This is a genomic window from Streptosporangium sp. NPDC006930 (genome assembly GCF_040635605.1).
Lineage (GTDB): Bacteria > Actinomycetota > Actinomycetes > Streptosporangiales > Streptosporangiaceae > Streptosporangium.
The window spans coordinates 57672-173014 of record NZ_JBEYID010000014.1 but is presented as its reverse complement, the minus strand read 5'-3'; the positions used below and the strand labels follow the sequence as shown (position 1 = coordinate 173014).

102 protein-coding genes (1 of these 102 only partly in view) are annotated in these 115343 nt (G+C 70.8%); 32 read left to right on the top strand and 70 right to left on the bottom strand.

The features are described 5' to 3' along the window. Positions 1 to 339, top strand: partial view of a hypothetical protein gene (locus tag ABZ664_RS24465; RefSeq protein WP_362514245.1) — the 3' end only. It extends 636 nt beyond the left edge of the window; 339 of the gene's 975 nt are visible here — the last part of the coding sequence; its start codon lies beyond the left edge, outside the window; its stop codon occupies positions 337 to 339. A 144-nt stretch (positions 340 to 483) separates the two neighbouring features. On the opposite strand, the gene fabI is transcribed toward ABZ664_RS24465, so the two are convergent. Both fabI and ABZ664_RS24455 read right to left on the bottom strand, forming a co-directional pair. Then, complete coding sequence (fabI, locus tag ABZ664_RS24460) at positions 484 to 1248, bottom strand: enoyl-ACP reductase FabI (RefSeq protein WP_362514242.1); 765 nt, start codon at positions 1246 to 1248, stop codon at positions 484 to 486. Between the two features lies 1 nt (position 1249). Further along, positions 1250 to 1954 (bottom strand): beta-ketoacyl-ACP reductase, encoded by a 705-nt coding sequence (locus ABZ664_RS24455; RefSeq protein WP_362514239.1) that lies wholly within the window; start codon positions 1952 to 1954, stop codon positions 1250 to 1252. A 76-nt stretch (positions 1955 to 2030) separates the two neighbouring features. Between ABZ664_RS24455 and ABZ664_RS24450 the strand changes: the two genes are divergently transcribed. Both ABZ664_RS24450 and ABZ664_RS24445 read left to right on the top strand, forming a co-directional pair. Beyond that, positions 2031 to 3530, top strand: a complete 1500-nt coding sequence (locus tag ABZ664_RS24450) for a TldD/PmbA family protein (protein ID WP_362514236.1) — start codon at positions 2031 to 2033, stop codon at positions 3528 to 3530. A gap of 59 nt (positions 3531 to 3589) precedes the next feature. Continuing rightward, positions 3590 to 4966 carry a metallopeptidase TldD-related protein gene (locus ABZ664_RS24445; RefSeq protein WP_362514233.1) on the top strand — a complete coding sequence of 459 codons (1377 nt, stop codon included), beginning with the start codon at positions 3590 to 3592 and terminating at the stop codon, positions 4964 to 4966. 34 nt (positions 4967 to 5000) lie between these two features. On the opposite strand, the gene ABZ664_RS24440 is transcribed toward ABZ664_RS24445, so the two are convergent. Together ABZ664_RS24440 and ABZ664_RS24435 are read right to left on the bottom strand one after the other, a co-directional pair. Continuing rightward, on the bottom strand, positions 5001 to 6101 hold the full coding sequence (locus tag ABZ664_RS24440; RefSeq protein ID WP_362514230.1) for a linear amide C-N hydrolase: 1101 nt from the start codon (positions 6099 to 6101) through the stop codon (positions 5001 to 5003). Between the two features lie 38 nt (positions 6102 to 6139). Continuing rightward, entirely contained in the window at positions 6140 to 6352 is a 213-nt protein-coding gene (locus ABZ664_RS24435) for a dodecin (protein ID WP_362514225.1), read from the bottom strand. A 75-nt stretch (positions 6353 to 6427) separates the two neighbouring features. On the opposite strand from ABZ664_RS24435, the gene ABZ664_RS24430 reads away from it, so the two are divergent. Further along, on the top strand, positions 6428 to 6739 hold the full coding sequence (locus ABZ664_RS24430; RefSeq protein ID WP_362514220.1) for a DUF3099 domain-containing protein: 312 nt from the start codon (positions 6428 to 6430) through the stop codon (positions 6737 to 6739). 195 nt (positions 6740 to 6934) lie between these two features. Here the strand turns inward: ABZ664_RS24430 and ABZ664_RS24425 are convergent, their stop codons facing one another. Genes ABZ664_RS24425 through moaA form a run of 3 tightly spaced genes read right to left on the bottom strand, consistent with a single transcriptional unit; the run spans position 6935 to position 8862 of the window. After that, positions 6935 to 7183, bottom strand: a complete 249-nt coding sequence (locus tag ABZ664_RS24425; protein WP_362514389.1) for a DUF6457 domain-containing protein — start codon at positions 7181 to 7183, stop codon at positions 6935 to 6937. Positions 7184 to 7188: 5 nt separating this feature from the next. Beyond that, positions 7189 to 7842, bottom strand: coding sequence for a molybdenum cofactor guanylyltransferase (locus ABZ664_RS24420; protein ID WP_362514218.1), 654 nt, complete (start codon positions 7840 to 7842; stop codon positions 7189 to 7191). Positions 7843 to 7872: 30 nt separating this feature from the next. Then, entirely contained in the window at positions 7873 to 8862 is a 990-nt protein-coding gene (moaA, locus tag ABZ664_RS24415; RefSeq protein WP_362514215.1) for a GTP 3',8-cyclase MoaA, read from the bottom strand. 214 nt (positions 8863 to 9076) lie between these two features. Between moaA and ABZ664_RS24410 the strand changes: the two genes are divergently transcribed. Then, positions 9077 to 10231 (top strand): RtcB family protein, encoded by a 1155-nt coding sequence (locus tag ABZ664_RS24410; protein ID WP_362514212.1) that lies wholly within the window; start codon positions 9077 to 9079, stop codon positions 10229 to 10231. Positions 10232 to 10353: 122 nt separating this feature from the next. Here ABZ664_RS24410 and ABZ664_RS24405 read toward each other — a convergent pair whose 3' ends face one another. The 18 genes from ABZ664_RS24405 to ABZ664_RS24320 all read right to left on the bottom strand — a co-directional run bounded on the left by ABZ664_RS24405 (position 10354) and on the right by ABZ664_RS24320 (position 29719). Continuing rightward, on the bottom strand, positions 10354 to 11652 hold the full coding sequence (locus ABZ664_RS24405) for a glycosyltransferase family 4 protein (protein ID WP_362514209.1): 1299 nt from the start codon (positions 11650 to 11652) through the stop codon (positions 10354 to 10356). After that, positions 11649 to 12956 carry an oligosaccharide flippase family protein gene (locus tag ABZ664_RS24400; protein ID WP_362514206.1) on the bottom strand — a complete coding sequence of 436 codons (1308 nt, stop codon included), beginning with the start codon at positions 12954 to 12956 and terminating at the stop codon, positions 11649 to 11651. Before ABZ664_RS24400 ends, ABZ664_RS24405 begins: the two co-directional genes overlap by 4 nt. Beyond that, positions 12953 to 14218 carry a glycosyltransferase family 4 protein gene (locus tag ABZ664_RS24395; RefSeq protein ID WP_362514202.1) on the bottom strand — a complete coding sequence of 422 codons (1266 nt, stop codon included), beginning with the start codon at positions 14216 to 14218 and terminating at the stop codon, positions 12953 to 12955. Before ABZ664_RS24395 ends, ABZ664_RS24400 begins: the two co-directional genes overlap by 4 nt. After that, positions 14206 to 14979 carry an NTP transferase domain-containing protein gene (locus tag ABZ664_RS24390; RefSeq protein ID WP_362514199.1) on the bottom strand — a complete coding sequence of 258 codons (774 nt, stop codon included), beginning with the start codon at positions 14977 to 14979 and terminating at the stop codon, positions 14206 to 14208. The genes ABZ664_RS24395 and ABZ664_RS24390 overlap by 13 nt, the downstream gene beginning before the upstream one ends. Positions 14980 to 14981: 2 nt before the next feature. Then, on the bottom strand, positions 14982 to 15641 hold the full coding sequence (locus ABZ664_RS24385; RefSeq protein ID WP_362514196.1) for an HAD family phosphatase: 660 nt from the start codon (positions 15639 to 15641) through the stop codon (positions 14982 to 14984). Beyond that, positions 15638 to 16918: a 2-phospho-L-lactate transferase CofD family protein gene (locus tag ABZ664_RS24380; protein ID WP_362514193.1), complete on the bottom strand. Its 1281-nt coding sequence runs from the start codon at positions 16916 to 16918 to the stop codon at positions 15638 to 15640. The genes ABZ664_RS24385 and ABZ664_RS24380 overlap by 4 nt, the downstream gene beginning before the upstream one ends. Continuing rightward, a complete protein-coding gene (locus tag ABZ664_RS24375) occupies positions 16915 to 17727 on the bottom strand; it encodes a glycosyltransferase family 2 protein (RefSeq protein WP_362514190.1) in 813 nt (270 codons plus the stop codon). The genes ABZ664_RS24380 and ABZ664_RS24375 overlap by 4 nt, the downstream gene beginning before the upstream one ends. Before the next feature lie 69 nt (positions 17728 to 17796). Further along, complete coding sequence (locus tag ABZ664_RS24370) at positions 17797 to 18540, bottom strand: hypothetical protein (RefSeq protein WP_362514187.1); 744 nt, start codon at positions 18538 to 18540, stop codon at positions 17797 to 17799. Between the two features lie 446 nt (positions 18541 to 18986). Then, positions 18987 to 19331, bottom strand: a complete 345-nt coding sequence (locus ABZ664_RS24365; RefSeq protein ID WP_362514184.1) for a hypothetical protein — start codon at positions 19329 to 19331, stop codon at positions 18987 to 18989. Positions 19332 to 19516: 185 nt separating this feature from the next. After that, positions 19517 to 20257, bottom strand: coding sequence for an aspartate/glutamate racemase family protein (locus ABZ664_RS24360; RefSeq protein WP_362514181.1), 741 nt, complete (start codon positions 20255 to 20257; stop codon positions 19517 to 19519). Positions 20258 to 20396: 139 nt separating this feature from the next. Then, positions 20397 to 21716, bottom strand: a complete 1320-nt coding sequence (locus tag ABZ664_RS24355; protein ID WP_362514178.1) for an FAD-dependent oxidoreductase — start codon at positions 21714 to 21716, stop codon at positions 20397 to 20399. An 84-nt stretch (positions 21717 to 21800) separates the two neighbouring features. Then, positions 21801 to 22676: a family 3 encapsulin nanocompartment shell protein gene (locus ABZ664_RS24350; RefSeq protein WP_362514175.1), complete on the bottom strand. Its 876-nt coding sequence runs from the start codon at positions 22674 to 22676 to the stop codon at positions 21801 to 21803. Positions 22677 to 22754: 78 nt separating this feature from the next. Further along, positions 22755 to 23606, bottom strand: a complete 852-nt coding sequence (locus ABZ664_RS24345) for a methyltransferase domain-containing protein (protein ID WP_362514172.1) — start codon at positions 23604 to 23606, stop codon at positions 22755 to 22757. A gap of 102 nt (positions 23607 to 23708) precedes the next feature. Further along, entirely contained in the window at positions 23709 to 24536 is an 828-nt protein-coding gene (locus tag ABZ664_RS24340; RefSeq protein ID WP_362514169.1) for an SDR family oxidoreductase, read from the bottom strand. 97 nt (positions 24537 to 24633) lie between these two features. Beyond that, positions 24634 to 25653, bottom strand: a complete 1020-nt coding sequence (locus ABZ664_RS24335; RefSeq protein ID WP_362514166.1) for a sulfotransferase — start codon at positions 25651 to 25653, stop codon at positions 24634 to 24636. Further along, positions 25650 to 26843, bottom strand: a complete 1194-nt coding sequence (locus ABZ664_RS24330) for an MFS transporter (protein WP_362514163.1) — start codon at positions 26841 to 26843, stop codon at positions 25650 to 25652. Before ABZ664_RS24330 ends, ABZ664_RS24335 begins: the two co-directional genes overlap by 4 nt. A 2-nt stretch (positions 26844 to 26845) precedes the next feature. Further along, positions 26846 to 28273, bottom strand: coding sequence for an aminotransferase class I/II-fold pyridoxal phosphate-dependent enzyme (locus ABZ664_RS24325; protein ID WP_362514160.1), 1428 nt, complete (start codon positions 28271 to 28273; stop codon positions 26846 to 26848). A gap of 876 nt (positions 28274 to 29149) precedes the next feature. Further along, on the bottom strand, positions 29150 to 29719 hold the full coding sequence (locus ABZ664_RS24320; RefSeq protein ID WP_362514157.1) for a PadR family transcriptional regulator: 570 nt from the start codon (positions 29717 to 29719) through the stop codon (positions 29150 to 29152). A gap of 53 nt (positions 29720 to 29772) precedes the next feature. On the opposite strand from ABZ664_RS24320, the gene ABZ664_RS24315 reads away from it, so the two are divergent. Beyond that, complete coding sequence (locus tag ABZ664_RS24315) at positions 29773 to 30963, top strand: FAD-dependent monooxygenase (protein ID WP_362514154.1); 1191 nt, start codon at positions 29773 to 29775, stop codon at positions 30961 to 30963. Positions 30964 to 31066: 103 nt separating this feature from the next. Here ABZ664_RS24315 and ABZ664_RS24310 read toward each other — a convergent pair whose 3' ends face one another. After that, positions 31067 to 31936, bottom strand: a complete 870-nt coding sequence (locus ABZ664_RS24310) for a UbiA family prenyltransferase (RefSeq protein ID WP_362514150.1) — start codon at positions 31934 to 31936, stop codon at positions 31067 to 31069. 158 nt (positions 31937 to 32094) lie between these two features. Here ABZ664_RS24310 and ABZ664_RS24305 point away from each other — a divergent pair, with 158 nt between their 5' ends. From ABZ664_RS24305 to ABZ664_RS24295, 3 genes are read left to right on the top strand one after another with little or no spacing between them, the layout of a single operon-like run. Further along, positions 32095 to 33396 carry a 3-oxoacyl-[acyl-carrier-protein] synthase III C-terminal domain-containing protein gene (locus tag ABZ664_RS24305; protein ID WP_362514147.1) on the top strand — a complete coding sequence of 434 codons (1302 nt, stop codon included), beginning with the start codon at positions 32095 to 32097 and terminating at the stop codon, positions 33394 to 33396. 7 nt (positions 33397 to 33403) lie between these two features. Next, on the top strand, positions 33404 to 34063 hold the full coding sequence (locus ABZ664_RS24300; RefSeq protein ID WP_362514144.1) for an isoprenylcysteine carboxylmethyltransferase family protein: 660 nt from the start codon (positions 33404 to 33406) through the stop codon (positions 34061 to 34063). Then, the gene (locus ABZ664_RS24295) at positions 34060 to 35073 is read left to right on the top strand and encodes an NAD(P)/FAD-dependent oxidoreductase (protein ID WP_362514141.1); all 1014 of its coding nucleotides are present in this window, start codon (positions 34060 to 34062) and stop codon (positions 35071 to 35073) included. The genes ABZ664_RS24300 and ABZ664_RS24295 overlap by 4 nt, the downstream gene beginning before the upstream one ends. A gap of 33 nt (positions 35074 to 35106) precedes the next feature. Here ABZ664_RS24295 and ABZ664_RS24290 read toward each other — a convergent pair whose 3' ends face one another. Next, complete coding sequence (locus ABZ664_RS24290; protein WP_362514138.1) at positions 35107 to 35964, bottom strand: hypothetical protein; 858 nt, start codon at positions 35962 to 35964, stop codon at positions 35107 to 35109. A gap of 172 nt (positions 35965 to 36136) precedes the next feature. Then, on the bottom strand, positions 36137 to 37972 hold the full coding sequence (locus ABZ664_RS24285) for an AMP-dependent synthetase/ligase (RefSeq protein ID WP_362514135.1): 1836 nt from the start codon (positions 37970 to 37972) through the stop codon (positions 36137 to 36139). A 180-nt stretch (positions 37973 to 38152) separates the two neighbouring features. On the opposite strand from ABZ664_RS24285, the gene ABZ664_RS24280 reads away from it, so the two are divergent. After that, entirely contained in the window at positions 38153 to 39652 is a 1500-nt protein-coding gene (locus ABZ664_RS24280; RefSeq protein WP_362514130.1) for a peptide MFS transporter, read from the top strand. A gap of 61 nt (positions 39653 to 39713) precedes the next feature. Then, complete coding sequence (locus ABZ664_RS24275; RefSeq protein WP_362514384.1) at positions 39714 to 40319, top strand: trimeric intracellular cation channel family protein; 606 nt, start codon at positions 39714 to 39716, stop codon at positions 40317 to 40319. Between the two features lie 73 nt (positions 40320 to 40392). On the opposite strand, the gene ABZ664_RS24270 is transcribed toward ABZ664_RS24275, so the two are convergent. Further along, entirely contained in the window at positions 40393 to 41829 is a 1437-nt protein-coding gene (locus ABZ664_RS24270; RefSeq protein WP_362514127.1) for a PLP-dependent aminotransferase family protein, read from the bottom strand. Positions 41830 to 41904: 75 nt separating this feature from the next. Between ABZ664_RS24270 and ABZ664_RS24265 the strand changes: the two genes are divergently transcribed. From ABZ664_RS24265 to ABZ664_RS24245, 5 genes are all read left to right on the top strand, one after another. Then, positions 41905 to 42549 (top strand): hypothetical protein, encoded by a 645-nt coding sequence (locus ABZ664_RS24265; RefSeq protein ID WP_362514379.1) that lies wholly within the window; start codon positions 41905 to 41907, stop codon positions 42547 to 42549. Between the two features lie 9 nt (positions 42550 to 42558). Then, positions 42559 to 44319, top strand: coding sequence for a glycoside hydrolase family 15 protein (locus ABZ664_RS24260; RefSeq protein ID WP_362514124.1), 1761 nt, complete (start codon positions 42559 to 42561; stop codon positions 44317 to 44319). 170 nt (positions 44320 to 44489) lie between these two features. Next, the gene (locus ABZ664_RS24255; RefSeq protein WP_362514121.1) at positions 44490 to 44744 is read left to right on the top strand and encodes a hypothetical protein; all 255 of its coding nucleotides are present in this window, start codon (positions 44490 to 44492) and stop codon (positions 44742 to 44744) included. Positions 44745 to 44925: 181 nt separating this feature from the next. Next, a complete protein-coding gene (locus ABZ664_RS24250; RefSeq protein ID WP_362514118.1) occupies positions 44926 to 46812 on the top strand; it encodes a dynamin family protein in 1887 nt (628 codons plus the stop codon). Between the two features lie 58 nt (positions 46813 to 46870). Continuing rightward, the gene (locus tag ABZ664_RS24245) at positions 46871 to 48796 is read left to right on the top strand and encodes a dynamin family protein (RefSeq protein WP_362514116.1); all 1926 of its coding nucleotides are present in this window, start codon (positions 46871 to 46873) and stop codon (positions 48794 to 48796) included. Positions 48797 to 48910: 114 nt separating this feature from the next. Here the strand turns inward: ABZ664_RS24245 and ABZ664_RS24240 are convergent, their stop codons facing one another. From ABZ664_RS24240 to ABZ664_RS24230, 3 genes are all read right to left on the bottom strand, one after another. Continuing rightward, positions 48911 to 51565 carry an Hsp70 family protein gene (locus tag ABZ664_RS24240; protein ID WP_362514111.1) on the bottom strand — a complete coding sequence of 885 codons (2655 nt, stop codon included), beginning with the start codon at positions 51563 to 51565 and terminating at the stop codon, positions 48911 to 48913. Between the two features lie 346 nt (positions 51566 to 51911). Next, positions 51912 to 52841 carry a hypothetical protein gene (locus ABZ664_RS24235; RefSeq protein ID WP_362514108.1) on the bottom strand — a complete coding sequence of 310 codons (930 nt, stop codon included), beginning with the start codon at positions 52839 to 52841 and terminating at the stop codon, positions 51912 to 51914. 39 nt (positions 52842 to 52880) lie between these two features. Continuing rightward, positions 52881 to 53807: an LD-carboxypeptidase gene (locus tag ABZ664_RS24230; RefSeq protein ID WP_362514105.1), complete on the bottom strand. Its 927-nt coding sequence runs from the start codon at positions 53805 to 53807 to the stop codon at positions 52881 to 52883. Between the two features lie 30 nt (positions 53808 to 53837). Here ABZ664_RS24230 and ABZ664_RS24225 point away from each other — a divergent pair, with 30 nt between their 5' ends. Continuing rightward, positions 53838 to 54725: a sulfotransferase gene (locus ABZ664_RS24225; protein WP_362514102.1), complete on the top strand. Its 888-nt coding sequence runs from the start codon at positions 53838 to 53840 to the stop codon at positions 54723 to 54725. Positions 54726 to 54899: 174 nt separating this feature from the next. Here the strand turns inward: ABZ664_RS24225 and ABZ664_RS24220 are convergent, their stop codons facing one another. The 6 genes from ABZ664_RS24220 to ABZ664_RS24195 form a co-directional block, all read right to left on the bottom strand. Further along, positions 54900 to 55280, bottom strand: coding sequence for a transposase (locus ABZ664_RS24220; protein ID WP_362514098.1), 381 nt, complete (start codon positions 55278 to 55280; stop codon positions 54900 to 54902). A 60-nt stretch (positions 55281 to 55340) separates the two neighbouring features. Continuing rightward, positions 55341 to 57215, bottom strand: coding sequence for an ABC transporter ATP-binding protein (locus ABZ664_RS24215; RefSeq protein WP_362514095.1), 1875 nt, complete (start codon positions 57213 to 57215; stop codon positions 55341 to 55343). Positions 57216 to 57489: 274 nt separating this feature from the next. After that, positions 57490 to 58293, bottom strand: coding sequence for an enoyl-CoA hydratase/isomerase family protein (locus ABZ664_RS24210; RefSeq protein WP_362514092.1), 804 nt, complete (start codon positions 58291 to 58293; stop codon positions 57490 to 57492). 132 nt (positions 58294 to 58425) lie between these two features. Then, on the bottom strand, positions 58426 to 58641 hold the full coding sequence (locus tag ABZ664_RS24205) for a helix-turn-helix domain-containing protein (RefSeq protein ID WP_030904785.1): 216 nt from the start codon (positions 58639 to 58641) through the stop codon (positions 58426 to 58428). A gap of 114 nt (positions 58642 to 58755) precedes the next feature. Continuing rightward, on the bottom strand, positions 58756 to 60354 hold the full coding sequence (locus tag ABZ664_RS24200; RefSeq protein WP_362514087.1) for an ABC-F family ATP-binding cassette domain-containing protein: 1599 nt from the start codon (positions 60352 to 60354) through the stop codon (positions 58756 to 58758). A 332-nt stretch (positions 60355 to 60686) separates the two neighbouring features. Further along, complete coding sequence (locus tag ABZ664_RS24195) at positions 60687 to 61343, bottom strand: acVLRF1 family peptidyl-tRNA hydrolase (RefSeq protein WP_362514084.1); 657 nt, start codon at positions 61341 to 61343, stop codon at positions 60687 to 60689. A gap of 131 nt (positions 61344 to 61474) precedes the next feature. On the opposite strand from ABZ664_RS24195, the gene ABZ664_RS24190 reads away from it, so the two are divergent. The 3 genes from ABZ664_RS24190 (at position 61475) to ABZ664_RS24180 (ending at position 64959) form a co-directional block, all read left to right on the top strand. Next, a complete protein-coding gene (locus ABZ664_RS24190) occupies positions 61475 to 62572 on the top strand; it encodes an EAL domain-containing protein (RefSeq protein ID WP_362514081.1) in 1098 nt (365 codons plus the stop codon). Positions 62573 to 62731: 159 nt separating this feature from the next. Next, positions 62732 to 64060, top strand: a complete 1329-nt coding sequence (locus ABZ664_RS24185) for an aminotransferase class V-fold PLP-dependent enzyme (protein WP_362514078.1) — start codon at positions 62732 to 62734, stop codon at positions 64058 to 64060. Between the two features lie 50 nt (positions 64061 to 64110). Then, on the top strand, positions 64111 to 64959 hold the full coding sequence (locus ABZ664_RS24180) for a siderophore-interacting protein (protein WP_362514075.1): 849 nt from the start codon (positions 64111 to 64113) through the stop codon (positions 64957 to 64959). Between the two features lie 123 nt (positions 64960 to 65082). Here ABZ664_RS24180 and hisG read toward each other — a convergent pair whose 3' ends face one another. The 8 genes from hisG to ABZ664_RS24140 form a co-directional block, all read right to left on the bottom strand. Continuing rightward, positions 65083 to 65928, bottom strand: coding sequence for an ATP phosphoribosyltransferase (gene hisG, locus ABZ664_RS24175; protein ID WP_362514072.1), 846 nt, complete (start codon positions 65926 to 65928; stop codon positions 65083 to 65085). Between the two features lie 61 nt (positions 65929 to 65989). Further along, the gene (locus ABZ664_RS24170) at positions 65990 to 66259 is read right to left on the bottom strand and encodes a phosphoribosyl-ATP diphosphatase (RefSeq protein WP_362514069.1); all 270 of its coding nucleotides are present in this window, start codon (positions 66257 to 66259) and stop codon (positions 65990 to 65992) included. Positions 66260 to 66350: 91 nt separating this feature from the next. After that, the gene (locus ABZ664_RS24165; RefSeq protein ID WP_362514066.1) at positions 66351 to 68729 is read right to left on the bottom strand and encodes a glycoside hydrolase family 2 protein; all 2379 of its coding nucleotides are present in this window, start codon (positions 68727 to 68729) and stop codon (positions 66351 to 66353) included. Position 68730: 1 nt separating this feature from the next. Beyond that, entirely contained in the window at positions 68731 to 69618 is an 888-nt protein-coding gene (locus ABZ664_RS24160; RefSeq protein WP_362514063.1) for an ABC transporter ATP-binding protein, read from the bottom strand. A gap of 17 nt (positions 69619 to 69635) precedes the next feature. Then, on the bottom strand, positions 69636 to 70577 hold the full coding sequence (locus ABZ664_RS24155; RefSeq protein WP_362514060.1) for an ABC transporter ATP-binding protein: 942 nt from the start codon (positions 70575 to 70577) through the stop codon (positions 69636 to 69638). Then, a complete protein-coding gene (locus ABZ664_RS24150; RefSeq protein WP_350947816.1) occupies positions 70578 to 71393 on the bottom strand; it encodes an ABC transporter permease in 816 nt (271 codons plus the stop codon). It lies immediately after the preceding gene. Between the two features lie 86 nt (positions 71394 to 71479). Further along, positions 71480 to 72475 (bottom strand): ABC transporter permease, encoded by a 996-nt coding sequence (locus tag ABZ664_RS24145; protein ID WP_362514056.1) that lies wholly within the window; start codon positions 72473 to 72475, stop codon positions 71480 to 71482. A 139-nt stretch (positions 72476 to 72614) separates the two neighbouring features. Next, positions 72615 to 74396 (bottom strand): ABC transporter substrate-binding protein, encoded by a 1782-nt coding sequence (locus ABZ664_RS24140; RefSeq protein WP_362514053.1) that lies wholly within the window; start codon positions 74394 to 74396, stop codon positions 72615 to 72617. 165 nt (positions 74397 to 74561) lie between these two features. On the opposite strand from ABZ664_RS24140, the gene ABZ664_RS24135 reads away from it, so the two are divergent. After that, positions 74562 to 75740 carry a LacI family DNA-binding transcriptional regulator gene (locus tag ABZ664_RS24135; RefSeq protein ID WP_362514050.1) on the top strand — a complete coding sequence of 393 codons (1179 nt, stop codon included), beginning with the start codon at positions 74562 to 74564 and terminating at the stop codon, positions 75738 to 75740. 239 nt (positions 75741 to 75979) lie between these two features. Here ABZ664_RS24135 and ABZ664_RS24130 read toward each other — a convergent pair whose 3' ends face one another. From ABZ664_RS24130 to ABZ664_RS24085, 10 genes are all read right to left on the bottom strand, one after another. After that, positions 75980 to 77671 carry a DEAD/DEAH box helicase gene (locus ABZ664_RS24130; RefSeq protein WP_362514047.1) on the bottom strand — a complete coding sequence of 564 codons (1692 nt, stop codon included), beginning with the start codon at positions 77669 to 77671 and terminating at the stop codon, positions 75980 to 75982. A gap of 368 nt (positions 77672 to 78039) precedes the next feature. Further along, positions 78040 to 78423: a metal-sulfur cluster assembly factor gene (locus tag ABZ664_RS24125; RefSeq protein WP_362514044.1), complete on the bottom strand. Its 384-nt coding sequence runs from the start codon at positions 78421 to 78423 to the stop codon at positions 78040 to 78042. Beyond that, positions 78420 to 78857, bottom strand: coding sequence for a Fe-S cluster assembly sulfur transfer protein SufU (sufU, locus tag ABZ664_RS24120; protein ID WP_362514041.1), 438 nt, complete (start codon positions 78855 to 78857; stop codon positions 78420 to 78422). The genes ABZ664_RS24125 and sufU overlap by 4 nt, the downstream gene beginning before the upstream one ends. A gap of 118 nt (positions 78858 to 78975) precedes the next feature. After that, a complete protein-coding gene (locus ABZ664_RS24115) occupies positions 78976 to 80235 on the bottom strand; it encodes a cysteine desulfurase (protein WP_362514038.1) in 1260 nt (419 codons plus the stop codon). Further along, positions 80235 to 80969, bottom strand: coding sequence for a Fe-S cluster assembly ATPase SufC (gene sufC / locus ABZ664_RS24110; RefSeq protein ID WP_362514373.1), 735 nt, complete (start codon positions 80967 to 80969; stop codon positions 80235 to 80237). Before sufC ends, ABZ664_RS24115 begins: the two co-directional genes overlap by 1 nt. A gap of 37 nt (positions 80970 to 81006) precedes the next feature. After that, on the bottom strand, positions 81007 to 81324 hold the full coding sequence (locus ABZ664_RS24105; protein WP_350947742.1) for a non-heme iron oxygenase ferredoxin subunit: 318 nt from the start codon (positions 81322 to 81324) through the stop codon (positions 81007 to 81009). Next, positions 81321 to 82442, bottom strand: a complete 1122-nt coding sequence (sufD, locus tag ABZ664_RS24100; RefSeq protein ID WP_362514034.1) for a Fe-S cluster assembly protein SufD — start codon at positions 82440 to 82442, stop codon at positions 81321 to 81323. Before sufD ends, ABZ664_RS24105 begins: the two co-directional genes overlap by 4 nt. Beyond that, positions 82442 to 83854, bottom strand: coding sequence for a Fe-S cluster assembly protein SufB (sufB, locus tag ABZ664_RS24095; RefSeq protein ID WP_344920891.1), 1413 nt, complete (start codon positions 83852 to 83854; stop codon positions 82442 to 82444). The genes sufD and sufB overlap by 1 nt, the downstream gene beginning before the upstream one ends. Then, entirely contained in the window at positions 83851 to 84630 is a 780-nt protein-coding gene (locus ABZ664_RS24090) for a metalloregulator ArsR/SmtB family transcription factor (RefSeq protein ID WP_362514369.1), read from the bottom strand. Before ABZ664_RS24090 ends, sufB begins: the two co-directional genes overlap by 4 nt. A gap of 105 nt (positions 84631 to 84735) precedes the next feature. Then, positions 84736 to 85968 (bottom strand): multidrug effflux MFS transporter, encoded by a 1233-nt coding sequence (locus tag ABZ664_RS24085; RefSeq protein WP_362514031.1) that lies wholly within the window; start codon positions 85966 to 85968, stop codon positions 84736 to 84738. Between the two features lie 244 nt (positions 85969 to 86212). On the opposite strand from ABZ664_RS24085, the gene ABZ664_RS24080 reads away from it, so the two are divergent. From ABZ664_RS24080 to ABZ664_RS24065, 4 genes are all read left to right on the top strand, one after another. After that, entirely contained in the window at positions 86213 to 87121 is a 909-nt protein-coding gene (locus tag ABZ664_RS24080) for an ABC transporter ATP-binding protein (protein WP_362514028.1), read from the top strand. 148 nt (positions 87122 to 87269) lie between these two features. After that, positions 87270 to 88037, top strand: coding sequence for an ABC transporter permease (locus ABZ664_RS24075; protein WP_362514025.1), 768 nt, complete (start codon positions 87270 to 87272; stop codon positions 88035 to 88037). 180 nt (positions 88038 to 88217) lie between these two features. Then, positions 88218 to 89645 (top strand): glycosyltransferase family 39 protein, encoded by a 1428-nt coding sequence (locus tag ABZ664_RS24070; RefSeq protein ID WP_362514020.1) that lies wholly within the window; start codon positions 88218 to 88220, stop codon positions 89643 to 89645. A 127-nt stretch (positions 89646 to 89772) separates the two neighbouring features. Further along, the gene (locus ABZ664_RS24065) at positions 89773 to 90690 is read left to right on the top strand and encodes a DMT family transporter (protein ID WP_362514016.1); all 918 of its coding nucleotides are present in this window, start codon (positions 89773 to 89775) and stop codon (positions 90688 to 90690) included. 122 nt (positions 90691 to 90812) lie between these two features. Here ABZ664_RS24065 and ABZ664_RS24060 read toward each other — a convergent pair whose 3' ends face one another. The 11 genes from ABZ664_RS24060 to ABZ664_RS24010 form a co-directional block, all read right to left on the bottom strand. Then, complete coding sequence (locus ABZ664_RS24060; protein ID WP_362514011.1) at positions 90813 to 91529, bottom strand: GntR family transcriptional regulator; 717 nt, start codon at positions 91527 to 91529, stop codon at positions 90813 to 90815. 114 nt (positions 91530 to 91643) lie between these two features. Then, on the bottom strand, positions 91644 to 92369 hold the full coding sequence (locus tag ABZ664_RS24055) for an ABC transporter ATP-binding protein (protein WP_362514007.1): 726 nt from the start codon (positions 92367 to 92369) through the stop codon (positions 91644 to 91646). After that, a complete protein-coding gene (locus ABZ664_RS24050; protein ID WP_362514001.1) occupies positions 92362 to 93225 on the bottom strand; it encodes an ABC transporter ATP-binding protein in 864 nt (287 codons plus the stop codon). Before ABZ664_RS24050 ends, ABZ664_RS24055 begins: the two co-directional genes overlap by 8 nt. Beyond that, positions 93222 to 94229 (bottom strand): branched-chain amino acid ABC transporter permease, encoded by a 1008-nt coding sequence (locus ABZ664_RS24045; protein WP_362513997.1) that lies wholly within the window; start codon positions 94227 to 94229, stop codon positions 93222 to 93224. Before ABZ664_RS24045 ends, ABZ664_RS24050 begins: the two co-directional genes overlap by 4 nt. Next, complete coding sequence (locus ABZ664_RS24040; protein ID WP_362513993.1) at positions 94226 to 95119, bottom strand: branched-chain amino acid ABC transporter permease; 894 nt, start codon at positions 95117 to 95119, stop codon at positions 94226 to 94228. The genes ABZ664_RS24045 and ABZ664_RS24040 overlap by 4 nt, the downstream gene beginning before the upstream one ends. Continuing rightward, entirely contained in the window at positions 95116 to 96288 is a 1173-nt protein-coding gene (locus ABZ664_RS24035) for a branched-chain amino acid ABC transporter substrate-binding protein (protein ID WP_362513989.1), read from the bottom strand. Before ABZ664_RS24035 ends, ABZ664_RS24040 begins: the two co-directional genes overlap by 4 nt. Before the next feature lie 244 nt (positions 96289 to 96532). Further along, entirely contained in the window at positions 96533 to 97534 is a 1002-nt protein-coding gene (locus tag ABZ664_RS24030; RefSeq protein ID WP_362513984.1) for a proline racemase family protein, read from the bottom strand. Positions 97535 to 97569: 35 nt separating this feature from the next. Continuing rightward, a complete protein-coding gene (locus ABZ664_RS24025) occupies positions 97570 to 98463 on the bottom strand; it encodes a dihydrodipicolinate synthase family protein (protein WP_362513978.1) in 894 nt (297 codons plus the stop codon). Beyond that, entirely contained in the window at positions 98460 to 99962 is a 1503-nt protein-coding gene (locus ABZ664_RS24020; RefSeq protein WP_362513973.1) for an FAD-dependent oxidoreductase, read from the bottom strand. Before ABZ664_RS24020 ends, ABZ664_RS24025 begins: the two co-directional genes overlap by 4 nt. Continuing rightward, the gene (locus ABZ664_RS24015) at positions 99959 to 100312 is read right to left on the bottom strand and encodes a (2Fe-2S)-binding protein (RefSeq protein ID WP_362513970.1); all 354 of its coding nucleotides are present in this window, start codon (positions 100310 to 100312) and stop codon (positions 99959 to 99961) included. The genes ABZ664_RS24020 and ABZ664_RS24015 overlap by 4 nt, the downstream gene beginning before the upstream one ends. Positions 100313 to 100412: 100 nt before the next feature. Continuing rightward, a complete protein-coding gene (locus ABZ664_RS24010) occupies positions 100413 to 101657 on the bottom strand; it encodes an FAD-dependent oxidoreductase (protein ID WP_362513967.1) in 1245 nt (414 codons plus the stop codon). Positions 101658 to 101889: 232 nt separating this feature from the next. Between ABZ664_RS24010 and ABZ664_RS24005 the strand changes: the two genes are divergently transcribed. Next, the gene (locus tag ABZ664_RS24005; RefSeq protein WP_362513964.1) at positions 101890 to 102894 is read left to right on the top strand and encodes a COX15/CtaA family protein; all 1005 of its coding nucleotides are present in this window, start codon (positions 101890 to 101892) and stop codon (positions 102892 to 102894) included. A 200-nt stretch (positions 102895 to 103094) separates the two neighbouring features. On the opposite strand, the gene ABZ664_RS24000 is transcribed toward ABZ664_RS24005, so the two are convergent. Next, positions 103095 to 104336: a PrsW family intramembrane metalloprotease gene (locus ABZ664_RS24000; RefSeq protein WP_362513961.1), complete on the bottom strand. Its 1242-nt coding sequence runs from the start codon at positions 104334 to 104336 to the stop codon at positions 103095 to 103097. 358 nt (positions 104337 to 104694) lie between these two features. Next, positions 104695 to 105648, bottom strand: coding sequence for a heme o synthase (locus ABZ664_RS23995; protein ID WP_350947761.1), 954 nt, complete (start codon positions 105646 to 105648; stop codon positions 104695 to 104697). Positions 105649 to 105951: 303 nt separating this feature from the next. Here ABZ664_RS23995 and tkt point away from each other — a divergent pair, with 303 nt between their 5' ends. The 6 genes from tkt (at position 105952) to pgl (ending at position 114241) form a co-directional block, all read left to right on the top strand. Continuing rightward, positions 105952 to 108063, top strand: coding sequence for a transketolase (gene tkt / locus ABZ664_RS23990; protein ID WP_362513956.1), 2112 nt, complete (start codon positions 105952 to 105954; stop codon positions 108061 to 108063). A gap of 2 nt (positions 108064 to 108065) precedes the next feature. Continuing rightward, positions 108066 to 109169 (top strand): transaldolase, encoded by a 1104-nt coding sequence (gene tal, locus ABZ664_RS23985; RefSeq protein ID WP_362513952.1) that lies wholly within the window; start codon positions 108066 to 108068, stop codon positions 109167 to 109169. Positions 109170 to 109176: 7 nt separating this feature from the next. Continuing rightward, positions 109177 to 110805: a glucose-6-phosphate isomerase gene (locus ABZ664_RS23980; RefSeq protein WP_362513949.1), complete on the top strand. Its 1629-nt coding sequence runs from the start codon at positions 109177 to 109179 to the stop codon at positions 110803 to 110805. A gap of 169 nt (positions 110806 to 110974) precedes the next feature. Beyond that, entirely contained in the window at positions 110975 to 112498 is a 1524-nt protein-coding gene (gene zwf / locus ABZ664_RS23975) for a glucose-6-phosphate dehydrogenase (RefSeq protein ID WP_362514365.1), read from the top strand. Continuing rightward, on the top strand, positions 112499 to 113410 hold the full coding sequence (locus ABZ664_RS23970; RefSeq protein ID WP_362513946.1) for a glucose-6-phosphate dehydrogenase assembly protein OpcA: 912 nt from the start codon (positions 112499 to 112501) through the stop codon (positions 113408 to 113410). Between the two features lie 57 nt (positions 113411 to 113467). Next, positions 113468 to 114241 (top strand): 6-phosphogluconolactonase, encoded by a 774-nt coding sequence (pgl, locus tag ABZ664_RS23965; protein ID WP_362513943.1) that lies wholly within the window; start codon positions 113468 to 113470, stop codon positions 114239 to 114241. A gap of 57 nt (positions 114242 to 114298) precedes the next feature. On the opposite strand, the gene add is transcribed toward pgl, so the two are convergent. Further along, positions 114299 to 115333, bottom strand: a complete 1035-nt coding sequence (add, locus tag ABZ664_RS23960; protein WP_362513940.1) for an adenosine deaminase — start codon at positions 115331 to 115333, stop codon at positions 114299 to 114301. Positions 115334 to 115343: the final 10 nt, after the last annotated feature.

Below are 115343 nucleotides of genomic sequence, written 5' to 3'. Positions count from 1 at the left end.
CGGGCGTTCCCCGAGACGGAGACGTTCTCCCCGGATGTCAGGAGGCCCGCGACCGACGTGGGTGAGCCGACGGCTCCCAGGCCGTCACCCGTGGTCGACGCCGAGGCGCCCCGGGTGGAGCTGCTGTGGCCCGCCCCGGTGATGGAGAAACTCCAGCGGCAGATGCCCGGCGAGCGGCCGGTGAAGCCCAGCCGGTCGTCCGACACCGCGAGCACCGTGCTCAGCACCGCGGTGCTCGTCTCGGCGATCCTCGCGGTCCGCCTGCTGTACAGCAGGCGGAGGATCAGGGAGTCGATACCGTTCGAGCCCGCCCCTCCGGGACGCCAGCGGGTGGCCTAGTTCTCGGCGTTCTCGGCGCCCCGGCCCGCGCCGCTCACCTCGTCATTCCACGACGCGGCCGTACGCGGCCGGGCAGCGGCTCCCCGCCGTCCCGACGGGGGGCGTCGCCCCGGCCGGCTCGTCGCCCGCCGGGGCGGAAAGCACTCAGCCTCCGATGGCGTGGACGCCCCCGTCGACGTGGACGATCTCACCGGTCGTGGCGGGGAACCAGTCGGACAGCAGGGCGACACACGCCTTGGCCGCCGGGATCGGGTCGTTGATGTCCCAGCCGATCGGGGCCTTGGCGGGCCAGCTCTCCTCGAACTCGACGAAACCCGGGATGCTCTTGGCCGCCATGGTCCTGATCGGGCCCGCGGCGACGAGGTTGACCCGGATGCCCTGCTTGCCGAGGTCGCGGGCCAGGTAACGGGAGCAGGACTCCAGTCCGGCCTTGGCCACGCCCATCCAGTCGTACACCGGCCAGGCCTTCGTGGCGTCGAAGTCGAGACCGACGATCGCGCCGCCCTCCTTCATGAGCGGGAGCGCGGCCACCGCGAGCGACTTGAACGAGTACGTGGAGACCTGGACGGCGGTCGCCACGTCCTCCCAGGAGGTGTTCAGGAAGTTGCCGCCCAGGGCGGTCTGCGGCGCGAAGCCGATCGCGTGCACCACCCCGTCCAGGCCGCCGAGGTGCTCGCCGACCCGCTCCGCCAGGGAGTCGAGGTGCTCGGCGTTGGTGACGTCGAGCTCCAGCACCGGAGGCGGCTCCGGCAGGCGCTTCGCGATCCGCTCGACCAGGCTGAGCCGGCCGAACCCGGTGAGCACGATCTGCGCGCCCTCCTCCTGGGCCAGCTTGGCCACCGAGAAGGCGATGGAGGCGTCGGTGAGCACCCCGGTGACGAGAAGCCGCTTGCCTTCGAGAATTCCCACGTCAGTGCCCCATTCCAAGGCCGCCGTCAACGGGGATGACGGCCCCCGTGATGTAGGCGGCGTCCTCGCCGGCCAGGAACCTGACCACGCGCGCTATCTCCTCCGGGGCGGCGTAGCGGCCCAGGGGGATGTTCTTACGGATCTGCTCCTGGTACGCCTCGTCCAGCTCGGCCGTCATGTCGGTCTCCACGAAGCCGGGAGCGACCACGTTGACGGTGATGTTGCGCGAGCCCAGCTCCCTGGCGGCCGACCGGGCGAAGCCGATCATGCCGGCCTTGGAGGCGGCATAGTTGCTCTGCCCCGCCGAGCCCAGCATGGCGACCACCGAGGAGATCAGCACGATGCGCCCGCGCTTGAGCCGCAGCATGCCGCGGGTGGCGCGCTTGGCGACCCGGTAGGCGCCGGTCAGGTTGGCGTCGATGACGTCGGTGAAGGTCTCCTCCTTCATCATCGGCAGCAGCGTGTCCCTGGTGATGCCCGCGTTGGCGACGAGCACCTCGACCGGGCCGTACTCGGCCTCGACCTTCGCGAAGGCGGCGTCCACATCGGCCGTGCTGGTCACGTCGCAGCGCACGCCGAAGAGGCCCTCGGGAGGCTGTCCGGAGCGGTAGGTCACGGCGACGTCGTCGCCTGCCTGAGCGAGTTCGCGGGCGATCGCGAGGCCGATGCCGCGATTGCCGCCGGTTACGAGAACAGATCGAGCCATGGTCAGACGGTATCGGCTACCCGGGGGTAACCCTCTTGTCCGGGAAGGACAAGATCACAGGGTTAGGATCGTTGACATGCGCCAGATCGACTCCGACTTCCTCGCCCTGCCTCTGCGCCGGCTCGCGGACGCGGCCCTGCAGCGCGCCCGGGACCTGGGCGCCGAGCACGCCGACTTCCGGCTGGAGCGCGTCCGCGGGGAGACCCTGCGCCTCTCCGACGCGGCGCTGGAAGGCTCCATCGACGCCGACACCCTCGGCTACGCCGTACGGGTCGTCAAGGACGGCACCTGGGGCTTCGCCGGAGGCATCGAGCTCAGCCCCGAGGCGGCCGTCAGGGTCGCCGAGCAGGCGGTGGAGGTGGCGGTCGTCTCGGCGGCGGTCAACCGCGAGCCCGTCGAGCTGGCGCCGGAGGCGGTCCACTCCGACGTCACCTGGGTCTCCTCCTACGAGGTCGACCCGTTCGAGGTGCCGATGCGCGACAAGGCGGCGCTGCTCGCCGACTGGTCGGGCGCCCTGCTGCGAGATCCCGGGGTGGACCACGTCCAGGCGTCGCTGACGCAGGTCAAGGAGCAGAAGTTCTACGCCGACACGGCCGGGACCTCCACGACGCAGCAGCGGGTGCGCGTCCATCCCCAGCTGAGGGCGACGCGGGTGCTGGACGGCCGCTTCGACTCGATGCGGACGCTCGCCCCGCCCGTCGGCCGGGGGTACGAATACCTCACCGGCACCGGCTGGGACTTCCCCAAGGAGCTGGCGCGCATCCCCGAGTTGCTGGAGGAGAAGCTTCGGGCGCCCTCCGTCGAGGCGGGGCCCTACGACCTGGTGATCGACCCGTCGAACCTGTGGCTGACGATCCACGAGTCGGTCGGGCACGCCACCGAGCTCGACCGCGCCCTCGGCTACGAGGCGGCGTACGCGGGGACGAGTTTCGCCACCTTCGACCAGCTCGGCACACTGGTGTACGGCTCTGAGCTGATGAACGTGACCGGTGACCGCACCGTCGAGCACGGCCTGTCCACGATCGGCTACGACGACGAGGGGGTGGCGACCAGGGAGTTCGACATCGTCTCCGGCGGCATCCTGGTCGGCTACCAGCTCGACCGGAGGATGGCGCTGCTGAAGGGGCTGGGCGCTTCCAACGGCTGCGCCTTCGCCGCCTCCCCCGGCCACACCCCGATCCAGCGGATGGCCAACGTGTCGCTGCGGCCGGCGCCCGACGGCCCCACCACCGAGGAGCTGATCTCCGGCGTCGACCGGGGCATCTACGTGGTGGGCGACAAGAGCTGGTCCATCGACATGCAGCGCTACAACTTCCAGTTCACGGGTGAGCGGTTCTATCTGATCGAGAACGGCAGGCTCGCCGGGCAGTTGCGCGACGTCGCCTACCAGGCGACGACGACCGACTTCTGGCGCTCGATGGCGGCGGTCGGCGGGCCGCAGACGTACGTGCTTGGCGGGGCGTTCAACTGCGGCAAGGGGCAGCCGGGCCAGGTCGCCCCGGTCAGCCACGGCTGCCCGTCCGCGCTCTTCCGCGGCGTGCGCGTCCTCAACACCGTCCAGGAGAGTGGCAGTTGAGCACGGGCGAGCGGGCGGAAGACGGTGTCGGCCGTGCGGTCCGGCAGGAGAGGAGCGGAATGACTCCCCAGGAGATGATCGAGAGGGTTCTTGAGCTCTCCACGGCCGACGACAACGTCGTGATCGTGGAGGAGGGGTCGAGTGCCAACCTGCGCTTCGCGGGCAACACCCTCACCACCAACGGTGTGTCCCGTTCCTCGCAGCTGACCGTGATCTCCATCGTGGGCCGCGGTGTGGGCGTGGTGTCGCGGGCGGCGGTCCGCCCCGACGGGCTCGACGAGGTCGTGGCCGCCGCCGACCACGCCGCGGAGGACGCGCGGCCGTCCGAGGACGCCCGGCCGTTGCTGGAGGGCACCCGCTCCGCCGACTGGGAGGCCCCCGCCGAGCCGACCTCGATCGGGGTGTTCGGCGCCTTCGCCCCCGCCCTGGGCGAGGCCTTCGCCACGGCCGAGGCGGGCGGGCGCAGGCTGTACGGATTCGCCGAGCACACCGTCACGACGACCTTCGTGGGCACCTCGACCGGCGCCCGGCTGCGGCACACCCAGCCCACCGGCCGCCTGGAGCTCAACGCCAAGTCCTCCGACATGCGACGCTCGGCGTGGACCGGTGTGTCCACCCGCGATTTCTCCGACGTCGACGTGGCGGCCCTGGACGCCTCACTGGCCCAGCGCCTGGAGTGGGCGAAGAATCGCGTCGAGTTGCCCGCGGGCCGGTACGAGACGCTGCTGCCTCCGACGGCCGTCGCCGACCTGATGACCTACCTGTACTGGACGGCCGGAGCGCGCGACGCGATGGAGGGACGTACGGTCTTCTCCAGGCCCGGTGGCGGCACCCGCGTCGGCGACGTCCTCTCCGCGTCGCCGATGTCGCCGATCCGCCTGTACAGCGACCCGTCGGCGCCGGGCGTCGAGTGCTCGCCGTTCGTGGTGGCGCACGCCTCCGGCCGGGAGAACTCGGTGTTCGACAACGGGCTGCCGCTCGCCGCCACCGACTGGATCTCCGGTGGCAGGCTGGCCAACCTGCTGCAGACCCGGCACTCGGCCGAGCTGACCGGTCTGCCGGTGACCCCGGTCGTCGACAACCTGATCATGCGGGGCCCCGAGGGCGGGCGGTCGCTGGAGGAGATGATCGCCTCCACCGAGCGCGGCCTGCTGCTCACCTGCCTGTGGTACATCCGCGAGGTCGACCCGCAGACGCTGCTGCTGACCGGCCTGACCCGCGACGGCGTCTACCTGGTGGAGAACGGCGAGGTCGTGGGCGAGGTGAACAACTTCCGCTTCAACGAGAGCCCGGTGGACCTGCTCCGGCGCCTCACCGAGATCGGCGCCTCCGAGCAGACCCTGCCGCGCGAGTGGAGCGACTACTTCAACCGCGCGATCATGCCTCCGATCCGGGTGCCCGACTTCAACATGTCGACGGTGAGTCAGGCCAGCTAGGTCCGGCTCCCCTTCCCCACACCGGACGGGCCGTTCAGCGCTGGACGAGCGGGATGGTGTGCACCGTGTCCCAGCGCCGGCCCGCCACCACGCGGGCGGTGGCGTCGGTGAGGTCGTAGACGACCGACCAGCGGGTGTGGGCCTGGGCCACCTTCCGGAGCAGGCCCATCGCGTCGCGCCAATCGCGGGCGGCGGGCAGTCCCTCGGCGAGCGCACGGTAGCGGGGGTCGGCCCGGCGCTGGGCAGTGGAGGTGCCGGTCATGCCGAAGTTGGTGAGCATGCGGTCGTCGATCACGTTGAGCCTGCCCCCGGCGTACTCCACGACGGCCGATCTGCCCGCCGCGTCGGCGATGAGGTAGTGGACCTGCGGCCCGATCGTGAAGTCGACGTCGTAACGGCGCATGATCGCCAGTGCCTCGTCCACGGTCGCCGCCTTGTCGAGCATGATCCTGATGACGCGCACGCTGCCGACGTCGGGGCGGCCGGGAGAAGGAGGAGGTAGCCCGCCCTCGGGCGACGTGGCCATACCGATGGCCAGGCCCTTCTCGTTCACCCCGTCGAAGGGGGCGAGCACCGCGTGGGCCATCCTGCGGCGGGCGGGCGCGGCGGACAGATCCGGCGGGGTGGAGCCTCCGATCAGATGGAACAGGTCGACGACGGAGACCGAGGCGTAGCCGTCGGGCGGGTCGGCGTGCACGATCAGCGCCGGGTTGGGGTCCCAGTCGAAGTTTCTGCCGAACAGCGGCCGGTCGCCGCCGAGGGCGAACAGGGAGCAGGCCCAGCCGTCGGCGCGTCCCGCCAACTCCTCCTCCCCGAGGGGGGCCTCGCGGTCGTACGAGCCGTGGAAGGTCATCTCGTACAGCGGTAGATCGTCGATCCTGCGGAGACTGCCTATCGTCCGCGCGACGTCGGTGGTGCTCTGGCGCAGCGGTGATTCCCCTTCCGCCTCGGCCCTCGGCCCGGCGTCGGTGGCGGCGGGGGTGCCCGGTGAGACGGCCCCGGTGGCGGTGGGCGCGCCGCCCGCCGGGGTGGCGCAGCCGGCCGGGAGGATCAGCGCGGTGGCCAGCGCGGCACGTACCGTTATTCCCGCCGCGCCGCGCGGTCTTCTCGTCCGTGCGGCCCGAGTCTCTTCCATTCAGGCAGTCTGCGTCACCGGGCGGCCGCCGTACAGGCTCAGTCGTCCTCCAGGCGGAATCCGATCTTCATGCCGACCTGGAAGTGGGCGATCTCTCCCTCCTCGATGTGCCCCCTGATCTCGGTCACCTCGAACCAGTCAAGGTGCCGCAGGGTCTGGGAGGCCCGGCGGACCCCATTGCGTACGGCGGCCTCGATGCTCTCCCCCGAAGTGCCGACTATCTCGGTCACCCGGTACGTTCGATCTGTCATCCTCTGCTTCTTCCCGGAAAGCCATGGTTACATGACCGTTCGCACCCAGCCGATATGAGGCCTAGATTGGGAATCGTGAAGGGATGGCGCAGGCGTCCGGTGGTTCATCAGGTGACGGACGCCCAACCCTCGTTGAGCGCCGACATCGGCAAGCGCGAGAAGAGTTACTTCATCAAGATGGGGATCCGGCTGATCTGCCTGGTCCTCGCCTTCACGGTGCCCGCTCCGATGCCCGTCCGGCTGCTGCTCTTCGCCGGGGCGATCTTTTTACCATACATTGCCGTGATCGGGGCCAACGGGCCGCCGCGCGGGGTCCCGCATGCCCCTGACGTGGAAGATTCCGGGCAAAACCAGATTCCACGCCACCGACGCGAGATCGGGTCGTGACTAAGTCTTGACGCACTCCAAGGGTAGTAGGTGTACGCTTTAGCCAAGTGCCCTGGTCCCCCGTCGGGGCACTGTTGCCGGCGTTCCGGGCCCCCGTCGGAACGCCGATGAAGCGACGCCGGGTGGTTTGCCCCCGTAACCACCCGGCGTCGCCCTTTTCCCGGACTTTAACAACAAAGCGCCTTTTCTTTGGCGCTATTTGTCGCCCAGCGTCTCAGTGGTCGCCTGCTCCCAGTTGCGCGCCAGCGCGGTCAGCCTCTCCACGATGTCCGGCGGCGCCGTACCCGCCCCCTGGGCCACCCCGAGCAGATAGGCCGTGAGCGGCGCGGCCGGCCGGGCCACCCCGTGGGCGACCTCCCTGGTCAGGTCCAGCACCTCGTCACGGTCCACCGTCGCGGGATCGATGCCCAGCTCCCGGCAGACCAGCGCGGTCCATTCCTTCATCACGTTCAACTCTCGCTCCTCGTCCGCGGTCGCGTCCGTCCCGTGCCGTCGCCGCTCTCGCGCCCGTCGCCGGAATCCGCGCCTCCGCCGGGGCCCGGCTTCACTGCCCGGGCCCGCTGTAGATCGTCCATGGTGTCGCAATCGAACCACGGCTGCCCGGTGAGGTGAACCGTGACCGGGCGGAGCGGGGCGAGCAGCCCGTGCAACGACCGCCCCTCGTAGCGGTCGAGCGCCCGCGCCAGGCTCCGCGTGTGCCACACCCCGGCGAGCCACTGCTCGCGCCCGCCGTCGTCGACGAGCACGGCTCCCGGCCCGCTCGTCCCCGCCCCCGCGGCGTCCAGCAGCATCTGCACGTGCTCGCCGGTCAGGAACGGGAGATCGGCGGCGAGCAGCACCACCCATGGCGCGTTCACCTCGACCAGGCCGGCCCGCAGCGCCGGCACCGGGCCGCCACCGAGCGGGTCCTCACGCCGGAAGATCGCGTGTGGCAGTCCGGGGCGGGGCGGTCCGACGACGATCAGCCGTCCCGCGCCGGGCACGGCGGCGGCCACCGACTCGACCAGCGGGCGGCCGAAGACGCGCAGGCCCGGCTTGTCCCGGCCGCCGAGCCTTCGCGCGAGACCGCCCGCCAGGATGCAGGCGTCGTGACGGGCGGTCATCGGACACCTCCGGGTCTTCTGGCGGGGACGTCAGCCACCGATGGCGGACATCGGGCGGGACGGCTGCAGGAAGGTCGGATCGTCGATGCCGTGACCGGCCTTCTTGATCCGGACCGCGGATCGCCAGCGCTCGGCGATCTCGTCGTCACCGGCGCCCGCGCGCATCGCGGCCCTCAGATCGGACTCGTCGGTGGCGAACAGGCAGTTGCGGATCTGACCGTCGGCGGTGAGCCGCACACGGTCGCACGCCCCGCAGAACGGACGGGTGACCGAGCCGATCACCCCTACTCTGGCCGGGCCGCCCTCGACGAGGAACAGCTCGGCCGGGGCGCTGCCGCGCTCCGCCGAGTCGGCGTCGGTGAGGTCGACATCGGCCTTGAGCGTGGCGAGGATCTCGTCAGCCGTGATCATGTTCTCCCTGCGCCAGCCGTGCTGGGCGTCCAGCGGCATCTGCTCGATGAACCGGAGCTCGTAGCCCCGCTCCAGGCAGTAGCGCAGCAGCGGCACGGCCTCGTGGTCGTTGATCCCGCGCATCAGCACCGCGTTCACCTTGACCGGTCGCAGCCCGGCGGCGTCGGCCGCCTCCAGCCCTTCGAGGACGTCGGACAGGCGGTCGCGGTGGGCGAGCCTCTTGAAGGTCTCGCGGTCGAGGGTGTCGAGGGAGACGTTGACCCGGTGCAGACCCGCGCCGGCCAAGGAGGCCGCCAGCCGGCTCAGCCCGATCCCGTTGGTGGTGAGCGAGACCTGCGGGGCGGGGTCGAGTGCGGTGGTGCGGGCCACGATGTCGACCAGCTCGCGGCGGAGCAGGGGCTCACCACCGGTGTAGCGGACCTCGGTGATGCCGAGTCGCTCCACCCCGATGGTGACGAGCCGGACGATCTCGTCGGCGGTCAGCAGGTCGGGTTTCTGCAGCCATTCGAGGCCCTCGGGTGGCATGCAGTAGGAGCAGCGCAGGTTGCAGCGGTCGGTGAGGGACACCCGCAGATCGGTCGCCACACGCCCGAAGGAATCCTGCAACACCGGACGCCACCTCCCAGTTGCTCACTTGTCTGGAACAGAGGGCCAGCCTACGGCCGCCCTCCTTCCGCCCTTCAATGGGCCTCGTTGTCCCAACATCATCGTGTGACGGTTGATTCCTGACGTCTAAACGATCATGACCTACAGCGCCCGGTAAAATGAGTGGGATCTCACGAGGAACGTGGGCAGACTGGATCTCGCAACCAAGGAGATCATGATGCCGAACCAGCCCGCACCGAACCTGGTGTCGTGGGCCAGCGAGATCGACGAAGGTACGATCATGCAGGCCGCGCGCGCCGCCCGCCTGCCGATCGTCTCCGGACACGTCGCCCTCATGCCCGACGCGCACGTCGGCATCGGCGCGACGGTCGGATCGGTCATCCCCACCGAAGGAGCGATCATCCCGGCCGCCGTCGGCGTCGACATCGGCTGCGGCATGGTCGCGACCGAGACCACGCTCACCGCCGCCGACCTGCCCGACACCCTCGACGCCCTGATGCCGCTGGTGGAGCGGCGAATTCCCGCCGGTGTCGGCAAGGGACACGACGACCCGTCCATGGACCGCGCGCTCGGCGACCTCGGCCGCCCGCACACCGACCTCACCCCCCAGCAGGAGAAGAAGGTGTCCCTGCAGTTCGGCACCCTCGGGTCCGGCAACCACTTCGTCGAGGTCTGCCTCGACGAACGTGACCGGGTCTGGACGGTGCTGCACTCGGGCTCACGCGGCATCGGCAACCTGCTCGCGACCAAGCACATCGTCGACGCCAAGAAGCTGATGAGGAAGCAGGCGGTCGGCCTGGAGGATCCGGACCTGGCCTACCTGGTGCAGAACACGCCGGAGTTCACCGCCTACATCGAGGACATGCTGTGGTCGCAGCGCTACGCCATGGCCTCGCGTGCCCGGATGGACAAGGTGCTGGGCGACGCCCTGTTCCGGGTCGTCGGCAAGGGCCGGCGGCTTCGGACGATCAACTGCCACCACAACTTCACGCAGCGGGAGACGCACGAGGGCAAGGACCTGTGGATCACCCGTAAGGGAGCCATCAAGGCCGACACCGGCGACGAGGGCGTGATCCCGGGCTCCATGGGGACGCGCTCGTACATCGTGCGCGGACTCGGCAACCCGATGTCCTACAATTCCTGCTCCCACGGAGCCGGCCGCAGGATGTCACGCAGCCGGGCGAAGCGTGAGCTGACGGCCTCCTCCCTGACCGAGGCGATGCGCGGCCGCACCTGGAACGCGGACCGCGCCGCCGCCCTGGTGGACGAGCACCCGCAGGCGTACAAGTCGATCGACCAGGTGATGGCCGACCAGAAGGATCTGGTGGCGGTCCAGCACACTCTGCGCCAGGTGTTCAACTACAAGGGCTGATCCCGCACCTTCGAAGCTCCGTCGCCGACCGCGGGCGGCGGAGCTCCGCGTTCGCCGCCCGCTCGGCCGCGCCCACCTCAAAAAAGCGATCACTTGTCGACCGGCGATGGCGCGCTGACCCGCTAGGAGCCGTTCGAAGCCCGGGTCGTACGGTCGAGATTCCGAGCCGGTCCTGCCGGCGCTCCTTCGAGCGCGACGCGGTAGACCGCGAGCGTCTCGTCGGCCGCTCTGCTCCAGCTCAGGCTCTCCCTGACGAACCTCTCTCCCCGGACGCCGAGCGTGCGGCGCAACTCCGGGTCCGTCATGATCTCGACCACGACGCGGGCGATGTCGCCGGGGTCGGCGCTCCGTACGAAACGGACGGCGGGCCGGTCGGGGTCACCGAGGAAGACTCGGGAGAACCCGTCGCCGAGGATCGTGGGTTTGGCCAGTGCCATCGCCTCGGTGGCCACCAGGCCGAACGGTTCGAAGAGCGAGGGGAAGACACAGGCGTCGGCCATCTCGTAGAACTCCAGGAGTGCCTTGCCGTCGACGAACCCGCCGGACGTCAGGACACGCCCTTCCAGGCCCGTTTCCGCGACGATCCGTGTCACACCCACGTCGTCCCCCTCCCCCACGATCACCAGGCGCAGGCCGGGGACCGCGGGCGCGATCTTCCGCATGGCCTCCAGCAGCGGATAGACGCCCTTCTGCCGTTCGATACGGCCGACGAACAACAGCACCGGGTCCTCGGCGGCGATGCCGAGCCGGGTCCGCAGGGCGGCGGCTCCCGCACGAAGCCCGTCGCGGTCGAAAGCGGGGTCGGCGAGCACCCGTTCGTACGTGCCCCCCAGGTGCACGACATCGATCGGCGCTCGGTTCCACCCCGCGGCGGTCAGTTCCGCGCGCACCTCCGGGGTGGCGACGACGACCCGCCGGGAGATCCGCGCCAGCCACCGCTCGATGGCGGCGAACACGTTCAGCGGGTCGGTGATGGTGCGCTGCGCCGCGACGCCGTACTCGGTGGTGTGCACATGGAAGACGACCGGCAGACGCAGCACGTAGTGGCAGAGCAGTCCGCACAGGAAGTTCGTCGAGTCGTGCACGGCGACCAGATCGGGCCGCTCATCCCGGCCCGCACGGCGCAACCGCAGGAAGTACCGCCAGTTGCTCACCACGACGTTCAGCGCGAGCAGGGCGAACTCGGCGCCCCGGGTGCGGTTGAGCCGCCGGCGGCGGCCGATCGCGCCGAGGAGGCGGCCGAGCGGACGGTAGACGGTGACGCCCTCACCCCGTTCGTGCACGGACTGGTGGCCGTCGTTGAGCGTGAAGACGGCCAGCCGGTGGTCGCGGGCCAGGTACGGCGTGATCAGCTCGACGTAACGGCCGAGCCCGGCGGTGATGTTCGGTGGATACTGGTTGACGATGTAGGCGATCCTCATCGATCGGCCTCCTCTGTGGATGGGGTGACCGCCACCGGGCCGTCCGGCCGGTACACCCGGCCGGCCGCGGTCGCCACGACGGCCACCAGGATGAGATTGCTGAAGGCGAACGCCGCCAGCCCTCCGATCAGCCCCCACCAGGCGATGCACACCGCCTGGCAGGCGAGCGCGGCGGGCGTCCCTGCGGCGAGGCAGGCGATGAACACCTTGGCACCCCGCACCCCGTCCATCGACAGGGCGAGGAAGTAGAGGTTGAAGACGGTGTGCGCGCCGATGCCCACGGCCGCCAGTGCCATCAGCCCGACCGAGTACGGATACTCCTCGCCCATCACGAGAAAGAACACCAGGCTGGCCGCGAAGGAGAGGACCGCCGCGGCTCCCGCGACGGCCGGCGCGAGCCGCGCGATCCTGCGCATCAGAGCGGGCTTGGCCGCCGTGGCCAGCATCGGCAGCAGTACCAGGCCGATCCCGTCGATGAACACCACGCCGAGCAGCCGCTTGGGGAAACCGTTGTACAGGGAGTACACCCCGACGTCGGCCTGCCCTGCCCAGTGGTTGAGGAAGATCACATCGACGCCGAAGAGCACGGCGGTGAATGCGGCGATGACGGTCACGTACGCACCGTGCCGGTAGAGCGACCTCGCGAGGGCCGGCGACCAGGAGCGCGGCGCCACCTCGGACCCGGCCACTGCCACGACGGCGAAGACGAGGTTCGTCACGATGAGCGCGCCCAGGTACACCTCGGCGTCCCCGATCCCGAGCACGAGCAGGCAGTACGCGGAACCGGCCAGGTAGGCCACGGCGACGGCCAGCTTGAGCGCGGCCACGAGCCTGAACCTCTTCAGCCCGCGAAGAAAGCTCTCGGTGAGCTGGTTCACGGTCATCGACAGCGCCAGTGCCAGGCCGAAGGCGAACGTACGGGTGTCGACACCGAGCGCCGCGGTCAGCAGCGGCGCGGCCAGCATCCCGGCGGCGAGCAGGACCGCCCCGAGCACCAGCGTCGAGAAGAGCGCCGTCGTCACCAGGGCCGGCCGGTCCGCCGGTTCGGCGCGCGGCAACTCCTGGAACATGACGTAGTTGAGGCTGGTGAGCATGGCGACGGTGGCGATCAGCGCGATCGACAGGACGACGGTGAAGTGGCCGAACGCGGCGGCGCCGATCCCCCTCGCGATGACCAGCGTGGTGGCCGCAGCGGTGCCGCTGGCCAGGGTGCTCACGATCGTGGGCCCGGCCGCCCAGCGGTGGCCGTCGACGACCCGCGCGAAGCGGGCGCGCAGGTCTTCGGCCGGTCGCAGGCGTGTCACCGGGCCAGCTCGGCGTACGCCGCCAAGGTGAGTTCGGCCGTCCGTGCCCACATGTACCGCTCGCGGACATGGGCGGCGCCGCGCTCACCGAGCCGGGACGCGAACCGCCGGTCGTCCAAGCACCGCAGCAGCGCGTCGGCCAGTTCCTCCGGCGAGTCGTGCCCGCACCGGACCGCTCCGTCCCCCACCACCTCCGGGGAGTAGCCGGGGCCGACGACCACGGGCCGGGCCAGCGCCATCGCCTCGATCGCGACCAGGCCGAACGGCTCGTACGTGGACGGGAACGCGCACACGTCGGCGGCCAGGAAATGGGCGAACACCTCGGCGGAGCCGAGGAAACGGTACCCGGCGACCACGTGGCGGCCGACGCCCGTATCGTCGATCAGCCGTGCCACCTCCGCGTTCTCGTCGGTGCGTGGAGCCTGCGCGCCGATGAGCACGATCCGCACGTCGTCGCGTTTCCCGACGATCGGCGAAGCCGCCCGGACGAGTGTGCGGACGCCCTTGTGCGGCGAGAGCCGACCGGCGAACACCACGAGCCGTCCCTCGCCACCGGGCAGGTAACGGCGCCGAACCGCCATGCGGAGCCGGTCGCGCTCGTCGCCGGTGAGAGCGGCCAGCCGCAACAGCTCGGGGTCTTCGAAGCCGTGCGGGATGACCCGCAGCCGGTCGGGTGGCCATCCGCACGCCACGAGATCGTCGCGCATCCCGACGCTCGGCACCACGATCAGGTGCGCCAGCCGTGCCTGGACGGTCTCCAGCGCGGCGATGCCCGCCGCCACCACGGACCGGCGCTGGGAAGAGCCGGCGTTGAGCTCACGAGTGTGGACGTGGAACACCACCGGGGTGCGCGCGAGGACCCGGCACAGGATCCCGGCGACGCAGCCCATCCAGTCGTGCACGGCGACGACCGACCCCGACGACCTGGCACCGGCCCTGAGGATGCGGACCGTGACACGCACGTTGAACACGAGTATCCCGATCATCCGGGCAACGTGCAGGACGACCGCCGGTGTCCGGGAGGTGCCTCCTGCCCGGCCACCGCCGAGTGTGCGCACCCGGTGCAGGGTGACGTCGCCGATCCGCTCCGTTCGCGGCGCCCCGTGCCGCGCGGTGGCTCCGAACACCTCGACGGACGTGCCGAGATGCCGCATGGCGGCCATCATCCGCTCGGCGTACCGCCCGAGCCCGCCGACGACATCCGGCGGCACCTCGGCGCAGACGACGTAGACGGGGCGTAGCCGGGCGGTCATCTCGCGCATCGGCCGCCGGCCTCCGTGTCCCGCAGGTATACCCGCCGGGCGAAGTCGAGATCGGCCTGGGTGTTGATGCCGCGCGCCTCGCCGGGGTCGTCCACCGGCACCACGGTCAGCGGCCGGTCGGCGACCTGCGACAGGTAGGGAAGGAACGGCAGGAAGTTGACCTCGCCGGTGACGGCGCCCGGGGCGGCGTCACGCAGATAGCGCGTCCACTCCTCCCGCAGCCCGTCCGTGCCGAGACAGAACACGCCGACGTCGCTGAGCCCGCCGGGGCGGCACTCGTCGCCCTCGCGCGACTGCCGCACTCGTACGAGCGCGGAACCGGCGACCTCGTACTCGACGTACGGATCCGCCATCGGCACCAGTGGAATCGTGAGCCCGCCCTCTCGATGGGCGGCCACGACGCGACGGACGGTCGCCGAGGACAGGTTCGCCTGGTCACCCCAGACCACGAGGATCGCGTCGTACGGCTCCCAGTGCGGGGCGGCGCCGAAGATGGCCCCTCCCATGCCGGTCGGCTCGTCCTGAACGCTCACCGAGACGGCACCGCTCCCGATCTCCTCGGCCGCGAGGTCCCGGAACGGGGCCTCGCCTTCGGGGGAGACGACGACGTGGACGTGCTCGGTCCGGGACCGTAGCCGCCGGTGGAGCAGGTGCCAGACGGTGACGCCGCCGGCGATCTCGACCATGATCTTCGGGATGCCGAATCCGAGCCGGACACCACGCCCGGCCGCCGGGATCACCGCGCAGACGCGCTCGCTCACCGCTACTCCTGGTGGAAGATGGACACGATCTCGTCAAGGTCCGATACGGCGATCGCCCCCGCCGCGGGCTCGGCGGCGTGGACCTGGAGCGTCACCAGCCCGGCGCCGACCGCGGACGCCACCCCGTGCGCGGAGTCCTCCACGGCCACGGCGTCGGCCGGGTCGACGGCCCAGCGACGGCAGGCGTACGCGTAGAACCACGGATCGGGCTTGCTCACCGTGACGTCGTCGCCGGTGAGGACGGCCCGGAAGTAGCCGTCCAGGGAGCAGGCCGCCAGGACCCGCTCGACCGACCCGCGGCTGCCGCTGGTGACCAGGTACGCCGTGCGGCCGTCCTCCGTGAGGCGTCCGAGGAGACGGCGGGCACCGGGCAGCACGGTGACCATTCCCGCCTCGACGTACTCGTGGTAGAGCCGCTGCTTGCGCCGGGTCAGTCGCTCGGCCGCGCCCGTGTCGCCGGGGACGAGCCGTGACGCCACCTCGGCGGTGCTCGCACCGGTGTGGTCGGCGTACCTGAACGAGGCGAGCGCGCCGGGCGCGATCTCCGTGATCGCCTGAAGGAACGCGGCCTCGTGCGCCGGGCAGGAGTCCACGATCGTGCCGTCAAGGTCGCACAACCACGTCCGGCGGCCGGCCACCACGCCGGCCTGCGAGGGGGTCACTCGGCTCCCGCCAGCGCCGCCTCGCCGCAGATGGCCATCAGGGCGTCGACCGTGCTGCGGCCGCCGTGCACCCCCGGACGTCCGAGATCCTCCAGGTCGGCCGTGACCCACCGCGCCCCGGCCCATTCACCGCGGTCGATCACGGCTCGCGGCGCCGGGGGCATGGGCGGCAGGCCGTCTGACGGTGTGCCGGGGGTGGGGCACAGGATATGGGTGACGGTGCCCCGCTCGTTACGGGGGTCACCGAGATAGGACAGGGTGAGGTCGACCAGATCGGGCGCGGTCAGCCCCTGGATGTCGTGGTCGTCCCGGATGTTGACGACGAACACCTTGGCCACGGCCCGGCTCGCCGCGATCGCGTCCGTGACGCCCGGCGTCAGGTAGCTCGGCAGGAGCGACGAGTGCGGGGTGCCCGGCCCGTACACGAGGAGGTCGGTGTCCCTGATCGCGTCCAGCGCTTCCTGGCTCGGCGTGACGTCGGCGCGATGGGGTGCCAGGACCTCCCGCACCCGTGCGGCGGGCAGCCCCTCCAACTCGGCCCGGAACCGGCGGCCGATCGGCTGACGAAGCAGGAACAGGTCGGTGATCGCCTCGCCGTCCTGCGGCGCGACGATGTCGGCCTCGTCGGCCAGGAGGCGGCCGTTTCGCTTGAGCGCGGCGAGGAAGGCGTTCTCACCGCCGGTCACGTTCAGCAGCCGGACCGGGGAGCCGAACGTGTGGGCGCAGGAGCGGACGGCGGCGTTGAAGTCCTCCCCCGCGCGCAGATACGCACCGGCGAACACGAGGTTGCCGAGCGCGCAGTCGCCCAGGTCGATCCCGTACGGTTCCGCGCCGAGCCGGCGCGCGAACAGGCGCAGGTCCCGCGTGATCTCCTCTCGCGCCTCCGGCCGCAGCGCGTCGAACGGCGTGCCGGAGACCGAGCCGGCCGGCGGACGACCCGCGCGCCGCCCGGACGAGGCGATCTCGTCGATGAGGTCCCCGAGACGCTCCGGCGTGATCCCGGCCGGCAGGCGATGTTCGAGGACGGACATCAGCGCGGCCTGATGCGCATCGCCGCGGTCGAGGTGGAGCAGGCAGTTCTTCCGGAAGTCGGACGGCCCGAGCATCCCCGGGAGATAACGCCGCAGCGCGCCGGTGGACAGTCCGTTGTCGTACCCGTTGATCACCAGGGACAGGGTGAGCCCGGGGACGCTCAGCAGCCGGCGCGCGATGCTGGCCCCGCCGCGCCCGCCGCTGAACATGGTGACCGCGCTCAGAGGGTGTGGAGGAGCGCTCATCGGGTCTCCTCCGTCACACGGGCTGCCGCCGGCCGTGGCGGTGCCGCGGACGGGCCTGGTGCGCGCAGGACGCCCCGGCGCAGCAGCCAGTTGCGGTATCCCACGTAGCCCACGAACAGCGCACGGTCCCACGCTCCCTTCCAGAACCGCCAGCCGCGACTGCCGCCACCGCGCTGCCGGTGCTCGATGGGGAGTTCCATCCAGGTATGACCCAGTTCGGCGACTCTCGCCGTGATCTCCGTCGAGCAGTTCATCCCACCGGACTCCAGCGGCAGGGCGCGAAACAGCGGGCCGCTGACCACCTTGAAGATCGAATTGAAGTCACGGTAGCGGGTGCGGAGCAGGGCGTTGCTGACCGCGCCGCTGGCCGCCGACCCCCACCGGTAGGGCAGGCCGTCGGCCTTCCTGATCCGGGCACCGGAGAAGGCGAGCGCCTCACCGGCCTGGATGCGCGGGATGAACGCGTCGAGATTGGCGATCGGGAACTGGCCGTCCGAGTCGAGCAGCACGACCCAGTCCAGCCGGGTGTGGGCGATCGCGGCGGCGATCGCGGCGCCCGCGCCCCGATTGCGGTCGAACGAGACGACGACGAGCTCGGGGCAGTCGGCTCGCAGTGCCGCGAGGATGGCTCCGGTCGCGTCGCTGCTCCCGTCGTCGCATACGACGATCTCCCACGCGCCGACCGCCGGGTGCCGCTCAAGGTAGTCGCGCCACTCCGTCACCGCCGCTGCGATGTTGTCCGCCTCGTTGTACGCGGGTGCCGCCACCGAGATGTCGACGCTGCGGGCCCCGACATGCGTGTTCGGCAAATCTCACCTCCCGGAAGGGCTTCAGATACGGGCATGACGGCCATGACGAGATGGATCCGCCGGAGCCGGTTACCGGACCGGCGCGAGTTCCCCGGCCCCCAGCAGGCGGGCGATCCAGCGATCCAGGGGAAGCAGCTGGATCCCGATGGCGATCGGAACGTGCGCGAGGGCGAACAGGATGGTCGCGCCGTACGAGATCGGACCGCCGGTGAACAGGTTGATGTGGGGGGCGTCGATGACCTCGGGGATCGCCACCGGGTTGACGACGAACCACATGAGGTCGAGAAACCCCGAGAACAGGATGACGACGCCGGTCGCCATGATTTTCAGGCAGCGGCCCGGACTACCGCCCCCGATCCGGTAGGCGGCGGCGACCGTGAGGACGATCGCCGGATAGAGCAGCAGATAGAGGTGCGTATAGAAACTGTCACCCTGCGCGCGTGCGACGTCGCCATAGTAGAACCAGCTGATCCGCGGGATCATGTAGCCGGTGAAGAAGACGAACGGGATGTAGACCAGCCACTGCAGGCGCGGCGACACCCACGGGAAGAACGCGATGGCCACACACAGGCAGGCGAACGCGAGCAGCTTGGCCACGAGCTCCCATGCCGTCTGGATCTCCCGCGCGTGCGGGGTCGCCAGCCAGACGAACGCGGCACCGGCCGCCCCGGCGACCAGAGACAGCCACCATATGTGCCGGGCCCATCGACGCCGCCCGCCAAGGACGACGTCGGAGACGGGCTCGGGTCGACTCGTGGTGACGTTCCCGTCCAGGAGCGACCGGGATGACGGGCTTTCGTCACGTGCCGTCATGAAGAATCGGCACCTTTCTTCCAGACGAAGGGCGATCCGGGATGGTTCACGTGCTCCGGGCACAGGCCGCGGGAGCGCTCCCACACAGTATGGCAGCACCTTCTCCAATGGCGCTAAATATACGAAAATGTGATCTTTTTGCCCGCCGCCCTCGAAAACAGGTTTGGAGACGCACACGAATGCCCAGGTGAACCCTTATACAAAATTCAACTTCCGAACATACTTCTAGACGGAGGCGCCGTCATACGCCCCCTCCCAAATAGCGGTTCCGCAACTCGACTTTCGGACAATTCGTCGCGCGCCCCGTAAGGGGGTTCGTCTCTCCGCCCCAGGCGCCATTCCGTCGTCACTCTGAGCGATCAGGCATGGGCTTCACCTCACGAGTCGCCCGCCGCCTTCCACCGGCCGCCCCCTGGAAATGCGGAGGACGTCATAGGCGGTAGTCCTCAGCAGGTCGTCGACGAGGCCGCGGACATGGTCGAGTTCGGCCCCGAGCACGGCCCGCTGGTACTCCGACTCCACCAGGAAGACCCGGGGCAGGAACCTCCCCCCTCGGTCAGATCGGCCTCCAGCTCCGACAGCCGCGCCCGCAGAAAGGCCAGGCGCTCCTCGAGCGCGGCACGGACCTCGTCGGGCGGCAGCACGAGCATGAAGGCGAGCGCGGCGGGAAACTCGCGGGCCCGCTCGGAGAGCATCGTCCGCCCCTGGACATCCGGCGTGCCGCTCTTGTGACGGGCGTACCACTGGTCGACGAAGAAGCAGTCGGACCCGTAAGACTTGACATCGCCCACATCGCCCACATCGCCCTCACCGCGCCCCACGACGACCTAGGCGTGCCCGGCGCCCCCGGTGGCGTCACGGAAGTCGACCAGCTCCACCTTACTTTCACCACACTTGCTCAACGGCAACGAGGTGACCACTCGCGGCCAGAACAATGGCATCGGCAAAAATACCGGTGTATTACGTCCCGTCGCGGTCACGTGTTCCCTGCGGGTCCGGGGGGACCGAAAGGACTGCGGGTCAGGCTCCGGTGAACCATCTGGGTGAGCGTCACGATGTCGAAGACCGGCATGCCGAGCTGCGCCTGGATCTCGTGCGCGTAAGGCACCACGTCGGTGCATTCGATGACGAGCGCCCCCATGTCCGGGTTCTCCTTCGCCAGCCGTTCGGTCTGGCCCAGCACCTCGCGGCCCAAACGGTCGACGTCGAGTTCGGCGCGCCGCCCTTCGAGCATCACCTCGCGAAACTCCGGCTGGTCCTCCAGGCCCACGACGCAGACCGGGATGTGCTCGGCACCGACCGCCTCCAGGTGACGCCGGGTGAGAGAGGGCTTCTTCGCGACCAGCAGCCCGACCTTCCGGTCCGAACGGATCATGCGGTGGACCATGGGCAGCTGGATCAGGCTTGAGGCGTAGAGCGGCACGTTGACCGCGTCGGCCAGCTTCCTCTGGAAGATGGCGAGGAAGCCGCAGGCGCCGGTGATGGCCGCCGCGCCCCGCGCTTCGAGTTCCTGTGCGGCGTGAATGAACGGGTCGAGCAGACCGGGGTCGGCCTGGGTCACCACGCGTTCCGCCGTCGCGCCGTCCACGACCCGGTAGATGACGGGAAAGTCGAAGGTGGTCCGGTTGCGAATGTGTCCTGGGATCTTGGTGAAGTCGGTGTCGCAGCAAAGGACGCCGACCGTGACGTCGCGCGTCGTGTCCATCTTGGCTGCCATGAGGGTTCTCTCCCGTCGGAGGGGGGGTGGTCAACGCCATGAGTACGGGTGTGGGCCCGGGGGGCTTCGCTGTGACAGCAGCCGCGCCGGGGCCGGCTTCTGTCATGTCGTGAGTACGGGTGTGGGCGTGGTCCCCGTGTCAGGGCCGGCGCCGGATACGGCCTCCGTAGCGATCGGGGCGCAGGGGCGCGAGATCCGTCTCGGGCCGTTCTCCGGTGACGATCTGGGCGATCAGCCTGCCGCTGACCGGCGCGAGACCCATGCCGATGTGGCCGTGGCCGCACGCGACGGAGAGGTTGCGGTAGGGGGTGACACGTCCCAGATAGGGAAGGCCGTCGGGGCTGCAGGGGCGGAAGCCGCTCCAGGTTTCGAGGATCTCGGTGCTCTCCAGTCTCGGAAGGTAGGTGTGGACGGTTCGCAGGACGCCGTCCACGCGGCGGCGGGAGATCGTGGCGTCCAGACCCGCCAGTTCCAGGGTTCCGCCGAAGCGGAGGCGGTCGCCGAGGGGTACGAGCGCGACCTTCCCCTCCCCCAGAAGAACCGGCAGCCGAGGCGCGTTGGCCGGTGCCTTGACCGTGACGGAGTACCCCTTGGCGGGCTGGAGCCTGAGCCCGAGGTTCAGGTCGCGGGCGCATTCCGCCGACCACGTCCCGGCGGCGACGACCGTCTCGCGAGGGCCGAGATCCCCTCGCGTGGTCCTGACCCGCCGGATCCCGCGGCCCGCGACCTCGAAGCCGACGACCTCGGTCCGCTCGTGGATCTCGACGCCCATGCCTTCGAGCATCCGGGCGAAAGCGGTGACGAACTCGGGAACCCGCAGGTAGGCCCCCTCCTCGTTGTACAGGGCCCCGCAGATGTCGAACTCGGCGTCCGGTTCGAGCGCGCCCAGCTCCCCTGGTTCGAGGACGCGCAACGGCACGCCGCTCGCGACCGTAGCGGGCACCGACAGGCACGCCTTCTCGAACCCCTGCGGTGTCCTGTACGCGAGGAGCATGCCCTGGGCGGTGAAGGTGGAGGCGAGGTCGCCCGACGCGCACAGCTCGCGCAGGATGCCGAGGCTTCGCTTCTTCATGTCGACCAGCACGCGGAAACCGGCTTTCGCGTCCCGTTCGTTGCAGGCGCGGCGAAAGTGCCAGAGCCAGGACAGCAGCTCGGGGTCGAGCCGCGGTCTGATGGAGAAAGGGCTTTCCGGATCGAGGAGCCAGCGCAACCCCTGGGCCATCACGCCGGGCTCGGCGAGAGGAAGGGCACCCTGCGTGCCGACGAAGCCGGTGTTGCCGTACGAGCAGGACTGGGGACCGCCGACCGGCCCGCGTTCCACGACGGTCACGCCGTGACCCGCGCGACGTAGATAGTAGGCGCAGAACAGGCCGACGACGCCGCCGCCGATGACGAGGACGTCGGGATCGCTCCGGATGGGCGCCGGGCTCGGCGAGTGTGGCGGCGGTGCTGTCGGCATCTGTCGTCCTCTACGGGGTCACGGGCCCGGGCTCGCGGCGTTCGTGGGATCACGCTCCCGGGGTCGCACTCACGGGAGTCGCGGTCACAGGGTCACGATGAAGAAGTTGGTCATGAGGTTGATCACGACCCGCTCGTAGATCTCGGCCATGAGCGCGATGCCGGGCTCGGCGAAGGTACCCGGGGGCGGCTCGGCGAAGCGGATCACCGAACGACCGGCGTCGAACAGCTGGGCGCCGTGCCCGAAGTCCCCGACGATGGCGGTTCCCGGGTCGACAAGGCGCGTACGCACGATGAAAACGCCGTTCTGCTCCAGGTCGTCCATCAGACGGCCCTGTCCCATGAACCGGTAGTAGTCGACGGGGTTGATGATGAGGCCGTCGGCCGTACCTCCCATCTGCTCCGCCTCGTTGCAGGCCGCGAGGATCGTCGAGGTGAACGGCCCCTTCGACGTCATGCGTATGACGTCCGGGATGTTCAGCAACCCGCCCTTTCCGCGAATGATGGTGTGGTTCTCGGCCGTACCGAGGCGAACGATCAACCGGTAGTTGATGAAGGACTCGAAGGTCTCGGGGTCCTCCCACAGGCCGGGCGGTACCTGCACCCACGCGGTGGTGGGATACAGCTCCGGGATCGGCGACTTGTGGAAGCGGTTCGCCGCCTCGCGCCTCAGGTCGGCCTCGTCGACCACGGGGTCCTCCGGCCGGGGCGGGCTCTCCTGCCAGTAGTACCGCCGGGGGTCCCTGGAGAGGTCGACGACCTTGAGCATGTTGCGTGCCGGATAGCGCGGCTTGCGCCGCGAGCTCGTCAGCGAGTCGGTGATCGTCACGTCGTACTCGACGGAGGCCTCGAGTCCTTTGTCCATACAGGCCTCGACGAACATCCGGCCCGGCGACATCTGCTTCTTCCGCTCGGCGACGACCTCGGCCATCGTCCGTTTCATGCCTTCGGTACGCTGCATGGCTTCCTCGCTCGTGGTGGTTCCGCGCTCATCGTGGTCTGGGACTGATGGTGGGTCGGTGTCCGTGGCGGTTCGGCGCTACGACGTGGTGGTGCCGGGCTTTCTGGCGACGAACATCCCCCAGCCGAACTCACCGTCGTCGATGGCGACCTGGATCTCCGCGCAGGACTCGGCGAAGGCCAGCATCCAGTCGCGGGCCGCGGCGTCCTGCGTCGCCCCGGCGCGCTCCGTGGCCGTCCTGCCCAGTACGCGGTAGGTCTGCCTGATGTGACTCTCCAGGTTGCGCGCGAGCAGGATCTCGAACCCGGCCTCCTGCAGAACGGTCTGGTAGCCGACGAACGAGTAGCCGCTGTTCCATCTCACCCGGTCATAGACGTGCTTGCGGGCGCGCTCACCGATCTCCTCCTTGGGCTGGAGAAAGTCGGAGAAGGCGAAGATGCCCCCGGGTCTGAGAACACGGTGGATCTCGCGGTGACTGCCGGGCTTGTCAGGTACGAGGCAGAGCGCGTCCTGGCTGACGACGTGGCTGAAGGTGTCGGCCTCGTAGGGCATCTGTATGACCGAGCCCTCGCGGAACGCGATGTCGAGCCCGGCCTCGGCGGCGAGGGCCTCCCGCGCGAACTTCACGCGCTCCACGCTCAGGTCGAGCCCTTCTCCCCGGCAGCCGAACCGTCTGGCGAGATGAATGAGGAAGTTGCCGCAGCCGCAACCGACGTCGAGGACGAAGGACGAGCCGCCGATCATGGCGTCCGCGGCCAGGATGTCGGAGGTCCGCTCGGCGGCGGCACGGTAGTCGTCGTCGGTGTCGTCCGAGAAGTAACCGGTGTGCAGGACACCGTCGCCGTCCCAGAAACTCAGATAGGTGCTGAGTGTCTGGTCGAAGAAGTCACGGACGTCCGTCTCGGTGTAGGGGTGGCTGGTCTTCGACATCACGGATGCCTTCCTTGTCTTACGGAACCCTGTCTTGGGAAACCTGTCTCGAGTCCTGTCATCCGGACCTCCCGCCGGGACCCCCCGGCCGCCACGCGCCCCTCATGTGAAGGTGTCCCTGCTCGCCAAGGTGAGGTGGGCCGGCTCCGGTCCCACCACGCTGGCGCCACCGTCGATCAGGTGGAGCCCGCCGGTGACGAACGAGGCCCGCTCCCCGGCGAGGAAAGCCGCCACGGCGGCGAACTCGGCCGGATCGGCGAGGCGGCCCAGGGCGTTGTGCCCGCCCATGACGCGCAGCTGGGCTTCGACGTCGCCGTCCGCGGCCAGTTTCGCCGCCGCCCGTTCCACCGGCGGTGTACGGGTCGCGCCGGGCGCCAGCACGTTGACGGTGATACCGTCGCGGCCGAGCTCCGAGGCGAGCGACTGGGCGAACCGCACGATGGCTGCGCGGGTCACCCCGGACAGCGCCAGCTGCGCGATGGGGACGCTCGCCGTCTCCGAGGCCACGAAGAGCAGCCGGCCCCACCGGGCGGCCTTCAGATGCGGCAGCGCCGCGAGAGCGAGGGCGACCGCGGGGAAGAGCACCTTGTCGACGGCCGCCTGATAGTCGGCCGGGGCGAACCGTGAGGCCGTGCCGATCGGCGGACTGCCACCGCTGACGAGGACGATGTGGAGCGCGCCGAAACCGGCGGCGACCTCGTCGACCCAGCGGCGCGCCGCGTCCCCGTCGGTGACGTCGACACTCGTGGCGTGCACGCGCCCGCGTGCCACCGCCTTCACACTCCGTTCCGCCTCCGCGAGCCGGTCGCGGTCGCGTGCGCCGATCGCGACGTGCGCGCCCTCCCTCGCCAGTTCCATGGCGGTCGCCAGGCCGAGGCCACTGGAGCCACCGGCGACGAGCGCGACCCTGTTCTCAAGCCCCAGGTCCAACCGTCCTCCTCCCTCGCCGTTCTTGCCGTTCTCGCCGGTGCCCGGGACATCCGTCCTACGGGTCCCCCGGTGCACGCGGTCCGCCGCCGTCCAGGTCCTAACGCTCACCGGCCGCCCGTGGCGGACCGGCACCGCGCCGCCACGGGCGGCCGGTGAGCGGTGTGCCGCCGTAGCCGTAGCGCCGAAAGAGCGGCCATGACAGCGTCGTCGCGGTCAGCCGGGCGGGCATGGAGAGGCCGGTTCTCCAGGAGTCGTCCCGGTTCCGGATGACGGTGGTGCCGGTGTTGAAGCGGTCCGGGTTGCCGGTCACCGTGTGGTTGGTGTGGAGCTCGATCGTCTGGCCCCGCATCGGGTTGGTCTCGGGGTCGGCACCGCAGAACCGCAGCAGCGCGTCGATCGTCCCGGCCGGGTCGGCGATGAACTCCTCGTAGCGCAGGAACATCGACCGCTCCGGGTGGCGCCGGAGGATCGCCTGTGAGGCCACGTTGAAGCCGTACCAGTAGGCCGTGCTCTTCCTGGACGACATGACGTAGCAGTACTGTTTCTCGCGGCTCCACGACTGGGCGACCGCCCGGGGGTCGCGGACGAGATGGACGTAGTAGGGCGTCACCCCTTCGAGATGCGACAGCAGGGCCGCCTCGCCAGGGATCTTGGTGGTGTCCACGAGCACGCGTGCGCCGGTCAGCGCGGCCACGGCGTGGTAGGTCCGCGTCATCAGGGCGGCGTGCTCGCGGATCTCGGTGGAGCGCAGCCCGCGGCCGAGCACGCGCCAGGTGTGCCGCGTCCGCACGCAGGCCAGCTGGCGGCGAATGACGATCTCTGCGTGGGCCTTCGCCGAGACCCCGGGCGGCCGGTCGAGAGGGAGGATTCTCGACCAGATGTCACACTCGGTCAGTGGCCTGCCACAGCCGCACGAGCTGTTCGCGCCCATGCCCGCGGCGTTCTTCCACAAAAAGTGCATCTCCCCGACGTGGAAGAACTCCGGAACCTCGTTGAGGACGTTGCCGATGATGGTGCTGCCGTTACGGCACCAGCCGGTGACGCAGAGGACCCTGAGCGACGGCGCGCCCGGTGGATCTGATGTGTTGATGGCGTACTCCTGACTCGACGGGCTCAACTCACGGCCGCCGGCCGCGCGTCGGGCCGGCGGACACACAGCGACACGGCCACGGCCGTCGCCGCACAGGCGGCACCGACGACGAACACCGCGGGGTAGCCGAACCCGGCCGCGACCGCTCCGGCCAGCGGCCCCCAGACGGCCAGGCCCAGGTCCCAGAAGGAGGTGTAGGCACCGATCGCGGCTCCCTGCCTCGACGGGTCGGTACGGTTCATCACCATCAGGGCGAGCGACGGGTGCAGCAGGGAGAACCCGACCCCCATGATCACGCTGCCGAGCACGGCGACGGGCAGGTTCGGGGCCAGGGCGATGATCAGCAGGCCGAGGGCCTCACCGGCGCCGGACCAGGTCGCGACCGTGCGCGGCCCGAGCCGGTCCGGCAGGTGACCGATGAACAGGCGAGTGCCGGCGTAGACGGCGCTGAAGGTACTGAGCACGACGACGCCCGACGACACGCCCCGAGCCTGCAGGTGGAGGACGACGAAGGCGGCGATCCCGGCGTATCCCGCGGCGGCGAGCGCGAGTGCGAGTCCCGGCAACAGTACGGGCCGCGGCAGCAGGGTGCTCCCCCAGTTCCGTCCCGCACCGTCCTGCCCCGCCCGGGGTCGCTCGGTCCCTGACGGCGCGGGGACCGAGCTGATCAGCAGGAGACCGGTGAGCGCGGCGGCGACGCTGAAACCCCACACCGCGCCGTACCCGAAGTTCAGCAGCGCCGCGCCGAGAAAGGTCCCGGCCGAGATCCCGCCCCACATGCTGATGCCGTAGAGCCCGATCAACTGCCCGCGGCGGTGGTGCGGCGCGAGCGACACGACCCAGACGGCACCCGCGGTGAAAAGAGACGCCTCACCGACACCGAGCAGCAGCCGGACGGCGACAAGACCGTCCAGGCCGAGCGGCAGGAAGTAGAGCAGGCCTCCGACGGCGATGACCAGTGCGCCGGCCAGCATGACAAGACGGTGGCCGTAGCGGTCCGCGAGGTGGCCGGATATGGGCCGTACGAGCAGGGCCGTGAGCGCCGTCGCCATGACGACCAGCCCGACGGCGAGGTCACCGGCGCCGAAAGTCTCCCTGACGAAGCCGGGCAGTACCGGGATCACGGCGGTGAGACCCAGGTAGCCGCAGAAAAGCCCTCCGAAGACCCCGACGAGAGCGAGGCGCGGGATCGTGCTCCTTTCCGCGGGGGCCTCCATCGCTACTGTCCCACGGGTGCGGGGTCGGCCAGCCCGGCGGCCGGTTTCGCCGAAGGACCTGAGCCCTGACCAGCGGGTGCGTACCCGCGATCGTCGCTCAGGACGGCCCGCGCCGGTTGCGCGTGGCGGCGGTCCGGCGCGACGGCGGCGGCGACCTTGCGGACCGCCCTGATCAGCTGATCGCAGTCCTCCGCCGAGAGACTGGAGGACAGGGGGACGTCGACCGCCTCTTCCAGGTATCTCGTGGTGTTCGGCAGTAGCGCCTTGATCTCCTCGGCGTCCTTGTCACCGAACATGAACCGCCAGTTCCAGAAGACCCGCACGTTGGTGTCCTCGTCGGAACCGAGGTTGCGCGCGTCGACGCCCTCGCGGCAAAGGGCGTTCGCGAACCATTTCGCGTCCACGCCGGGAACGCGGAAGATGAACGCCTCACCGAGGTATGCGCCGGGTTCCACAGGCTGCCGGATCGCGATCCGGGAGAGGCCGGATAGGGCCGAGGCCACGTAGGTGTAGTTGCGGTGGAAACATTCCAGGCGCAGCGGCAGCCGGGCCATCTCCGCGCGCAGCAGGGCCGCCCGGATCTCGTCCATGCGGAAGCTGAGCAGCGGCAGGTCGAGATCGGTGCCGATCGGCGGCTCGCCGTCGGGAAAGTGCCGCCGGAAGCGTCCCTCGTAGGCGCCGGAGAGCACGACCGCGCGGGCGAAGAGCACGCTGTCGTCCGTGGCCAGGAAGCCGCCCTCACCACAGTTGAGCGACTTGTCTGACTGGGTACTGAAAGCACCCGCGAGCCCGAAGGTGCCGAGCTTGCGGCCCTTCAGTTCGGCGCCGAGGGCCGGTACGGCGTCCTCGAACACCGGCACGCCCATCTCCGCGGCGAAGCGTGTCAGAGCCTCCATGTCGGCGGCGAAACCGCGCATGTGGACGACCAGGATGCCTTTGATGTCGGGTGTCCAGCGGCGGCGGAGGTCCTCGATGTCCATATGGAGGTCCTCGTCCACCTCCACCAGGAGGGGGGTACAACCGGCGAGCACGATGGCGCTGGGGGTGGCGACGAAGGTGAAGCCCGGGCAGGCGATCAGGGAACCCCGTGGTATCCCCGCGGCCATGATGGCGAGCGCGATCGCGGTGGTACCGCTCGACACGGCCAGCGCGTGCTTGGTTCCGAAGTAACGGCACAGTTCCTCCTCGAACCGGCCGCACTCGGTGTCGCGCTGGGATCGGTAGTCGTAGCGGAAGTAGAGATGGCTGCGGATGGCTCGGATCGCCGCCTCCTCGTCCTCGGGGTGGACGAAGACGGCCCCCTTGTCGTAGGTGGGCCAGGGTACGCGCCGGACAGGAGCGCCACCGTGTATGGCGAGCCGCGCGTCCTCGGCCTCCTCGCTCTCCGGCAGCGGCCGGACCGGCGCGGGCCCCTCCTTCTTTCTGTTCACCGTCGAGCTCCTTGTTGCTGGCTGGCTGGTTTTCTCGTCGATGGCTTCCGGGCGTGCGTGATCACCACCACCGGCGCGGTCATGGTCACGCGGGGCCGGCGGTGTCGAAGGTGGCGGCGGTGAACTTGCCCGTCGCACTCCCCGCCGCGATCACGGGGCAGGGAGCGGACAGGAAAGAACGCTGACGATCATTCGAGAAACCCCGGAGATCAATTCTTCCGGGGATTACTCAGGCTCGTGGAACAAAATTATCGATCATGGCGGGGACTATGGAAATCTTTAGAATGTTCCCTAAATGCGCCAAGGGTGTCAATGGCCAGAAATGGTATGGCTGAGAAAACGAGCACCCGATCCTCCGTACGCGCCCACGGTCACCCGCAGTCTTCCGGGCACCGGATAATCACCGTCTCCACGGCTCCGGCGGTGCGCGTCGCGATCCGGTGGAGGCCGTGACTCGCGTGCGGCGAGGACGGTCATCGCTTCACGTCCCCCGACAGGAGCCACCCTGACCTGGAAATTCTTTATATGTCGCCCATCTCAGCCGTCGAAGCTCCCGCCATCGGAGGGGTCCGGCGGGATCCGGGGGCGGGACATCGACGACCCGCATCCCCAAAACCCTAAAAACCTATAAATAAAGTCGAAAATCCGGATTCAAAGCATCGCCGGCCAGAACGGCTTGATCTTACCCGACCTCACCCCGTATTTGACATATCAATTTCGGTCGTCGCTTTATTTGTGTTTGCGGAAATACCTCTCAGGTACCACCGAAAGCGCCTTCCCGTTTCCCTTGCGACCGGATCCACATTCACAGCTCATCCGAAATGCCTTCGCGCGACGAGGGCACTCCCGGCGAATTCTCGTCCACCGGTTCCGGCACTACATGCGGTAGTCCCAGTCGAGCAGGCCCGCGCGCAGGTCGTCGACGAGGCCGCGGACACAGTCGAGTTCGGCCCCGAGCACGGCCCGCTGGTACTCCGACTCCACCAGGAAGACCCGGGGCAGGAACCTCCCCCCCTCGGTCAGGTCCGCCTCCAGCTCCGACAGCCGCGCCCGCAGAAAGGACAGGCGCTCCTCGAGCGCGGCACGGACCTCGTCGGGCGGCAGCACGAGCATGAAGGCGAGCGCGGCGGGAAACTCGGGAAACTCGCGGGCCCGCTCGGAGAGCATCGTCCGCATCCACCGCCGCAGCGTGTCACGGCCCGCGTCGGTGGGCTCGTAGACGGTCCGCTCCGGGCGGTTCTCCTCGCGTGAGGTCTCGCGGACCGCGATGAGCCCGTCGCGCAGCAGCCGGTCGATGGTCTGGTACACGCTGTTGCGCTGCGCGACGTTGACCACGTCGTCCTTGTGCCGCTCCCTGATCAGACGCTGCATCTGGTACGCGTGCATCGGCGCCTCGACGACCAGGGAGAGCAACGCCATGGCCAGGGGAGATCGCCTCGTAGACATGGCGAACATCGTAGGGCTCGCCATCCAATAGTTATTCTATGTATAGTCATTTTATGACTAAGAAAGCACTGATCATCGGCGGGGGCATCGCGGGTCCGGTGACGGCGATGGCCCTGCGGCGTGCCGGGGTGGACTGCGAGGTCTTTGAGGCCTACGACCGCGGATCGGAAGGCGTGGGCGTCTTCCTCACGCTCGCGGTCAACGGGATCGAGGCCCTGCGCCTCCTCGACCTGCACGACCTCGTCCGCGACCTGGGCATGGACTCCTCGCGGATGCTGATGCTCAACGGCCGAGGCAGGCCGCTCGCCTCCACCCGGCAGCCCAGCCGGACGCTGAGGCGCGCCGACCTCTACCTCGCGCTGCGCGACGAGGCCGTACGGCGCGGCGTGCGGATCCACTACGGCAAGCGCCTCACCGACGCCTCGATCACCGCGGACGGGGTGCGGGCGGTCTTCGCCGACGGCGACACGGCCGAGGGCGATCTGCTCGTCGGCGCCGACGGGCTCCGCTCGCGCACACGCACCGTCATCGACCCCGGCGCGCCGCGCGCCCGGCACGTCGGACTGCTGAACACGGGCGGCTTCGCCGACGGCGTCGAGGTGCCGGGCGAGCCGGGAACGAACCACTTCATCTTCGGCAGGCGTGCCTTCTTCGGCTACCTTCTCCACCCGGACGGGCAGGTGTGGTGGTTCGCCAACCCTCCGAGCCCCGTCGAGCCCACCCCCGAGGATCTCGCGGCGCTCACCCCCGAGCGCTGGCGCGCCACGCTGACGGAGTTGTTCAAAGACGACACCGGGCCGATGCTCGACATCATCGGCGCGACGGACGACATTCCGGCCGGCTGGAACACCTACGATCTCCCGACCGTGCCGAAGTGGTTCAACGAGCGCATGGTGATCCTGGGCGATGCCGCGCACGCGGCCTCACCCTCGTCGGGCCAGGGGGCGTCCATGGCGATCGAGGACGCGGTGGTGCTGGCCAAGTGCCTGCGTGACATCCCTGCCACCCCTGAGGCGTTCGCCGCCTTCGAGAGACTGCGGCGGGCCAGGGTGGAACGGATCGTGGCGCACGGCAAACGCAACGGAAGCGGTAAGGCACCGGGAGCCGTCGGCGCCTTTCTCCGCGACCTCACGCTCCCCGCCATCATGCGGCAGGTGGACAGGAGGAACGCGCTGGCCTGGATACACGACTACCGGATCTCCTGGGACGGTCCGGTGTCCGCGCCGCCGGCGGCGGCTCGCTGAACCGCGAGGGGGACGATCACACCGGCCGGATCCCTTCGGGAACGGACCAGGATGCGAGCCTGCCGGGAGCCGACGAGCCGGGTACGGGCCGGGTGCGGACCGGTCAGAGTGCGGTGATGGCGGTGCCGCGCGCGAGCAGCAGGACGACGTCGACCGCGGCGACGGCGATCGCCGCGGCGAAGGGAACACGTGAAGAGCCCCGGCCCAGTGCCAGCCCTCCGGCGGTGAAGGCCCCCGCCACGGCCAGGGCGGCCCAGCCGCCCACGCCCGGAGTGCCCGGGGGCCCCAGCACGAGCAGGGCCGTCGCGGCCAGCAGGGGCACCGGGATCAGGACGCGGACGCGAGCGACGCCGAGCCTCTGCGGCCAGCCCCTCACCCCGGCGGCGAGGTCCGCGGGGATGTCGGGAAGCACGTTGGCCAGGTGCGCCCCGCAGCCGAGCAGCGCCGCGGCCGTCACCGCCCACCAGGCGGGCCACGGATGTCCCGGCAGGCCCAGGGTCACGAACCCCGGCAGCGAGCCGAACCCCACCGCGTACGGCAACCAGGACAGCGCGGTCGCCTTGAGCCCGAGGTCGTAGGCCCACGCCGCGGCGACGCCGACCAGGTGGACGGCACCGGCGGCGGGTCCCGAGGCGAGGGAGAGCGGCACGCAGAGCGCCAGCGCCGCGATGGCGGCGACCCACACGGTACGGACGCTCACCGCGCCGGAGGCGACGGGCTTGCCGGTGCGGTGAGCGGCGGCGTCCCGCGCCGCGTCCACCGCGTCGTTGCACCAGCCGATCGAGAGTTGCCCCGTCAACACGGCCGCGGCCACCAGGACGCACCCGGCCGCGTCGCGCCCGCTCGCGACGGCCAGCGCGGTCACCAGGACGGTGACCGCGACGGTCGGCCCCGGGTGACAGGCCAGCGACAATCCCCGTACGGCCCGGAGCAACGGCCGGGTACCCAGGCGCGATGGACCGCTCGTCGTCACCCGTCGATCGTAGGCGGGAACCTCACGGAGCCGGAACGCGACTCCCTGCCGTACCTGGCCGCTTTGAAAAACGGGCACAGAGGACTTCGTAACGCATGCAGTACACGACAGGTGGGCAAGAGGGAGATGTCCGCTGTTCGCGAGCCGGGGGTTGATAGATGACGCGAATCGTCGCTGTCCGCGGCGCACTCCCGCCGAACCGCCACTCCCAGGCAGAGATCACCGACGCGTTCGCGCGAGCGTGCCTTCCCGAGGGGGCCAGCCGACGGCTGCTCGACAGGCTGCACGCCTCCGCGCGGGTGGAGTCACGGCACCTGACGCTGCCGCTCGAACGGTACGCCAAGCTGGACGGCTTCGGTGCGGCCAACGACGCCTTCGTCGAGACGGCCGTGGAACTGGGCGCCGAGGCGGTGGGCGGGGCGCTGGAGGACGCGGGGGCCGCCCCCGAGGACGTGGACATGATTCTCTTCACCTCGGTGACCGGTGTCGCGGCTCCCTCGGTGGACGCCCGGCTGGCCGGACGGCTCGGGCTGCGCCCGGACGTCAAGCGGATACCGGTCTTCGGCCTGGGCTGTGTCGCGGGGGCCGCGGGTGTCGCCCGCCTCCACGACTACCTGCGCGGCTGGCCGGACCACCTGGCGGTGCTGCTCTCGGTCGAGCTGTGCTCCCTCACCCTGCAGCGCGGTGACGACTCCATCGCCAACATGGTCGCGAGCGCCCTGTTCGGCGACGGGGCGACGGCCGTGGTGGCCTGCGGAGACGGGTGGCGGCCACGGCGTGCCGGGCCGTCCGCGACCTCCCGCGCCGCCGGGGCGGGCGGCGCGTCCGCGACGACGCGGCCCGCCGGGCCCGCCGGGTCATCTCCGCCGAACAGCGCACCCGCCCCGCACCACAGGCTCCCCCTGTCCAGCCCTTCCGTCCCGTCGGCGTCCTCGGGATCCGCGAGGTCCTCCCCCGTGACGCACCGGCTGCTCCCCGAACCCGCCGCTTCGTACGGAGTTCCCGAGGCGCCGGTCGCGACGGCGGGACCGACGGTGGTGGCCTCGCGCAGCCACCTGTATCCCGGATCCGAGCACGTGATGGGCTGGCACGTCGGCGACACCGGCTTTCGGGTGGTGCTCGACGCGAGCGTCCCCGAGGTGGTGCGCACCTATCTGGCGGACGACGTGCACGGCTTCCTGCGCGATCACGGCCTGAGGGTCGAGGACGTGACGGCGTGGGTCTGCCACCCGGGCGGCCCGAAGGTCCTGGAGGCGGTGGCGGAGACACTGCGGCTTCCCGAGGACGCGCTGGACCTCACCTGGCGCTCGCTCGCCGCGATCGGGAACCTGTCCTCGTCCTCCGTCCTGCACGTCCTGCGGGATACGCTCACCCTGCGGCCACCGCCGCCGGGTACGCCGGGGCTCCTCCTCGCGATGGGGCCCGGCTTCTGCTCAGAACTCGTACTGCTGCGCTGGTAGGAGCCCGATGTCCTGGCATCTGTCGTCCTGGTATCTACTGCTCGTGCTGCTCGTCGGCCTGGAGCGCGTCGCCGAACTGGTCGTCGCCCGCCGCAACGCGCGCTGGAGCATGGCGCGCGGCGGGGTGATGTCCGGGCAGGGACACTACCCGTGGATGGTCGCCCTGCACACCGGCCTGCTCGCCGGATGCCTGTTGGAGGCGGGCCTCGCCGACCGGCCCTTCGTGCCCGCGCTCGGCTGGCCGATGATCGTCCTGGTGGTCGCGGCGCAGGGCCTGCGCTGGTGGTGCATCACCTCCCTGGGCCCGCAGTGGAACACCCAGGTCATCGTCGTGCCCGGCCTGGCGCTCGTGGAGCGCGGCCCCTACCGGCTGCGGTGGCTGCGCCATCCCAACTACGTCGCGGTCGCCGTCGAGGGGGCCGCGCTGCCACTGGTGCACACCGCGTGGGTCACCGCGCTGGTGTTCACCGTGCTCAACGCCGCGCTGATGGTGGTGCGGATCCGCTGCGAGAACGACGCCCTGGCCTCACTCGCCGCGGCGCCACCCGCCACGACGTCGTCGACCACCGTGGCGTCCACTGTTCCGTCCACCGTGGCGGGAACCCGGCCGTCGAAGGACGCGCCGGCCACCGACGCTCCGCCGGGCACCGGCGGGACACCGACGTGATCGACGTCCTGATCGCGGGCGGAGGTCCGGCTGGTCTCGCCACCGCCATCCACGCCGCCATGGCGGGAATGGAGGCGGTCGTCGTCGAACCCCGCGCCGTCCCGGTGGACAAGGCGTGCGGTGAGGGGCTGATGCCCAGCGGAACCGCCGCCCTGGGGGCGCTGGGAGTGCGGGTCGAGGGCAGGCCGCTGCGCGGCATCCGCTACCTGGACCGGCGGCACGAGGTGGAGGCGGCGTTCCGCGACGGGTCCGGCCTGGGCGTGCGGCGGACCGCGTTGCACGCCGCTCTGGCCCTGCGGGCGCGGGAACTGGGCGTGGAGGTCGTGCCCGGCAAGGTGGACGGCGTACGACAGGACGGCGACGGGGTCGAGGCCGCGGGGCTGCGTGCCCGATGGCTGGTGGCCGCGGACGGCCTGCACTCCCCGTTGCGCGCCCTGCTCGGGCTGGAGCTACCGGGACGCGGACCGCGCAGGTACGGGCTGCGGCGGCACTACCCGGTCGTGCCGTGGACGGACTTCGTCGAGGTCCACTGGGCGGCGGACGGCGAGGCGTACGTGACGCCGGTGGGCGAGAACCTGGTGGGCGTCGCCGTGCTGAGCTCGCGGCGGCGCGGCTATCCGGAGCACCTGGCGGACTTTCCCGCACTTCTGGAACGACTGCAGGGACCGGCCGCGACCCCGGTGCGCGGGGCCGGGCCGCTGCGCCAGCGGGTGCGCGCCCGGGTGGCCGGGCGGGTGCTGCTCGTCGGCGACGCGGCCGGCTACGTCGACGCGCTCACCGGGGAAGGGGTGTCGCTCGCGCTGACGTCCGCGCGGTTGCTGGTGGACTGCCTGCGGGCCGGCACCCCCGGATCGTACGAGGCCGCCTGGTTGCGGCTGTCCCGGCGCCACCGGTTGCTCACCGGGGCGCTGGTGGGCACCCGCAGGTACCGGACTGCGGGGCGGCTCATCGTCCCGGCCGCCCGGCGGATGCCCTCCCTGTTCGGCGCGGCGGTGCACGCCCTGGCCTGACCCTCACCGGCGCGGCGCGTACGGGAAACACACCTAGCGCGAGACCTGGTGGACGATGCCCAGCCTCGGGGCGTAGTGGTTCGTGCCCTGGAAGCGGATCCGCCACTCACCACCCGTGCGATCGCCCACGGCCCTGGTGAAATGTCCCCGGGAGTCGGTCGTGGCACCGGCCACCTTCGTCCAGCGGGCCTTCTCCCCCGGCCGGTGCAGGATCTCCACGGGCTGGCCGGGGAAGGGCGCGTAGTCGAGGTCCCCCTGGGGATCGACCCTGTTCAGCACGCCCGTCACCCGTACGCCCGAGCCCTCTCTGACGGCCTCGACCCCGCCGAACCTGGTCAGGCGCTTCAGCAGGAAGCCCGTGTGCCCGGTCACCTCGGCGCCGTCCGCGCCTTTGGCGGTCACCGAGACCGTCCAGGGTCCCGCCGGGTACCAGCGGTTCAGGCTCCTCTCCGGGGCGAACCGCCAGGTCTCCCAGCCCGTCCCCGGGCGGGAGCCGCCCCCTCCGCTCGTCGTCCCGGCCGCGCCGGGGGCGAGTCGGGCGGAGGAGGCCGGGCCGGGCACCGGACCGGGCGCGAGGGCCGGGCCCCGGCCTGGCCCCGGCCGTGCGGGCGTCCCCGAGCGGGACGCGGTGACGGGGAAGGAGGTGTTCGCCGAGGCGGGAGGCGCACCGGGCTCGACCTTGATCCTCACCCCCTCGGGGCCGGTGACCCCCCGGGCCACCACCTCTATCACCATGCGTACGGAGTCGGCGGGCCCGACCACGGGGGTCGCGGGGCGCAGGGTCACCGAGCGGATCGTCAGGTCCTCGACGGCCGCGGCCGGGGCTCCTACCGGTACCGGCAGGGTCGCTGCTCCGGCCGCCAGGGAGGCGAGAAGAACTCTCATCGTCATGATCAGGACGCTAGGAGGCCACCGGTAACAAGCAGGTAGAGGACACACGCCCCGTTGGGCAAAGCGAGGACCGACCGCCGCGACCGCTTTCCGGCAGGGACCCGCGCCCGGGGAGGGAGGGGCCCGGCGCCCGGCGACGGCGGGCGCCGGGCGGCTCGTGGACGGCCCGCGATCAGCTCTCGTACATGCCGTCGATGATCTCCGCGTACCTGGAGTGGATGACGCGGCGCTTGAGCTTCAGGCTCGGGGTGAGTTCCGCGCTCTCGGCCGTCCACTCCACCGGCAGCAGGCGCCAGCGCTTGACCTGCTGGACGCGGGCCAGCTTCTCGTTGGCGGCGGCGATCGCGCCCTCGACGGCCTTGAGGACGTCGGGGTGCTCTGCGAGGTCTGCCAGGGTGGTGAACGAGATGCCGTTGGCCTGCGCCCAGCCGGGGGCCACCTCGCCGTCGAGGGTGAGGATCGCCACCGGGTACGGCCTGCTGTCGCCGTAGGCGAGGGCCTGGCCGATGAGCGGGTGCTCCTTGAGGTGGTTCTCGATGTTGGCCGGGGAGATGTTCTCACCTCCGGAGGTGATGATGAGCTCCTTCTTGCGGTCGACGATGCTGACGAAGCCGTCCTCGTCGATGGAGCCCACGTCTCCGGTGTGCAGCCAGCCGTCCTCGTCGAGGAGTTCGGCGGTGGCCTCGGGGCGCCCGAGGTAGCCGCGGGTGTTGGCCGGGCTGCGGGTGATGATCTCGCCGTCCTCGGCGATCCGGACCTCGACGCCGGGGCCGGCCTGTCCGACCGTGCCGAGTTTGAAGCGGTCGGGGGCGTTCGCGGTGAACGCGCCGGTCGTCTCGGTCATGCCGTACACGTCGAGGATCCGCAGGCCGAGGCCGGCGAAGAAGCGCTGGACCTCCAGCGGCATGGGCGCGGCCGCGGTGGCGAGCCAGCCCGCGTTGTCGAAACCGATCATCGATCGGATGATCGAGAGCAGGGCGGCGTCGGCCTGCTCGTAGGCGGCCAGGACCTCGGGCGAGGGGGTGCGCCCGTACTGGTTGGCCTCGACGTAGGCGAGCCCGGCGGCCATCGCCCTGCGCACGCCCTCCTGCTGCTCCTCCGGCTGGGTCGCCAGCAGTGCCTGCAGGCGGGCCATCATCTTCTCCCACACGCGTGGCACGCCGAAGAACAGCACCGGCTTGACCTGGCCGAGGGTGGCGCCGAGCTGGGTGAGGTCGGTGCAGAAGTGGGTGTGGGAGAACTTGAAGAGCGGCAGGTAGAGGCTGAGCACCCGCTCGGCGATGTGCGCGTAGGTGAGGTAGGAGATCTGGGTGCCGTTGTTGGGCAGGTCGGCCATCCGGGTGGTGGCCACGACCTCGAAGAACACGTTGGAGTGGGTGAGCGGCACGCCCTTGGGGTTGCCGGTGGTGCCGGAGGTGTACAGGACGGTGAGAACGTCGTCGGCGGTCACCGCCCGCCAGCGGGCGTCGACGGCGCCGGGATCGGCGGCGAGCGTCTCGCGGCCGAGGGCCAGGAAGTCGTCCCAGGAGAGGAAGCGGTCGCCGGCCGGGGCGCCCTCCAGCACGATGACCTTGCGCAGCCCGGGGAGTTCGTCCAGGACCGGCTCCCACCTGGCCAGCTCGGCCGGTCCGCCGAGCACCGCGATCCTCGCCCCGACGTCACCGGCCACGAAGGCCACCTGTTCCGGGGCGAAGGTCGAGTAGACCGAGCAGGACACCCCACCGGCGTGCACCGCGCCCAGGTCCGCCAGCACGTGCTCGCTGCGGTTGACCATCATGAGCGCGACCGCCTCGCCGGGCTCCAGTCCGAGGGCGGCGAAACCGGCCGCGATCTCCAGGATCTGCTGCCTGGCCTGGGAGTACGTCAGGGTCGACCAGCCCCCCTCCACCGGGTCGGAGTACGCCGGCGCGTCGGGGTTGCTCTCGGCCGCCTCCTTCAACTGATCGCAGACCGTGCGGTTCGCGATCTCCCGCTCGATCGCCGCACGCTCCTCAAGGACACCGGCCATGACGTGCCTCCTGAAAGTGTTCACTTGCACGAGTGGCATGCATCGCACCACACGCCGTTCCCCTCGGACAACCCCCTGAAAGAAAGAAGAAACGCCCCGTCGCGCAGCCGTCTTTCCCACGCGGACGGGACGCGTACGTAGAGTTAGCCTCTGATCACGCGATGACGTTCGGGGGGACGCATGCCATCGGGGAGACGAGCTCGCGAGAAGACCTTCTTCGGGCACCCGCGCGGCCTCGCCACGCTGTTCGGCACCGAGATGTGGGAGCGCTTCAGCTGGTACGGCCTGCGGGCCATCCTCGCCACCTTCATGGCCACCTCCCCCGCCACGGGTGGCCTCGGGCTGACCCAGCAGACCGCCCAGGCGATCATCGGCATCTACGGCGCCCTCATCTACCTCGTCGCCCTGCCCGGGGGGTGGATCGCCGACCGGATACTCGGCGCCCGCAGGGCGGTGCTGTGGGGCGGCGTCGTCATCATGTTCGGCCACATCAGCATGGCCGTCCCCGTCAGCGGCGGCGTCTTCGTCGCGCTCGGCCTGCTCCTCATCATCGCCGGGACGGGGCTGCTGAAGCCCAACATCTCCACGATGGTCGGCAAGCTCTACCCCCCGAACGACGACGCGCGCAGGGACGCGGGCTTCTCCATCTTCTACCTGGGCATCAACATCGGCGCCTTCGTCGCCCCCATCGTCGTCGGCTGGCTCGCCGCGGGTGACCGCTGGCATCTGGGCTTCGGCGCGGCGGCGGTCGGGATGGCCCTGGGCCTGACCCAGTACGTGCTGGGCGCGCGCCACCTCATGGGCGTGGGCGAGCGGCCCGGCCACCGGTTGACCTCGCGCGAGCGCGGGCACTTCACCCTCGCCCTCGTCGTGGCCGCCCTCGTGGCAGGGGGCGCCCTGGCCGCGTGGGTGGCCTCGGGCACTTTCAGCCTCGACGCCTTCTCCCTGGTGATGACGCTGCTCATCGTGGCCGTGCCTGTCCTCTACTTCGGCTACATCCTGCTGGGCAGCCACAACCTGACCGACGACGAGCGTTCCCGGATGAAGGCCTACGTCTGGCTCTTCGCCGCCGCCGCCGTCTTCTGGATGATCTACGATCTGGCCCCGTCCGTGCTGCTGTTCTTCGCCCAGAACAACACGGACCTGTCGCTCCTCGGCCTGTCGATCACCCCGGCGACCACTCAGGCGTTCAACCCGTTGTTCATCATGATCTTCGTACCGGTCTTCGCGGCGCTCTGGGTCCGGCTGGGAGACCGGGTGACCGCTCCCCACAAGTTCTCCGTGGGACTTTTCATCAACGGCCTGAGCTTCATGATCATGGCTCTCGCCGCCATGCTGGCCCAGACGGGGAGGATCTCGGTGTGGTGGCTGGTGCTGGTCTACCTCGTCCAGGTCTTCGGGGAGCTGGCGCTGAGCCCGGTCGGGCTCTCGGTCACCACCAAGCTCGCCCCCGAGGCGTTCAAGAGCCAGATGCTCGGGCTGTGGTTCCTCTCCTTCTCGGTGGGTGACGCGGTGGGCGGGCAGACGGGACGGCTGAGGAACCACATGTCGGAGCCCGCGTACTTCCTCACCCTCGCCACGATCTCCATCGTGGCGTCGCTGGCGCTGCTCGCGTTCGCCGGCAGGCTGCATGCGATGATGCGCGAGCACCGGACGCCGAGCACGGCTCCGCCACGCTGACGGTCCCTTCGATCCAACGGAAAGCCCATATGTCCGGTCATGGGATGATTTATCTGTGAATATGGTGCTTGATCTCGTCGGGATCTTCGTCTTCGCCCTCTCAGGCGCCCTCGTCGGCGTACGCAGGCGGCTCGACGCGGTGGGCATGGCCGTGCTGGCCGAGATCACCGCGCTGGGCGGCGGGATCCTGCGCGACCTGATCCTGAACGTACGGCCCGCGGCCTTCTCCAGTGTCGGCTACGTGGTCGTTCCCCTGGTGGCCACGGTGATCGTGTTCTTCTGGCATCCGCACGTCGAGCGGGTGATGCCCGCGGTGAACGTCTTCGACGCCGCGGGACTCGGCCTGTTCTGCGCGGTCGGCACCGAGAAGGCGATGTACTTCGGCCTCACCCCGCTGCACGCCGTCCTGCTCGGGGTCACCACCGCGATCGGTGGCGGCATCCTGCGCGACATCCTCGCCGGGCAGATCCCCACCCTGCTGTACGACCGCCAGTTGTACGCGGTGCCCGCCATGCTCGGCTCGGCCCTGATGGCGTTGCTCTACACCCTCGCCCTGCACGGCTGGCCGGCCACGCTGTCCGCCGCGATCCTCGCCTTCGGGTTGCGGATCGCGGCCATGCGGCTGAAACTGCGGGCCCCGCTGGCCAGGGGCGTCACCTCGGACTGAGCCGCGCGCCCCGCCCCTGCCAGAGGACCCCGCCGGCTCACAGAGCCGTTCACGGGGCCGTTCACGGGGCCGTTCACAGGGCCGGCGTGAGGGGCTCGGCGGGCCGGGTGCCGTACGCGCCCTTGATCCTGGCCTCGGCGATGCGCCGCACCGCCTCGACGAGGACCTGGGGCGGATGGGTGAAGGGGAGGCGGAGTCTCCCCTCCAGGGTGCCGTCCACGCCGAACCACTGGCCAGGGGCGAGACGAACCCCCTGGCAGGCGGCCGCGTCGGCGAGCGCGGTGGCCGTGGGGCCGGAGAGCCGCACCCAGATGTAGCCGCCGCCTCCTGGCATCGTGAAGCTCCAGTCGGGCATGCGCGCCGCCAGCTCGGCCGCCAGGACGTCCCTGGAGGCGCCCAGGAGACGGGCCCGCTCGGTCCTGGCCTCCTCGATGTCCTCGAACAGCCTGGCCACCACCAGCTGCTCGAAGAGAGGGGTCGCGATGTCCACGGAGGCGCGGAGCATCGCCAGATGACGGACCGTGGCGGCGGTGGTGCGGATCCAGCCGATCCGCAACCCGCCCCACCACAGCTTGGACGCCGAGCCGATGGTGATCACTCTGCCGTCGGTGTCGAAAGCGGCCAGCGGCGTGACCCCGGGCCCCTCGTCGATCGCGAGCTCGCTCCAGCTCTCGTCGATCACCAGGGTGGTGCCGTACCGCCTCGCCGCGGCGGCCAGGGCCGCCCGCGCGGTGTCGTCCATCAGATGCCCGGTCGGGTTCTGGAAGTCGGGGATGACGTACACGAGGCGGGCGGCCGACTGGCGCATCGCGCAGGTCAGCAGGTCCAGGTCACGCCAACCCTCGTCGGGGACGCCGACCGGGACGATCCTGGCGCCGCGCATCCTCGCCAGGCTGATGACGTGCGGGTAGGTGGGCGACTCCAGCAGCACCGGGTCTCCCGGGGAGAGCAGCATCGCGGTCACCAGGTGGATGGCCTGCTGGGCGCCGGCGGTGACCAGGATCTGCTCGGGCCGGGTGGCCACCCCGCGCGCGGTGTAGCGGGCCGCGATCGCCTGGCGCAGCGGAGCGATCCCGACCGGGTCGTAGCCCATGCCGAGCGTGTAGCGGGGATACTGGCCGCCTGCGGCGGCGATCGCGTCGGGCAGCGACGAGATCGCGCTCGGGGCCGCGGCGTGCAGCGGCAGCAGCCCGTCGTCCACGGCGGCGATCCACGGGTTGTCGGCGCCCAGCGAACCCGCGTCGGGCAGCGCGGTCCAGCTCCCCGCCCCCTGCCTGCTCTCCAGGTATCCCTGCTCGCGGAGCAGGTCGTAGGCCGAGGTCACGGTGGTGCGGCTGACGCCCAGGGCCTCGGCGAGGTGCCGCTCGGCGGGCATGCGCACCCGCACGGGCAGTCGCCCGTCGAGGACCAGCGACCGCACGGTCCTGGCCAGGACCCGGTAGTACGGCCTGGCGGCGGGGTCGATCGCGAGGAGGCGGGCGAGCTGGGTACCGCTGAGATACCGGTCCATGGCGGCCATCATAAAACCACTTCTCGAAATTGGCCCTTTCGATCCGGCCGCGTGGACTGGACGATTAACGCCATCATGAGCGAACTCTCCCTGTCCACCCTCGCCTCCCTTCCCAACCGGCTCACCCGCCTGTACACGGGCCTCGCCCTCTACGGTGTCGGTGTCGGCCTGCAGATCGAGTCGCGGCTGGGCGGCAGCCCCTGGGACGTCTTCCATCAGGGACTCTCCATTCACATGGGCCTCTCGATCGGCACCTGGATCATCATCGTGGGCGCCCTGGTCATGCTGCTGTGGATCCCGCTGCGGCAGAGACCTGGAGTGGGCACCCTCAGCAACGTCGTCTTCCTCGGGCTGTTCGCCGACGCGGCCATGTGGCTGCTACCGGCCCCGGACGCGCTCGCCGTGCGCTGGATCTACCTTCTGCTCGCCGTCGTGGCCACCGGCGCGGCGACCGGCCTCTACATCGGCGCCGGGCTCGGCCCCGGGCCACGCGACGGCCTGATGACCGGACTGAACCGCCTGGGTCTGTCCATCCGCCTGGCGCGCACCGTCATCGAGGTCACCGTGCTGGTGGCGGGCTGGTTGCTCGGCGGGACCGTGGGGGTGGGAACGCTGGTCTTCGCCCTCGCCATCGGGCCGCTGACCCAGTTCTTCATGCCCAGGACGCGGCCGGGCGCCCGGTTTTTCCGGAGGCCGCCATGGACCGTGCGGAGGCATTAGCGTCAAGGCATGTGGATTGAGGACTACGCTCTCATCGGCGACATGCAGTCGGCGGCCCTGGTCGGCCGGAACGGCTCCATCGACTGGCTTTGCCTGCCGCGCTTCGACTCGCCCTCCTGCTTCGGGGCGCTGCTCGGCGACAGGGAGAACGGCCAGTGGTGGATCGGTCCCGCGCACGCCGAGCGGCCGCGCGCCACCCGGCGCCGCTACCGGGGCGAGTCCCTCATCCTGGAAAGCGAGTGGGACACCCCGGACGGCACGGTCAGGGTGACCGACTTCATGCCCACCCGGCACACCAACCCCGACCTGGTGAGGATCGTGGAGGGCGTGTCCGGGACGGTACGGATGGCCACCGAGATCCGCGTCCGCTTCGACTACGGCCGCATCGTGCCCTGGGTGCGCCGCAGCGACGGCCTCCTGCAGGCCATCGGCGGGCCCGACTCCGTGTGGCTGCACTCCCCCGTCCCGCTGGAGGGCGGCGACTACGCCCACCGGGCGAAGTTCGAGGTCTCCGAGGGCGACAGCATGGCGTTCGTCTTCACCTGGCACCCCTCGCACGAACCCAGGCCCGTCGAGATCGACCCGTACGAGCAGCTGGCCGAGACCGATTCGCTGTGGGCCGAGTGGGTCGAGGGATGCACCTACCAGGGGCCGTGGCGCGAGGCCGTGGTCCGCTCGCTCATCACGCTCAAGGCGCTCACGTACGCCCCCACCGGCGGCATCGTCGCCGCCCCGACCACCTCGCTGCCCGAGGACCTCGGCGGCGTCCGCAACTGGGACTACCGCTACTGCTGGCTGCGCGACGCCACCATGACCCTGGACGCCCTGATCGGCGCCGGATACCTGGAGGAGGCGGGCGCATGGCGGTCCTGGTTGCTGCGGGCCATAGCGGGCCGCGCCCAGGACCTGCAGATCATGTACGGCGTCGCGGGGGAGCGCAGGCTGACGGAGCAGGAGCTCGACTGGCTGCCCGGCTACGAGAACTCCCGGCCGGTCAGGATCGGCAACGGCGCGGTCGACCAGCTCCAGCTGGACGTCTACGGCGAGGTGATGAACTCCCTGCACCTGTCCCGCGTCTCGGGCCTTGAGGCGGACCATCGGGCGTGGACCCTCCAGTACGAGCTGATCTCCTACGTCGAGAAGCACTGGGAGGACGCGGACGAGGGGCTGTGGGAGGTCCGCGGCCCGCGCAGGCACTTCGTCCACTCCAAGGTCATGTGCTGGGTCGCCGTCGACAGGGCGATCAGGCAGGTGGAGTCCTTCGGCAAGTCCGCCCCGCTGGCGCGCTGGAAGGAGCTGCGCGACCGCATCCACGCCGAGATCTGCGACAAGGGCTTCGACCCGGGGCGTCGCACCTTCACCCAGTCGTACGGCTCGCAGGAGCTGGACGCGTCCCTGCTGCTCATCCCGATCGTCGGCTTCCTGCCCCCGGAGGACCCCCGCGTGGTCGGGACGGTGGAGGCGATCCAGCGCGAGCTGATGGTCGACGGCTTCGTGCTGCGCTACCCGGTCTCCCCCGACAACGACGTGGACGGCCTGCCCGGCGGTGAGGGCGCGTTCCTGGCGTGCAGCTTCTGGCTGGCCGAGGCCCTCGCGATGATCGGCCGCAAGGACGAGGCCGTCGAGTTGTTCGAGCGCCTGCTGGCCCTGCGCAACGACGTCGGCCTGCTCGCCGAGGAGTACGACCCCCGATACGGCCGGATGGTCGGCAACTTCCCGCAGGCGTTCAGCCACGTTCCACTGATCCACGCCGCCCGCGCGCTCAGCTGAGCCGACGACACCCAGACTCTTTCATCCCACTTCATCCCTCTTAGTCCGAATAAGTCATGACAGGCAGCCGACTTTTCGGAAATTTGCTAAGAAATCTGGGATCTGGCTGCAACAATCCGGTGCGATCGTGACTCTCACCCGATGTAACACCACCGGAAAGGAACGAACCAATGAGCGATTTCGACGTGACCACCACTGATCTGGTCGACTACGACGGCGACGGGAGCACCGACGCCCAGCTGATCGACGTCGACGGTGACGGTCTCGCCGACGAGGAGCGCTACGACATCGACGGCGACGGCGTCACCGATGTCGTCTACCTCGACCACGACGGCGACGGCTACATCGACGAGACCCGCGTCGACCTGAACGGCGACGGAGTCGCCGACTACACCGAGACCGTGGGGCCCTTCCCGACCGTCTGACCGAAAGAGAACGGCACGAGCCCGTGTGATCTCACCGCGAGGGGACCCGGATCCGGGTCACACGGGCGGGCCGACGAGGAAGGCTTGCGATGAGGACGCGACCCGCGGTCCTTCCCCCGTTCCCGGTTCGGGCGACGCCCGCCGAGAGCGGGAACACGCCGGGCGGCCGGGACGGTGAGGTGTGAACACCGGACCCGCGGACCTGCTGCGCCGCCTGTGCGACACCACCTCGGCCAGGCTTTCCGGCGCCGAGCTGCGCGAGCGGGTGGGGCAGGTGCGCGCCGGCCTCGACGCCCCGCTGCGGGTCGCGGTGGCGGGCGCGGTGAGCAGCGGCAAGTCGACGCTGGTGAACGCCCTGCTCGGACTGCCCGTCGCCCCGGTGGACGCGGGCGAGTGCACCTTCGTGGTGACCCAGTACGAGTACGGCGAGGACGACGGCCACATCACGATCGAGCTCACCGACGGCGGGGTGGCCCACTCCCGGCTGCTGCCGGGGCATCGGCTCCCCTCCGAGTTCGGCGTCGACGTGGCCGGGATCCGACGCCTGCGGGTCACCCTGAATCTGCCGTCGCTGCGCACGATCACCATCGTCGACACCCCCGGCATGAACACGGTGACGGCCGCCAACGAGCGGGCGGCCAGAAGCATGCTGTTCGGCTCGGGAGACGAGGACGACCGCGCGCAGGCGATGATCTACGTGCTGCGTTACGTCCAGAAGTTCGACGACACCACCCTCGCCGAGTTCCGCGGGCTCACCGACGCCTGCGGCATGAGCTGCGTCAACACCCTCGCCGTGCTCGGCCAGATCGACCGGCGCGGCGACGAGGGCGACCCGTGGCCGACCGCGAGGCGGCTGGCCGCCAAGGGGTACGCGGACCTGCGCACCTCCGTCTTCGACGTGGTCCCGGTGATCGGCCTGCTCGCCGAGACCGCGCGGGCCCACCCGCTGGACACCGAGGAGGCCGAGGCCCTCACGGCGCTGGCCGGGCTCGACGAGGACGACCTGGAGGACTACCTCCTGGACCTGGACGACTTCCGCTCGGCGCCCGAGCTGCCCGTACCGGCCGAGGTGCGGCACCGGCTGGTGGAACGGCTGCACCGCTACGGCATCACCAGCGCGGTGGACGCGGTGCGCGCGACCGGCACCGCCGACCCCGAGGTGCTCTCCGCCCACCTGCTGGAGCGCTCGGGTTACTCCTCCGCCGGCCGGGCCGCGACCGGCTCGGTGGCCGCGGGCATCACCCACTTCGCCCGCCGCGCCGACCAGCTGAAGGCACTCGACGCGCTCACCCGGCTTCGCGCGATCGCCCGCACACCCGCGATGGGGGCCGACCGCGCCACCTTGGACGCGCTGGCGGCCCAGCTCGACGAGAACCGGCCGATCGCGACCTCCCTGGGCGGCCTGCGGATCTTCACCGCCGCCGAGGCGCTCGGCCGCGGCACGCTCGTGCTGGACGAGGAGATGACCGCCGAGCTCCTGCGTCTCGCCCGCCACGACGACCCCGCGGAGCAGCTGGGCCTGCCCGCGGGAGCCCCGGCCGCGGAGATCGCCGCCGCGGCCACGGCGGCGGCGATGCGCTGGCGCACCCTCGCCATGATGAGCGAGGGCAGGACCGGCGGGCACCGGGCCAGGGACGTGCTGACCGTCCTGGAGGACCTCGTCTCGGCGGCGCTGGACGAGGTGGCTCTGGAGGAGGCGGCTCCAAAGGAGGCGTCGAGCGGGTCCGCGCGGGACGGGCGGGCGTCCTCCGCGGGTGCCGGGGGCGGCGAACCGCTCCCGGTGGTCCGCGTGGACCCCGCCGCGATCGAGGCGCTGCGGGCCTCCCCCATGGTCCCCGCCGACGACCGGCGGGCACTGGAACTCCTTCTTTCCGGATCCGAACTGGCCACCCAGCTCGGGGCGCCGCCCGGGGCACCGCGCGCCGAGGTCGCGGGGTACGCCGCCGCCCTCAGTGCCCGGTTCCGTACCCTCACCCACCGGCCGCTCTCCCTGCGGCAGCGACGGGCGGCCGAGACGCTGTGCGAGGCGTACGAGACCATCTGGTCACACTACGGCGACGGTTCCTGAGTACGGCTCCGGCCCATCCCCCGCGACCCCCGACCATCCTCGACAGGAGAGACCGACCATGACGACCCCCGACCCGGCAGGCCCCGTGGCCAGGCTGCTGCGCTACGCCAACGAGGTCCACGCGCTGGCCGGGCAGTGCGGCAGGAAGGACCTCGCGGAGGTGCTGGCCGCGTGCGCGGGCCGATGGAAGGACGAGTGCACCGACATCGTGGTCGCCGGGGCACAGAAGCGCGGCAAGAGCCGGCTGCTCAACACGCTGGTGTCCCACCCCGACCTGCTGCCCGTCGACGCCGATGTCGCCACCAACTGCTTCCTGTCGCTGCGGCGCGGCCCCCGGCTCGCCGCCGTCGTGCACCGCGGCACCGACGCGGGGCCGGTCCAGATGCCGATCACCATCGAGTCGATCCCCGACTACGCCTCGATGCGCGGCGACGCGGGCAAGCGCCGCGACGTCGTCAGCGTCGACATCACCCTCGACAACCCGCTGCTCGACGGCCTGCGGCTGCTCGACACCCCCGGCGTGGACAGCCTGACGGTGGGCCACCGGCAGGTGACGGTGGCCATGCTGCAACGGGCCGACGCGCTGTTGTTCACGCTCAGCGCGCAGGACCAGCCGGTGCTCAGGCACGAGCTGGAGTTCCTCGCCGAGGCCGCCGAACGGGTTCAGGCCATCGCGTTCGTCCTGACGAAGGTGGAGGACTCGGCCAACTGGCGCGCTCTGCAGGAGGAGAACAAGGCGCGCCTCGCGACCTTCGTCACCGAGGCGATCGCGGCGAACCCCCGCAGGGCGGCGACGCTCGCCCCACTCCTGGAGGCGCCGTGGATCCCGGTGAGCGCCAAGCTCGCCGAGGCCGCGGAGGCCAAGCGGCGTGAGGGACGCACCGAGCGCGCCGACACGCTGCGGGCGCGCAGTGGCATGGACGTGCTGGAGCGGTACCTGCGCGGCTTCGCCGAGGGCAGGGACTCCGCGCGGGGCGCCACGGTGGTCGCCGCCGCGCTGTCGGTGCTGGCCTCGCTCGCGACCGGCGCGAAGGACGACGTCGCCGCGGGCTCCGACGACGAGGGCGACGTCACGGCCCGGCTCGCCGAGGTGGACGCCGGCCTGGCGGAGCTCGCCGAGCTGGCGGGGCGCCGCAGAGCGGGCGCGGTGGCCAACACCTTCCTCGGGCGCGAGGTGGCGGGCATCGTGGCGGCGCGGGTGTCCGAGATCCGCCAGCCGTACGAGAACACGATCGCCACGCTGAAAAAGCAGGCCCAGATCGACCAGTACATGGCGGAACTACCGGAAAGCGTGCAGCGCTCGCTGGAGGCGGCGTGGTCGCAGATCGTCTACGACGTGGAGAAGCTGTCCAGGACCACGCTGGACGCCTTCGCCCGCGATCTCGGCCTCGACCCGGTCGATTTGGCCACCGACGGGCGCGCGATGCCCAGCCTGTCGCAGGTCCAGGTCAGGGGCGACCTCGCCGCGGACGACCCCGGCAGCGTGGATCTGGTCCGTGACGTGCTGCCCTCGGCCTCGATCGGGTTGTCCCTGGGCGGATTCGCCACGGCCCTGCTCGGCCCGGTGGGCTTCATCCTCGTCGCCCCGGCCATCGGGGCGGCCATCTTCATGGGGCGGCGCTCGATGGAGAAGGTGCAGCGCAGCCAGGCGGCGATCAGGGGAGCGCTGCGCGACCAGTTCTCGGTGGTCGCCAGGGAGATGACGCTCGACCTGGAGCGGATGGTGGCGACCTGGCGGGTGGGCGTCGAGCAGACCGCGGACGAGAGCCTGGCACGGCGCCGCAGGGAGCTGGAGACCAGGCGGGCCGAGCTGAAGTCCGCCTCCGCCCGCTCGGCCGCCGAGCGTCTCAAGGCTCGCAAGTCGGGCGAGGATCGCATCGCCGCGATCGGCACCCTCACCAAGCGCGGCGAAGAGCTCCGCAGGGAACTGGCCACCGCGGTGGCCGCCCTGGGCGCGGAACGGCCGGTGCCCGCCGCGACCTGACCGGTCATCTCCCGGTCGCGCGATCGCGGCCGGGGCCTGTCCCGCCGTCCGGCGGCCGCCGGAACGACGACGCCGCAGCGGTCTTCGTCCCGTCCGGCAGAGGGCCGCGAACGATCAGAGCGGCAGGTGCACCAGGGTGGCGGGCTGGTCGCGGGTGGCGCCGGTCGCGTCGGCGGGGCGGTGCAGGCAGAGCAGGCCGGTGGGAACCCGGGCGACCGGCTCGAGCACCCCCGGCGTGCGGTGCACCTCCCGCGCCCCCGCCGGGGTGATGTGCAGCAGCCTGCTGCGCCCCGCGTCCAGCATGGTCATCCACATCGAGTCGCCGTCGGCGACGAACCTGGGGCGCTCCCAGCGATGCCGCGAGGTGAGGTGACCGGCCAGGGTCGCCGACTGCTTGCCCATCAGGAACTCCAGCGTCTGGGAGCGTTGGTCGAAGATCCCGACCGACCAGCCCCTCGCGGGGCTCACCTGGTCGGTGCCGACCGCGTAGATCTGATCGCCCGCGGGGAACCAGCGCAGCGCGCCGCCCCGGGGCCGCGGCATGATCAGCCTGGTCCTGCCGTCGGCGGTGTCGGCCTCCAGCCCCGCCGAGCCGGAGGTGAACCACCTGCCTCGATGCAGGACCACTTGATGCAGCCAGCTCCGCCCCGGCTCGCGCACCGTCGGGCGTACGACGCCGCCGGGGTCGACCAGGCACAACACCTGCCACGGCCTGAAGTCCTGGTGCCGGTTCTGGAACATCGGCTTGTTGCTGCTGAACTGCCCGAGCACCACGGTGCAGCCCGGCGCGCCCACCGAGGGCGACGGCTCGCTGCCGCTGGGAGCCTCCTGGTCGAGCAGCCGGCGCAGCCTGTTGTCCTCGTTGAGGAACCACTGGGCGTACGGGCCCAGCTCGCGCGGCTGGGGGGCCTGGAACGCGAAGGTCCCGCCCAGGTCGAGCTCGATCACGGCCAGGCTCCCGGTCTCCCCCCAGGGCAGGCCCATCGTGGCGTCGACCGGGACGGGCTGCCGGGAGTGGAAGAAGACCCACGCCGTACGGCCGTGAACGATCACGGTCGGGTCGTCCCACATCTGTGCCGGGTGGGTGGCGCGAACGGCCAGGTCGGGGGTGAGGGTACGGACCAGCACCTGCGCGGGCCCCACCTGTTCCACGGCCACGACGCCCTCACCGGACGCGGCCCACTCCACGAGCCTGCCGAAGCGGAACTCCCTGTCGTGACGACCCCCGGCACCGTCGAGCCTGCGCAGCAGGTGGCCGCTGTCGAATGCCTGGTGGACGAAGACCCTGCCCGCCTCCGCCCTCGCATCGAGCACGGCGTCCATGACCTTCTCGATCCCCTGGACGGTGGGCCCGCCCAGCGTGCCCCCCGCACCCGCACCCGCGGCCGAGCCGGTGACGGCCCGGTGGCCGCCGGTGGCGCTGCCCTCGGGGCCGGCGAGCACCCGATGGTCCCCGGTGGCACCGCTCGCCGGGCCGGTGAAGGCCCGCTGCGCCGCGGCCGGGACGGCGACCGACGCCTCGGAAGGCCGGTGGCCACCCGCCCCGAGGGCAGCGCCACCCGCGAGGACCGGGGAATCCGCCACCGGGCCGGGGAAGGACCGCTGCCCCGTACCGGAGAGCCGCCCGGCGCCGGGAGGAACCGGATGACCGCCGGTGACGGGAGCGGAGCCCTTGCCCGGCTCACGGTGTTCGACCTTGAGCTTCCAGGCCAGCTGCGCGGCGCCGTACGCGACCACGATCTTCGGGTCGTCGTAGGTCCTGACCCGCTCGCCGAAGCGCTCACGCACGGCCTGCTGGACCAGCGGCATCCTGCTGGGCCCGCCGGTCATGAACACCGCGGCCAACTCGTCCATCTCGACCCCCGCGCCGCGGATCGTCTCGTCGAGGATGTCCACCGTCCTGCGGATGTCCTCGCCGATGAGATCCTCCAGGTCGGCCCTGGTGATGTGCACGTCCTCGTTGATGCCCACCACGTAGTGGGAGGAGGTGTCGAACTTCGACAGCGTCTCCTTCGCCTCCCTCGCCATCTTGAGCAGGTCGGCGGCGTAGCTGACGTAGCGACGCTCGGGGTTGGTCGTCACCTGCTGCCACCAGTCGGCGTCGATCCGCTCGATCTGGGCGCCGAGGAACGCGAAGACCTGCTCGTCGAAACCCTCGCCGCCGATCTCGTCGCTGCCTCCCGGCTCGCCGACGACCGCGAAGTCACCGCCGTCCACGGTCAGGACGGCCGCGTCGAACGTGCCGCCGCCCAGGTCGTAGACGGCGAGCCGTGACCCGCCGACCGCCCGCCCCGCGGACGCGAAGTATCGGGCCGAGGCCACGGGCTCGTCGATGAGCGCGATCCGCACCCCGCTCACGACCTTCCTCGCCGCCGCCAGCAGCACCGCCTTGCGGTCGACGCCCCAGGCCACCGGGTGGGTGAGCGCGATGCAGTCGGGGTCGGCGCCGTCGAACCGCCGACGCCCCTCACTGACGAACGGTTCGAGCAGCGCCGCGAGGGCGTCGGCCACGTCCACCGGGACGCCTCCGAGCAACATCCGCTTCCGGCCGACATAGCGCTTCGGGTTGCGCTCGACACGCTCGGGATTGGTCGCGATGCCCCGCTGGGCGACCCTGCCCGCCACGAGCGTCCCCCGCTCGTCCAGCATGACCGCGGAGGGAATGCGCCGCTCTCCCTCGACCTCCAGGACGTCGAAGCGCCCTTCCGCCGCCATCACCCCGGCGGAGAAACTCGTCCCCAGATCGACACCGAGGCACCACTGCGCCATGTCCACTCCTTTTGAACTTCTCCCCGGCCGGATCGACCGGAGACTCTCCCCTCACGTCGCGGTCAAGCGGCGCGAGGGGGTTCACGCCTCGCAGACCGGACGCCCCCGGGGTCTCCACGTCCTGACACCGGCGTTCCGACGGCGTTCGTAGATCCGGGTCCCATCATTCCGCATCCGGCGACAACGGTCGGAGCACGAAAGGAAACGTTCGGGGACCGGAAAGGCGGGGCGGTCGCGTCCCCATCCTCTCGCGACCGCGCCGGTTCCGTCTCCTGCACGGTTCGCCGCGGCGCGAGGGGACCTCGGGACGCGAAGGGCCGGGCGCGGGTGACCGTCTTCGCGGGAATCAGCCGCCGATGCCGCCGTCGGGGCGGACGGCCAGGGCGGCGATGACGCGGGCGAAGTCCGGCGGGGGCGCGACCACCAGCCGGGTCTGCCCGCCCTGACTGACCAGGTCGGCTCTGATCAGGGAGAGGCGGCCACCGTGCCACCAGTAGACCTGGGGGCTGAGCGCCCCGGCGCGCATGTCGAACTCCCGCTGGGCGAACAGCCGGAGCCGCTCGATCGCGCGGACCACGCCGATGCCCTCGACCGGGTGGACCACGAGCGTCGCCGGGTCGGGCAGGGCGACGAGGACCCCGTCGGAGGGAACCGGCAGGTAGTCGCCCAGCCTGCGCAGGTGGGCGGCGGCGCCCTCGGTGGGACCGGTGAGCCTGCGCACGGCCACCCCGCCGAGATCACCCTCGGTGACCGAGAGCCGCTCGTCCCCGCGCGCGTTGTCCAGGGCCAGGTCGAGGGCCTGGGCCGCGGTGATCGGCCAGCAGCCGACCTCCTCGGGGCGGACCGGGCGCCCGGCGTCGCCGTCACCGACGGTGAGCACCTCGACCAGGTCGGCGGTGAGGTGACGCCCGACCACGCGGGCCGGATCGAGGTCGTCGTCGAGCTGGATGCGGGTGCGCAGCAGCGGGCGTACCTGCTCCAGGTCGCAGGCGTCGAACGGCTCGTCCACCGTGGCCAGGGTGTGGGACAGGTACGCGGAGACGATCACGGGCCAGTCCTCGCGGGAGCGTCTGAGAGCCTCGGCGCGCAGCCCGGCCAGGCGCACCACGACCCGGCGCGGGCCGGTGAGCGTGAGGGTCCCGCCGCCGGGATCGAAGGAGCAGGTGTAGCCGAGATTGTCCGCGACCAGGGCGAGCAGGGAGTCGAGATCGACCTCTTCGACCGGACGCCTCGGCGTCTCGGTCCGCCGGTCACGGTGCCGCCGGAACAATCTCACGCGTGCGCCCCCTCTGCCGGTTTCCTCCTAGGTTCGCACCTAGAGTGCCTTGCCGACGCCCCCTGTTGAGTAGGCCAGAGAGCACGATTTTGCATCAATAGCACCAAGTGTCCCGAGCAATACAGAAAACTGTGGCTCTCCATGCCCGATCGGGAGCCCTGCGATAACGGGCACCCCGAGCGGTGCGAGCAGCTCCTCCAGCACCGGGTAGGGATCGCCACAGCCGACCCAGGACCCCAGGACGAACCCGGCGGCCCCGTCGAGTGCCCCGGTCTGCAGCAGCTGGACGAGCATCCTGTCGATCCGGTACGGCGCCTCGGCGACGTCCTCCAGCAGGACGATCCGGCCCCGCGCCGACAGCGCGTACGGAGTCCCGCAGAGCGCGGCCAGCAGGCTGAGGTTGCCGCCGGTGACCGGCGCCGTGACGTCGCCGGGAACGATCACCCGGTCGCCGGTGATCGTCGGCGGGGCTCCGGCGAGCGCTGCCGTGAAGTTCTCGAAGGTGCGCGGCTCGGGCCCCTCGGGGTCGCTGATCGTGGAGCAGGCCGGCATCGGCCCGAACCAGGAGGCGACGCCCAGTTCCACGGCGAACGCGCTGTGCAGGGCGGTGATGTCGCTGGAGCCGACGAGCGCCTTGGGACCGGCTGCCCGCATGGCGTCCCAGTCGAGGTGGCCGAGAAGACGGGTCGCGCCGTAACCACCGCGGGCGCAGAACACCGCGCTCACCGCGGGATCGCACCAGGCGTCCAGCAGATCGGAGGCGCGGGCGGCGTCGGAACCCGCCAGGTAGCGGTCCCTGTCGAGAGTGTGGGCGCCGACGACGACCTTCAGCCCGAGCCCCTCCAGGACGCGAACGCCGCGCGCCAGCCGCTCGAAATCGGGAGGTCCGGACGGGGCCACCACCGCCACCGTGTCGCCGGGACGCGGCAGAGGCGGGACCGGTATCCCGGCAGCCGGTTCGTTCACTCCGCAAACGGTGCCACACTGGGCTTTCATATGCGACCTCCGCCCCACATCCTGGTGGTCAACGGCATCAAGGTCCGCAGGCCGGTATTCGTGCTCGCCGCCCCGCACTCCGGCGCGGATCTGCTGGCCCGCGCCCTGAAACGCTCCCCCGGGTTCCACGTCACCATGGGGCGGGCGGCGGTGGCGCACGTCGTCTACGCCTTCGCCCGGCGGCCCTCGATCGCGGGACGGGGCATGGGCGCGACCCGCGTGCTCCGCGACGCCCTGGCCGAGTCCTGGCAGATCGTCCCCGGCGCCTGCGGGGAGTGCCCGCCCACCTGCCGGGAGGCGGGCGGCGTGACCGGGGCGGGCCCCTGCGCGGCCCCGGGTTCCGTGGTCCGCTTCGGAGACGCGAGCCCCGACCTGCTCTACAGCGCCTCGGTGCTGCTGCAGGCCTTCCCCGACGCCCGCTTCGTCCAGCTCATCAGGGACGGCCGCGACGTGGCCGCCGACATGCTGGCCGACCCCGAGTCCCTGAGGTGGTTCAAGCCGGCCCTGCTCAGCGACGAGACGGAGTTTCCCAACCCCTTCCTCGGCGTCAACTCCGGCGAGCACCGCGAGCGCTGGAAGGCGATGCCCACGGCGGGCAAGTGCGCGCTGCGCTGGCGCAGCGCGGTACGGCTGTCGGCCTCGCTCCACCAGGAGCTGCCCCGAGAGCAGCTGCTCACCCTGCGCTACGAGGATTTGGTCTCCTCCCCCGCCGAATCCCTCGACGGGCTCTGCCACTTCCTGGAGACGCGGGTCCCGAAGATCGCCCTGCTGGGCAGGAGCGTGCCGAAGGTCGGTATCTGGCGCACCCGCCTGCGCGGCCAGGACGCCGAACTGGTGTCCAAGGTCGCCCGTGAGGAGCTCACCCGCCTGGGCTACGCGTCGTCCTGACGCCGACCCTGATCGAGGACGCCTTCGGCTCGCCGGCCGGGTGGGCCGGAGGCGTCGTGCGAACTCCGACGGCGCCCTCTCCTGCCGCCGACCGGGCACGACCGCACCCTGCCGTCGCTGCCGTCGCTGCCGTCGCCGTCGTCCGGCCGGTCAGCACGTCCCTGGGGGCGCGTGTCACCAGTTCGGGATCTCGAATGTCGCGCCGGGCCGGATGTCCCCCGGCCGGCGCCCGGCGACCGCGACGGCCGTGGAACAGGTGCCGGACGTTGGAACACCCTCGCAGGCCCCCCCGCCGGTCCGCAGCGTGTCCAGGATCGTCTCCCAGGTGCCGTCCACCGACCACCGGCGGTGCCGGTTGTAGACGGTCTTCCAGTTGCCGTAGGCCTCCGGCAGCTTGCGCCAGGGACAGCCGGTCCTGCTACGGAAGAACACCCCGTCGATGATCGTGCGGTGATCGGCCCACCGGTTTCCCCGCCGGGCGTGAGCGGGCAGCAACGGCGTCAGCCGTGCCCACTCGTCGTCGGTCAGGTCATCGCGTTTCAACCGGTCGTCCACGTTCTTATGATCTAACACCATCTGTACCGGAAGATCCACTCGGCGGCGCGCCGCCGGACATCAGGAGGCCTGGCTGAACTGGGTCCGGTAGAGCTCGGCGTAGACCGCTCCCCTGGCCAGAAGCTCCTCGTGGCGGCCCCGCTCGACCACCTGGCCGTCCTGGACCACCAGGATCTGGTCGGCCTCACGGATCGTGGACAGGCGGTGGGCGATGACCAGCGAGGTGCGTCCGGCCAGCGCGATCTTCAGCGCCTGCTGGACCGCGGCCTCGGACTCGGAGTCGAGGTGCGCGGTGGCCTCGTCGAGGACGACCACGCTGGGCGCCTTGAGCAGCAGCCTCGCCAGGGCCAGCCGCTGCTTCTCACCGCCGGACAGCCGATGGCCACGGTCGCCGACCACGGTCTCCAGGCCGTCGGGGAGGTCAAGGACCAGGTCGGATATCTGGGCGGCGCGCAGGGCGTCCCAGATCTCCTTGTCGGTCGCCTCCGGCCTGGCGTAGCGGAGGTTGGCCCCGATGGTGTCGTGGAACAGGTGGGCGTCCTGCGTGACGACCCCCACGGTGTCGTGCAGGGAGGCCAGGGTGGCGTCGCGCACGTCCAGGCCGTTGACGCGGACCGCGCCCTCGCCGACGTCGTAGAGGCGCGAGACCAGACCCGTGATGGTGGTCTTTCCCGCGCCCGAGGGACCGACCAGGGCGACCATCTCGCCGGGGTGGGCGGTGAAGGTGACTCCGCGCAGCACCTCCTGACCCGGCCCGGTGTCGGGGCGGGCCACCGCCTCCAGCGAGGCGAGCGACACCTCCGAGGCCGACGGGTATCCGAACCGGACGCCGTCGAACTCCACGGAGGCCGGGCCGCCGGGAACGGGCCGGGCGTCGGGACTCTCGGCGATCATCGGCTTCAGGTCGAGGACCTCGAAGACCCGGTCGAAGCTCACCAGCGCGGTCATCACGTCCACGTGCACGTTCGACAGGCTCGTCAGGGGGCCGTACAGGCGCATCAGGAGGGCGGCGAGCGCCACCAGGGTGCCGATCTCGAAGACGTCGGAGACGGCCAGCACGCCTCCCACGCCGTAGACCAGGGCGGTGGCCAGCGCCGCGACCAGGCCGAGCGCGACGCGGAAGACCGTCCCGTACATGCCGACGGTGACGCCGACGTCACGCACCCGCCCCGCCCTGCCCGCGAAGGCGGCGGCCTCGTCGGCCGGGCGGCCGTACAGCTTGGCGACCATGGCCCCGGCGACGTTGAACCGCTCGGTCATCATGGTGCTCATCTCCGCGTCGAGCTCCATCTGCTCGCGGGTGAGCCCGGACATCTTCCTGCCGACCCACTTCGCGGGGAAGATGAAGATCGGTAGCAGCACGAGGGCGACGACGGTGATCTGCCATGAGAGCACCAGCATCGCGCCGAGGACCAGCACCAGCATGACCACGTTGGACACGACCGACGACAGGGTGCTGGTCAGCGCGCGCTGGGCGCCGATGACATCGGTGTTGAGCCGGGAGACGAGGGCACCGGTCTGGGTGCGGGTGAAGAAGGCCACGGGCATGCGCTGGACGTGGTCGAAGACCTCGGTGCGCAGGTTGTAGATGAGGCCCTCGCCGATTCGTGCGGAGAACCAGCGCTGGGCCAGGGTGAGCGCGCCGTCGGCGACCGCCAGGCCCGCGATGACCAGTGCGAGGGCGATCACCACCCCCTCGCGCTTGGGGATGATGCCGTCGTCGATGATCGCCTTCATCAGCAGCGGGTTGGCGATCACGATCACCGAGCCGACCACCACCAGCGCGAGGAAGGCGGAGATGTGCCGCGAGAAGGGTCGCGCGTAGCGGGCGATGCGTCTGACCGTGCCCGGCGCCAGACGCTGCTTGGTCACCGACCTGTCACGCCGGAACGAGAACATCGCCTGGGGACCGAGTCCCCCACCCATCATCGCCATACGGCCTCCTCTGCCGATGCGAGCACCGGGAGAAGCGCGATCATTCCCCTGTCAGCTCGGGGCGAACACCGTCGTCCTGTGGCGGGCGCTCCGACGTGGGACGGGCGCGGCGAGCCGAAGACGGGCACCACAGGTTCGGGACAGGCGCCGCGGGCCCCAGGACGAGCACCGTCGGCCCGAGGCGGGCACCCTCGGCCCGAGAGGGGCACCGCCGGTCTGGCGGGGAACCCTCGTGGGACGGACGCCGCGGTCAGCGCCCCGCGGACGGGACGGCCTACCCGAAGAGCGCCTTGACCCGCTTGGCCTGCTCGCGCGCCTCGGCCGCGCTCTGCTCGGCCAGCGTGCGCCCCGAAGCACCCTGAAGCAGCCGCTTGGTCGCCGTCGCGGCGTCGCGGTCGGTCGCCAGCAGCGCGTCGGTCAGGTCGCGCACGGCCTGTGTCAGGTCGCCGGGCGCGACGACCAGCTCCGCCAGGCCGATCCTGGCCGCCTCCCGCGCCCCCACGACGCGGGCGGTCAGACAGATCTCGATGGCCCTGGACAGGCCCACCAGGTCGACCAGCGGCTTGGTGCCGGTCAGGTCGGGAACCAGCCCGAGGGCGGGCTCCTTCATGCACAGTTTGGCGTCGTCCGCCAGGACCCGCAGGTCACAGGCGAGCGCGAGCTGGAATCCCGCACCGATCGCGTGGCCGTGAACGGCCGCCACGGAGACGATGTCGGGACGCCTCAGCCAGAGGAAACCCCGTTGGGCCAACGCCACCCGCTCGGCGAAGGAAGCCTCGTCGAGTGTCGCGGAGGACGCGAACGACCCCTGCCCGGGAACTCCCTCCGGTGTGAACATCCTCAGATCGATCCCCGCGGAGAAGGACGGCCCCTCACCTCTGATCACGACGACCCTCACCTGCTGCGGCAGGCCGTCACCGATATGAGCCAGAGCCGACCAGGTAGCGAACGTCTGAGCGTTTCGCTTCTCAGGACGGTCCAGCGTGATCGTCGCGATCTCGCCGTCCACCTCGCAGCGCAGACCGACCTCCTCGAGAGAGATCTCCTCCGCACTCCCCCCGAACATCGCTTCCGCCATCGCCTGTTCTCCCGCCTTCGGTATCCGCCTCGCCCGAGCCTATCGATTCCCCAGAATGAGGTTCTACAGGATCGGGCGGGGGCGGCGTCAGCGTGGGGGACGGCGGCTGCGGTCGCGCGTTCCGAGGCGGGGTCAGCGCTTGGACTTGCCTCGGGTGGCGCCACCACGCCCGCGCAGAGTCACACCGGACTCACTCAGGATGCGGTGGATGAACCCGTACGACCTACCGGTCGAAGCGGCCAGGGCGCGGATGCTCTCACCCGCGCTGTAGCGCTTCTTGAGATCGGAGGCCAGTTTTTCACGGTCGGCCCCGGTAACCCGGGTGCCCTTCTTGAGAGTCTCGGCCACGAGTACCTCCTGTAGTGCCAGACTTCCGCAGCGTTACACACGCCATGATCAGTCATTTCAGCGAGATCGGCTACCTACTCCACGGGAAAAGATCCGTACCCGCTCAAATTAAGATCAGGCAAGTGCCACAAGATCGGAAAATTCGTCGCTCCACGCGTCTTCAACTCCGTCAGGCAGCAAGATCACCCTATCGGGTCGTAGAGCCTCTACAGCACCTTCATCATGCGTGACGAGCACAATCGCCCCAGAATAGGACGTTAGCGCCGAAAGAACCTGCTCTCTGCTCGCCGGATCGAGGTTGTTCGTGGGCTCGTCGAGGAGGAGGACGTTCGCCGCGGACAACACCAGCGTGGCCAGCGCCAGCCGCGTCTTCTCCCCGCCCGACAGCACCCTCGCGGGCTTGTCCACGTCGTCTCCGGTGAACAGGAACGAGCCCAGAACCTTGCGCAGCTCCACGTCGGGGAGCTCTCCCCCGGCCGAGCGCATGTTCTCCAGCACGGTGCGCTCGGGATCGATCGTCTCGTGCTCCTGCGCGTAGTAACCCAGCTTGAGCCCGTGTCCGGGCTTGACCGCGCCGGTGTCGGGCTCCTCGATGCCGCCGAGAATCCGCAGGAGAGTGGTCTTGCCCGCGCCGTTCAGGCCCAGGATGACGACCCTGCTCCCCCTGTCGACGGCCGCGTCGACGTCGGTGAAGACCTCCAGGGAGCCGTACGACTTCGACAGCCCCTCCGCCATGATCGGGGTGCGCCCGCACGGGGCCGGCTGGGGGAAGCGCAGCTTGGCGACCTTGTCGCTGCGCCGCTCCACCTCCAGGCCCGACAGCAGACGCTCGGCGCGGCGCTGCATGTCCTGCGCGGCCTTCGCCTTGGTGGCCTTGGCCCGCATCTTGTCGGCCTGCGACATCAGGGCCGAGGCCTGCTTCTCGGCGTTGGCGCGCTCACGCCTCCTGCGCTTCTCGTCGGTCTCGCGCTGGGTCAGATAGGCCTTCCAGCCGACGTTGTAGGTGTCGATCACCGCACGGTTGGCGTCGAGGTGCAGGACGCGGTTTACCGTCGCTTCAAGAAGCGAGACGTCGTGGCTGATAATGATCAAGCCGCCCTGGTGAGATCGTAAAAAATCACGAAGCCACCCGATTGAGTCCGCATCCAGGTGGTTTGTCGGCTCGTCAAGCAGGAGAGTCTCCGCCCCGCTGAAGAGGATCCTGGCCAGTTCCACCCGCCTGCGCTGCCCCCCGGAGAGGGTCTCGAGCGGCTGGCCGAGCACCCGGTCGGGCAACCCCAGGCTGGAGGCGATGGAAGCGGCCTCCGACTCCGCGGCGTATCCGCCCAGGACGTGCAGCCGGTCCTCCAGGCGCCCGTAGGCGCGGACCGCGCGGTCCCTCGTGCGGTCGTCGGCCGAGGACATGCCGAGCTCGGCCTCACGCAGCTCACGCAGCACCTGATCGAGTCCCCGCGCCGACAGGATGCGGTCGCGGGCGAGGATGTGCAGATCACCCGTGCGAGGGTCCTGCGGCAGGTAGCCGACCTCGCCGCTGATGGTGACCGCGCCCGAGGCGGGCGATCCCTCTCCGGCGAGGACCCGGGTCAGCGTGGTCTTCCCCGCCCCGTTCCGGCCGACGAGCCCGATCTTGTCACCGGGGTTCACCCGGAAGGACGCACCCTCGATGAGCAACCGGGCCCCGGCCCGCAATTCGATGTCAGAAGCTACGATCATGGTTGGAGAACACTCCCAGCAGGAAATACACAGGCTCACATCACTGTGGCCGAACCCGCCGCGCCCTGTGTCTCCCGGCTCTCGGCTCGGCCGTCTCGCCTTCATGGGGACGACGGTCAATCGGGAGTGCGCATACCGATCAGTGTACGGCGCGACACCGGTTGGCTTCTCCACGATTACCCGAGCCCCGGCTCCAGCGGGACCGGCTCACACCGGCCCCCGTCACCACACCCGCCCCACGGGGCCCGTAGTGTCCCTCCACGCGACGCCCGCTCACGCGGGAGCCGCTCACCGCACCCACCTCACCGCACGCCCGGCCACGCCGGCCCCGGTCACAGTGGGTCGCTCACCCTGATGCGTACCGCGCGGAACTGGGCGGGGGTGTCCTTGAGGATCACCAGCCGAGGATCGGGGACCGTCAGAAAGGGCTCGGTCTCCAGCGCGAAGACCGGGGCGAGCCTGCGGTCGGGCCGCAGCGCGTCCACCGCGCGCCGGTCCCCGCCCAGCACGACGGCCTCCAGCTCGCCCACGTGCGGGCCGAGGACGCGCAGCGCCACCTCCGCCGCCGCCTCGTGCGCCTGGTCCACCTGCTTCTCCCTGCGCCGGGCGAAGCGCCGCTGTGACCAGCCACCCGCCGCGCTGCGCCCGTGGACCTGCCGTGAGCCGACCTTGGAGGAGAGCAGTTCCTCGCCCTGGAAGATGCCCGCCGCGTGGCCGCCCAGCCGTACGAGCAGCACGCCGATCCTGCGCTCGGTGCGCACGTGGGTGACCAGGCGCGCGATCGGGCCACCCCCGGCGCCGGTGAGCGGAGGGAACGGCACCTGGCACTCGGCGACCGCGCCGTCCGCGCCTTCGAGGCGTACGACGGAGGCCGAGACCGTCACACTCGGCGGACCGTGCCGGTCGACGAAGCCGTCGATCCAGCGGTTCAGGCGTTCGGGCGCCACGGAGACCCAGCGGCCTCCCCCCTTGGCCGGTCGCGACGTCATGGAACGCGACACTACCGGCCGACCTCGCCGACCACACGATCTCCCCGGTCAAGTCCAACGAACGGCGAAAAGTCGGTGAACATCACAGTGCGTCACTTTTGCGCCGTCAAAGGATGTCCCATGCTCGAAACGTGACAACCAGAGCGCGAGCCGTCCCGCAGTCCTCCGCGGCAGGCACGGGTGTCACGCCCGTCGTCGATCTCGACACCGGGGGCGTCATCGCCTTCCAGGCCGACGGCGGAAACCGCGGAAACATATCCTCCACCGTCCAGACGGTGCGCGACGTCGCCGCGAGCGAGATCCTGCTCCCCCTGGTGCTCACCCTGCCGGCGGCCGCGGTGATCGGCGGCTCGGCCGCGCTCGCGCCGCTCCACGAGGCCCTGCGCGCCTCAGGCCGGCGACCCCGCGAGGTGATCCTCACCGTGCGAGGTGACTTCGCCCAGTTCGAGCGCCGCTCCCTGCTCACCGGGCTGGACGGCCTGCGCGCCATCGGCTACCTCATCGCGGTCGGTGACCTGGGCACCGGGCACGTCCCGCTGGACCTGGTCGCCGACGCGGCGCCCTACCTGGCGGTGATCTCACCGGACCTGATCGCCCAGGTTGCCCACGACCCGCGCCGCGCCGCGATCGGCGAAGGCCTGGCGAGGCTCGCGCGGGGGACGGGGGCGCACGTGCTGGCCCCGGGGGTGAGGGACGAGGCGCAGCTCTCCGCGATCCGCGGCTGGGGGGTGCGGCTGGCCCAGGGGCCCCTGCTGGTCCCCGGCCCGTCGGGGCGGGTGCACGTACCGCTCCCGGTCGTCGAGCAGGAGTCCTCCCGAGCAGTCCTCGGGCCCCGCGTCCACGAGTTCCTGCTGCCCGCGGTGACCCTCCCCTACGACGCCACCTCCGAGGCCGTGATCGACGCCTTCGGCAGCGAGCCGTCCATCACCAGCGTGATCCTCGTCGACGAGTACCAGCGCCCGAAGGGCAGTCTCGACCGCAGCCGCTTCCTGCTGTCGATCGCCGGCCGCTTCGGCCACGCCCTGCACGGCAGGAAGGCCGCCGGACGACTGGCCGACCCCGCCCGCACGGTTCCCAGGACCACCCCCGCCATAGCGGCCATGCAGGTCGCCGGCCGTGACGCCGAGCGCGTCTACGACGACCTGGTCGTCACCGACGAGGTGGGCCGCTGCATGGGCGTCGTCCGGGTCTCCGACCTGATTCGCCAGGTCGCGGCCATGCAGAGCTGAGGAGGTCGCGTCCGCGGGCGGTGCGATCTCTTCGATCCGGCCCGGTGCCTTTACATTGTAGATCCGAATATTCGCCGCGATCGCACCGCGCCCCCTTGGCAGACGGGCATGATCACGATAGGAAGGGGCACAGGGCGGGACGACGGCTAGGGGTGCCAGATGGGCGAGCGCGGACCTCGGGTCGGGCGGCGAGGGCTGCTCGGCGCGGGCCTCCTGGCCGGAGCCGGGGCCGCACTGTCCGGATGCACCCCAGGCGAAGAACCCGCCGCCCCCGCCGCATCGCGGCCTCCGTCGTTCGACCCCGCCAGCTGGGAGTCGGTGCGTGCCCAGTTCCCGCTCGACCCCTCCTACGCCCAGTTCGCCGCCTACGTCCTCGCCGCCCACCCGGCCCAGGTGCGGCGGGCGATCGAGGAGCACCGGCGCGGCCTCGACACCGACACCGACGCCTACCTGCACGCCGAGAACAGGGAGAGGGCGGTGCGCGAGGCCGCCGCGGCCTACCTGGGCGCCGACGCACCCGACGTCGCCCTCACCGACAGCACCACGATGGGCCTGGGCCTGCTCTACAGCGGCATGCGCCTGCTCCCCGGTCAGGACGTGCTCACCACCGAACACGACTTCTTCGCAACCCACGAGAGCCTGCGGCTGCTCGCCGCGAGGACCGGCGCCAAGGTCGCCAGGGTCCGCCTGTACGACGATCCGGCCAAAGCCTCCGCCGACGAGATCGTCTCCCGGCTGAAGGCCGCGCTCACACCGAGGACCCGGGTGGTGGCGATCACCTGGGTGCACTCGGGCACCGGGGTGCGGATGCCGGTCAGGGCGATCGCCGACATGGTCGCCGAGGCCAACCGCTCCAGAGACGCCGAGGACCGGGCTCTGTTGTGCGTGGACGGGGTGCACGGCCTGGGCGCGACGGCCGACGGGGTGGAGGAACTGGGCTGCGACTTCTTGGCCAGCGGCACCCACAAGTGGCTGTTCGGACCCCGGGGCACCGGCGTCCTGTGGGGAAAGGGGCGGGCCTGGGACGCGCTGCTACCGGTGGTCGCGAGCTTCTCCAACGTGACCGTCGACCCGGGGACGGGCGACGAACCGTACGGTCCGGGCGGGCTCCTGCACACCCCCGGCGGCTACCACAGCTTCGAGCACCGCTGGGCGCTGGACGAGGCGTTCGCCTTCCATCGGGCCATCGGCAAGGAACGGGTGGCGGCCAGGATCGCCGAACAGGCCACCCGGCTCAAGGCGGGGCTCGCGGCCCTGCCCAACGTACGCCTGATCACCCCGGTCTCCCCCGAGTTGTCGGCCGGCCTGATCTGCTGCGCTATCGACGGCGTGGACGCCCCCACCGCGGTGGGCAGGCTCCGCAGGGAGCACAGGATCATCACCAGCGCCACCCCGTACCGGGACGTCCACCTGCGCTTCGGCACCGGGATCGTCACCACCCCCGAACAGGTTGACCGGGCGGTGAAGGCCGTCGCCACGCTCCGGTGACATATGGTACGAGTTAGGTTCACCTAACTTAGATCCCCACGGAGTGACAGATGGCAGACGAGAAAGCCGAACGCCGCACGCGGAAGGTGACGAGCGGCCTGGTCCGGCGGGTCGAGCGGCTCACTCCCCACATGATCCGGGTCGTGGTCGGCGGCGAAGGGCTCTCCGGGTTCCGCACGGACGGCTACACCGACCACTACGTCAAGCTGCTGTTCGCCCCGGCCGGGGTGAGCTACCCCCGGCCGTTCGACATGGAGGCGGTCCGCGAGCTGCCCCGCGAGCAGTGGCCCACCACCCGCACCTACACCGTCCGCCGCTGGGACGCCGAGGCGGGCGAGCTCACGCTCGACTTCGTCCACCACGGCGACGTCGGCCTGGCCGGACCGTGGGCCGAGCGGGTCCAGCCCGGTGAGGAGGTCCACTTCTTCGGCCCCGGCGGTGCGTACGCGCCCGACCCCGAGGCGGACTGGCACCTGTTCGCGGGGGACGAGAGCGCGCTGCCCGCCATCGCCGTCTCCCTGGAGAACCTCCCCGCCGGCGCCCGCGCCTGGGCCTTCATCGAGGTCGCGGGCCCCGAGGAGGAGCAGAGGATCGACTCCCCCGGTGACGTGAAGATCGTCTGGCTGCACCGGGGTTCCGCCCGGTACGGCGAGAGGCTGGTCAGGGCGGTCCGCGAACTCGACTTCCCCGAAGGGGACGTGCACGCCTTCGTCCACGGAGAGGCGGGCTCCGTCCGCGACCTCAGGCGCCACCTGCGCACCGAGCGCGGCATCCCGCTGGCGAGACTCTCCATCTCGGGCTACTGGCGCCTGGGCCGTGACGACGAGGCGTGGCGCTCCTCCAAGCGCGAGTGGAACGAGCGGATCGAGGCCGAGGAGGCCGCGGCGCTCTCCTCGTGAACCCCGCTCAGAGCCGGCCCTGGGTGCGGGCCCGCTCGACCGCCTCGATGCGGTTTTTGTCAGGTACACCGACACCGCCACGGGGTGGGCGTCCCCGTGGCGGGGAAGATCACGGACGACGGGTCAGAGACGGCAGGCGAAGATGGCGGTCACCAGGATGGCCTTGGCACCCATCTCCCAGAGCTGGTCCATGATCTGCTGGTGTCCCTTGCGCGGGACCATGGCCCGGACCGCGACCCAGCCCTCCCGGTGCAGCGGGGAGACCGTCGGCCCCTCCATGCCCGGGGTGAGGGCGATGGCCTCCTCGATCCGCTCGGCGCGGATGTCGTAGTCCATCATCACGTAGTCGCGCGCCACCAGCACGCCCTGCAGGCGGCGGATGAGCTGCCGCAGGCCCGCGCTCTCCTCGGTGCCGACCCCCTTGATCAGCACGCCCTCTGAGCGGGTGATCGGCTCGCCGAACACCTCCAGGCCGATGTTGCGCAGCGTGGTGCCCGTCTCCACGACGTCGGCCACGGCGTCGGCCACGCCCAGCCGGATCGCGGTCTCGACCGCACCGTCCAGCTTGATCACCCGGGCCTCGACGCCCTGCTCGGCGAGGTATGCCTCCAGCAGGCCCGCGTAGGCGGTGGCGATGCGCCTGCCCTTGAGATCGGCGACGGCGTCGAAGTCACCGGGGTTGGCGGCGAAGCGGAAGGTGGAACGGCCGAAGCCCAGCGGGATGATCTCCTCGACCCGCGCCCCGGAGTCGTGGAGCATGTCGCGGCCGGTGATCCCGGCGTCCAAGGTGCCCTCGCCGACGTAGACGGCGATGTCCTTGGGCCGCAGGAAGAACAGCTCGCAGGAGTTCTCGGGGTCGGCGACCACGAGCTCCTTGCTGTCCTTGCGGACGCGGTATCCGGCTTCCTTGAGGATCGTCTGGGCACCCTCGGTGAGGGCGCCCTTGTTGGGTACGGCGAGACGCAGCATGGCGGGATTTCCTTACGTGTGGACGAGATTGCCTACGAGACCGGGAGCCGGGCGCACCGGCTCACAGATGCTTGTAGACCTCGTCCAGCCCGATCCCCTTGGCGATCATGAGGACCTGCACGTGGTAGAGGAGCTGGGAGATCTCCTCGGCCGCCCGCTCGTTCGACTCGTGCTCGGCCGCCATCCAGCTCTCGGCGGCCTCCTCCACGACCTTCTTTCCGATGGCATGGACCCCGGCGTCCAGCGCGGCCACGGTGCCCGAGCCCTCGGGCCGGGTGCGCGCCTTGTCGGACAGCTCGGCGTACAGCTCTTCGAAGGTCTTCATGATCACTCTCGGAATCGTCGGATGTGCCCGTCAAGCCTAATGGGCCACCGGCCCCGCCGCGCGCAGGTCCACTCTCTGGGACACGCGCCGCCCGCGCTCAGTCGTTGACGCAGCGCAATACCGGGCGGGTGACGAGGGCGGCGGGGTCGGGCGAGCCGGTGACGTGCAGGGTGACGCTCTCGCCGGGAAGCAGGGTGATCAGCATGTCGTCGACCGAGGAGGCCGGATCGAGGCGGTCGGGGAAGAGGGCGAGGTCGCGCAGGAGGGTGCGGGCGGTGACGGTGACGTCCAGGCCGCCGCCCTCCGCGGGGGTCACCTCGGTGTCGTAGACGGCGGCGGGGAAGGCGACCTGTGGATCCTCGGCGAAGAAGCGGAGCGCGCGGTGCCCGTCCAGCCGTACGGACAGCAGCTCGGCCGACGGGTCCCGGGGGACGGCCACCGGGTCCGGGAGCGAGATCCTCGCCACCGAGCGGGGCGCCACCTTGACCTGAACGCTCTCCGTGGCCAGCGGCTCCCCGTCCAGGGCGAGCCGCTGGAGCTCCAGCTCGCCCGTCCAGGGCTCGGGGCCGTCGTTGACCACGGCCACCGCGCCGTCCTGGACGGTGAGCAGGCGGTCGGCGTAGACGCGGCGCAGCGCGTACCACAGCGGCTTGCGCCGTCCGCGCCCGTCGACGGCCGACCAGGAGGTGACCGGCCAGCAGTCGTTGAGCTGCCAGACGATCGTGCCCGCGCAGTAGGGCGCCAGGGAGCGGAAACGCTCGATACCGAAGGTGATGGCCCTGGCCTGGTTGAGCTGGGTCAGGTAGTGCCAGTCGTCGTAGGTCCGTGGGGCGGGCAGGTGGTCGCCGAGACCGCGCAGCAGCTTGGCGTTGCCCTCGTGCGCCTTCTGGTGGTGCAGGACCAGGGGCGCGTCGGGGGTGAGTTCGCCGCTGACGGCGTCGCGCAGGGTGGTGTGGACGGGCGGGCCCTGGAAGCCGAACTCGGCGACGAAGCGGGGGCGGTAGGCGCCGTAGCGGGTGTAGTCCTCGCGGTTCCACACGTCCCAGATGTGTATGGTGCCGCGCGAGGGGTCGTTGGGCGCCAGGTCGGGGCGCCCCGAGTAGGGGCTGCCCGGCCAGTAGGGGCGGGTGGGATCCAGCTCGGCCACCAGGGCGGGCAGCAGCTCGTAGTAGAAGCCCGCCCCCCAGGTGCGTCCCTCCAGTCTGTCCTGCCAGCCCCAGTCGGCGTGGCCCTCGATGTTCTCGTTGTTGCCGCACCACAGCACCAGCGAGGGGCGCCAGGACAGCCGGGTGACGTTCTCGCGCGCCTCGGCCTCCACCTCCGCGGCGAACGGCTCCTCCTCCGGATAGGCCGCGCAGGCGAACGGGAAGTCCTGCCACACCAGCATGCCGAGCTCGTCGGCCAGGTCGTAGAAGTCCTCGCTCTCGTACAGGCCGCCGCCCCAGACGCGCAGCAGGTTGACGTTCGCGTCGGCGGCCTGGCCGAAACGCTCGGCCAGCCGCTCGCGGGTCACCCTGGCGGGGAAGCAGTCGTCGGGGATCCAGTTGGCGCCGCGCACGAAGACCGGCACGCCGTTCACGACCACGGTGAAGGCCTCGTCCGTACGGTCGAGGCGGACGTCGCGAAAGCCGATCCGCCGCGTCCACGGCTCCCCCAGCGCCTCGCCGGTCCGCTCGGACAGGCGTACGGCCAGCTCGTAGCGGTCCTGACCGCCGTAACCGCGCGGCCACCACAGCCGGGGGTCGGGCACCCGCAGCGCCAGCACCGCCTCGCACTCGCCGGGGGCCAGCACCGCCTCCACCGGGATCCCGGCCACCTCCGCGGTCAGCGTGAGGGGCGCGGCCGACATGTCGTCGGCGCGCTCGACCGTGACGTGCACCTCGACCCGTCCGTCCCCGCTCACCAGCGGACGCACCGACGCGAGCCTGGCCACGCTCCAGCTCTCCAGGCCGATGGGGCGCCAGATGCCGGAGGTGACGACGGCCGGCCCCCAGTCCCAGCCGAAGTTGCAGGCCATCTTGCGGATGAACTGGTAGGGCGCCTCGTAGGCGCCCGGCCGGTCGCCCAGCTCGGCCCTGCGCGCCTCGGCGTACTCCACCGGAGAGGCGAAGCGCACCCGCAGCGAGTTCTCGCCCTCGCGCAAAAGCTCCCGCACCGCGAAGCGGTAGGAGCGGTGCTGGTTGGCGACGCGGGCGACCTCCACGCCGTTGAGCTCGATCGTGGCGACGGTGTCGAGGCCCTCGCAGACCAGGTCGGTACGGTCGTGCCCGTCGGCCTGCCAGGCGAAGACCGTCTCGTAGTCCCAGACGGAGTCGCCTATCCAGGTCAGCCGACTCTCGTTGTCGTCCAGGTACGGGTCCTCGGCGAGCCCGGCCGCCAGCAGGTCGGTGTGCACGCACCCCGGCACCGTGGCCGGGACGCGCGAGAGGCTCCCGCCCACCTGGTGAAGGGTCCAGCCGTCGTGTAGTGCCCTCAACTCACGCTCCCGCGGATGCCGTGGATGTGCCCTCGCCCCGCCGGACGAGGTGACCGGGTTCGGCCTCCACCAGCGTGGAGGGTCCCCCTCCTGTGTCCCCCGCGGGGGCGGTGGCGGGTTCGCCGTCCCACCGGGCGGTGAGTCTCGGCACCGACGACAGCAACCTGATCGTGTACGGGTGGAGGGGATTGCCGAACACCAGGTCGGTGGGGCCGGACTCGACCACCTGTCCCCGGTACAGGACCACGGCCCGCTCGCTGATGTAGTTGCCCAGCGACAGGTCGTGGGTGACGAACAGCACCCCGAGGCCGCGCGACTTCAGGTCGGCGAGCAGGTTGAGGACGTCGATCCTGGTGGACGCGTCGAGCATGCTGGTGATCTCGTCGGCGACGAGGTATCTGAGGTCGAGCAGGAGCGCTCTGGCGATCAGCAGGCGCTGCAGCTGGCCGCCGCTGAGCTGGTGCGGATAGCGGCCCAGGATCTGTCCGGGGTCGAGGCCGACGTCCTTGAGCGAGGTGTCGATCCTGCCGGCCCACTCGGAGTCGGCGACGCCGGGGAAGTACTCGTTCCTGATCATCTGGAGCACCCGGTCGGCCTTGAAGACCGGGTTGTAGCAGCTGAACGGATCCTGGAACACCCCCTGCACGTGCCGGTAGTAGGCCTTGCCCGGCCTGGCCTGCGCGCCGTCGAGGGTGATCCGGCCCTTCGTGGGGCGGACCAGCCCGAGTACGGTCTTGCCGAGGGTCGTCTTGCCGCTTCCGCTCTCACCGATGAGGGAGACCACCTCCCCCGGTGCCAGGTCGAGACTCACGTCGTCCACGGCGGTGAGGGTCGCGGTGCCGAAGGCACCCACCCGGTAGGTCTTGGTGACCCCTTCGAGGCTCAACATCGTCCGAATCCTTCGAGTCAGGCCTTCCAGCAGGCGACGTGATGGCCGGGGGTGACCTCGACCGGCGGAGGGTCCTCCGCGCACCGCTCGAAGGCGAGCGGGCAGCGGTCCCTGAAGCGGCAGCCCGAGGGCGGGTCGAGCAGCGAGGGCGGTCTGCCGGGGATGCCCGACAGCCTGCGCTCGGCGTGGCGGACACCGACCTCCGGCAGCGAGGAGATCAGCATCCGGGTGTACGGGTGGCGCGGCTCGCCGACGATCACGCCCGCCGGCGCCTTCTCGGCCAGCCTTCCCGCGTACATGACCATGATCGTGTCGGCGATCTGGTAGGTGAGCGAGATGTCGTGGGTGATGAAGATCATGCTGCGCACGAAGCCCCGGTCCCTGAACTCCACCAGGGTCCTGGCCACGGCCTTCTGGGTCGACACGTCGAGCGCGGAGGTGATCTCGTCGGCGATGAGCAGGGACGGGTCGAGCAGGGTGGACACGACCATCACCATCCGCTGTTTCATCCCGCCCGACAGCTCGATCGGGTAGCGATCCAGGACGTCGCGGGGCAGCTCGACCAGGTCGAGGCGTCGCTCCAGCTCGGCGACGTCGAGGCGCTCCCCCCGGGAGGCGAGCAGCTCGGTGACCATCCGGCCGATCTTCCTGGTGGGGTTCAGCGCGCTCATGGAGTACTGCGGGATGAGGGAGACCCGGCTGAAGCGGAAGGGGTTCATCCGGCGGTCGTCGCCGATCGGCAGCTCCTCGCCGTCCAGCTCGGCTCCGCCCCCGGCCAGCCGCATCCGCCCGTCCATCCTGATGAGGCTCTTGCCGAGGGTCGTCTTGCCGCAGCCGGACTCACCCGCCAGGCCGAGGATCTCACCGTCGCCGACGTCGAAGCTGACGCCGTCGAGCGCCTTCACCTCGCCGCGCAGAGTCCTGTAGTGGACCCGCAGGTCGTTCACACGCAGAGTCATCTACAGCTCCCGCAGTTTCGGGTTGAACACCTCGTCGAGACCGACGTTCATCACGTAGAGGGCTCCGACGATGGCGGTGATCCCGGCCCCCGGCGGAATGAACCACCACCACATGCCCAGGTGAAGGGCGCTCCAGCGAGCCGCGTTGTTGAGCATCAGGCCGAGCGAGACGCCCTCGCTCGGACCGAGCCCGATGAAGTCGAGCGAGGCGGCGATCAGGATCGACCCGCCGAACAGCAGGATGAAGGTCATGAAGAGGTAGGAGCTCATGTTGGGCGCGATCTCCCTGGCGATGATCTTCCAGGTGCGCACGCCGCTGAGCCTGGCCAGGTCCACGAAGTCACGTGAACGCAGCGAGAAGGTCTGGGCCCTGATCGCCCTCGCCGCCCAGGGCCAGGAGGTGAGCCCGATGAAGAGCGCCTGCACGCCGACGCTGCGGACACCGAGGTAGGCGTTGACGATCAGCAGCACCGCCAGCGCGGGCAGGACCAGGACGATGTTGGTGATCATGTTCAGCACCTCGTCGACCAGCCCGCCCCGGTATCCGGCGGTGAAGCCGACCGCCATGCCGATGATCGCGGCCAGCCCGCCGCCGAGCACCCCCACCTGGAAGGTGAGACTGAGGCCGTAGACGAACTGGGCGAAGATGTCCTGGCCGAACATGGTGGTGCCGAACCAGTGCTCGGCCGAGGGCGGCGAGGCGGGGGCGGCGACGTAGGCGTTGGGGTCGCCCCCGACGATCACGGGGGCGGCCACGGCCAGGACGAGCAGCGGGACCAGCACGGCGAGCCCCGCCAGCAGTTTTCCGTTGCGCATCGCGAAGTACAGACCCTCGCGGCGCCTGGCGGGCACGACCGTCACGACGGCCTTCCCCTCCTGGCGCGGGTCCGCGGGCACGGCGGTCACGCGGCCTCCCCTCCCATCCCGGTCCTGGTACGCGGGTCGACCAGGACGTAGACGATGTCGATGATGAAGTTGGCGATCAGCACTCCCACGACGATGAACAGGAAGGTCCCCTGCAGCAGGAAGAAGTCCTGGTTCTGGATCGCCTTGAGGATGAGGTGCCCCAGTCCCGGATAGGAGAAGACGATCTCGGTGACGAGTGCCCCGGCCACGAGCACGCCGAGCTGCAGCGCCAGGCCGGTGATCTGCGGCAGGACCGCGTTCCTGAACGCGTAGCGCCGGATGAGCCGCTGGGACGCTCCGAGGGAGGACAGGTAGGTGGAGTAGTCGGCCTCCAGCTCATAGATGATCATGTTGCGCATCCCGATCGCCCAGCCGCCGAACGCGACGAGGAAGAGCGAGACGAACGGCAGGAACCAGTGCAGCGCCAGGCTCCCGAGAAACTCCCACGACCAGTTGGGCCGCATGGAGAAGCTGTAGCCGCCGGAGACGGGGAAGATCCCGGCCACGATGCCCAGTCCCCAGGCCATCAGGATGGCGAGCCACATGTAGGGCGTGGCGGTGAGCACGTACCCGATCGGCAGGGCCGTGTTGTCCAGCCACTTGCGCCTGGCCGCGAAGGCGCCGAACCTGTTGCCCGCCCACCAGCTGAGCAGGATGGAGGGGATGAGCAACGCCAGCGTGTACGGCACCGCCCGCACGATGACGTCGGTCACCGGGGTGGGGAACAGCCAGATACTGGTCCCCAGGTCGCCCCGGAAGAGCGCCGCCCAGAAGTTGGCGTACTGCTCCCAGAGCGGCAGGTCGAGCCCGAACAGGTTCGTGTAGTGGGCCCGCATCGCCTCCACGGCGGCGGGCTGTGACACGTTCGCCCTGGCCAGCATGCTCTGGACCGGGTCGCCAGGCATGAAGCGCGGGATCATCCAGTTGATCGTGACGGCCACGAGGAAGGTGAGCCCGTACACGAGCAGCTTCCGGCCGAAATAGCGTCGCACGCGATCCTCCAGAATCGGCGAGATGGGCCCCTCCCCGCGCGGCCACGGAACCGGGCGGCCGGTCGTCCCGCCCGGAGACCGGGCGGCGCGTCCGGCCGGGCGGCCGGGCGGCGTGGGGAGGGGGCGAGGATCGCGGGGATCAGCCTCCGGCGGGCTTCAGCTCGGTCAGGGTGAGCACCCCGCCCAGCTCAAGCCAGTTGCGCCACATGGTCGGCGGGCTCTTGGGCGTCGCGGCGTCGGAGGAGGGCCAGTTGGTCCAGACCGCGTTGCTGGTCTGCGCCCACAGGCCGTTGTACCAGAGCGGGATCACCGGCAGATCGTCCAGCTGGATCTTCTGGATCTCCGAGGCGACCTGCTTCATGCCCTCAAGGTCGTCGGCCTTCTTGCCGTCGAGATCCTGGACCAGGTCCCAGACCTTCTTGTTCTCGTAGCGGCCGAAGTTGACGGTGTTCTGCTGCTTGTTGATCGGCAGCCGGAACATGTAGTCGTAGTACATCCAGGGGGTGTTGGACAGCTGCCGCTCGTTGTTGAGCAGCAGGTCGAACTTGCCGGACGTGCGCTGGTCGACGAGCGCGTTGTAGTCGGGGAACTCGGGGGTGAGGTCGATCCCGGCCGCCTTGGCGCCCTCGGCGATCACCCGGCTCGCCTCCATCCAGTCGGTCCACCCCGCCGGGACGATGACCTTCAGCGAGACCTTGGAGCCGTCCTTGTTCTCCACGAACCCGTCGCCGTCACCGTCCTTGTATCCGGCGTCGGCCAGCAGCTTCTTCGCCTTCTTCGTGTCGAAGGAGAAGCCCTTCTCGCTCACCACGGCCTGGTCGACGTACTTGTCCCACTGGGGCAGCAGCCCGGTGGGGCCGGCCGCCTTGACCAGGTTGCCGTAGACACCCTCGACGATCTTCTTGGTGTCGACGGAGTTGGCGATCGCCTTGCGGAAGGCGGGGTCGTCCAACGGCTTCTTCTTGGTGTTGGGCACCAGGAAGGCGGTGTTGGCCGAGAGCATGTAGGGCGGCTCCGGATAGTAGGTCTTGATGCCGAAGTTGCCCTTGACCAGGTTGGCCACGCCGGGCAGGAAGTTGTTGCTGAGGTCCAGGCCCTTCTGCAGCAGCAGGCCCATCGCGACCTCGTTGCTGGAGTTGACGATGTCGACGATGTACTTGGGCTTGACGTCCTTGCCCAGCGCGGCGGTGGCCCACCAGCCGTCGCGCTTGACCAGGGCCATCCGGTCCTGGTCGTGGCTGTGATAGGCGTACGGCCCGGTGCCGACCGGCTTCTCGTTGACGCCGTTCAGCACCTCCTCCTCGGAGAGGCCCTCCCAGATGTGCTTGGGGACGATCGCGTTGCCGTAGACCCAGTTGGCCCACTGCTGGTAGTTGGCCTTGGAGAAGGTGAACCTGACCGTGCTCTGGTCGACCGCCTCGACCTTCTCCAGCCAGTCCCACAGGTTGGCGTAGGGGATGGTCTTCATCTTGCCGAGCTCGACCGTGAAGACCACGTCGTCGGCGGTGAAGGGCTTGCCGTCGGCCCAGGTGACCCCCTGCCTGAGCTTGAGGTCGTAGGTCTTGTCATCGGTCCAGGTGCCGCTCTCGGCCAGCCAGGGGGTGAACTCGTCCGTCTGGGGGTCGTACAGGAACAGGGTCTCGTAGATGAGCCCCTTGGTGCCGACGGCCGAGTCCCAGGTCCGCAACGGGTTCCAGTTCGCGGGGGGACCCCACTGGGTGCCACTGGTGTACAGGGTCTCGTTGCGGGGGAACGCGGCGTCCGCGCCGCCCGCACCACCCGCGCCGCCGGACGGGGCCGCGGCGCCGGAACCCTGCGGCGCCGCGCTCGGGGCGGACGGCGTCGTGGACCCTCCGGTGCACCCGGTCGCGACCATGCAGGCCGCCATCCCGAGGATCGCGAACCTTCGTCGAATCCGCATCGACAGTCTCCTCTCCAGCATGGGAGCGCTCCCAACCGATCTAGACGCGACCGCATGCGCTGGCTGAACCGGATAAGTAACGCGACCGTAAAGTCAATGTGTCGGCACTGTCAATAGGTGACTGGACCGGTTCAGTTACAATCACCCCGATCGGGGAGAGTGGACATGAGAAGACCGACGATCACGGATGTCGCCAGACAGGCAGGGGTCTCCAAGGGGGCGGTCTCGTACGCCCTCAACGGGCAGCCCGGCGTCTCGGAGAGCACCCGTGCCAGGATCCTGGCGATCGCCGAGGAGATCGGCTGGCGCCCCAACAGCGCGGCCCGCGCCCTGAACGGCGCGCGGGCCAACACCGTGGGCCTGGTCCTGTGCCGCCCGGCCCGCGCCCTCGGCATGGAACCCTTCTTCGTGACTCCTCCGCTCCCCGAAGGGAGCGGCTTCTCGCCTCCCCCGGTCGAGGTAGGCGACGGCCAGGCCCTGACCGTTTCAACCACGGAAACGGCAACAGGGAGGCGACCCACCTGCCGGGTAAACCCGGCAGCCCTCTCGCTTGGAACGCTGGAGCTGATCAGCGGCATCGAGAGCGAGCTGTCCGCCCGCTCGTACGCGCTCACGCTGCAGGTGGTCGCCGACCACAGGCAGGAGGTCTCGGTCTACCGCCGCTGGTGGGCGGAGGGCCGCGTCGACGGAGCCATCCTGGTCGACCTGCACGTGGACGACCCGCGGATCCCCGAGTTCGAGGCACTGGACCTGCCTGCCGTGGTGGTCGGCCATCCGTCGGGGTCCGGGTCGCTGGTCTCCGTCTGGTCCGACGACGACGGCGCCGTCCGCGAGACGGTGCGCTACCTCGCCGCGCTCGGCCACCGCAGGATCGCGAGGGTCGCCGGGCTGCCACGCCTGCTCCACACCGTGCTGCGCGACCGTGCCTTCGCCCAGGCCTGCGAAGGCGTCGCCGAGCACGTGACCGTGCACACCGACTACACCGGCGAGGAGGGCGCCCGCGCCACCCGGCGACTGCTCAGCTCCGCCGACCGGCCCACCGCGATCGTCTACGACAACGACATCATGGCCGTCGCCGGGCTGTCGGCCGCCCAGGACCTGCGCCTGGACATCCCCGGCGACCTGTCCATCGTCGCCTGGGACGACTCCCCCCTCTCCCGCGTCGTCCGCCCGCCGCTCACCGCCCTGAGCCGTGACATCTCCGCCTACGGCGCCCACGCCGCCCGCAGGCTCCTCGCCCTCGTCACCGGGGAGGCCGGGGAGGAGGCGGGCCCGTACGAGGACGAGATCGCCCGCCTCACCCCCAGGGCCAGCACCGCTCCCCCGCCCTCCGAGGCCCCCTGAGGGGCCTTCGGGTCGGGGCCGCGAGCTCTTTCAGGGCCTGGTCAGGGTGACGAGCGGCGCCGGATGCCCCGTACCTCGGTGCGTTCGAAGCCCATGCTCGCCGCGAAGACGTGCCCGTCGCCCTTCCCGCACAGGATCCAGCGGCTGCCCCCGCCCAGCACAGCAGAAGGGCCGGTACGACGGATGTCGTACCGGCCCTTCAGGGGCTCGCGGTGGAACCCTCGGGTCCTACTTGATGATCAGCGCCCGTAGCGGCCGCGCGAGGAGGAGCCGCGACCGTCGGCGCGGAACTCCCCGCCGCGGAAGCCGCCCTGGCGCTCGCCGCGGAACGACTCGCGCTCGCCGGCCGGACGCTCGGAACGGTGACCGCCGGCCGGAGCCGAACGGTCGGCGCGGAACGGCTCGCGCCGCTCGCCACCGCGGTAGCCACCGGCGGGACGCTCGGAACGGAAACCGCCGCCCGAGGGACGCTCAGAACGGTAACCGCCACCGGCGGGGCGCTCGGAGCGGTACTGGCCGCCGCCGGAGGCGCCACGGCTGTCGTCACCGAAGGAACGCTCGCGGGACTGCTGGCCCTCGCCGCCGTGGGCGGGACGGTCGGAGCGGAAGCGGCGCGGGCCACGCCCACCACCGTTGCCACCGAAGCCACCGCGCCCCTGACGCTGCTTGGCGGCCGGCGCCGAAGGCTCCCAGACCGGGATCGGCTCGCCGCTGGGCATCCGCGCGCCGGCGACCTCTCCCAGGCGCGGGTGGCCCGGGGTGGCCTTGATGCGGAACGGCTTGATGCCCGCGCGGCGGGTCATCGCGTCGGTGGAGCGGCGCTCGTTGGGGAGCACCAGCGTCATGACGGTGCCCTTCTCCCCGGCGCGGGCGGTACGGCCACCGCGGTGCAGGTAGCTCTTGTGGTCCTGGGGCGGGTCGACGTGCAGCACGAGGCTGATGTTGTCGACGTGGATGCCTCGGGCCGCGACGTCCGTGCAGACCAGGACGTTGATCGCGCCTTCCTTGAACTCGGCCAGGATGCGGGTGCGCTGGTTCTGGCGCTTGCCGCCGTGCAGGCCGCCGGCACGGATGCCGACCTGGGCGAGCTGCTTGCACAGCCGGTCGACCCCGTGCTGGGTGCGCACGAAGATGATGGTCCGGCCCTCGCGGTTCGCGATCTCGGCGGTCACCGGGAACTTGTCGTCGCGGTGCACCTCCAGCACGTGGTGCTCCATGGTGTCGACCGAGGAGGCGGCCGGAGCCATGGAGTGGGTCACCGGGTTGGTGAGGAAGCGGCGGACCAGCTTGTCGACGTCGCCGTCGAGGGTGGCGGAGAACAGCAGGCGCTGGCTGTCGGCCGGGGTCTGCTGCAGGATCGCGCTGACGACCGGGAAGAAGCCGAGGTCGCACATGTGGTCGGCCTCGTCGAGGATCGTCACCTGGACCTCGTCCAGCATGCACTCACCCTGCTGCATGAGGTCGGTGAGGCGGCCCGGCGTGGCGACGATGACCTCGACGCCGCGGCGCAGCGCCTCGATCTGGCGGCCCATGGACATGCCGCCGACAACGGTCTTCATCCGCAGCGACAGGCCGCGGCCGAGCGGCTCGAGGGCGTCGGTCACCTGCATGGCGAGCTCGCGGGTCGGCACCAGGACGACGGCGAGGGGGTGGCCGGGACGGGCCTTGGCGCCGGCGATGCGGGACATCATGGGCAGACCGAAGGCGAGCGTCTTGCCGGAGCCGGTCTGGCCACGGCCGAGAACGTCGTGACCGGCGAGAATGTCAGGGATCGTGGCCCGCTGGATGGGGAAGGGACTGTCGATGCCCGCACGGGAGAGACCGGTCACCAGCGGCTTCGGCAGACCGAGGAGGGTGAACTCGGACGGACCTGCGGGGGCCTGGGAGATCTCGGCGATGTCGGTGATTTCGGGCAGAACAGCGTCAAGCATGGTCACGAAGACTCGTGCCTTTCGATAGAAGAACGGGGCACGTCACTTCTGCGAAAGGACGAGCCTGGAACGCACGGCCTGAGGCCGCGCTGGATCAACGCCCACATGAAGGGCGGTAGTGCGGTGCAAGTCGAGGCGCACCGCACGGGGCGGGTCTAGCTTACCCGCACGCAGTCAAACCACGATCAAGCATACCCGGCGTTCGCAGTGCCGAGTTCGGTCGGGGCGTCCGGCATGGGCCGTCCGCTTGTCCGTCGGTTGGAGTCAACACTCCGAGGCCGGGCTTTTCTTCCCGGCCTCGGAAATCCTCTCACACAATTGGCCACAGCCCGAACCGAGGGGGTGCGAGCCGTGCCGCGAAGCGCCGCTCAGACGTTGAAACCCAGCATCCGGAGCTGCTCGCGCCCCTCGTCGCTGATCTTGTCCGGGCCCCACGGCGGGAGCCACACCCAGTTGATCTTGACGTCGGAGACCATGCCCTCCAGGGCCGAGTGCGCCTGGTCCTCGATGACGTCGGTGAGCGGGCAGGCCGCGCTGGTCAGCGTCATGTCGATGGTGGCGACCGGCAGGGCGACCCCCTCGCCGCCCTCGGCGCCCTCGGCGGCGTCCAGGTGGAGCCCGTAGATCAGGCCCAGGTCGACGACGTTGATGCCGAGCTCGGGGTCCACGACGTCCTTGAGCGCCTCCATGACCTCGTCATGGGTGGCGTCGCCGTCGTACGCCGTGGTGGGGGTCTCTACAGCCTTGCTCATTTGGTGCTCCTCACGACCGCGTCCTTGTAGGCCATCCACGCCAGTAGCGCGCACTTCACCCGGGCGGGGAACTTGGCGACCCCGGCGAAGGCGACGGCGTCGCCCAGCACGTCCTCGTCCGCCTCGATCTTTCCCCTGCCCTGCATGAGCCGGGTGAACTCGTCCACGACACCGAGGGTCTCGTCGACGGTCGAGCCGGTGGCCAGCTCGTGCAGCACGGAGGCCGCGGCCTGACTGATGGAACAGCCCTGCCCGTCGTAGGAGACGTCCTCGACCTTGCCGCCGTCGCCCAGCTTCACGCGCATGGTGATCTCGTCACCACACGTCGGGTTCACGTGGTGGACCTCGGCGTCGTACGGATCGCGGAGTCCCCTCCCCTGCGGGTGCTTGTAGTGCTCCAGGATCAGCTCCTGGTACATGGACTCGGCGATCATAGGGTCGAGCTCACCTTCTCGTTCGCTGCGCCGTGCGCTCGTGCGTCGCCGGACGCCGTGCGGCGGGCGTCCGCCGCCCGCCGTCCGCCCGTACGCCGTCTCGACTGCTCGGGCATGGCTAGGCGAACACCTTCCGCACGTGGTGGAGGCCGCGGACCAGTGCGTCGATCTCGGCCGGTGTGTTGTAGAGGTAGAAGGACGCCCGCGTGGTCGCGGGAATCCCGAATCTGAGGTGGAGCGGGCGGGCGCAGTGGTGTCCCACGCGCACGGCCACCCCGAAGTTGTCATCCAGGATCTGCCCGACGTCGTGCGGGTGAATCCCCTCAAGGGTGAAGGAGACCGTACCGCCCCGGTCGGCGAGGTCCAGCGGGCCGATGACCCGCAGCCCGGGGATCTCCCCCAGGGCGCCGAGCGCGTACGCGGTGAGCTCGCGCTCGTGGCGCACGACGGCGTCCATCCCGATCTCCGACAGGTAGTCGACCGCGGCACCGAGGCCGATGGCCTCGACGATCGGCGGGGTGCCCGCCTCGAACTTGTGCGGCGCGGGCGCGTAGGTCGAGTGGTCCATCCAGACCGCCTCGATCATCTCGCCGCCGCCCATGAACGGGGGCATCGCCTCGAGCAACTCGCCGCGGGCCCACAGCACGCCGATCCCCGAGGGGCCGACGACCTTGTGACCGGTGAAGGCGAGGAAGTCGACGCCCAGCGCGGCCACGTCCACCTTCTGGTGGGGCACCGACTGGGAGGCGTCGAGCATCATCAGCGCGCCGACCTCGCGGACCCTGGCGAGCACCGGGGCGACCGGGTTCACCGTGCCCAGCACGTTCGACTGGTGCACGATCGAGACGATCTTCGTGCGCTCGGTGACGAGCTCGTCGAGGTTGGACAGGTCAAGGCGGCCCGAGTCGGTGACGGAGAACCACCGCAGGGTCGCGCCGGTGCGCTGCGCGAGCATCTGCCACGGCACGATGTTGGAGTGGTGCTCCATCTCCGAGACGACGATCTCGTCGCCGGGGCCGAGCCGGAAGCGGGGGTCCTCGCCGGCGGGGTTGCCGAAGGCGTACGCCACCAGGTTGATCGCCTCGGAGGCGTTCTTGGTGAAGACGACCTCGTCGCGGTCGGGCGCGCCGATGAAGGCTGCGACCTTGTCGCGGGCGTTCTCGTACGCCTCGGTGGACTCCGCGCCCAGCACGTGCATGGCCCGGCCGACGTTGCTGTAGTGCATCGCCATGTGCTCGCGCATCACCTCGACCACCTGGGTCGGCTTCTGCGCGGAGTTTCCCGAGTCGAGGTAGATCAACGGCCTGCCGCCGGGAAGCTCACGGGAGAGGACGGGGAAATCCTTCCTGATCCTCTCCACGTCAAGGCCGGTGTCCATCAGGCCGACGCCTTCGTGTAGGCCTCGTAGCCCTCCGCCTCAAGCTTCTCCGCGAGCTCGGGGCCGCCCTGCTCCACGATCCGCCCGGCGGAGAAGACGTGGACGAAGTCCGGCTTCACATAGCGCAGGATGCGGGTGTAGTGGGTGATGAGCAGCACGCCGGTCTCGCCGGAGCGGAAGCGGTTGATGCCCTCGGAGACCACGCGCAGCGCGTCGACGTCGAGGCCCGAGTCGGTCTCGTCGAGAACGGCGATCTTCGGCTTGAGCAGCTCCAGCTGGAGGATCTCGTGGCGCTTCTTCTCACCGCCGGAGAAGCCCTCGTTCACGTTGCGCTGGGCGAAGGCCGCGTCGATGGACAGGGCGTCCATGCCGGACTTGAGGTCCTTGGCGAACTCGCGAAGCTTGGGAGCCTCGCCGCGGATGGAGGTGACGGCGGTGCGCAGGAAGTTGGAAACGCTGACACCGGGGACCTCGACCGGGTACTGCATCGCGAGGAACAGACCGGCGCGGGCGCGCTCGTCGACCGTGAGCTCCAGCAGGTCGACCCCGTCGAGCAGGACCTGGCCGCTCGTGATGGTGTACTTGGGGTGGCCCGCGATCGCGTACGCGAGCGTGGACTTGCCCGAGCCGTTGGGACCCATGATGGCGTGGGTCTCGCCGGCCCGCACGGTCAGGTTCACGCCGCGCAGGATCTCCTTGTCGGCGACGGTGACGTGCAGGTCGCGGATCTCCAGGGTGGACCCCGAGGGGACTCGGCTCGTGTCAGACACTTTATGACTCCTTCGAGAGCGAGACGAGGACGTCATCGCCGTCGATCTTCACTCGGTATACGGGAACGGGCTTGTTGGCGGGCGGGCCGGTGGGCTTGCCCGAGCGCAGGTCGAAGCACGAGCCGTGCAGCCAGCACTCCAGGGTGCCGTCGTAGACCTCCCCCTCGCTGAGTTTCACCTCGGCGTGGGAGCACACGTCGTGGAGCGCGTGGACCTCCTCGCCCTGGCGGACCAGGGCGACGGGGGTGCCGTCGACCTCAAGGCCGATGACTCCCTCGTCGGGGATGTCCGCGAGCTTGCAGACCTTCTCGAACGTCACTTCTCAAGCTCCGCCTCGACCCGGGCGAGCACCCGCTCGCGAAGCTCGGGAACCTCGATCTTCTCCAGCAGCTGCGCGAAGAAGCCCCTGATGACGAGTCGGCGCGCGTCCTCGAAGGGGATGCCGCGGGCCTGGAGGTAGAAGATGTGCTCGTCGTCGAGACGGCCCGAGGCGCTGGCGTGGCCGGCCCCGGCGACCTCACCGGTGAGGATCTCCAGGTTGGGCACCGAGTCGGCACGGGCGCCGTCGGTGAGCAGCAGGTTGCGGTTGAGCTCGTAGGTGTCGGTGCCCTCGGCCTCGACCCGGATGATGACGTCGCCGATCCAGACCGCGTGGGCGTCGGTGCCCTGCAGCGCGCCGCGGTAGTCGACGTTGCTGCGGCAGCCGGGCTTGGAGTGGTCGACGAGCAGGCGGTGCTCCAGGTGCTGGCCGGCGTCGACGAAGTAGAGGCCGTTCAGCTCGGCGTCGCCGCCGGGGCCCTCGTAGGCGACCGACGGTGACAGCCTGACCAGGTCGCCGCCGAGGGTGACCACGAAGCCGCGGAAGGTCGCGTCCTTGGCCAGCAGGGCGTGGTGGTGGGAGACGTGCACGGCGTCGTCGGCCCAGTCCTGCAGGCTGACGACCTTGAGCGTGGCGCCCTCGCCCACGACGAACTCGACGTTGTCGGCGTAGACGGCACTGCCCTGGTGGTCGAGCACGACCACGGCCTCGGCCATCGGCTCCAGCCTCACGACCGTGTGGCCGTACGCGGTGCCCTGACCCGACCCGAGGAAGGTGATCACGGTCGGCTTGGAGGCGACCGCCTCGCGCGAGACCGTGAGCACGGTGGCCTTCTCGAAGGAGGAGTATGCCTGGGCGCTCACCCGGTCGGCGGGCACGTAGGCCTTACCGACCCGCTCGTCGTCGCGGCCGACGGTCTCCACGGTGACCTCGGGGGCGGCGTCGACGTGCACGACCACGTTCGCCGAGGCCGCGACGCCCTCGTGCAGACCCTTGAGCCGGGAGAGCGGGGTGAAGCGCCACTCCTCCTCCCTGCCGGTCGGTACCTCGAAGTCGGCCACGTCGTACGAGGCCTTCTCGTGGAGGGTCGACAGGGGCTTTCCTGTGTCGAGACCCATCAGCCGACAGCCCCTTCCATCTGCAGCTCGATCAGGCGGTTCAGCTCCAGGGCGTACTCCATCGGGAGCTCGCGGGCGATCGGCTCCACGAAGCCCCGGACGATCATCGCCATCGCCTCGTCCTCGCCCAGACCGCGGCTCATCAGGTAGAAGAGCTGGTCGTCGGAGACCTTGGAGACGGTGGCCTCGTGCCCCATGGAGACGTCGTCCTCGCGCACGTCCACGTAGGGGTAGGTGTCGGAGCGGCTGATCTGGTCGACGAGGAGCGCGTCGCACTTGACGGTGCTGGCGCTGCCGTGAGCGCCCTCCTCGATCTGGACCAGGCCGCGGTAGGAGGTGCGGCCGCCGCCGCGGGCGACGGACTTGGAGATCACCGAGGAGCTGGTGTTCGGCGCGAGGTGCACCATCTTGGCCCCGGCGTCCTGGTGCTGGCCCTCACCGGCGAAGGCGACGCTGAGGGTCTCGCCCTTGGCGTGCTCACCCATGAGGTAGACGGCCGGGTACTTCATGGTGACCTTGGAGCCGATGTTGCCGTCGACCCACTCCATGGTCGCGCCCTCGTACGCCACGGCGCGCTTGGTGACGAGGTTGTAGACGTTGTTCGACCAGTTCTGGATGGTCGTGTAACGGCAGCGCGCGCCCTTCTTCACGATGATCTCCACGACGGCGCTGTGGAGCGAGTCGGAGGAGTAGATCGGCGCGGTGCAGCCCTCGACGTAGTGGACGTAGGAGTTCTCGTCCACGATGATCAGGGTCCGCTCGAACTGCCCCATGTTCTCGGTGTTGATCCGGAAGTAGGCCTGGAGCGGGATCTCCACGTTGACGTTCGGCGGCACGTAGATGAAGCTGCCGCCGCTCCAGGTGGCCGTGTTCAGCGCGGCGAACTTGTTGTCGCCGACGGGGATCACGGTCCCGAAGTACTCCTTGAAGATCTCCTCGTGCTCCTTGAGGGCGGTGTCGGTGTCGACGAAGATGACACCCTTCTCCTCAAGGTCCTCACGGATCTTGTGGTAGACCACCTCGGACTCGTACTGGGCGGCGACGCCGGCGACCAGGCGCTGCTTCTCCGCCTCGGGGATGCCGAGCTTGTCGTAGGTGCTCTTGATGTCTTCCGGCAGGTCCTCCCAGGAGGCGGCCTGCTTCTCCGTCGAGCGCACGAAGTACTTGATGTTGTCGAAGTCGATGCCGCTGAGGTCGGAACCCCAGTTGGGCATGGGCTTCTTGCCGAAAAGGCGCAGCCCCTTCAGACGAAGGTCCAGCATCCACTCCGGCTCGCTCTTCAGCGCGGAGATGTTGCGGACGACCTCTTCGGACAGGCCACGCCGGGCCGTCGCTCCCGCGGCGTCCGAGTCGGCCCAGCCGAACTTGTAATTCCCGAGGCCTTCCAGCTCCGGGCGGTCGGTGACAGTCACCTTCCGGTCTCCTTGCTCGATGTGTCGATCGTTTCGTGGATTGCCGGCGATCGCGCCGGATCAGGTGCCGGGGGGTCTCCTGCGCCCGGCCCCGGTGTTCTGTGGGGGCTGACGTGCGTGGTGCACACGCCGTCGCCGTGGGCGATGGTCGCGAGCCGCTGCACGGGGGTGCCGAGAATGCGCGCGAACGCCTCCGTCTCGGCCTCGCACAGCTGCGGGAACTCCGCGGCCACGTGCGCGACCGGGCAGTGGTGCTGGCACAGCTGCTCGCCGCCCAGGCTCGCCTTGCTCGCCGAGGCGGCGTAGCCGTCGGCCGACAGCGCCTCGGCGAGGACACGGACCCGCTGGTCGGCGGGGACCTCGCTCATCCTCGGTCTCAGGCGGTCGACCAGGCCGGCCACCTGGGAGTGGGCGAACTCCGCCACGGCCTCGGGGCCCACGCGCTCGGCCAAGAAGCGCAGCGCGCTCCCGGCGAGGCCGTCGTAGGCGTGCTCGAAGGCGCTGCGGCCGGCGTCGGTTATCGCGAACAGCTTCGCCGGTCGCCCGCGCCCGCGCTGGCCTCGCGGCCTCGCGGTGCGGGCCTCGGCCATCCCCTCGGCCAGCAGGGCGTCGAGATGCCTGCGAACGGCGGCGGGGGTGAGGCCGAGCCGCTCGCCGAGGGCGGCGGCGGTGATGGGCCCGTGTTCCAGGATGAGCCGGGCGACACGCGCTCGCGTGCTGCGCTCGGCGGACACGCCGGAGGGCCGCGCGATGGCGGCTCCCTCGGTGTCCTGCATCCCGGTCACGTATTTCACAACATCAGTGTGCCGTAATTGCTTCCCGAGTTACAAACCCGATGTACGGTCGTCCGGAATGTGGTTCATCACGCAGGTAAGGCTTACCTAAGCTGGGGAAACGCTCCGCGCGGTCCCGCGCAGCCCGGCGAAGGCGGCGAGCGCGGCGAGAGTGAAACCGGCCAGTACAACGGCCATCGGCAGAGCGGATCCCTCCCCGCCCAGACCCACCAGCGGTGCGGCGACGGCGCCGAGCGCGAACTGCAGCACGCCCGTCAGCGCGGCCGCGCTCCCGGCGATCCGCGCGGGCTGACCGGCCAGGGCGAGCGCGCCGCTGCCCGGCAGGACGAGGCCCGCCCCGCACATCATCACGAACAGCGCGGTGACCAGCACCGGCAGAGGCAGGTGGAACAGGGCCGCGGCGAGCACCCCGGCGGCTCCGGCCACGCCCAGGAACAACCCGGCGAGGATGAGCCCGGCCGGGTCCAGGCGCCCGGCGAGGCGCCCGCCGACCTGGGCGGCGATGGTCAGGCCCAGCGCGTTCAGCCCGAACACCAGCGAGAAGGTCTGCGCCGAGGTGCCGTAGACGTCCTGGAGCACGAAGGGCGACCCGGAGATGTAGGCGAACATGGCCGCGAAGTTCAGCCCCCCGGCGAGGGTCGCGGCCATGAAGGGGCGGTCGCGGAGCAGGTGCCAGAAGGTGGTGAGGGTGTGCCTGAGCCCGCCCCTCTCGCGCCGCTCGGCGGGAAGCGTCTCGCGTACCCCGGACAGCGCGAAGACCAGCAACAGCAGGCCCGCGACGCTCAACGCGACGAACACGCCCCGCCAGGAGGTGTGGGCGAGCAGTTGCGCGCCCGCGATCGGGGCGAGGATCGGGGCGAGGCCGGTCACCAGCATGAGGGTGGCGAAGATGCGGGCGATGGCCGCCCCCTCGTACAGGTCGCGGACGATCGCGCGGACGATCACCAGCGCGGCGCCGCCCGCGATGCCCTGGAGCAGGCGGAAGCCGACCAGCCCGTACACCGAGGGCGAGAAGGCGCACAGCAGGGAGGCCGCGGCGTAGGCGGCGATGCCGATCAGGAGCGGGCCCCGACGGCCGCGCGTGTCGCTGATCGGGCCCGCGATGACCTGCCCGACCGAGAATCCGATGAGACAGGCGGTGAGGGTGAGCTGCACCTGCGCCTGCCCGCTGCCCAGGTCGGCGGCGATGGAGGGGAAGGCGGGAAGGTACATGTCGATCGCGAGGGGGCCGACCGCCGACAGCGCTCCCAGGATGGCGAGCAACAGCCCCCTGCGCCGTACGATCGGCGCCACCTCCGGCTCAACGGCGGCCGCGGTCATACCCGTATCCCCTTTTTGGTCGCAGGCCACGCCCTCCACTTACGGGCGATGACGGCCCACAGGGGCCGAAACCTCCCAACCAACAGCTGTTCATCCGAATTCCTGCTTTTCGGAAATTTTCTCGGAAAAACCTTTAGGTGGGAGCGAGGGGCGGCCGGGCACCGCGCGGAAAACGGGTTCCCGGCGGCTGCGGACGCGTGGTCCGGGAGCGTGACCGGCGGACACAGTCCCTAAACTCGTGGCCATGGACTCCCCAGCCGTCGAGATCGTCGACCTGGTCAAGAGATACGGCGGGACGACCGCGATCGACGGCCTGACCTTCAACGCCGCCCGCGGCGCGGTCACCGCGGTGCTGGGCCCCAACGGGGCCGGCAAGACCTCCACCCTGGAGATCTGCGAGGGGTTCCGCCGGGCCGACGGCGGCACCGTGAGGGTGCTCGGGCTCGACCCGTCGAGGCCGGAACTGCGGGCCAGGGTCGGGGTGATGCTCCAGGCGGGCGGCGTTCCCCCCGCGTCCCGTTGCGGGCAGTGGCTGCGGCTGATGGCCCGCTTCCACGCCCACCCGCTCGATCCCGCGGCGCTGCTGGAACGGCTGGGGCTGAGCGAGCACGCCCGCACCCCGTACCGCAGGCTGTCGGGTGGCCAGCAGCAGCGCCTGTCACTGGCCGGAGCGGTCATCGGCCGTCCGGAGCTGGTCTTCCTCGACGAGCCGACCGCGGGCCTGGACCCCCAGGCCAGACACGCCTGCTGGGAGCTGGTCAAGGACCTGCGCTCAAGCGGGGTCTCCGTGGTGCTCACCACCCACCACATGGACGAGGCGGAGAGGCTCTCCGACCAGATCGTGATCATCGATCGCGGCAGGGTCGTCGCCGAGGGCACGCCCTCCTCCCTCACCGGCGCCGAGCGGCAGCTGCGCTTCCGCGCCCGCCCCGGCCTCTGCCTGGACGAGTTGCTCGCCGCCCTGCCCGCCGGCAGCGCGGCCAAGGAGTCGCCGGCCGGGCACTACATCATCGAGGGGCAGGTCGTGCCCGGTCTCCTGGCCACGGTGACGACCTGGTGCGCCGCCGAGGGCGTGACCGCCGACGACCTCAGCATCGAGCGGCGCACCCTGGAGGACGTCTTCTTGGAACTGACCGGGCGTGAGCTCCGGTGACGCCCCCGAAACCCGCCCTCGAACCCACCGTCGCGGCGACGCCCCCGGAGCCCTCCGCCCCGGTGACACCTTCACACCCCCTTCGCCACCCCTCACGCGTCCGGGCGCGGCCCGAACCGGAGCGCGCATCAGACCGCTGGAGAGCCCCATGACGACCCTGGACCTCACGCCGGCCCCCGGAGCCGCGCCGCTGGGCCGGATGGTGGCGGCCCAGACGGGAGCGGAGATCCGGGCGATGCTCCGCAACGGCGAACAGCTGCTGCTCACGATGATCATCCCGGTGCTGCTGCTCGTCGGCCTCTCCTCCGCCCCGATCATCGACGTGGGCGGCGGTTCCCGGATCGACTTCATGACCCCCGGCGTGCTCGCGCTCGCCGTGATGTCCACCGCCTTCACCGGGCAGGCCATCGCGACGGGCTTCGAGCGCCGCTACGGCGTGCTGAAGCGGCTGGGCGCGACCCCGCTGTCGCGGACCGGGCTGATGCTGTCCAAGACGCTCGCGGTGATCGCGGTGGAGGTCGTCCAGGTGACGGTCATCTGCGCGGTGGCGCTCGCCCTGGGCTGGCACCCCACGGGCTCGCCGCTCGCGGTCCTGGCGCTCATCGTGCTGGGCACCGCCGCGTTCAGCGGGCTCGGCCTGCTGATGGCGGGGACGCTGCGCGCCGAGGCCACGCTCGCCGCGGCGAACCTCGTCTACCTGCTCCTGCTCGCCTGCGGTGGGGTCGCCTTCCCGCTGGCGAGGTTTCCCGAGGCGGTGCGGCCGGTGCTGGAGCTGCTGCCGATCTCGGCGCTGACCGGAGGGCTCCGCGCGGTCCTGAGCGACGGCGCGGGGGTGCCGCTCGCCGCCGTGGCGATTCTCGCGGCGTGGGCGGTGGTGTCGCTCTTCCTCACCTCCCGGACGTTCCGCTGGGAATGATCCGTCCGGAAATCGGTTACCGGGGATCGCCTAAATCAGGATTTTCTCCACCTCTTCCCCGCAAAAGATCAACCAGGGTGATCGTCAAGATCTACCATCCTCCAGGTGATCATTACCGGAACGCGATCTTCATCCCGGCCGGCGACACGGCATACGGGGCGAATCTGGCCAAGTTTGGCCATGGGGATCGTTGCCACGCTTGTCTCCGTCGCCGGCTCGTCCACGGTCTCCCAGTCGGGGGACGAACTCGCCACTCTCAGCGCGGCCCGCCGCGGCGCCGGAGGACTCTGGGAGCTGGCCCAGCACATCGACGGGCACTTCCTGCCCTACTACGGCTTCATGCACCTGTGGCTGGAGTTCGGGCAGGCCGAGTGGTGGATGCGCCTGCCCTCGGCGCTCGCGACGGGCGCGGCCACCGCGCTCATCGCCGACCTGGGCCGCCGGCTGAGCTCGCAGCCCGCCGGACTGGCCGCCGCCGCCGTCTACGTCTTCCTGCCCTCGGTCTCCTATCACGGGCAGAACATCCGCTCCTACGCGTTCGCCGCCGCCGCCGCGGTCCTGGCCACCTGGACGCTGTACCGGGCGATCGAGGAGCCGGGACGGCGCGGCGCCTGGTGGAGGTACGCGGCCGCCGTCGCGCTGCTGGGCTGCACGCAGGTGTTCGCGCTGCTCGTCCTCGCCGCCCACCTGCTCGCGGTCGGGTCGTACGGGCGGGGCGTCCTGCCCAGGGTGCTCGCCTGCATGGCCGTGGGCTGCGTCCCGGGGGCCGTCTGGACGGTAGTCGGCTTCGCCGAGCGGCACGCGATCAGCTGGATCACCCTGCCGGGACCCGACGTGTTCCTCGCCCTGCCCAAGATGGCCGGGGGCACCGCCCTGGCCGGGTGCGTGCTGCTCGCCGCCGCCGCGGCCGCCCCGTTCCTGGGCCGGAGACACGGTGCCGACCGGCTCTGGATCGTCCTGCTCGGCTCATGGGCGATTCTGCCGCCCCTGCTGCTGTTCGCCCTGTCCCACCTGGTCTCGCCGGTCTACGTCGACCGCTACCTGTTCGCGACGGTGCCCGCGTACGCGCTGCTGGCCGGACTCGCCCTCGCCGCGCTGCCCCACCTCGCCACCGGGATCGCGCTGGCGGGCGTCCTGGCGGCCGGGCTCCCCGGTCAGCTGGACCTGCGCGGGGAGGACGGGCACCACGAGAACTTCCCCCGGGCGGTACGGATCCTCGCGAGCGAGGGCCGGCCGGGCGACGCCCTCCTCTACGGGCGCTCCTCCCTGCGCGAGGGCTTCCGCTACTACGACCAGACGCGGCACGGCGGCAAAGGGCTGCCCGACGACGTGCTGCTCGCCGGGCCCGCGCCCCTGCCCCACTCCTTCGGCTACCCGGAGCGCTCCGACGTGGCCGCCGCCGTGGCCGGGCGCGAACGGGTCTGGGTGATCTGGCGGGGCGGGTCAGAGGCGGCCTCGCGCGTCGGCCGGGTGGTCACCCTGGTCAAGGAGGGATTCGTCCGGACCAGGTCCTGGCGGACGGGCCGCGTACCCGGCATGACCGTCGCGCTCTACACCCGCGCACCGGACGCCGGACGCCGCACGACCGGCGAGACTCCCCTCCCCTGACCTTTCGACGGGGCGAACCCTCGGAAGGGCCCTCCACGGAGCCGTCTCACATCACGGACGGCCGTGAAGACGGCGACCTCGGCAAGTAAGGTGTCACCTGTTGTTTTGCACATGACCGAGGAGAGTCGTGACCGCCGACGCCCTGGACGGGCCCGCCGAGCCGTACAAGCCGAGGCTGCCCAGGCCCGGAACGCTGCTGAGAGCGGCCTCCGACGCCATCCCGCCGTCGGGGCTGGTGCTGCTGGCCATCATGTCGGTGCAGGTGGGCGCGGGTCTGGCCAAGGACCTGTTCTCCCAGCTGCCGCCGAGCGCCGTGGTGTTCCTGCGGATCGCGACGGGTGCCCTGATCCTGGGAGCGGTCGTCAGACCCCGGTTGCGCGGGCTGTCCAGGGCGGACATCGGCGCCGGGGTGGCGTTCGGCGTGACGCTGGGCGTGATGAACCTGTCGTTCTACGAGGCGCTGGCCCGGCTGCCGATGGGCATCGCGGTGGCGATCGAGTTCCTCGGCCCGCTCGGCGTCGCGGTGGCGGCCTCGCGCCGCCGCCTCGACCTGTTCTGGGTCGTGCTCGCCGGGTCGGGCGTGGTGCTGCTCGCCCCGTGGGGCGGGGGCGCCTCCAGGATCAGCTGGGCCGGGATCGCCTTCGCCCTGGTGGCTGCGGTCTGCTGGGCCGGCTACATCCTGTTGTCGGCCTCGGTCGGCAGGCGTTTCCCCGGAACGAGCGGCCTCGCCCTGGCGATGATCGTCTCCTGCCTGCTGGTCGCCCCCGTCGGGATCGCCTCGGGTGGCGCCGACCTGCTCCAGCCCGAGCTGCTGCTGATCGGGCTCGGGGTGGGACTCCTGTCGTCGGTCATCCCCTACTCGATCGAGCTGGAGGCGCTGCGCAGGATGCCCAAACGGGTCTTCGGCATCCTGATGAGCCTGGAGCCCGCGATGGCCGCGCTGGCCGGGCTGCTGATCCTGGGCGAGGTGCTCCAGATGCGCGAGTGGGCCGCCATCGGCTGCGTGGTCATCGCCAGCGTCGGCGCCACCCGCAGCACCGGCTGACCCTCGGCTCCGGCATCGGTTCCACAGATCCGGTTACGGCGCCACCCACGGCCCTCCTGCCCCGCCCCGAGGCCTCTCCGGAGCATCGCCACTCCCGGCGGCCCGCTCTCAGGCCGCTCCGTTCATTCCTCGGGCCCCTCCGGCCCGCTGGCCCAGATGCCGCGGACGTGCCGGATGTGGTCGCGCATCAGCCGCTCGGCACCGCTCGCGTCTCCTTCGGAGAGCAGCGCGAGCAGCGTGAGGTGCTCTCGGGCGGAGTCGGTGAGGGCGCCCCGCCGGTGCAGGGAGGACAGGCCGTACAGACGGGCCCGGTTGCGCAGGTCGCGGACCACCTCCACGAGGCGGGAGTTGCCCGCCAGGGCGAGCAGGTCCAGGTGAAAGCGGATGTCTGCGTCGACGTACGCGAGAAGGTCGCCGCGCTCGGCGGCGTCGACGATCGCCTGGGCGAGCGGGCGCAGTGTCTCGAAGCTCGGCGCGCGCCCGGCGTCGGCCAGCTGGGCCACCGTGGGCACCTCGATGAGCCTGCGGATCTCGGTCAGCTCGTCCAGATCCCTGTCGGAAAGCTCCGTGACCCGGAAACCCTTGTTGCGTACCGCCTCGACCAGGCCCTCCTTGGCCAGGTCGAGCATGGCCTCGCGCACCGGGGTCGCCGAGACGCCGAACTGGGCGGCGAGCACCGGGGCCGAGTAGACCATGCCCGGCCTCATCTCACCGGTGATCAGGGCCGCCCTGAGCGCGTGGGCCACCTGCTCCCGCAGGCTCTGCCGCTCGCTCACGGTCGGCAGATCGAGCCGGCCGTCCGCCCTAGGAGCCATACCGGAGCCTCTCGTGTCGCTCACGTCCACGCCTGATCGGCGGAACCCGCCACCCTCCCATCCTCCCAGGCCATACGCCTGCCTCCGAACACCCGGGGGCCGATCTCCGGGGTACGGCGCCGGTGGTGGGTCCGCCGGTCACCCGCGTTCGCTCCCTCCGGTTCCGCCGAGGTAGGCCTCGACCACCCGAGGGTCTCTGCGCAGCTCGGCGGCGGGCCCTTCCAGGACGCACTCCCCGCTCTCGATCACGTAGCCGCGGTGGGCGATCCCGAGGGCGGCGACGGCGTTCTGCTCGACGAGCAGTACCGAGGTGCCCTGGGCGTTGATGCCCGCGATGAGCTCCATGATCGAGGCGACCACCAGGGGCGCCAGCCCCATGGAGGGCTCGTCGAGCAGCAGCAGCCGGGGGCCGGTGACGAGTGCCCTGCCGATCGCGAGCATCTGCTGCTCGCCGCCCGACAGCGTGCCCCCCTGCTGTGCGCGCCGCTCGGCCAGGCGCGGCAGCAGTTCGTAGACGCGGTCGATCCGCGTGCGGACCTCCGCCTGGTCGCGGACCAGGTAGCCGCCCAGCTGGAGGTTCTCGTGGACGCTGAGCGTGCTGAAGATCCTGCGGCCCTCCGGCACGTGCACCAGGCCTCGCGCGGTGATCCTGTGCGGTTTCCGCCTGGTGATCTCCTTCCCTTCGAAGAGCACCCTGCCGCCGCTGGGCCGCAGCAGTCCCGAGACCGCGCAGAGCGTGGTGGTCTTGCCCGCGCCGTTGTTGCCCAGCAGGGCGACGATCTCACCTTCGGCGACGCCGAGGGACAGGCCGCGCAGGGCGTGTACGCCGCCGTAGTGGACGTCCAGCCCGTCGATGTCAAGCATCGGTGTCTCCCCCGGCCGCGCTGTCCTTCCCCGTGACCTCTTCGCCCGCGCCGTCCTTCTTCACCGTCACGGCTTCGCCGGTCCCGTCGTTCGCGGAGGTGTCGCCACCGAGGTAGGCCTCGATGACGGCCGGATCTCGCCGGACGTCCTCTGGCCGGCCGTCGGCGATCTCCCTGCCGAAGTTGAGCACGACCACGCGTTCGGAGACCTCCATGACCAGGCCCATGTCGTGTTCGATGAGCACGATGGCCACCCCCAGCGCCTGGATGCGCCGGATCAGGTCGAGCATCTCGGCCTTCCCGCCGTGGTTGAGCCCGGCCGCGGGCTCGTCGAGCAGCAGCAGGTCGGGACGCCGGGCGAGCGCACGGGCTATCTCGGTGCGGCGCTGCTCACCATAGGGAAGGTTCCTCGCCTGTCCGTACCTGTCACCGCGCAGGCCGACGAAGTCCAGCCAGTGGTGGGCCTGCTCGGTGCACTCGCGCTCGGAGCGCCGGTAGCGCGGGGTGTGCAGCAGGGCGTCCAGGACGCTCTGACGCAGCCACAGGTGCGATCCGGCGCGTACGTTGTCCAGGACCGACAACTCGCCGAACAGCCGCAGGTTCTGGAAGGTCCGCGCGACGCCCAGACCCGCGATCGCCGAGGGCCGCAGCCCCGGCAGGTCCCTGCCGCGCAGGGTGATCCGGCCCGAGGTCGGCCGGTAGAAACCGGTGACGCAGTTGAAGGCCGACGTCTTGCCCGCCCCGTTGGGCCCGATCACGGAGACGATCTCCGCCTCGCGCACCGAGAACGACAGGCCGTCGATCGCCACCAGCCCGCCGAAGGTCAGGCGCAGGTCGGTCACGCTCAGCAGGCTCACGGGACCTCCTTGGATCGGGCCGGCCAGATGCCCTGCGGCCGCAGCAGCATGAAGGCGATGAGCAGTACGCCGAACAGGAAGAACCGGTAGTCGGCGAGGTCGCGCAGGATCTCCGGCAGGATGCTGATCACCACGGCCCCGACGACGACGCCGGGCGTCGATCCCATGCCTCCCAGGACCACGGCCATGAGCACCAGCGCCGACGACAGGAAGGTGAAACTGCCCGGCGAGATGGCCGACAGCTGCGCGGCGAACAGCACCCCGGCCATGCCGCCCCAGACCGCCCCGGCGATGTAGGCGGCGAGCTTGACCCGGTAGGTGTGCACGCCCATCGCCTCGGCGGCGTCCTCGTCCTCCCGGACGAAGCGCCAGGCCCTGCCCAGGCGGGAGCGGCCCAGCCGCGCCGCGCCGAGGACGGCCAGCGAGACGACGGCCACGGTGACGTAGTAGAAGAGCGCCGGGCTCTCGACCAGGTGCGGGATGCCGTAGATCCCCGAGGGGCCGCCGGTGACGTCCAGGTTGTTGGCGGTGATCCGGATGATCTCGCCGAAGCCGAGGGTGACGATGGCGAGGTAGTCGCTGCGCAGGCGCAGCGTGGGGGCGCCGATCACGATCCCCGCGATGACCGTGGCCACGAGCACGGCGGGCACCGTGGCCAGCAGCGGCAGGTCGAAGCGGGTGGCCAGCACGCCGCTGGTGTAGGCGCCGACCGCGAAGAAGGCGACGTAGCCCAGGTCGAGCAGGCCGCAGTAGCCGACCACGATGTTCAGCCCGGCGGCGAGCATCACGGCGATGGCCGCGCTGGTCATGACCGACAGCGCGTACGGCGTGGCGTTGACGAAGGGCGCCAGCAGCGCGATCAGCAGCCCGGCGAGCCCTGCCCACCGGTTCTGCATCAGCTTCGACGCCCGGCTGGGCGGCCTGTCGGTGCCGAGGCGGCGGACCTTGGTCGTCCTCGCTCCCGCAGGCCCGGCGGGTCCGGTGGGGCCGACGGTCCCGGTCATACGCGCTCCGTGACGCGCTCGCCGAGCAGGCCGGTGGGCCGCACCGTCAGGAACAGGATCAGCACCCCGAAGGCGAACACGTCACGCCACTCACCGCCCAGCCAGAACGTGCCGAACGACTCCAGCAGCCCGAGCAGCAGGCCGCCGAGCATCGTGCCCGGGATGTTGCCGATACCCCCGATGACGGCCGCCGTGAAGGCCTTGAGCCCGATCAGGAAGCCCATCATGAAGTCGATCTTGCCGTAGTAGGCGCCTGCCATCACGCCCGCGGCCCCCGCCAGCGCCGAGCCGATGAAGAAGGTGCGGGAGATGACCGCGTTGACGTCGATGCCCATCAGCGCGCTGGTGCGCGGGTCCAGCGCGATGGCCCGCATCGCCCTGCCCTCGCGGGTGCGGGTGACCAGCAGGTTGAGCCCGGCCATGAGGAGCACCGCCACGCCGATCAGGACGACCTGCTGCACGGTGAGCCTGGCGCCGAGGATCTCCAGCGAGGTGCCGCCCAACCGCACCGGGTAGACCCGCGGGTCGGCCCCGGCCACCGCGCGCATCCCGTACTCCAGCGCGAAGGAGGCCCCGACCGCGGTGATCAGCAGGGACAGCCTCGGGGCGCGGCGGAGCGGACGGTAGGCGATCCGCTCCAGCGCCACCCCTGCCAGGCCGGTGGCGAGCATGGTCGCCAGGAGCACCGCGAGCAGCAGCGGCAGTGCCATCGAGGAGGACACGCCGCCGACCGCGCCGAGGATGGCGAAACCGGCGAACGCGCCGAGCATGTACAGGTCGCCGTGGGCGAAGTTGAGCAGCTTGATGATCCCGTAGACCATGCTGTACCCCAGGGCGACCAGGGCGTAGAACGAGCCGACGAACAGCCCGTTCCAGACGAGCTGCGTCATTTAAGGGCGTCCTGCAGGGCGAACCTGTCGTCCTTGACGACGAGGATCTGGAAGCCGCCGTTCGCCAGGGTGTGCTCCGGGGTGAACTTCAGCGGCCCGGAGAACATCGAGAAGCCGTCGATCGCCTCAAGCGCCGCGATGACCTTGTCGCCGTCGGTGGCGCCCGCCTTGGTGACCGCCTCGGCGGCGAGCCGCACCGCGTCGTAGGCCTGGTTGGAGTACGGGCCCGGCTCGGAGGAGTACTTCTTCTTGTACGCCTCGATCCAGCCCTCGGCGCCCTGGAGGGTGTCGGGCGTCTGGGTCATCGTCGCGTACAGGCCCTCGGCGGCCTCGTCTCCGGCGATCTCGACCAGCTTGGGGGAGACCGAGCCGTCGCCGACCATGATGGAGCCCTTGTATCCGGCCTGCCTGAGCTGGCGCGCGATCAGTCCGCCCTCCTGGAAGTAGCCGGTCCAGTAGACGAAGTCGGGCTTCTTGGCCAGCACGTTGGTGATGTTGGCGCTGTAGTCGCTCTCCTTCGGGGTGACCGCCTCGGTGATCACGGCCTCGGCTCCGCCGGGGGCCTCCAGGAGTGCCTGGGTGCGCAGCGCGATGTCCTTGGAGTAGCTGGTGTTGTCGTGCATGAGCGCGACGCTCTTGGAACCCTGCTTGGTGATCCACTTCTCCGCGGCCGCGGCCTGCTGGGAGCCCGTGCCGTTGATCAGGAAGACGTGCTTGAGCTTCTGGTCGACCAGTTCCTGGGAGTTGGCGGCCGGGATGATCATCGGGATTCCGGCCTTGCCGAAGATCGGCAGGGTGGGGAGCGTCGCACCGGAGCAGTAGCCGCCCACGGAGACGTCGATCCCCTCGGTGACCAGCTTGTTCGCGCCCGCCGCCGCGGACTGGGCGTCACAGGCGTCGTCGGCGGTCTTCAGTTCCAGTTGGCGGCCGAGCACGCCGCCCTTGGCGTTGATCTCGTCGATCGCGAGCTGCGCCGCGTTGCTCATATAGGGGCCGATCGCGGCCTCGCTGCCCGACTGCGGGATCAGCATGCCGAGGACGATCGGCTCGTTCTTCTCCGCGGTCGCCTGGCCCGCGCCTCCGTCACCGAGCAGCCCTTGGCCGCATCCGGTGACCAGGAGACCGAGGACGGCCAGCGACGTGAAGCACTTCAGGGGGGTGGCACGCATGTGCGGCTCCTCACATCTAGTGATGTGTGATATTGCACGTGTAATGCAAGTGCACGTCAAGGGCCGAAACAAGACCGTTAACGTTGAGACGTCGTTTCCCCGCGATGCGGCACCCAGCGTGAGGAGCGCCGGGAAAGGCGGCGTATCCGCAGCTCAGGCGGCTCGTATCGAGCCGGCACGCTCCGGTGTCACAGCCCTGGTGTCACAGCCCTGGCGTCACAGCCCTGGCGTCACAGCCCTGGCGTCACAGGAGGAAACCTTCGGGGAACGGGTCGCGGGGGTCGAGGAAGTACTGGGCGGTGCCGGTGACCCACGCACGCCCGGTGATCGTGGGAACCACCGCGGGCAGGCCCCCCACCTCCGTCTGGGCCACGAGCCGCCCGACGAAGCGGGTGCCGATGAACGACTCGTTCACGAAGCCCACCTCCAGGGGGAGCTCGCCCCTGGCGTGCAGCTGGGCCATCCGGGCGCTGGTGCCGGTGCCGCACGGCGAGCGGTCGAACCAGCCGGGGTGGATCGCCATCGCGTGCCGCGAGTGCCGGGCGTCGGAACCTGGCGCGGTGAACTGCACGTGGTGGCAGCCGCGGATGCCCGGGTCCAGCGGATGGACGGGCTCGTCCCGCTCATTGATCGCCTCCATGATCGCCAGGCCCGCGTCGAGGATCCGCTGCTTGTGCGAGCGGTCGAACGGCAGGCCCACCGACTCGATGGGCAGGATCGCGTAGTAGTTGCCGCCGTAGGCGAGGTCGTAGACGACCTCCCCGACGCCGGGCACCTTGACCGCGCGGTCCAGCCCGGCACTGAAGGAGGGCACGTTGGTGATGGTCACCTCCGCGGCGGCGCCGTCCTCGACCCTGACCTCGGCGACGACCAGCCCGGCCGGGGTGTCCAGCCGGATGACGGTGACCGGCTCGGCGACCTCGACCATGCCGGTCTCGACCAGGACGGTGGCGACGCCGATGGTGCCGTGCCCGCACATGGGCAGGCAACCGGAGACCTCGATGTAGAGCACGCCGTAGTCGGCGTCGGGCCGGGTGGGCGGTTGCAGGATGGCCCCGCTCATCGCCGAGTGGCCACGCGGCTCGTACATGAGCAGGGTGCGGACGTGGTCCATCTCGGCGAGGAAGTACTCGCGCCGCTCGGCCATGGTCGAGCCGGGGATGACCCCCACTCCCCCGGTGATCACCCGGGTGGGCATGCCCTCGGTGTGGGAGTCCACCGCGTGGAAGATCCTCTTCGTTCTCATCGACGCTCCTCGCGGGAAGGGGGTACGGGGACGATCTAGCGCAGTCCCTCGGCGAGGGCCTTCTCCGTCGCGGCGCGTACGGCGGCCTCCTGCTCGGGGACCAGGGCGAGCCTGGGCGGGCGGCACGGGCCGCCGCGGCGTCCGGCCAGGTCCATGGAGAGCTTGATCGCCTGGACGAACACCGGCCTGGAGTCCCAGCGAAGCAGCGGGTGCAGCGCGCGGTAGAGCGGAAGCGCGGTGGCCGTGTCCCCCGCGGCCGCCGCCCGGTACAGGGCGACGGTCGACTCGGGCAGCGCGTTGGGGAATCCGGCCACCCAGCCGACCGCCCCGGCGGTGACCAGCTCCAGCAGTACGTCGTCGGCCCCGGCCAGCACGTCCAACTCGGGGGCGAGCTCGGCGATCTCGTAGATCCGCCGGACGTCACCGCTGAACTCCTTCACCCCGACGATCAGACCCTCGGCGTGCAGGGTGGCCAGCAACCGGGGGGTGAGGTCCACCCGGGTGTCGAAGGGGTTGTTGTAGGCCACCACCGGCAGACCGGCCGCGGCCACCTCGCGGTAGTGCTCCACCACGGTCCTGTCGTCGGCGCGGTAGGCGTTCGGCGGGAGCAGCATCACCGCACGGCACCCGGCCTCCCCCGCCTGCTCGGCCCAGCGACGGGCCTCCAGGGCGCCGTAGGCCGCGACACCCGGCATGACGCGGTCGCCGCCCACGGCCGCGACCGCGGTCTCCACGACCGAGGCCCGCTCCCGGGGGGTGAGCGTCTGGTACTCGCCCAGCGATCCGTTCGGCACGACGCCGTCGCACCCGGAGGCGACCAGCCACCGGCAGTGTTCGGCGTAGCCGTCCAGGTCGACGGAGAGGTCGGCGTCCAGGGGCAGCGCGGTGGCCACCGTCACACCGTGCCAGGGCTTCGCGGGGGTCGTCATCGTTCGTCCTTCCGAGGGGGTTCGGGCCGATCCGTCGCCGGGGCCGAGGGAGGTTCGGCACGTGCCGGACGCGAGAGAACCTCCGGTGCGCCCGTCTCCGCCTCCTCCGGGGCCGGGAGTGCCTCCCCTCGGCCGGGGGAGGCGAACGTCGCCACGGCGAGGTCGCCGAGCCTGACGGGCTGGGCGATCGGGCGCCGGGGCGGCGCGGGATCCTCCCCGACGAGGCACGCGACCGCGTAGCCGCACATCCTGCCCTGGCACCATCCCATCCCCGGGCGCGCGAGAAGCTTGACGGAGCGCGCGTCGACGGCACCCATGGCCTGTGCCTGACGTACGGCCGCCAGGGGCACCTCCTCGCAGCGGCACACGAGGGTGTCGTCGCGGAGCCAGTCCCGCCAGCCGGCCCGTACCGGGTAGGCCTCCTGCAGGGCGTGCGCGAAGGCGGAGAGCCGGGCCGCGCGCCGGGTCAGGGCCGGATCGGGAGCGACCGGGCGGCCCAGGTCGGCGGCGGCGGACCGGCCCGCGACGCGTCCCTCCACCTCGGCGAGCACGGCTCCGCCGACACCGGTGGACTCCCCCGCCGCGTAGACACCGGGCACGCTGGTGCGCATGCCCGCGTCCACCGCGACGACCGGGCTGCCGTCGGGGTCGCGGCGGGTGGCGCAGTCCAGCTGGACCGGCAGGTCGAGCTGGGGGACGAATCCGTAGCCGCAGGCGAGGGTGTCGCACTCGACGGTTCTCGTCGAGACCGGCCGCCAGTCGCCGTCCAGGCTCGCCACGGTGACGTGGGTCAGCGCGCTGTCGCCGTGCGCGGCGACCACCGCCTCGCGGCGGCGGTACGGGATCCGGTGGCGGGCCAGGCGCGCCCCGTACCCGAGGGCCTCCCCTACCCGGCCCGCGGCGAGCAGCGGGTGCCTGGCGAGCCCGAACCCGCCGTTCGCCTCGTGGACGCCGAGCACCCGCGCCCCGGCGTCCGCCAGGCCCGCGGCGACGGGCAGCAGGAACGGGCCGGTGCCTGCGACCACGACCCTGCTTCCCGCACCGACAAGGTCGCCCTTGAGCAGTGCCTGCGCGCCGCCCGCGGTGAGCACCCCCGGCAGGTCCCAGCCGGGGAACGGCAGCGGCCGGTCGTACGCGCCGGTGGCGATCAACAGCCCTCGCGCGGTCACCGTGCGGGGCCGCTCCTCGCGGTCTCCCTCCAGGCACCGTACGGTGATCGCGCCGTCCGTGCGTTCGACCGCCCAGACCCGGTGGCGCAGGAGCAGCTCGGCGCGCTCGCGAAGCGTCTCCCACTGGCGGGTGAACCTGTCGAGCCCGCGGTGGAGCGCGCCGGGCCGTGCGGCGCGGAAGCCCTCGGCGGGGTGCCGGAAGTACTGGCCGCCCGGCCTGGCGGCCCCGTCGACCAGCACGACGTCCAGTCCCGCGAGGGCCGCGGTGAGCGCGCCCGCGACCCCGGCGGGACCCGCGCCGACCACGGCGAGATCGTAGATCCGCGTCATCGGCCGCTCACCCCCGGTCCGGCCTCGCCCTCCGGGGCCTCCGGCAGGTCCTGGGACGCAGGTGGGGAGCCGCCGGTGGTCACCCGGTCTCCCGGGAGCGCCTCGGTCAGGCAGGCGCGCAGGGAGGGGGTTCCGTTCACCGTGACCAGGCAGTCGAAACAGACCCCGATGCCGCAGAACAGCCCGCGCGCTCTCCCGCCGAACCTGGTGGTGCGCCAGGAGCGGATGCCCGCGCCGTGCATGGCGGCGCCGACGCTCTGGCCGGGGATCACCGGGACGGGAGCGCCGTCCACGCTGATCTCGAACTCCGGCTCGGGCCGCGCTCCCACCAGGCGGTACGGATCCCTCATCGGGCACCTCCGTGGGAAGGATCCCGGTTGTGGCTTCGGTTCGAGCTCGGACTCCGCTCCGGCCCCGGACCTCGGCTCCGGTTCAGGCTCGGGGAGCAGGTCAAGACGCCTCCCGGGTGAAGCGGTCAGGACGGAAGGGAGTGAGGTCCAGGTCGGGGCTGAGGCCGGCCAGGAGCTGGGCGATCAGGTGGCCGGTGGCCGGGGCCAGGCCGATGCCCGCCCCCTCGTGACCGCAGGCGTGGTAGAGCCCCCGAGCTCGGGGATCCTCCCCGATCACCGGAAGATGGTCTGGGCAGTAGGGGCGGAAACCGCAGTAGGCGCGGATCACCCGGTACGCCGCCAGGGCGGGGAACAGCTCCACGGCCTGACGGGCGAGACGTTCGAGCACCGGGACCGACATCGTGCGGTCGAAGCCGACCCGCTCGCGGCTGGCGCCGATGAGCACGGGCCCCGGCGGGGTGCTCTCCACGACGGCGGACGTCTGCAGCCCCTCCGAGTCGCTGGCCACCGCGGTGACGTAGGCGGCCGTGTAGACCTTGTGCCTGATCAAGGGCCCGGCGAGCGGCTCGGTGACCATGATGAAGCCGCGCCTGGGCAGGATCGGGACGTGCGCGCCGGCGAGCGCGGCGAGCTCGCCGCCCCAGGTGCCCGCGGCGTTGACGACGGCTCCGGCGAGAATGTCACCGTGGTCGGTGGTGACCCCGGCGATCCGGTCGCCGTCGCGGACGAAGCCGGTCACCGTGACGCCCGTGCGCAGCATCAGGGCGCCGCGACCGAACCGTTCCGCGCCTCTCCGGATGAGGGAGGCCGCCGCCAGCATGGGCTGGACCTGGGCGTCCTGCGGGTAGAACACGCCTCCGGCGAGCCCTTTCGCCAGGTGGGGCTCGTAGTCGCCGAGCTCCCCCGCGGCGACGGCGACGTGCTCGACCCCCTGTTTTCCCGCCAGGTCGGTGAGCGTCTCCAGGATCTCGTCCGTCTCGGCCACCACCAGGCCGCCCTTGGCCTCGAACTCGAACCCGCCGCCCGTGACGGGCCGGTCCATGACGCCCGCTCCCCCACCGCCCGGTCCGGCGTCGACGCGCTCGTCCCTCGGCGCGCCGTTTCGGACCCCGCCCTCTGGCGCGGCCCCCGCCAGGTCACGCCAGAGCCGGTTGGAGAGCAGTGCCAGGTCGAGTTCGGGTCCCGGCTCCTTGTCGGAGACCAGGATGTTGCCCTCGCCCGCACCCGTCGTACCGCCCGCCACCGCACCCCGGTCGACGACCACGACGTCCAGCCCCGCGCGGGCGGCGTAGTAGGCGCAGGCGGCCCCCACGACCCCGGCACCGACGACCACGACGTCCGGCATCTCTCACCTCGCTCCCGCGCCTCGGGCCCGCCAGTAATATGTCACATACCTTTTAACGGATCAAGGCATCTAAACGGACATCACACGCAAAACTTCGGTTCAAGCCCACCCCTACCCCCGGGGGCGTACGGCACGCCGTCCCATGGCCCGCGCCTCGCACCGGTGGCCGCCATCCGGGGTCCCCCCGGGGTCCGCGGCGGGACCACCCCCCTCGCCGCCTAGCATGTGAGCCGTGAACCACCTCCTTGACCAGGCTCGCCGTCATGCCGCCGGATCGGCGCGAATCGTGGGGCCGCCGACCTTCCTCACCCTGCGCCGCTGGGCGCTGGCGGCGGTCGTCGTCAACGTCGGGATCACGGTGACGGGCGCCGCGGTGCGGGTCAGCGGGTCCGGCCTGGGCTGCCCCACCTGGCCACGGTGCACGCCGGAGAGCTTCATCCCGGTGGCCCACGACGAGATCTCACCGCTGAACATGGCGATCGAGTTCGGCAACCGGATGCTCACCTTCCTGGTGCTCGCGGTCGGCGTGGCCTGCCTGATCGCCGCCCTGCGGCTACCGGCCCGCCGCCCCGACCTGGTGAGGCTGGCCTGGCTGCAACCGATCGGCGTGGCCTTCCAAGGACTTTGGGGCGGCCTGGTCGTGCGCAGCGCGCTCAACCCGGTCACCGTGAGCGTGCACTTCCTCGCCTCCATCGGCATGATCGCCGCGGCGTACGCGCTGTACGCCCGCGCCGCCCTGAACGAGAGCCCGGGCGACGACTCCCCGCCCCGGCAGCGGATCCACCGCCATGTCCGCACGCTCGTCTTCGGGCTCGTCGCCGCCGTGTTCACCCTGCTCGTCGTGGGCGTGGTGGTGACCGGCACCGGGCCGCACTCGGGCGACGAGATGGCCTCCCGGTTCGGCTTCGACATCGAGACCGTGGCGAGGATCCACGCCGACGTCGCCTACGTGGTGATCGGCCTCACCTTCGCGCTGGCGTTCGCGCTGCACATCACCGACGCGCCCGGGTACACCCGGCGGGCCGCGTGGACGCTGCTGGGCGTGGAGGCCGCGCAGGGGGTCATCGGATACGTCCAGTACTTCCTGGGCGTGCCCGCGGCTTTGGTCAACCTGCACGTGCTCGGCGCGACCCTGGTCTGGATCTGCACGCTGCGGGTGGTCTTCGCGACCGGCTCACATGGGCCGCGAAAGGCCTCGGAGGCGGTCACCGGCGAGCTCGATCCCGTCCGCGTCTGAGGCCCCTGTGACGCGCGCCCGCGACGCGCCCCCCGCAGGCGAAGGCCCCCCATGCATGAGCCGACCGTGACACACGTCCGCGTCTGAGCCGATCCGAGGCCCGACCCCGCGCTCCGATCCGGTACGGAGAAGATGATCCTCCGCATCGGATCGAACACGGCCCCCCGACGAGAGGGCGGGTTTCGCGGGTGCGAACGCGCCTAGTGGAACGGCCCGCCCGGCGGCGGGTGACCGGGGAGGCCACCCTGCGGATAAGGAGGGCCGTCCTGCGGGTGGGACGGGCCGGAGGCGTGGCTCGCCGGAGCGTTCCCCGTGACGGGCGGCCCGGGAAACTGGGCGCGGGCACCGGCCATGCACTCCAGCAGCGCCCGCTGCTCCTCGTTGAAGGTGCGCTCGTCGATCACGTGGCCCCTCGCCCGCTCGTGGAGCAGGCCGAGCTCGGTGGCCGCGAGCTGGTAGTCGCTCATCGCCCGCAGGGACGTCCTGCCCCCGTGCTGCTTGGCCCACTGCCGGGCGTGGCGGCGCCCCTGCAGGGAGGAGAGCATCACCACGTCGCCCGAGGACACCAGCCCCGTCGCCCAGTAGGCGGGCAGGTAGGTCTGGATGAGCCCGATGATGCGCTTGCGGTCGCGGAAGATGATCCAGATCAGCACGAACAGCACGACCATCAGCAGCAGGTAGGCGACGGCCAGGCCGCCGAGGCCGACGTAGGAGACGAAGCCGTTCCAGATGCCGTGCAGCAGCATCGCACCGACCCACCCGGCCGCGATGACGAAGATCCGCCCAGGCCCCCGGCGCTGCGCCGCGTAGGCCACCGCGACACCGATCATGGAGGTGAACAGCGGGTGCGCGAACGGCGAGAGGACCCCGCGCAGCACCACGGTCACCGCCAGGCCCTGCGCGCCCAGCTCGTTGAGCGCGGCCACGTAGTAGCTGACGTTCTCGCTCATGGCGAAGCCGAGGCCGACCATGCTGGCGTAGATGATGCCGTCGGTGGGCCCGTCCAGCTCGGCGCGCCTGAACCTGAGCAGGCCCAGCAGGACCAGGCCCTTCATCGTCTCCTCGACCACGGGTGCGCCGAAGGTGGCGGCGATGTTGCGCGCGTAGTCGTAGCCCAGCTGGACGGTGTTCTCGATGTAGACGAGGTTGAAGGAGTTGATCACTCCGGCGACCAGGACCGCGACCCCCGCGCCCCAGGCGAACGCGAAGATCAGGTTGCCGCGCGGCTCGGGCTCGATGCGGTCGAGCGCCAGCACCGCGGCCAGCAGCACCGGGACGGGCGCCAGCGCGAGGCACAGGGCGATGAAGAAGTAGACCGGATCGCCGTTCAGCACGTCGAAGGAGAACGACACCAGGGCGCACACTCCGGTGAGGACGAGCCCGACGATCAGTCCGACCGACGGACGGTCCCTGAGCACCCAGCGGGGGTCACGGCCGGCCATGTGGCCACCGTAACCCTTGGTGTCCACCCTACGACTCGAATCGGGAGATTATCGGCCGAAGGTTGACACACCTCGCCCCACCGCCACCCCTCGGCCACCCTCCGCCGAAAAGCAGGTGAGGCCCGCGAACCGGGCCGGCCACCTCGGATCCGTAGACCATGCCGAGCGATGAGCCGCGCTCGCGGCCGGAACCGGAATCAGGCTCCCGGGATTTACCGAAGACCACGAAACACCCTCCCCACGGTCAGGCCCACCCCAGGCCGGTCAAGAGAACATCTTCCCCCGGGAGACGTCTCCCCCGCCGCCGGGGCACGGAAACGGGCACAGCCCGAGGAGACCGCGCGAGACGATCCGGGTCTCAGACGAGCATCGAGTCGATGGCGACGGCCAGGAAGAGCAGCGCCAGATAGGCGTTGGACCAGTGGAAGAAGCGCATCGGGCGCAGGTCGACACCGGTCTTGCCCGCGTTGACCCGGGCCAGGAGGCGGTGGACCTCCCACAGGCAGGCGGCGCCGAGGACGACGGCCACCGCGGGGTAGAGAAGGGTGGTCCCGGCCACCGGCCACAGCAGCAACGAGCACAGCACCGTGGCCCAGGTGTAGACGATGCTCTCCAGCACCACGCGGCGCTCGGTGGCGACCACGGGAAGCATTGGCACCTTCGCCGCCGCGTAGTCCTCCCTGTAGCGCATCGCGAGGGTCCAGGTGTGCGGCGGCGTCCAGAAGAACACCACGCCGAAGAGCACCACGGGGGCCCAGTCGAGGCGGCCGGTGACACCCGCCCAGCCGATCAGCACGGGCATGCAGCCGGCGAGGCCTCCCCACACCACGTTCTGCGAGGTCCGGCGCTTGAGGATCATCGAGTAGACGAGCACGTAGAACAGGTTCGCGGCCAGCGACAGGCCCGCGGCGAGCCAGTTCACCGCCAGGCCGAGTCCAACGGTGGACACCACACCGAGGATGAGCCCGAAGATCAGCGCGTTCGTCGGCGGCACCAGGTCGCGGGCGAGCGGGCGGCGCCGGGTGCGGCGCATGGCGGCGTCGATGTCGCGGTCGATGTAGCAGTTCAGCGCGTTCGCGCTGCCGGCCGACAGGGTGCCGAACACCAGGGTGTTGACGGCGATCCACAGCGGCGGCAGCCCCTTGGCGGCCAGGAACATCACCGGCAGCGTCGTTATCAGCAGCAGCTCGATGATCCGCGGCTTCGTGAGGGCGACGTAGGCCTTCACGACGTCGCCGAAGGAGCGCGGCGCGGCCTCGGTGGCCGTGCCCGCCTCGGGCGGGGCCGTCGATTGCTTGTCGGTGAGCACCATCTAAGGTGCTTCCAGCACGTGCGGGGTCAACGCGTAACCTCTGATTAGAGCGGATCCGAGAATGCGGGCACCAGCCGGCCCTGAGGACTCACTGTAGTTGCAGGGGAGGCCGGTCCCGGCACGGGGTGCGGAAGCGGCGCGAGAGGACTCCCCGAGGGGGAGGCACGCCGCCTGCCGATCCCCCGGACCCGCCTCGGGCCGACCTACGCCCCGGTAGCCAGGTCGAACCCGTTAGGGTCCGGTGTGGGCGGGAAATACCAGACCGGCGCCACCATCACACGATTAGATCCGGAGATCGAGCACTTGAGCACTGAACTCGTGCCAGCCCTCGAATGGAGCGACCTGGACCGCCGTGCGGTCGACGTCGTACGCACCCTGGCCATGGACGCGGTAGAGAAGGCGGGATCGGGTCACCCCGGCACCGCGATGAGCCTGGCGCCGGCCGCTTACCTGCTGTTCCAGCAGGTGATGCGACATGACCCGTCAGACCCCTCGTGGGCGGGCCGTGACCGGTTCGTCCTTTCGGCGGGTCACAGCAGCCTGACTCTCTACATTCAGCTCTTCCTCTCCGGCTACGGTCTGAGCCTCGACGACATCAAGGGGCTCCGCCAGTGGGAGAGCCTCACGCCCGGCCACCCCGAGCACGGCCACACCGTCGGCGTCGAGACCACCACGGGCCCGCTCGGCCAGGGCCTGGGCAACGCGGTCGGCATGGCGATGGCCGCCCGCCGCGAGCGCGGCCTGTTCGACCCGGACGCCGCCCCGGGCGCGAGCCCGTTCGACCACAACATCTGGTGCATCGCCTCCGAGGGTGACATCGAGGAGGGCATCAGCCACGAGGTGAGCGCCCTCGCGGCCCACCAGAGGCTGGGCAACCTCACCGTCGTCTTCGACAGCAACCACATCTCGATCGAGGACGACACCCAGATCGCGCTGAGCGAGGACATCGTCGCGCGCTACGAGGCGTACGGGTGGCACACCCAGACGGTCGACTGGACGCGGACGGGCGAGTACGTCGAGGACGTCCAGGCGCTGTACGAGGCCCTGGAGGCCGCCCGCGCCGAGACCGGCAGGCCGTCGTTCATCCGGCTGCGCACGATCATCGGCTGGCCCGCGCCCAACAAGCAGAACACCGGCAAGATCCACGGCTCGGCGCTGGGCGCCGACGAGGTCGCCGCCACCAAGAAGGTCATGGGCTTCGACATCGAGAAGAGCTTCGACGTCCCCTCCGAGGTGCTGGAGCACGCCCGCGAGGTCGTCGAGCGCGGCCGGGCCGTGCGGGCAGAGTGGGACAAGCTCTACCAGAGCTGGCGTGAGGCCAACCCCGAGCGCGCCGCCGAGTTCGACCGCATCTCCGCGCGACGGCTTCCCGCGGACTGGACCGGGGCGCTGCCGACCTTCGAGATCGGCTCCTCCGTCGCCACCCGCAAGGCCTCCGGCGAGGTGCTCAGCGCCCTCGCGCCGGTGCTGCCCGAGCTGTGGGGCGGCTCGGCCGACCTCGCCGAGTCCAACAACACCACGATGAAGGGCGAGCCGTCCTTCATCCCCGAGGAGTTCCAGACCAAGGACTTCCCCGGCGGCCCCTACGGCCGCACGCTGCACTTCGGCATCCGCGAGCACGGCATGGGCGCGATACTCAACGGCATCGCGCTGCACGGCGGCACCCGCCCGTACGGTGGCACGTTCCTGGTGTTCAGCGACTACATGCGCCCGGCCGTGCGGCTGGCCGCGCTGATGAAGCTGCCGGTCACCTACGTGTGGACGCACGACTCCATCGGCCTGGGCGAGGACGGCCCGACGCACCAGCCCGTCGAGCACCTGTGGGCGCTGCGCGCCATCCCCGGTCTCGACGTGGTCCGCCCGGCCGACGCCAACGAGACGGCCGCCGCCTGGCAGGTCGTGCTGGAGCACAACGACCGCCCTGCCGCGCTCGCGCTCACCCGCCAGAACCTTCCGGTCTACGAGGGCACCCGCGACGCGGACAAGGTCGCCCGCGGCGGTTACATCCTGCGGGACGCCTCCGACGGGCAGCCCTCGGTGATCCTGATCGGTACCGGCTCCGAGGTCGAGCTGGCCGTCGAGGCCCGCGAGCTCCTTGAGGCGCAGGGCATCGCCACCCGGGTCGTGTCGATGCCGTGCGTGGAGTGGTTCCAGGCCCAGGACGCGGCCTACCGGCAGACGGTGCTGCCGTCGGCGGTGCGCGCGCGCGTGGCGGTCGAGGCGGGAATCGCGCTGGGCTGGCGGGAGTTCGTGGGAGACGAGGGTGTGGTGGTGAGCCTGGAGCACTTCGGTGCCTCGGCCCCCTACAAGACCCTCTACGAGCAGTTCGGCCTGACCGCCGAGCGCGTGGCCGCCGCCGCCAAGGCGAGCCTCGCCAAGACCGGAGCCGACAAGGGCGAGACGACGGGAAACTGATCATGAGTGAGATCCTGAAGAAGCTCTCCGAGCAGGGTGTCTCCATCTGGCTGGACGACATCAGCCGCGAGCGCCTGCGCACGGGCAACCTGCAGTCCCTGATCAACGACAGGCAGGTGGTCGGCGTCACCTCCAACCCGACGATCTTCGCCTCGGCGCTGAGCAAGGGCGACGCCTACGACGGCCAGTTGCACGACCTGAAGATCCGCGGCGTCGACGTGGAGGAGGCCGTGCGGGCGATCACCACCTACGACATCCGCTGGGCCGCCGACGTGCTGCGGCCGGTCTACGACACCACCGGCCAGGTGGACGGCCGGGTGTCGATCGAGGTCGACCCCCGCCTGTCCAAGGACACCGACAAGACCGTCGCCGAGGCGCGCGCGCTGTGGTGGCTGGTCGACCGGCCCAACCTGTTCATCAAGATCCCCGCCACCGTCGAGGGCCTGCCCGCGATCACGCAGGCGATCTCCGAGGGCATCAGCGTCAACGTCACGCTGATCTTCTCCCTTGAGCGCTACCGCGCCGTGATGGACGCCTGGCTGACCGGCCTGGAGAAGGCCAAGGAGGCCGGCCTGGACCTGTCGGCCATCGAGTCGGTCGCCTCGTTCTTCGTCAGCCGCGTGGACGGCGAGATCGACAAGCGCCTGGACAAGATCGGCACGCCCGAGGCGCTCGCGCTGAGGGGCAAGGCCGCGGTCGCCAACGCCCGCCTCGCCTTCGCCGCCTTCGAGGAGGTCGTCGCGTCCCCGCGCTGGCAGGCGCTGGCCGAGGCCGGCGCGCGGGCGCAGCGCCCGCTGTGGGCCTCCACCGGGACGAAGAACCCCGACTACCCCGACACCCTCTACGTCGACGAGCTGGTCACCTCCGGAACGGTCAACACGATGCCGGAGAAGACCCTGGAGGCCACGGCCGACCACGGCAACATCACCGGCGACACGGTCCGCTCCTCCTACGAGGAGGCCTGGAACACCATGGCGGCGCTCAAGGACGCCGGCATCGACTACGACGATGTGGTGCGCTTCCTGGAGGAGGACGGCCTGAACAAGTTCGAGGCCTCCTGGAAAGAGCTGCTGGAGACCGTCTCCTCCGAGCTGAAGAAGGCGTGAGGACCATATGTCAGTGTCCGTGACGTTCAGCGAGGACGACTTCACCGAGCAGGCCTCGGAGACGGCAGGACAGCTCGCCTCCGAGGGGGTCCCCCAGGCCCTCGCCTCCGGCGACTCCACCCTGTGGGGTCCCGAGGCGGAGGCCGAGGCGGCGATCCGGCTCGGCTGGCTCAACCTCCCGCTGACGAGCAGGCAGCTGCTCCCCGAGATCGGCGCGCTGGTGGAGCGGGCCCGCGCCGAGGGCCTGGACCACGTGGTCCTGGCCGGCATGGGCGGCTCCTCCCTCGCCCCCGAGGTCATCACCACCTCCGACGACGTACCCCTCACCGTTCTCGACACCACCGACCCCGGCCAGGTGCGCCGGGCGCTCGAGGACCGGTTGGAGAGCACGATCCTGGTCGTCGCGAGCAAGAGCGGCGGCACGGTCGAGACCGACAGCCACCGGCGGATCTACGAGAAGGCCTTCCGTGACGCCGGGATCGACCCGGCGAAGAGGATCGTCGTCGTCACCGACCCCGGCTCGCCCCTGGAGGCGAGCGCCCGCGAGGCGGGTTACCAGGTGATCCTCGCCGACCCGAACGTGGGCGGCCGCTACAGCGCCCTGACGGCGTTCGGCCTGGTGCCCAGCGCGCTGGCGGGCGCCGACGTCGAGCAGTTGCTCGACGACGCGGCCGAGGTGGCGCCGCTGCTGTCGCGGACCGAGGGCAACCCCGGCCTCGACCTCGGCGCCGCCCTGGGCGCCGCCGCCGAGGCCGGGCGCGACAAGCTCGTGATCGAGGACAGCCTGTCGGAGATCAACGGCCTGCCCGACTGGATCGAGCAGCTGGTCGCCGAGTCCACCGGCAAGTCCGGCAAGGGCATCCTGCCCGTCGTGGGCGCCGACCCCGGTGACGCCGACGACGAGCTGCTCGCCGGGATCGACACCGACGGCGTCGTGACCGTCGCCGGCCCGCTGGGCGCGCAGTTCCTCGTCTGGGAGTACGCCACGGCCGTCGCGGGCCGCGTCCTCGGCATCGACCCGTTCAACCAGCCGAACGTGGCCGAGTCCAAGGAGAACACCGCCAAGCTGCTCGACCAGGCCGAGCTGCCGGTCGGCACCCCGATCCTGGTCGACGGCCCGGTGGAGGTGTACGGCGAGTTCCCCGGCTCCGAGGACGTCAAGGACCTGTCGGACGTGTTCACCCGGCTGCTGGAGGCGATCCCCGAGCGCGGCTACCTCGCGGTGATGGCCTACCTCGACCGTGAGGCGGCCTTCGACGCCCCGTACGCCGAGGGCGCCTCGTTCGAGGAGATGACGGACGTGTGGAGCGGCGCCGACCCGGCGACGCTGCGCGGGCTGCTCGCCGTCCGCACCGACCGCCCGGTCACCTTCGGCTGGGGACCCCGCTTCCTGCACTCCACCGGCCAGTACCACAAGGGCGGCCCGCAGAACGGGGTGTTCCTGCAGATCACCGGCGCGGTCGAGGATGACGTCGAGGTCCCCGGCAAGCCCTACACCCTGGGCCGGCTCCAGCTCGCCCAGGCCCTGGGCGACCTGGGCGCGCTGGCCAGCCGTGGGCGTCCCGCCGTACGGCTGCACCTGACCGACCGCGCCGCCGGAGTCGCGCGCCTGCTCGCCGCCTCACGGGAGGTCTGATGGACCGCCGGAGGTTCGCATGAGCAAGGGGAGCCCCCGGACGGGTGACGCGGCCGGTGCCCCGGCATCGGCCGCCGACACGGTCGTCCCCGCGACGGACGCGCAGGGGGAGAAGACACCCACGACCACCACGGCCACCGACGTCGCGACCGCCGGCGTCACCGAGGCCATGATCGAGGCCAACCCGCTGCGCGACCCGAGCGACAAGCGCCTGCCCCGCGTGGCCGGGCCGTGCGTGCTGGTGCTGTTCGGCGTGACCGGCGACCTGGCACGCAAGAAGCTGCTGCCGGCGATCTACGACCTCGCCAACCGAGGGCTGCTGCCCCCGGGCTTCTCCCTGGTCGGCTTCGCCCGCCGCGACTGGAAGGACCAGGACTTCGCGCAGCTGGCCCACGACGCGGTCAAGGAGCACGCGCGGACGCCGTTTCGCGAGGAGGTCTGGAAGCAGCTGTCGGAGGGCATCTTCTTCTGCCGTGGCGAGTTCACCGACGACGGTGCGTTCGACACGCTGGCGATGATGCTCAAGGAGATCGACCAGACCCGGGGCACCGGCGGCAACTACGGCTTCTACCTCTCGGTGCCGCCGAAGTTCTTCCCGGTCGTGGTCCAGCAGCTGAAGCGGACCGGCCTCGCCGACGGCCCTCCCGGATCCTGGCGCCGGGTGGTGATCGAGAAGCCCTTCGGGCACGACCTGCAGAGCGCCCAGGAGCTCAACGCGATCACCAGCGCGGTCTTCCCGGAGAGCTCGGTGTTCCGCATCGACCACTACCTGGGCAAGGAGACCGTCCAGAACATCCTGGCGCTGCGGTTCGCCAACAACCTGTTCGAGCCGATCTGGAACCGCGGCTACGTCGACCACGTGCAGATCACGATGGCCGAGGACATCGGCATCGGCGGCCGGGCGGGTTACTACGACGGCATCGGCGCGGCCCGCGACGTGATCCAGAACCACCTGCTGCAGCTGCTCGCCCTGGTCGGCATGGAGGACCCGACGTCGTTCGGGGCCGACTCACTGCGCAGGGAGAAGGAGAAGGTCCTCAAGGCGGTGCGGCTGCCGTCCGACCTGTCCCAGGCCACCGCGCGTGGCCGCTACGGGCCCGGCTGGCAGGGCGGCGAGCCGGTGATCGGCTACACCCAGGAGGAGGGCATCCCGCCCGACTCGATCACCGAGACCTACGCGGCCATCAAGCTGGAGATCGCCAACCGGCGCTGGGCCGGGGTGCCGTTCTACCTGCGCACCGGCAAGCGGCTGGGCCGCCGGGTCACCGAGGTGGCCGTGGTGTTCCAGCGGGCGCCGCACCTGCCGTTCAGCAAGGACGACACCGAGATCCTGGGGCAGAACGCGCTGGTCATCCGGGTTCAGCCGGACGAGGGCATCACGGTGCGCTTCGGCTCCAAGGTGCCGGGCACCGCGATGGAGGTGAGGGACGTCTCGATGGACTTCGCCTACGGCGAGTCGTTCATGGAGTCCTCCCCCGAGGCCTACGAGCGGCTGCTGCTGGACGTGCTGATCGGCGACCCGCCGCTCTTCCCGCACCAGCGCGAGGTCGAGCTGTCATGGAAGATCCTCGACCCGATCGAGGACTTCTGGAGCTCCCAGGGCCCGCCGGAGGAGTATCCCTCGGGCACGTGGGGGCCGGCCTCGGCCGACGAGATGATGGCCCGCGACGGGCGCGTCTGGAGGCGGCTGTAGATGACCAGCTTCATGCTCAGCGGCACGACCGCCTCGAAGATCTCCTCGCAGCTCACCCATCTGCGCCACCAGATGGGCACCCCGGCGGTCGGCATGGTGCTGACCCTCGTGGTGGTCTGCGGCGAGAGCGACCAGTACGACGCGGTCCGGGCCGCGACCGAGGCCGCCAGGGAGCACCCCTCCCGGATCCTGGTCGTCATCCCCCGCGACTCCGAGGAGCCGAACCGGCTCGACGCCGAGATCCGGTTCGGCGAGTCGACCCCGGGCGAGGTGATCCTGCTGCGCCTGTACGGGGAGCTGACCAGGCACGCCGACTCGGTCGTCAGCCCGCTGCTGCTCACCGACACCCCGGTGGTGGCCTGGTGGCCCACCGACGGCCCCGAGGTGCCGTCCAAGGACCCGATCGGCATGCTGGCCCAGCGTCGCATCGTCGACGCGCGGTCGGCGGCCGACCCGGTCAAGGCGATCGTCGGCCGGGCCCGCGGTTACGTGCCCGGTGACACCGACCTGGCCTGGACCCGGCTGACGACGTGGCGGAGCCTGCTGGCCGCCGCGTTCGACCAGCCGGTGGGCAAGGTCAAGCGGGGTGCCATCGATGCCGTGCCCGGCCATGCCAGCGCCCTGCTGCTCGGGGCCTGGCTCGGCGAGCGCCTCGACGCTCCCGTGAAGGTCTCCGACTCCGCCGGGCCCGGCCTGACCATGGTCAAGCTGATCGCGGCGGACGGCGACATCACCATCACCCGCCCTGACGGCCGGCTGGGCACGTTGTCGCGTCCCGGTCAGCCTGACCGCAGGGTCGCCCTGGCCCGGCGCCCGACGTCGGAGCTGCTCTCCGAGGAGCTGCGGCGGCTGGACCCCGACGAGATCTACGCGTCGGCGATCCGGCGACTCGCCCGGACCCACAAGTCCTGAGCCGTGAGCGCCCCGCGGCGATCGCCGCGGGGCGCCTCCTTTCGAAAGAGAAGCCCCGTGAGCGTTCCCATTGTGATCACCCACCGCGACGCCGACGTGCTCGCCAAGGCCGTCGCCGCCCGGGTGATCGTCCGAGTCGTCGACGCCCAGTCGGCCAAGGGCTCGGCCCACCTGGTCCTGACCGGCGGGACCGTCGGCATCGCCACCCTCGCCGAGATCGCCGCCTCCCCCGCCAGGGACGCCGTCGACTGGCGCAAGGTGGACATCTGGTGGGGCGACGAGCGTTTCCTGCCGGATGGCGACCCCGAGCGCAACGAGACCGGTGCCCGCGAGGCCCTGCTCGATCAACTCGACCTCGACCCCGAGCGGGTCCACGTGATGCGCGGCCCCGACTCCGGTATGACCGCCGAGGAGTCGGCCGAGGCCTACGCCGAGGAGCTCCGCAAGGCCGCGCCTCCCGAGGAGCACGGCCCGGCCCCTGCGTTCGACCTCATGATGCTGGGCATGGGCCCCGACGGCCACGTCGCCTCGCTCTTCCCCGGCATGCCCGCCCTGCACGACACCCGGCCCGTGGTCGCGGTACACGACTCCCCCAAGCCCCCGCCCACCCGTATCTCGCTCACGCTGCCGGTGATCCAGGGTGCCCGCGAGGTGTGGGTGATCGCCGCCGGCGAGGAGAAGGCCGAAGCGGTACGGCTCGCGCTGTCGGACTCGGGGACGATGCAGGTCCCCGCGGCCGGCGCCCGAGGCAGCCGGAACACCCTCTTCCTGCTGGACAGGGCCGCCGCCTCCAAGATCCCCTCCTCCCTGAGCCGGATCTCCTCCCCCTGAGCCGCGCGTCTGTCGCGAATCGGCATGACCTGACGATCGCGATCTTCGAGATGGCCGTCAGGGTGCGGTCTCGGAGTGCTGGGCGGCGACGGCGTCGATCTCGGTGAGGATCTCCTGCTTGCCCGCCGGGTCCATGGACGAGGCCTCGACGGCGTTGCGGGCCAGGGTGGCGAGGGTGGCGCGGTCCAGGCCGAGTTGGTCGGCGGCGACGCGGTACTCGCGGCTCAGGGTGGTGGCGAACATGGGCGGGTCGTCGCTGTTGAGGGTGACGAACAGGCCCTCCTCGATCATGCGGGGCAGGGGGTGCTCCTCGATGCGGGCGACCTGGCCGGTGCAGACGTTGGAGGTGGGGCAGACCTCCAGGGGGATCTGCGTCTCGCGCAGGTGGGCGACGAGGCGGGGGTCGTCCATGCAGGCGATGCCGTGCCCGATCCGCTCGGCGCCCAGGAGGTCGAGGGCCTCCCAGATGGTCTCCGGGCCGCTCATCTCGCCCGCGTGCGGCAGGCTGCGCAGCCCGGCGGCGGTGGCGGCGCGGAAGGCGTCGGCGAAGACGTCCCGATACTTCGGGCGGTCCTGTTCGATGCCGGCCAGCCCGAAACCTACCAGCTCCTGGGGAGGTTCGCCGAGCGCGTGGTCCAGGGTGACGCGGGCCGCCTCGGCGCCGTACTCGCCGGGGATGTCGAACACGTACGCCATCCGCACCCCGTGCTCCTCGTGGGAGCGCCGGGCGGCGAGGTCGAGCGCCTCGGTGACCTCGCGCATCGGCATGCCCACGACGTGGTGCGCGTACGGCGTGACGGTCAGCTCGACGTAGCGGCCGTTCTGCGCCGCGAGGTCGGAGGCGAGGCCGAGCACCAGGGTGGCCACGTCCTCCGGCTCGCGGACGAGGGCGTTGATCGCCTGGTAGATGCGGGCGAAGTGCGGGAAGTCGGTGAACCTGTAGAAGGCGCGCAACTCCTCCTCGTCCGTGGGGACGCCGCCGCCGGGGTGGCGGCGGGCGAGTTCGAGCACGGTGGGGACGGAGGCGGAGCCGACCAGGTGGACGTGGAGTTCGACCTTGGGAAGCGCGTCGATGAAGGCGTTGATCGTCATGCGGGGACCC

Coding starts and splice junctions, on each gene's coding strand:
- ABZ664_RS24320 (WP_362514157.1), bottom strand. CDS start 29,719: ATGTCTACGAGGCGATCTCCCCTGGCCATGGCGTTGCTCTCCCTGGTC.
- ABZ664_RS24270 (WP_362514127.1), bottom strand. CDS start 41,829: ATGGACCGGTATCTCAGCGGTACCCAGCTCGCCCGCCTCCTCGCGATC.
- ABZ664_RS24345 (WP_362514172.1), bottom strand. CDS start 23,606: ATGTCGAAGACCAGCCACCCCTACACCGAGACGGACGTCCGTGACTTC.
- ABZ664_RS24225 (WP_362514102.1), top strand. CDS start 53,838: ATGCGACCTCCGCCCCACATCCTGGTGGTCAACGGCATCAAGGTCCGC.
- ABZ664_RS24280 (WP_362514130.1), top strand. CDS start 38,153: ATGCCATCGGGGAGACGAGCTCGCGAGAAGACCTTCTTCGGGCACCCG.
- add (WP_362513940.1), bottom strand. CDS start 115,333: ATGACGATCAACGCCTTCATCGACGCGCTTCCCAAGGTCGAACTCCAC.
- ABZ664_RS24410 (WP_362514212.1), top strand. CDS start 9,077: ATGCCGAACCAGCCCGCACCGAACCTGGTGTCGTGGGCCAGCGAGATC.
- ABZ664_RS24435 (WP_362514225.1), bottom strand. CDS start 6,352: ATGACAGATCGAACGTACCGGGTGACCGAGATAGTCGGCACTTCGGGG.
- ABZ664_RS24300 (WP_362514144.1), top strand. CDS start 33,404: ATGTCCTGGCATCTGTCGTCCTGGTATCTACTGCTCGTGCTGCTCGTC.
- ABZ664_RS24090 (WP_362514369.1), bottom strand. CDS start 84,630: ATGCAGGACACCGAGGGAGCCGCCATCGCGCGGCCCTCCGGCGTGTCC.
- ABZ664_RS24275 (WP_362514384.1), top strand. CDS start 39,714: ATGGTGCTTGATCTCGTCGGGATCTTCGTCTTCGCCCTCTCAGGCGCC.
- ABZ664_RS24035 (WP_362513989.1), bottom strand. CDS start 96,288: ATGCGTGCCACCCCCCTGAAGTGCTTCACGTCGCTGGCCGTCCTCGGT.
- ABZ664_RS24015 (WP_362513970.1), bottom strand. CDS start 100,312: ATGAGGGATCCGTACCGCCTGGTGGGAGCGCGGCCCGAGCCGGAGTTC.
- ABZ664_RS24010 (WP_362513967.1), bottom strand. CDS start 101,657: ATGCCGGACGTCGTGGTCGTCGGTGCCGGGGTCGTGGGGGCCGCCTGC.
- ABZ664_RS24140 (WP_362514053.1), bottom strand. CDS start 74,396: ATGCGGATTCGACGAAGGTTCGCGATCCTCGGGATGGCGGCCTGCATG.
- ABZ664_RS24055 (WP_362514007.1), bottom strand. CDS start 92,369: ATGCTTGACATCGACGGGCTGGACGTCCACTACGGCGGCGTACACGCC.
- ABZ664_RS24180 (WP_362514075.1), top strand. CDS start 64,111: ATGGCAGACGAGAAAGCCGAACGCCGCACGCGGAAGGTGACGAGCGGC.
- ABZ664_RS24040 (WP_362513993.1), bottom strand. CDS start 95,119: ATGACGCAGCTCGTCTGGAACGGGCTGTTCGTCGGCTCGTTCTACGCC.
- ABZ664_RS24455 (WP_362514239.1), bottom strand. CDS start 1,954: ATGGCTCGATCTGTTCTCGTAACCGGCGGCAATCGCGGCATCGGCCTC.
- ABZ664_RS24425 (WP_362514389.1), bottom strand. CDS start 7,183: ATGAAGGAATGGACCGCGCTGGTCTGCCGGGAGCTGGGCATCGATCCC.
- ABZ664_RS24305 (WP_362514147.1), top strand. CDS start 32,095: ATGACGCGAATCGTCGCTGTCCGCGGCGCACTCCCGCCGAACCGCCAC.
- ABZ664_RS24135 (WP_362514050.1), top strand. CDS start 74,562: ATGAGAAGACCGACGATCACGGATGTCGCCAGACAGGCAGGGGTCTCC.
- ABZ664_RS24130 (WP_362514047.1), bottom strand. CDS start 77,671: ATGCTTGACGCTGTTCTGCCCGAAATCACCGACATCGCCGAGATCTCC.
- ABZ664_RS24265 (WP_362514379.1), top strand. CDS start 41,905: ATGAGCGAACTCTCCCTGTCCACCCTCGCCTCCCTTCCCAACCGGCTC.
- sufU (WP_362514041.1), bottom strand. CDS start 78,857: ATGATCGCCGAGTCCATGTACCAGGAGCTGATCCTGGAGCACTACAAG.
- ABZ664_RS24025 (WP_362513978.1), bottom strand. CDS start 98,463: ATGACGACCCCCGCGAAGCCCTGGCACGGTGTGACGGTGGCCACCGCG.
- ABZ664_RS24290 (WP_362514138.1), bottom strand. CDS start 35,964: ATGACGATGAGAGTTCTTCTCGCCTCCCTGGCGGCCGGAGCAGCGACC.
- ABZ664_RS24085 (WP_362514031.1), bottom strand. CDS start 85,968: ATGACCGCGGCCGCCGTTGAGCCGGAGGTGGCGCCGATCGTACGGCGC.
- ABZ664_RS24125 (WP_362514044.1), bottom strand. CDS start 78,423: ATGAGCAAGGCTGTAGAGACCCCCACCACGGCGTACGACGGCGACGCC.
- ABZ664_RS24070 (WP_362514020.1), top strand. CDS start 88,218: ATGGGGATCGTTGCCACGCTTGTCTCCGTCGCCGGCTCGTCCACGGTC.
- ABZ664_RS24355 (WP_362514178.1), bottom strand. CDS start 21,716: ATGCCGACAGCACCGCCGCCACACTCGCCGAGCCCGGCGCCCATCCGG.
- ABZ664_RS24030 (WP_362513984.1), bottom strand. CDS start 97,534: ATGAGAACGAAGAGGATCTTCCACGCGGTGGACTCCCACACCGAGGGC.
- tal (WP_362513952.1), top strand. CDS start 108,066: ATGAGTGAGATCCTGAAGAAGCTCTCCGAGCAGGGTGTCTCCATCTGG.
- zwf (WP_362514365.1), top strand. CDS start 110,975: ATGATCGAGGCCAACCCGCTGCGCGACCCGAGCGACAAGCGCCTGCCC.
- ABZ664_RS24255 (WP_362514121.1), top strand. CDS start 44,490: ATGAGCGATTTCGACGTGACCACCACTGATCTGGTCGACTACGACGGC.
- ABZ664_RS24450 (WP_362514236.1), top strand. CDS start 2,031: ATGCGCCAGATCGACTCCGACTTCCTCGCCCTGCCTCTGCGCCGGCTC.
- ABZ664_RS24370 (WP_362514187.1), bottom strand. CDS start 18,540: ATGACGGCACGTGACGAAAGCCCGTCATCCCGGTCGCTCCTGGACGGG.
- ABZ664_RS24195 (WP_362514084.1), bottom strand. CDS start 61,343: ATGACGTCGCGACCGGCCAAGGGGGGAGGCCGCTGGGTCTCCGTGGCG.
- ABZ664_RS24155 (WP_362514060.1), bottom strand. CDS start 70,577: ATGACTCTGCGTGTGAACGACCTGCGGGTCCACTACAGGACTCTGCGC.
- ABZ664_RS23995 (WP_350947761.1), bottom strand. CDS start 105,648: ATGGTGCTCACCGACAAGCAATCGACGGCCCCGCCCGAGGCGGGCACG.
- ABZ664_RS24240 (WP_362514111.1), bottom strand. CDS start 51,565: ATGGCGCAGTGGTGCCTCGGTGTCGATCTGGGGACGAGTTTCTCCGCC.
- ABZ664_RS23980 (WP_362513949.1), top strand. CDS start 109,177: ATGTCAGTGTCCGTGACGTTCAGCGAGGACGACTTCACCGAGCAGGCC.
- ABZ664_RS24285 (WP_362514135.1), bottom strand. CDS start 37,972: ATGGCCGGTGTCCTTGAGGAGCGTGCGGCGATCGAGCGGGAGATCGCG.
- ABZ664_RS24360 (WP_362514181.1), bottom strand. CDS start 20,257: ATGGCAGCCAAGATGGACACGACGCGCGACGTCACGGTCGGCGTCCTT.
- ABZ664_RS24315 (WP_362514154.1), top strand. CDS start 29,773: ATGACTAAGAAAGCACTGATCATCGGCGGGGGCATCGCGGGTCCGGTG.
- ABZ664_RS24395 (WP_362514202.1), bottom strand. CDS start 14,218: ATGCGCGAGATGACCGCCCGGCTACGCCCCGTCTACGTCGTCTGCGCC.
- ABZ664_RS24210 (WP_362514092.1), bottom strand. CDS start 58,293: ATGGCGGAAGCGATGTTCGGGGGGAGTGCGGAGGAGATCTCTCTCGAG.
- ABZ664_RS24350 (WP_362514175.1), bottom strand. CDS start 22,676: ATGCAGCGTACCGAAGGCATGAAACGGACGATGGCCGAGGTCGTCGCC.
- ABZ664_RS24000 (WP_362513961.1), bottom strand. CDS start 104,336: ATGGCCGGCCGTGACCCCCGCTGGGTGCTCAGGGACCGTCCGTCGGTC.
- ABZ664_RS24020 (WP_362513973.1), bottom strand. CDS start 99,962: ATGACGCGGATCTACGATCTCGCCGTGGTCGGCGCGGGTCCCGCCGGG.
- sufD (WP_362514034.1), bottom strand. CDS start 82,442: ATGGGTCTCGACACAGGAAAGCCCCTGTCGACCCTCCACGAGAAGGCC.
- ABZ664_RS23970 (WP_362513946.1), top strand. CDS start 112,499: ATGACCAGCTTCATGCTCAGCGGCACGACCGCCTCGAAGATCTCCTCG.
- ABZ664_RS24045 (WP_362513997.1), bottom strand. CDS start 94,229: ATGACCGGGACCGTCGGCCCCACCGGACCCGCCGGGCCTGCGGGAGCG.
- ABZ664_RS24440 (WP_362514230.1), bottom strand. CDS start 6,101: ATGGAAGAGACTCGGGCCGCACGGACGAGAAGACCGCGCGGCGCGGCG.
- ABZ664_RS24185 (WP_362514078.1), top strand. CDS start 62,732: ATGGGCGAGCGCGGACCTCGGGTCGGGCGGCGAGGGCTGCTCGGCGCG.
- ABZ664_RS24080 (WP_362514028.1), top strand. CDS start 86,213: ATGGACTCCCCAGCCGTCGAGATCGTCGACCTGGTCAAGAGATACGGC.
- ABZ664_RS24115 (WP_362514038.1), bottom strand. CDS start 80,235: ATGGACACCGGCCTTGACGTGGAGAGGATCAGGAAGGATTTCCCCGTC.
- ABZ664_RS24330 (WP_362514163.1), bottom strand. CDS start 26,843: ATGGAGGCCCCCGCGGAAAGGAGCACGATCCCGCGCCTCGCTCTCGTC.
- hisG (WP_362514072.1), bottom strand. CDS start 65,928: ATGCTGCGTCTCGCCGTACCCAACAAGGGCGCCCTCACCGAGGGTGCC.
- ABZ664_RS24420 (WP_362514218.1), bottom strand. CDS start 7,842: ATGACCGCCCGTCACGACGCCTGCATCCTGGCGGGCGGTCTCGCGCGA.
- ABZ664_RS24380 (WP_362514193.1), bottom strand. CDS start 16,918: ATGAGCGCTCCTCCACACCCTCTGAGCGCGGTCACCATGTTCAGCGGC.
- ABZ664_RS24260 (WP_362514124.1), top strand. CDS start 42,559: ATGTGGATTGAGGACTACGCTCTCATCGGCGACATGCAGTCGGCGGCC.
- ABZ664_RS24150 (WP_350947816.1), bottom strand. CDS start 71,393: ATGCGCAACGGAAAACTGCTGGCGGGGCTCGCCGTGCTGGTCCCGCTG.
- ABZ664_RS24215 (WP_362514095.1), bottom strand. CDS start 57,215: ATGGCGATGATGGGTGGGGGACTCGGTCCCCAGGCGATGTTCTCGTTC.
- ABZ664_RS24200 (WP_362514087.1), bottom strand. CDS start 60,354: ATGATCGTAGCTTCTGACATCGAATTGCGGGCCGGGGCCCGGTTGCTC.
- ABZ664_RS24075 (WP_362514025.1), top strand. CDS start 87,270: ATGACGACCCTGGACCTCACGCCGGCCCCCGGAGCCGCGCCGCTGGGC.
- ABZ664_RS24405 (WP_362514209.1), bottom strand. CDS start 11,652: ATGAGGATCGCCTACATCGTCAACCAGTATCCACCGAACATCACCGCC.
- ABZ664_RS24160 (WP_362514063.1), bottom strand. CDS start 69,618: ATGTTGAGCCTCGAAGGGGTCACCAAGACCTACCGGGTGGGTGCCTTC.
- ABZ664_RS24245 (WP_362514116.1), top strand. CDS start 46,871: ATGACGACCCCCGACCCGGCAGGCCCCGTGGCCAGGCTGCTGCGCTAC.
- ABZ664_RS24445 (WP_362514233.1), top strand. CDS start 3,590: ATGACTCCCCAGGAGATGATCGAGAGGGTTCTTGAGCTCTCCACGGCC.